Source organism: Phenylobacterium sp. (genome assembly GCF_030680185.1).
Taxonomy (GTDB): Bacteria; Pseudomonadota; Alphaproteobacteria; order Caulobacterales; family Caulobacteraceae; genus Phenylobacterium.
This window is the reverse complement of sequence record NZ_JAUXVZ010000062.1, coordinates 1-112,256: the sequence shown is the minus strand read 5'-3', so window position 1 is coordinate 112,256 and position 112,256 is coordinate 1. Positions and strand designations below refer to the sequence as shown.

Here is a 112,256-nt window from a genome sequence, read left to right as displayed (position 1 = left end):
GCCTCCACCTGGGCCAGCCGCTTCATCTTCTCCTGCAGGAAGAAGACCCGGATCAGGTTCTGGGCGGCGTCGGTGGTCATGAGATGGGCGAAGGAGGCGATCTCGGCCTTGCGCATCGCCTTAAGGTCATCGCCGTGGCGCTCCCAGAGGTCCACCAGGGCGCCTGGCGCGGGATAGTGCTGCGGCGGCGCCTGCTTGGCCGCCTGACTGCGCATGCGATCGGCCGCAGCGCGGCGGGGAATGTCGGCGTGCAGGACGCGTTCGGTGACCTGCTGGCGCAGGCGGCCCAGGCGGCCGGGCTTGGATGAGCGGAACTCGCCGCGGGCAACAGCGGCGACGGCCGCCTTCACGTGGCGCTCCTCGGTCACGGCGTCGGCCAGGCCGAGGGCCTTGGCCTCGCCAGGACGCTTGGCCTTGCCGGTCAGCATCATCTGCATGGCTTCCAGCGGGTCGATCAGATCCAGCAGGCGGGCCGTGCCCCCAAGGCCCGGATGCAGGCCAAGCTGAACCTCCGGAAAGCCCAGACGCGCCCCATCGCCCACCAGGATACGGTGGTCGCAGGCTAGCGCGATCTCCAGGCCGCCGCCTAGGGCGTAGCCATGGATGACCGCGACCGTCGGGGTGCTGAGCTTGGCCAGCCGGTCGACCACGGCGTGGGCGCGGGTCATCCGCTGCTCCACCTCGGCGGGGTCGCGGGCGCCGACGAAAGCCTTCACATCGGCGCCGGCGAAGAAGCCGCCGGCCTTGGCCGAGCGGATCGCCAGGGCCTTGGGCGCGTCCTGCTCCACCTTGGCCAGGATCTGGTCGAGTTCTTCCAGGACCTCTTCGGACACCGTATTGGCGCTGGCGCCCGGCTGATCGGCGATCAGCCAGTCGATCCCGTCCTCGTCCCGGGTCAGCCGCCAGGCCTTCCAGGGGCCGGGCGCGCCGGTGTCGGGGCCAAGCTCCATCAGGCGGGGCTCAAGGGTCTTCCAGGCGATATCCGTCATCGATGTCTCCTTCAGACCGCTTGGATCAACATGGCGCCGCCCTGGCCGCCGCCGATGCACTCGGTGGCGACGCCGCGGGGCTGGGACAGGCGCTTCATGGCGTTGGCCAGGTGCAGCACGATGCGCGCGCCGCTGGCGCCGACCGGATGGCCCATGCCGATGGCGCCGCCATCGACATTTAGCCGCTCCCGGTCGATCTGGCCGAAGTCGCCGTCCAGGCCGAGAACCTGGCGGCGGAAGTCGTCGTCCCGCCAGGCCGCCAGGCAGGCCAGCACCTGGGCGGCGAAGGCCTCGTTGATCTCCCAGATCGGCACGTCCGACAGGGTCATGTCGTGGGCGCGCAGCAACTCGGTGGCCGACATCACCGGGCCGAGGCCCATGATCTTCGGGTCCAGCGCGGCCCAGCGGCTGTCGACGATCTCGGCCAGGGGCTCCAGGCCGTGTTCCTTGACCGCGGCCTCCGAGGCCAGCACCACCCACGCAGCGCCATCGGTGATCTGCGAGCTGTTGCCGGCCGTCACCTTGCCGAATGGCGGCTCGAAGGCGGGCTTCAACTTGGCCAGCTTGTCGGGGCTCGAGTCCGCCCGCACCCCGTCGTCACGGTCATAAAGCTCGCCATCGCGGGCGAAGGCGGGCTCCAACTCCCCCTTGAACCAGCCCTCGGTGTGGGCGCGGGCCGAGCGGAGCTGGCTTTCGGACGCGTAGACGTCCGCCTCATGGCGGGAGATGTCGAACATCTGCGCCAGGATTTCGGCGGTCTGGCCCATGTTCAGGTCGGTGATCGGATCGGTCAGGCCGCGCTCCAGGCCGATGACCGGGCTGAGGAAGTCCGGCCGAAAGCCCATGGCCGCCTTGGCCCGGGCCATGGGGCTGCGGGCGCCGCTCACCTCGGCGAACCACTCGGTGGCGTCATGGCTCAGCACCAGGGGCGCGTGGCTGAGCGACTCCGCGCCGCCCGCCAGGATCAGGTCGGCCGTCCCCTGCTGGATGTAGCGGAAGGCCGTGTCGATGGACTGCATGCCCGAGCCGCAGTTGATCTGCACGGTGAAGGCTGTCATCGCCTCGCCCATGCCCAGACGCAGAGCCGCCACGCGGGCCGGGTTCATTTCGTCGGCGATCACGTTCACGCAGCCCAGGATCACCTGGTCGAAGGCGCTTGGCGCAAAGGGCTGACGCAGCAGCAGGGGGCGGCCGCACTGGACCGCCAGATCCACGGGCGTGAAGGGCCCGGGCCGCCCGCGGGCCTTGATGAACGGGGTGCGGGCGCCGTCGACGATATAGACCGGCCGGCTCATTCTGCGGCCTCGACGCGCACCTGCTCGGCCGGTGTCGCCTTGCCGGTGATCTCTTCGGGCGAGAAGTCGTCCACGGCGACGACCTTGGCGACGGCGATGGCCACCTCGGCCAGCTTGTCGTGGTCCTCGCGGCTGATCAGGCCCTGGTCGAGCGCCGTATCAGGATCGCGAACCCGCAGCTTCTTCATGCGGTCGCGGATCGGCTCGGTGGAGACCACCAGATCCAGGGCATGTTCCAACTCGGCCACGGCGTCATCGCCGGCGCCCAGATAGACGCCTTCGGTCAGGCGGTCGCGGGTGGCTGACGGCTCCATGATCAGTCGGGCGCAGGCGCGGGTGACGCGGTCGCTGGGACCGCGGCGGATGATGCCGAACGGGAGCACGAACAGGCCCAAGAGCCAGGCGACCGGCTGGTTGGGGAAGTTGTCGAGGATCTCCTTCAGGCGGCGCTCGATGGTCAGGAAGCCGTCCTGCATGATCCATTCGACCAGCGGCAGGTCCGCCTCCTGGCGGCCGTCCTCCTCCCAGCGCTTCAGGGTGGCGCTGAGCAGATAGAGCTCGGCCAGGATGTCGCCGAAGCGGGCCGACAGCATCTCCTTGCGCTTCAGCGAGCCGCCCATGCTCAGCAGGGCGGCGTCGGAGGCGAGCGCGAAGCTGGCGGCGTAGCGGCTGAGCTTGCGATAGTACCGCTTCGTCGGCCCGGTTTCCGGCGCGGGACCCAGCAGGCCGTCGCTCCAGGAGCGGATAAAGGCGTTCCTGGCCGTGCGCAGGATGTGTCCCGCATGAGCCCAGACGGTGACGTCGAAGGCGGCCAGCCCCCGCTGCGTGTCCTCATCAGCCAGGGCCTCCATCTCCTTGAGGATGAAGGGATGGGCGCGGATCGCGCCCTGGCCGAAGACGATCAGGCTGCGGGTGAGGATGTTGGCGCCCTCGACCGTGATGCCCACGGGCACGGAGCGGTAGAAGGTGCCGAGATAGTTCTTCGGGCCATCGATCACGGCCTTGCCGGCGTGAACGTCCATGGCGTCGTTGGCGCTGATGCGCATGCGCTCGGTGGCGCTGTTCTTCATGATCGCCGAGACCACCGACGGGTGGTGGCCGAGCGCCAGGCCGGCGCAGGTGAAGCGCCGCGCGGCGTCCAGCAGGTAGGCGTTGGCGGCGATGCGGCCCAGGCGCTCCTGAACCCCTTCGAACTCGCCGATGGGGATGCGGAACTGGGTGCGAACCCGGGAATAGGCGCCGGTGGTGCGCGCCGCCATAGCCGCGCCGGCGGCCGAGAGCGAGGGCAGGGAGATGCCGCGCCCGGCGGCGAGCGCCGCATTCAGCATCATCCAGCCCTTGCCGATCTGCTCCTGTCCGCCAAGGATGGCGTCCATCGGCAGGAAGACGTCGTGGCCGGAATTGGGGCCGTTCTGGAAGGCTTGCATGGCCGGTATGTGCCGGCGGCCAATCTCGATCCCGGGCGTGTCAGTGGGCGCCAGGATCACGGTGATGCCCAGGTCCTCCTCGCCGCCCAGCAGGCCGTCGGAGTCCTTGACCTTCACCGCCAGCCCAAGAACGGTCGCGATGGGACCAAGGGTGATGTAGCGCTTGGCCCAGTTGAGCTTCAGGCCCAGAACCTTCTGGCCCTTGTACTCGCCTTCGCACACCACGCCGGTGTCGGTCATGGCCGTGGCGTCGGAACCGGCCTCGGCGCTGGTCAGGCCGAAGGCGGGGATGTCGCGGCCATCGGCCAGGCGCGGCAGCCAGTAGGACTTCTGATCGTCGGTCCCGAACTTCATGAGCAGTTCGCCGGGGCCCAACGAATTGGGCACCATCACCGTCACGGCGGCGGCCACCGAGCGGGTGGAGATCTTCCGCACCACTTCGGAATGGGCGTAGGGGCTGAAGCCCAGGCCGCCGTATTCCTCAGGAATGATCATCCCGAAGAAGCGCTCGTGCTTGATGAAGTCCCAGGCTTCGGGCGGAAGGTCGCGATCCTCCCAGTTGATCTTCCAGTCATCGAGCATGGCGCATAGCCGATCGACAGGACCGTTGATGAAGGCGCGCTCGGCCTCAGTCAGCTTGGCGGCGGGAATGTCCAGCATCGCCTGCCAGTCCGGGTCGCCGGAGAAGAGATCGGCGTCCCACCAGACGTCGCCAGCGGCGATGGCCTCGGCTTCGGTGTCGGACATCTCGGGCAGGACGCCCTTGGCCATGTGATAGATCGGCCGCGTGACAAAGTCGCGGCGCAGGGCGGACCTGTCCATGCAACACCTCGGGGGTTGGGGGCTTGGAGTGTGGGTTCGCCTTGGCCAACGCGTGGGAGCCGCATCGGTTCGCCTGAAGCGCCAATTCGAGCGGGAGTCTGGAAATCTTGCGGCCAAGTTGAACGGGCCGGGGCGGTGAGGTGTTCGATCACCAAATCACACCCCGGAGGCGACCATGCCCGAACAGCCCGACTTCGAACCGCAAGACCAGGCCGAGGTCTTTGATGAGGACAACACCATCGGCGCAGGCGACGACATTCCGCCGGCCGAAATGCGCACCTTCGAAGAGATGCCGGCCGTCCGCGACGAAACCTCGGCCCTGGGTGACGCCGACGACGATGAGGCCCTGATCGCCGAAGACCTGGATGACGACGAGATCGTAGCCCTGGCGCGCGATGAACAGGATGGCCTGAGCCGCGACGGCGACGATCCGCAGGTGCAGGCGGCGGAACCCGTCGGAACGATGGGCGGCGCAGATGAGCCCACCCTGATCGACGCGGGCCGGCTGTCCGGCGCGGCGGAAGACGCCGATGGGAGCGACCTGGAATCGACGCGTCTGGACGACGCCGACCTTCAGGAGCTGGGCTACAAACGGGACTGATGGTCAGCGGTCGCCGATCTGGGATGACCCATGACTATGATGAAGCTTGCAGGTCTGACAGCCTGGACGCTTGCAACTGCGGAGCCTGACCTTGCCCCTGACTGCCGATAGCGCCCCGGGCTCCCAGCTGGAGCGCCTCCTCGGCCTGGCCGATCGCCCCGATCCGGTGAAGACCGCAGTGGTCCACCCCGTGGACGAGCTCTCTCTGACCGGGGCGGTCGAGGCCGCGCAGCGCGGGCTCATCGTTCCCGTTCTGGTCGGTCCCAAGGCGCGGATCGCCCAGGCTGCGGCGGCCGCCGGCCTGGATATCTCGAACTTCGAGGTGCGCGACGCGCCGTTCAGCCACGCCGCCGCGGCCCTTGCCTGCCAGCTGGCGGGGGCAGGGGAGGTCCAAGCGATCATGAAGGGCGCGCTCCACACCGACGAGTTGCTGGAGGCCGTCGTCGCGCGCGAAACTGGCCTGCGGACCGAGCGGCGGATGAGCCACGTCTTCATCCTGGACGTGCCCACCTATCCCAAGCCGGTGCTGGTCACCGATGCGGCCATCAACATCGCGCCAGACCTCGCCACCAAGCGCGACATTGTCCAGAACGCCATCGACTGCGCCCGGGCCATGGGAGTCTCGCGACCCAAGGTGGCGATCCTGGCGGCGGTGGAGACCGTGAATCCCAAGATGATCGCCACCCTGGACGCCGCGGCGCTCTGCAAGATGGCCGATCGCGGACAGATCGTCGGCGGCCTGCTCGACGGGCCGCTGGCCTTCGACAATGCGATCTCCAAGGAAGCGGCCGAGGCCAAGCACATCGTCTCCGAGGTGGCCGGCGACGCCGACATCCTCCTGGTGCCCGATATCGAGTCCGGCAACATGCTGGCCAAGCAGCTCTTCTATCTGGCGCGGGCCCAGTCGGCGGGGATCGTCATGGGCGCCAAGGTGCCGATCATGCTGACCAGCCGGTCTGACGGCGCGCTGTCGCGCATGGCGTCTTGCGCGGTGGCTCTACTGGTGGCCCGGGCCCAGAGGTCGAAGCCGGCGAAATGAGCATGCCCCAGATCCTGGTTCTGAACGCGGGCTCGTCCAGCCTGAAATTTGGCGTCTATTCTATATCTTCCGAGCAAGATCTGGCCTTGAAGATGAGCGGCGCGGTCTCGGGCCTGCCCGACGAGCCGCGCTTTATCGCCCGCGGAGCCGATGGCGTGGTGGCGGCCGAAAGCGACTGGCCCCGCGCCGACGGCGGCCTTGCCCGCACCTTACCGCGCCTGCTGGCCTGGCTGGCCAAGGCCGGCGGCCTGGACGCGCCGGCCGCCATCGGCCATCGGATCGTGCATGGCGGCCTGACCTTCCGTGCGCCGGCGCGACTGGATGACGGCGCCCTCGATCGGCTGGGCGAACTCGTCCCGCTGGCGCCGCTGCATCAGCCATTTAACCTGGAAGCCGTTGCAGCGGCCCGCGCGGCCTTCCCGGACGCGGTCCAGGTGGGCCTGTTCGACACCGCCTTCCACGCCGGTCAGCCGCGGCTGGCCAGGATCTATGCCCTGCCGCGGGAGATCACCAACGAGGGCGTGATCGCCTATGGCTTTCATGGCCTGTCCTACGACTTCATCGCGGGCGAACTTCGCCGGCTCTATGGCGAAGGCGCCGGGGGCAGGGTGGTGGTCGCCCATCTGGGCAGCGGCGTCTCGCTCTGTGCGATGGATGAGGGCCGCAGCATCGCCACCACCATGGGCTTCTCGGCCCTGGATGGCCCGCCCATGTCGACGCGCTCGGGCAGGGTGGATCCCGGCGTGCTGCTCTATCTGATGGAAACCAAGGGCATGTCCGCCCCCGATCTGACCGACCTGCTCTATCGGCGCTCGGGCCTGCTCGGCGTGTCTGGCGAAAGCGGCGATGTCCGGCGCCTGCAGGCCAGCGGCAGCCCCGCGGCGCGCGAGGCTCTGGACCTCTTCGTCTATCGCGTCGCCCGCGAGATCGGCGGGCTGGCCGCGGCGCTGGGCGGGCTGGATCGCCTGGTGTTCACCGCGGGCGTCGGTGAGAACGATCCGCAGATCCGCGGCGAAATCCTCAAGGCCTGCAAATGGTTGGGGGTGGACCTGAATACGGAGGCCAACGCCCGGGGCGATATGAGGATCACGGCCGAAGCCAGCCGCGTGGAGGCTCTGGTCCTGCCCACCGACGAGCAGATCGTCATCGCCCGCGGCGCGCTTTCGGTGCTGCAGGCCGCCTCCGATTGAGGGCGGCGCATCGCAGCGCCGCCCCTTTCGACTTCAGAACTTGTAGCCGAAGCCAGCCGAGACGACCCACGGATCGAGGCTGACCTTCGACTTCAGGCCATTGGTGGTATCGGTGGCGTCGGTCTCAAAATAGATCTTCTTCACGTCGAAATTGGCGCTCCAGGGACCGACGGTGGCGATATCCACCCCGGCCAGCAGGGCGAAGCCGACGCCGTCATCGATGTCGAGATTGAAGCCGTTCTTGTCCGAGCCGCTGTAGAACAGCATGTAGTTCACGCCTGCGCCCACATAGGGGCTGACCTTGCCGGCCGGCGCGAAGTGATACTGCAGGGACACGACCGGCGGCAGCACCCAGGTTTCCTTGACCTTCACGTCTGTGCCAGGGCCCTGCGCCTTGACGGTGTGTTTCGTGGTCCCGGCGATGACCTCGACGGCGATGTTGTCGGTGAAGAAATAGCTGAGGCCGATGGTCGGCATGACGTCGGCGTTCACCTCGGCGGTGAGGCCGGTCGCCGCGCCGCTGAGGGTGGTGATCGGGTCGCCCGCCTCGGGATCGACCGAGGTCAGCCGGACATTGAGCATCTTCACGCCGGCGGCCTTGGGCTGGAAATCCTGGGCCTGGGCGGCGCTGGCCAGGCCAAGGGCGAGGCTGGCGGCGAGGAGGGCGGTGGTGGTCTTCATATCTATCCCCTTCTGAACGGCCGCCGTTTAAGGGCTTGGCCGTGCCCCGGGAGTGCGCCTGGCGGGGCTGGGCCTCCTTGATCTGGCTCAAGCCAAGCTTGCACGGGATGTCGCGGGGGTTTGATGCGGGTCAAGGCGAGGGCGGCGCGGCGGGCGCATAGGGTCGGGCTAACCCGCAAGGAGCCGATCCCATGTCGAAATCCATCGTCAAAGACATCCGCGAAGACATCGACGACACGCTCGAGGACGTAGCCAAGGCGCTGCGCGCCGCCGCCGAAAGCCTGGCCGACGAGAGCGAGGAGGCTGTCGCCAAGGCCGCCGTCGCCGTGCGCCACGCCGCCGACGCCCTGGCCGAACGCGCCAAGCCCGCCCGCGACCTCGCCGACAAGGCGGTCAAGGAAGTGCGTGACCATCCCATGGTCTCGGCGGGCGCAGCCCTGACCGCCGCGGCCCTGCTGATCAGCGTGCTGGTCGCCGAACGCCGCAAGAAGGCCTAGGCTGATCGCGGCGCCAGTCCCCTGAACGAGGCTCCCATGGCTTTCAAGGACGTCCTGCTCCACCTCGAAACCTATCCCGACCCGACGACGGATTGGGCCGCCGATCAGGCGGTGGCCCTCTGTGCGGCCCTGGGGGACCAGGTCACGGCGGTGGCGGCGCATGCCACCATCGCGGTGAAAACCAACCGGCTGGCGGACTTTGCGCTGAACTTCGGCGAACTTGCGCGTTCGGAAGAGGCTCGTAGCCGGGCCGCCGCCGACCACCTGCTTGACCGCTTCGAGGCCTCCGCGACGGCGGCGGGCGTCTATGGCGGGCGCGTCGGCCCCGCCGCGGAGATGTTCGAAGTTCCAGACCTCATCGCCCGGATGGCGCGGACCCGTGATGTCTGCGTCGTCCCCTATGCGCGCGATCCCGGGCCGCAGCAGGGCATGGCCGAGGCTCTGATTTTTTCGTCCGGTCGGCCGGTGGTCATCTTCCGCCCGCGGGAAGGGGCCGCCCCGATGACCGAGATCGGGACGGCGCTCATCGCCTGGGACGGCGGACGCTCAGCGGCTGCGGCCCTGGCGGCGGCGCTGCCGGCGCTGCAGGCCGCCCGGAAGGTGGTGGTCCTGACGATCCTGAACGAAAAACCCCAGGCGACGCCAGCCGTCGCCGAGGACGTCCTTCGCCACCTGGCTCGACACGGGATCGCGGCCGAGGCCCAGACCTTCGACTCGGCCGGCGCCACGATTGGCTCTGTGCTCGAGCACGTGGTCGAGCGAGTTGGGGCCGATCTGTTGGTCATGGGCGCCTTCGGTCATTCCCGGGCTCGGGAATTCGTCCTGGGCGGCGCCACCCGCAGCATGCTGGAAGCCCCGCCGACGGCGGTGCTTCTGGCGCATTGAGCCGGCGCCGCATTCGGCGGCGTCAGGCCGAAGGGCGCGGTTTTACACTGCCGTTTCTGGATTCAGGCTCGACCCTGGTCTAATCGACTCTCGCCGCGCAGTGGGCGGCGGTGTGTTGTGCGGGGCCTTCCAGTGACGTTTCAGCCAAAGTTTCGAGCCATCGCCGCCACGGCCCTCAGCCTCAGCCTGCTGGCCGGCGGCGCGAGCGCCCAGGCGTCCGGCGAGACGATCGCCATTGTCGGCGCCACCGTGTTCGACGCCACCGGCGCTGCGCCGCGGGTGGCCAATGTGGTGATCCGCGACGGTCGGATCGCCGCCGTCGGCCCCGATGTGGCTGCGCCCGCCGGCGCGACCACCATCGACGGACGGGGCAAGGCCCTGACGCCCGGCTTCTTCGACCTTCACACCCACTGGACGCCCAACGGCGCGCCCAACCAGACCCCGGCCATCGCCACGGCCTATGTGGAAGCCGGCGTCACCACGCTGAACGACTTTCACCAGCCGCCGGAATCCTTTGCGCCGCGTCGACGCTGGCTGTCCCAGCTGGCTTCGCCGCACGTGAACCTGACCGCCCGGATGAGCACGCCCGGCGGCCATGGCGCCGACTGGGCCGACACGGCCACCACCAAGTGGGTAAATACGCCTGAGGCGGCCCGCAAGGCGGTTCGCGAGCTGCTTCCCTATGAGCCGGACCTGATCAAGGCCTTCGCCGACGGCTGGCGCTATGGCTTCTCGGCCGACAACACCTCGATGGATGTGGACACACTCAGCGCCCTGGTCGACGAGGCGCACAAGAACGACCTGAAGGTGGTGACCCACACGGTCACGGTGGAGCGCGGCAAGGTCGCCGCCCGGGCCAAGGTCGATGTGATCGTCCACAGCCTGCAGGACCGCCCGGTCGATCAGGAGACCATCGACCTGATGCTCGCCTCCGGTACGGCCTATGCGCCGACCCTGGCGGTCTATGAGCCCGTGAAGCCCGGCCAGTCGCCGCCGGACAGCCTCGACAATCCTCGCTTCGTGCAGTCGAACGCCAAGTTCCAGTACGCCCTGCAGAACGTGAAGGCCTTCCACGACGCCGGGATCCTGATCGCCCTGGGCACAGATGCAGGCATGCCCGGCACGCTGCATGGCTTTTCGACCCTGCACGAGATGGAGCTGATGGTTCAGGCGGGTCTGACGCCGGTGGAAGCCCTGATGGTGGGCACCGCCAACAGCGCCCGGGCCATGGGCGTGCTCGACGACCGTGGCACCATCGAGGTGGGCAAGCGGGCTGACCTCGTCCTGCTGGATGGCGCGCCCTGGACCAACATCGCCGACGTCCGCAAGACCGAGCGCGTGTTCATCGACGGCCGCCAGGTGGTGGGCCCGGGGACCGCCCTGCCGCAAGCCAATGCGATGATGACCTTGCCGGCCACGCCCGCCCAGGCGCTGATCGACGATTTCGAAGGCGAGGCGGGGCGCACGCGCCTCGACACCCTGCGTGTGCAGGACACCGACGGCGGCATGGATCGCAGCGTGCTGATCAGCCTCGTGGCGCCCGAGCCGGATGGCGACAAGGCCCTGCGGCTTTCGGCCCGCATGTCGGTGAAGGACGATCCGCACGCCGGCGTCATTCTCCCGCTCAGCCGCGGCTCGCTGGAGCCGGTGGACGCGCGAGCATTCGAAGGCCTGTCCTTCGCACTGCGCGGCGATGGCGGCGAGTACAAGGTGATGGTCCGTACGGTCGGCGGATGGTGGCAGGCCGAGGTCAAGGCGGGGCCGGAATGGGCGACGTTCCGGACGCCGTTCGCCGACCTGCAGCCGGCCGCCAACTGGCGCGGCGACCAGACGCCGTGGACCGGCGCCGACCTGCTGGAAGTGCAGTTCGGAGGGGGCCGTGGCGCCGGGGAAGCCCTCTGGCTCGAAGTCGACGATGTAAGCTTCTACTGATCGGTGATCACTGGCCGATAACGGCCAAAACCTGGCGAAAACCCGGCATGCTGCCGCATATTTAGGCGCAAAAACGCTCGAATATGCGGCAGTGTGGCGAAATGGTGTCGGGTTGCGTCTTATAACGGCGCTACATTTCCCCCGCCGCGTATTCGCGGATGTTCGGTAGCTGGGAAGATCGGGACACGTCGATCTCCGGCTCGAGGATCAAAGGGGATTGCTATGAACTTCAAGTCCTGGGGGCGGCGTGGGCTGCTCGGAACGACCATGCTCTGCGCGTTCGGCGCCAGCGGCGCGCTCGCCCAGACGTCCGCCACCACGGTCGACGAAATCGTCGTCATCGGATCGCAGGTTCAGGGCTCGAAGATCACCGAAGCCGTGCCGGTCACGGTGCTCGGCCAGGACGAACTGCAATCGGTCGCCGCGGCCTCGGGCGACGAACTGTTCCGCTCCATCCCGCAGATGGGCGATGTAAGCTTCAACTCCAGCTACCTGCCCAATTCCAGCAACAGCGCCCGCGGCGACGTGGGCTCGGTGAACCTGCGCAACCTGGGCGTCGGCAACACCCTGGTTCTGTTGAACGGCCGCCGGGTGGTGACCCATCCCTCCAGCCGCGCCGACGAGAACCTGGTTCCGGTCCTGACCTACAACACCAACGCCATTCCGGTGAACGGCCTGCAGCGGCTCGAAGTCCTGCGGGACGGCGCGGCGGCCCTCTATGGTTCGGACGCCGTGGCTGGCGTGGTCAACACCGTGCTGCGGACCGACTATGACGGTCTGACCCTGGACGCCCAGTACGGCGGCGCCGAGGGCACGGGCCTCCGCCAGACCGACCTGTCGGCCTTGTTCGGCCGTAACTTCAGCCGCGGCAATGTCACGGTCTTCGCCAGCTATACCGACCGCACGGCCCTGGACGCCCTGGATCAGGACTATACCGCCTCGCTGGATAAGCGGCCGCTGTTTGTCGGCACTCGGTTTGATGGCGCGACGTCCCTCGACACCCGCAGCACGGTGACCCCCTGGGGCTATTTCCAGGCTGACGGCGTCGTGCGCCAGAACGGCGCCCTGGTCACCTCGACCGCTGGCTTCTTCCACGTCCAGCCTTCGACCTTCCCCGGCTGCTCGGCGCCCCTGAGCGGCGGCATCTGCCTCGACGACGGCGCCATCGCGACGGCGGCGGCCGACCGCGACCTGCGCTTCGACTCGCCGGCCGCCTACAACACCACGGTGATCCCCGAGGTGGAGCGGGTGAACCTGTTCCTGACCGGCAACTACGATCTCACCGACGAGATCACCGCTTTTGGCGAGTTGGGCTACTATACGGCCACCACCAAGAGCACCCAGACCTCGACGGGCACGCTCGCTTCGCTGCCAATCACCATGCCGGCCTCGAGCTACTACAACCCCTTCGGTCCGACGACCTTCGCCAATGGCGCCGTCAATCCGAACCGCCTGAGCGGCATCGATGCGCCAGCCAGCGGCCGCGCCGTGACGATCCGCACCTACAACTTCTCCGACGCCGGCCCCAACCTCGTGGACGTGGAGAACTCCCAGTGGCGCGCCCTGGTGGGCCTGCGGGGCGAACGCTTCGGGTTCAACTGGGAAGGGGCGGTGCTCTATTCCAAGGCCGAGGTCGAGGACATCTCCGACGGCATCAGCGCGACCTTGCTGCAGCAGCAGCTCTCGCTCACGACGCCGGACGCCTACAACCCCTTCAACGGCGCCAACCTCCAGAACACCAGCCTGGCCGATACTGCGCCCAGCAGCCAGGCCGCACTCGATGCGATCCGCATCAAGACCGTCCGTCGCAACACCAGCTCGCTGGCCCTGGCCGATTTCAAGATCTCGCGGCCCGACCTCTTCGCCCTGCCGGGCGGCGATGTGGGGATGGCGCTTGGCCTCGAATACCGTCGCGAGACCCAGAAGGACGACCGCGACGGCCGCGTGGACGGCACGATCAACTTCACCGACGCGGTCACCGGCATCGCCTATGAGGGCGACCTGATCGGCACCAGCCCGTCGCCGGACACCAAGGGCTCGCGCACCGTCTCGTCGGCCTTCATCGAATTCGGCGTGCCGGTGATCTCGCCGGACATGAACATCCCGCTGGTGCGCAGCGTCGAGATGCAGCTGGCTGGCCGTTTCGAAGACTTCAGCGATGCGGGCTCCATCGCCAAGCCCAAGGTCGCCGTGGCCTGGGACGTGGTCGATGGCCTGCGGTTCCGTGGCTCCTGGGCCCAGGGCTTCAAGGCGCCCAATCTCGAGCAGGTGAACGCCACCCTGGTGACGCGCTCGAACACGCGGACCGACTTCATCCGCTGCGAGGCCGATCTGCGCGCCGGGCGGATCACCAGTTTCTCGGCCTGCTCGCGCTCGGGCGCGACGACGGCGAGGCGGGCCGGCAATCAGGACCTGCAGCCCGAAGAGTCGGAAACCTGGGGTGCGGGCGTGGTCTTCGAACCGCAGTTCCTGCCGCCGGAAGTGGGGAATTTCATCTTCACCGTCGACTACTGGCGCGTGAAGCAGGAGGGGATCGTCGGCCTGTTCGGAGAGGGCAACGCCCTGATCCTCGACTACCTGCTGCGCACGCAGGGTTCGACCAATCCCGACGTGATCCGCGCCGCTCCGACCCCGGACGACGTGGCCGCCTTCGCCGGCAGCGGCCTGAACCCGGTCGGGCAGGTCTTGTACGTCAATGACCAGTACCAGAACCTGCTGCCGCAGGAGGCTCGCGGCCTCGACTTCGGCGTCGCCTGGAACCTCAATGGCACGCGTTTCGGCGACTTCTCGGCCAGCTTCAATGCGGCCCATCTGATGAAGTTCTATCGTCAGCCGTCGCCGGCCATCCAGGAACTGCTGGACGCCCAGGCGGCGGGCGAGATCAATTCCGGCGTCAACATCGCCGGCGGCGGCGATCTGATCCGCGACGAGGGCCGACCGGAGTGGAAGTGGTCGGCCTCGGCCACCTGGCGCTACGAACAGTTCACCGTCGGCGCCTTCACCCAGTATGTGGGCGACGTGCAGGACTTTGGCCTGATCGACGCAGCCGGCGATCCGTGGGTCATCGACAGCCAGATCACGGCCAACCTCTATGGGCAGTACGAGTTCATGGACGGCATGGCCGCCAACACCCGGCTTCGTCTTGGCGTCCGCAATCTGACGGACGAGAAGCCGCCCCTGGCGTCCGACGGCTATCTGGGCGAGCTCTACACGCCCTACAGCCGCTACTGGTACGTGAGCGTCCGCAAGACGTTCTAGGCCGCAGGTGCGGGCGTCCTCAGGGGGCGCCCGCACCGGCTTGCATTCGCCCGTGGTCGGCAGACGATCTGGGCAAGCGGGGCGTCAGCCCCTGGTTCAAGACTTATCTGGAGTTCGCCCATGCGCCGCGCCGCCCTCAAGATCGCCCTGATGGGCGCCGCCAGCCTCAGCGTGGCGCTCTCCGCCGCCCCGGTGGCCGCCCAGGTGACCCCGCAGGACAGCCAGACCCTGATCGCCAGCGTCGAGCAGGGCGCCCCGCGCATGGCCGAGGTGGCCCACCAGATCTGGGAATATGCCGAGGTCGGCTACCAGGAGACCAAGAGCTCGGCGCTGCTGCAGTCGGAGCTCAAGGCCGCCGGGTTCAAGGTCGAGGCCGGCGTGGCGGGCATGCCGACCGCCTTCGTCGCCAGCTTCAAGAACGGCGAAGGCCCGGTCATCGCCATCCTCGCCGAATATGACGCCCTGCCGGGCCTGGCCCAGGAGGCCAAGGCTGAGCGGGCGCCGATCGCCGGCCAGATCGCGGGCCACGCCTGCGGTCACCACCTGTTCGGCGCGGCCTCAGTCGCCGCCGCCCAGAGCCTGGCCGCTTGGATGAAGGCCAACAACGTCGCCGGCGAAATTCGCGTCTACGGCACGCCGGCGGAAGAGGGCGGCTCGGGCAAGGTCTATATGGTCCGCGAGGGGCTGTTCGACGACGTGGACGCCACGCTTCATTGGCATCCCAGCGACGGCAACAGCGCAGCGCAGAGCGTGTCGCTCGCCAACATCTCGGGCAAGTTCCGCTTCGCCGGCGCCTCGGCCCACGCCTCGGCCGCGCCCTTCCGCGGGCGCTCGGCCCTGGACGGCGTCGAGATCATGAACGTCTCGGTGAACTATCTGCGCGAGCACATCCCCGATGGGACCCGTATCCACTATGTGGTGACCGACGGCGGAACCGCGCCCAACGTCGTGCCCGACAAGGCCGAGGTCTATTACTACGTCCGCCACGCCGATCCGCAGATCGTCCGCGACGTCTTCGCCCGCATGCAGAAGGCCGCCGAAGGTGCGGCCATGGCTACCGAGACCACGGTCAGCTTCGAGCAGACCGGCGGGGTCTACAACATGCTGGTGAACGACACGCTCGGTCAGGTGATGGACCAGGCCCTGCGTGAAGCCGGCCCGCCCGTCTGGACCGCCGAAGAAAAGGCCTTCGCCGAGGCCATGACCGCCCAGCTTCCGGCCGGCAATAAGGCGCCGCCCGCCAGTGAGATCCGTCCCTACGCCATTGGGGGCGGCGGCGGCGGCTCTACCGACGTGGCCGATGTCAGCTGGGTGACGCCGACGGCCGGCATGGGCGCCGCCACCTGGGTGCCCGGCACGCCGGCCCATAGCTGGCAGGCCGTCGCGGCTGGGGGGACCAGCATCGGCTCCAAGGGGGCAGAGGTTGCGGCCAAGACCATCGCCCTGGCTGGCGCCCGGCTGCTGCGCGAGCCGCAACTGATAGAGACCGCCAAGGCGGAACTCAATGAGCGCCGCGGGGCGGACTTCACCTATGAAGCCATGGTTGGCGACCGCGCCCCGCCGCTGGACTACCGCAATTCGCCCAAGGGCGACTGAAACGCCTCAGGCTGGTCAGGCGGACTCCTTGAGGTGCGTCTGGCCGGTTTCAGCGCCGGCCCAGAGGTAGGCTCGGTAGGCTTCGAAGCACTGTTCGCCGCAGAGCAGGCGCATTATGGCGCCTTCGGCGATCGCCGGCAGAACTTCCGGATGATCCTGAGCCAGGGGCATCAGGGCCTCGGCGTTCCAGGCCTTGGAGTGCTCGACGTCGAGTACGGCGTGCAGGTCGAAATACTTGCGCAGCTTGGGCGCCGCGCCCAAGCGCTTCAGACCGGCGGCGACTGAGGCCACACGCGTCGGCGCCGTCAGCTCGACCACGCCCAGCGCGCCCACCGAATGGTAGGCGTATCGTCGGGTGGCGGCGAAGGCGGTCATGGTGTTGGCCAGGGCCAGCGACTGCCACAGGGTGCCTTCAATGGTGGGGGCGAGCTCCAGGCCCTGGACGGTCATGTCGAGCATGGGGCCGTGCATGCCGCCCATATTGCCGCGGCCCATCTCGTCCCAGTAGTTCCGCGCCAATTCCAGCTTCGGTCGCGCCGGCAGCTTGACCTGGGTCATGGCCACCAGGTCGTCAAAGCCCGCCTCGCCGGCGGCTTCCTGGGTCAGGAACCAGCGCATCTGGTCCATGTCGGCCTCAGTGGCCAGCCAGTCGAACAGGGGATCCCATTGGCCGGGTCCGTTCTCTTTCAGCCCCTCAAACCACGCGATGAAGCCCTCGGGATCGATGGGAACGGCGGCGACCGCGTCCTGGATCTGAGCCCGGAAGGCTTCGATGAACTCGCCTTCCTTGTGCTGCATACGCTGGTCGCGGCTGAGCTCCAGGCGCCAGTCCTGCCGGGGGACGGACGGCGACAGGCGGCTGCGGTTCCAGCGTGCCAGTCCGCGGTGAAGACTGTTGGGGTCGGCGAAACCTGCCGCCGGGGCGCTCTGCAGGCCCAAACCTCGGATCATGGCCATGGGTTATCTCCTCTTGGCCGGAGAAAGCCGTTGGCTGGCGCCTGGGTTCCGCTCGGAAGGCGTTTCCCGCAGGAGATTCACCGAAAATCGCCCTCAACTCGGCTGCAGAGTCGAGTAGCCGACGCCATTTCGCAGATTCATGGCGTCTCCCTTGCGGCTTGAGCGCCGTGGCTCGGCTATGCTGCGCCCCCATGAAGACTCTGCTGATCGTCTACCATTCCCGCACCGGCGGCTCGCGGCAGATGGCGCAGGCGGCGGCCGAAGCCGTGGGCGCCGAAGGGGAGGTCGAGGTGCGTCTGCTGGAGGCCGAGACGGCCACGGGCGACGATCTGATCGCGGCCGAGGGCTACATCTTCGTCGGGCCAGAGAACCTGGCGGCCATCTCGGGCGAACTGAAGGCCTTCTTCGACCGCGCCTATTATCCGGTGCTCGGCCGCATCGAAGGCCGGCCGTATGCGCTCATGGTCTGCGCCGGCAGCGACGGTGAGAACGCCGTGCGGCAGATCGCCCGGATCGCTACAGGCTGGCGCTTGAAGGCGGTGGCCGACCCGATCATCGTCTGCACCCACGCCCAGACGCCCGAGGCGATCCTGGCGCCCAAGACCATCGCGCCGGCCGACCTCGCGGTCTGCGCCGAGCTGGGCGCGGCCATGGCGGCTGGACTGGCCCTCGGGATCTACTGAGCCCAGGCCCGGTTCAGCGCCGCCTGCAGGGTGGCGTGGCTGAAGGGCTTATGGACCAGGGTGATGTCGCCGGGGACCTCGACGTCGAAATAGCCGGTCAGCAGAACGATGGGCAGGTCAGGCCAGCGGGGTCTGGCGCGGCGGGCAAACTCGACCCCATTCACCCCGGGCATGGCGAAGTCCACCAGGGCGAGATCGAACGGACCTTCGTCGGCGAGGAGGGTCAGGGCGGGCTCGGCCCCGTCAGCCTCCATCACCTCGTGGCCACAGTCGCGCAGGAAGCCCGCGGTCACGGCCCGCACAGGCGCCTCGTCATCGACCACCAGAATGCGCCGCCGGGGCGTGACCGGGTTGGGCGCGGCGGGATCGGCTTCGACGTCCGCGCTCGCCGGCGCGGGCGCGGCGCGGGGGAGATAGATCTTCACCTCGGTGCCCTGGCCCGGTTCGGAGCAGATTTCCAGGGCGCCGCCGGAGCGCTGGGCGAAGCCATAGGCCATGGGCAGGCCAAGGCCGGTTCCCTTGCCCACGGGCTTGGTGGTGAAGAAGGGCTCCAGCACCCGCGCCAGCAGTTCTGGCGTCATGCCCTGGCCGGTGTCGCGCACGGAGACCACCGCATAGTCGCCGACGCCCAGGTCCAGGCCCGGCTGCGGCGTCTCGATCGTGTGGTTCCAGGCCGAGATGGTGATCCGCCCGCCGTCAGGCATGGCGTCACGGGCGTTCACCGCCAGGTTCAGCAGGGCGAGCTCGAACTGGTCGGGCTCGATCGCCGAACGCCACAGGTCATCGGCGACGCTCCAGCTGATCCGGGCGCCGCCGCCCAGGGTGCGCTCCACCAGTTCGCGGGTGTCGGTCAGGATCTCGGCCAGATCGACGACTTCGGCCCCGCGGCTCTCGGTCTGCCGGCTGAAGCCCAGCAGGCGCTGGGTCAGGGTCGCGCCCTTCTGGGCGGCCAGGGTGGCGTTGTCGAGATAGCGGCGCACCGCCGCCTCATCGCCCAGTCGACGGGCGGCCAGTTCCAGGCTGCCGATGATGGCGGTCAGCAGGTTGTTGAAGTCGTGGGCGACGCCGCCGGCCAGCGTGCCCAGGGCGCGAAGCTTGTCCGACTGGCGCAGGTGCATCTCGGCCAGCTTCTCGTCGGTGACGTCGCGCTCGACGATCACCAGGTGGCGGATCTCGCCGCTGGCGTCGGGCACAGGCACGATGGCCGTCTCCAGCCATTGGGTCCCGACCTCGGTCTCCAGTTCGTCCAGCACCTCGACCGTCTGGCCGGCCCGGATGGCGCGGGCCTCGGCGTCAGCGCGACCGGGCGCGCCCAACTCGGCCTCGGTCATGCCCAGTCCGCTCTCGGCTGGGACGCCAAGGGCGAGGGCCTTGCGCTGGTTGATCCGCACGAACCGACCCTTGCGATCCTTCACGGCGACGGCGGCGGGCAGATGGGCCATGAGACCGCGGAGGAGGGAGCGCTCTTCGTTCAGCGCCCGGCGAAGGTGGTGGCGCTCGGCGGCGGCGGCCACCATGGCGCGCAGGGCCTCCGGGTCCCAGGGCTTGGCGGCGTACCCGACGATGCCGCCCTTGTTCAGGGCCGCGGTGACGGAGCTCAGATCGGCATAGCCGGTGAGCAGGATGGCCTCGGCGTCCGACAGGCCACGCGCCTTGCTCAGGAAGACATCGCCGGTCATCTCCGGCATCCGCTGGTCGGAAATGATCACGGCGACATCCGGCTCGCCCATCAGAAAGTCGAGGGCTTCTGCGCCGGAATGAGCGGCCTTTACGCTGAAGTCCCCTTCGAACAGGTCCTCCAGCGCCACGAGAATATCGGGCTCATCGTCGACCAGAAGCAGCAGGGGTGACGGAGGGTGTGGCGCGGTCATGCCTGGTCGTCCACGGGGAGTTGAATCACAAAGCGCGCGCCTCCGAGTGGGCCGCTGTCCACGGTGATTTCGCCCTTGTGAGCCCGGACGACCGCATAGGCAATGGCGAGGCCAAGACCTGTGCCGGCGCCGACGGGCTTGGTGGTGAAGAAGGGCTCGAAGATGCGGTCGCGAACGGTTTCAGGTACGCCGGGACCTGAGTCATTGATCTCGATCCTGTACAGGCCGTCCTGCTCGCGCGTGGCGATCTCTATCACGCCTTCGCCGCCCAGGGCGTCAGCCGCATTCGACAGGATGTTCATCACCACCTGATTCAAAAGGGCCGGAGAGGCGGTCAGGGTAGGCCTCGCCTCCAGGTGACGCCGAACTTCGATGGCGCCCAGTTTGGGCGCCAACAGGGCCAGAACCGTCTCGATGGCGTCGGGCACGTCCAGGTTCTGGCTGTCGGCCTCGTCAAGGCGGGAGAACTTTCGCAGGTTCAGCACCAGGCTCTGGATTCGCTGCAGACCCATTCGCATGGCGCCGAGCCGGTCCGTCGCCTTGGACAGCGCCGCCCGATCCGCCTCGGCCAGGTCGCCGCCCGCCAGCTGACCGGTCAGGCGCTCCACCGTGTTCTGATGGCCCAGGATGAAGGCCAGGGGGTTGTTGATCTCGTGGGCGATGCCGGCGACCAGCTCGCCGAGCGACGCCATCTTAGCCGACTGGACCAGCTGGGCCTGGGCCTGGCGGAGCTGCTGGTTGGCGGCCTCGAGTTCGGCGTTGGCGCGGGCGAGTTCGTCGGCGGCCGCAGCCCGGGCGTCTGCCTCCTCGGAGCGGCGGGTTTCCTCGGCCAGCAGTCTGCGCCGCACCAGGGCGCGGACCCGCATGCGCAGCACCTCGTCCTCGTCGGTGCTGGCGGTGACGTCGTCGGCGCCGGCGTCGAAGGCCGCGGCCAGGGCGTGGGGGTCGCTGGCGCCTGGGCCGATAAGCACGATCTGGAAGGGCAGGGCCATCCGCTCCCGACGCCGGTCGAGACGCCGGCAGAGATCCAGCCCGTCAAGAGCTGCGCCGGAGGCGGGCATGACGATGCAGTCGATCTGATCGTTGGCCGCGGCCAGGGCGACCTCGGCGTTGGCGACCTCGCGCACCTCGTAGCCCGCCTGCGCCAGGGCGGCGCCAAGTTTCAGGCGCTGGGTGGGGCTGTCGTGAACCACCATGATACGCGCCGGCCGGAAATCTGTGTCCGACCCGCCCTCGCTGGCGGCGGTGCGCCCTCGGCGCAGCAGGGCGCGAAGCCTGGCCAGCATGACGTCCATGTCCGCCGACTTGGACACATAGGCGTCGGCGCCGCTCTCCAGGCCCTGGCGTTCGAGGTCCTGTTCCCGGGCGCTGGTCAGCATCAGCAGGGGCAGGGTGCGGGTGCGGCGATTCAGGCGCAGTTGCCGCGACAGCTCGCGCCCATCCATGCCCGGCAGGTGAAAGTCGGCGACAACCAGGTCAGGCAGGGGGCCATTCAGCCGCTCCAGGGCCGCCTCGGCGCTGGTCACCGTCTGAACGGTGTAGCCCTCGGCCTCCAGCCGGCCGCGCAGGGCCAGGGCCTGGGTTTCGGAATCCTCGACCACCAGCACCTTGGCGTGTTGGTGGGGGCTCATGTCCTACCCTTTCCGGCCAGCTGCATGATCCTTGGCCCGATCAGATCCAGGGGCAGGATATCCCGGGCTGCGCGGAGGCGCACGGCGGCGCCGGGCATGCCATTCACCACCGCCGTGCTCGCGTGCTCGGCGATGGTGTGGGCGCCGCCCTGGACCAGACGCGAAAGACCCTGGGCCCCATCCTCGCCCATGCCGGTGAGCAGGGCGGCCACGGTGCGCGTCGGGGCGGCCTCTGCCAGGGCGCCGAACAGCATGTTGGCCGACGGGCGTTGACCACCCAGGGGCGGATCGCGGCTGATGCGGATCACGCCGGTGCTGCGCACCATCATGTGGCTGTCGCCGGGGGCGACATAGACCTGGCCTGGTTGGGCGGCGACGCCGTCCTCGCCCAGGGTCACGGGCATGGCCGAAAGGCCGCCGAGCCACTTGGCGAAGCCCTCCATGAAGGCCGCCCCCATGTGCTGGACGACGAAGACCGGGGCCGGGAAGTCGGATGGCAAGGCCGAGATGACCTTGGCCAGGGCGGGCGGCCCGCCGGTCGAGGCGGCCAGCGCCAGGAAGTCCAGCCGCTCGAAGGCGCCTGTCGCGGCGGGCCGTGGCGGCGGGCGGGTGTCGGCGGGCGCGCCGATATTGCGCCGCCGGATCACCGGCACGCTGCTCATGATGTAGAGTTGGGTGCAGATGGTGTCGGCCAGCCGCTCATAGCTGGCGTTGGCCGGCCCGGCGGGCTTCTCAACCACAGTCAGCGCCCCGGCGCGCAGGGCGTTCATCGAGATGCGCAGGGAGGCGTCCTCGACGGCGTCGGCGATGACCACGATGGGCGTCGGATGATCGGCCATGATCCGGGCCGTGGCCTCCAGGCCATCCATGCCCGGCAGCCGGATGTCCATGGAGATGACGTCGGGCTGCACCCGCGGAATTTCGGCCAGGGCGTCCTCGGCCGACGGGACGGCCGAGACGACCTCAAACCGGGGATCGCGGGCGACGATGTGGGTCAGCAGTTCGCGGACCACCAGCGAATCCTCGACGATCATCACCCGCACGGGTGCGCGCGCGGTCACAGGATGCGCCCGATGGTCGCTAAGAGCTCCCGCTGGTCGAACTTCTGCTTGGTGATATAGGCCTCGGCGCCCAGGTCCAGGCCCCGGCGCACGTCGGCCTCGTCATTGCGCGACGTCATCAGAATGACCGGCAGGCGGGCCAGGCCGGCGTCGGCCTTGATGGCCTGCAGCAGGGAGAAGCCGTCCATCCGGGGCATCTCGATATCGGCGACCACGAGGTCGATGAGCGCCTCGGACGAGCGAAGGGTGTTCAGGGCGTCCATCCCGTCCACCGCCAGGATCACCCGGTAGCCCTGCGCCTCGAGAATGCTCTTCTCGAGGGTGCGGGTGGTGATTGAATCGTCGACCACCAGCACGGTGCGGACCTGGCGCGCGACAGCCTCGGGGGCGGCCAGGCCCAGGGCCGAGGCCGAGAGCCTTCGGGCGTTGCGCAGCCAGCGATCGATCAGCGCCTCGGGGTTGAGGACCAGCAGGGGCCGGTCTTCGTCGAGGATCGCAGCCCCGAGAGTGAGCCCTGGCGCCAGCCGGCGGTCGTCGAGATCCTGAACCGTGAGCTCGCGCACATCGGCGATCTCGTCCACGGCCAGCAGCAGGTGCCGCTCCCCGCGATGAATCAGGATCATCGGTGTGGCGGCGTCCGACGCTGGCGGGGTCAGGGCGGCGTCATTGAGGAGGGCATGGAGCGGGATCACGGGCGTGACAATGTCCGACCCGTCGATTTGTATCCGTGCGCTGGGCACGCCCTCGACGATTTCCAGCTCACCGGGGCGCAGACGCATCAGGGACCGGATCGCAAAACTCGGCAGACCAAAGAGGCCGCCCCCGGTTTCGACCACCACCAGGGTCTGGCGCGCCGCCGAGAGGGGCGCCGACAGAATGACCTCTGCGCCGGCCGGCTGACGCGCCATCAGGCGAGCGGAGCCGCCCAGGCTGGCCAAGGCCTGGCTGACCGCCGAGAGGCCCATGCCGCGGCCGGAAATCCGGTCCACCGTCTCGCTGGCCGAGACGCCAGGCTCGAAGGCCAGGGCCAGGATTTCGTCGGGATGCCGCGGCGGGGCGCCCGGCTCCGGCGCCGGCAACAGGCCCTTGGCCATGGCTGCGGCTTCGATCTGCGCCAGATTAGGGCCTGCGCCGTCATCGGCGATGCGGACCTCCAGCCGTCCGCCGCGGGCGGCGGCCCGCAAGGTCACATGCAGGCGCTCATCCTTTCCGGCGGCGCGGCGCGCCTCCGGCGGCTCGCCCCCGTGGCTCACGGCGTTGCGCAACAGGTGGATGATCGGCTCGCGCAGGGCCTGAAGGACGCGGCGCTCGGCCCGCACTTCCAGGCCCTCGGTGCGGACATCGACCTCGACGCCCTGCTCGCGGGCCAGGTCGCGAACCATGCGCCCGAGATCGCCGAGCACGCTCTCGGCCGGGGTCAGGGTGATTTCGTCGATCCGCTCGCGCAGCTCGGCGAGGCTTTCGCCCACGGCCCAGTTGGCGCGGGCCTGCCGGCGGGCCAGGTCGCCGATGTCACGGTTCAGATCCTGCAGGGCGCGCTCGAAGGCCTGGATCCGGTTGGCCAGTCGGCCGTCGGCGCCGCGGGCGCGCATCTCGCGCCACAGCCGTTCCAGGTGCGTGGCCTCGCCCCGCAGGCGACGGGTCAGATCGAGCTGGGCCGCTTCGATCTGCACCTCGCTGGACAAGTTATGCAGCGACTCGCTGAGGCGCTCGCCGAGCAGGGCGTCCACGCGGACATATTCCGGCGCCCGCTCGTCGGCTGTGGCGGCCGCCATCGGGGGCGCGGCCAAGGGCGCCGGCGCCACCTCCGCCGTCAAAGGCGCGGATCGGCCAGGCGATGGCGCGCCCAGGGCTTCCAGCGCTCCGGCGGCGTCCGGCGGCGGTTGGCCGGCCCTTTGGGCCGCGGCCTGGGCTTCGATGGCGTCGAGCCCCAGGTGGATAAGATCGACACTGGCGCCATCGAGGCCTGCGCCCCTGTCGATCACCTGGGCCAGGCGTTCTTCAAGCCGGTGCGCCAAGTGCTCGACGACCTCGAGATCGACGGCCCGGGCTGCGCCCTTAAGGCTGTGCAGACGACGGAAGACCTCGCGCAGATCAGCCTCTTCCGGCGCCGCCAGGGCGCGCCGGACGGCTTCGAGATGTTCGCGGTGCTCGATATCGAACGCCGCCAGCAATTGTGCGCGAAGGTCTGGCACGGTCGCCGATCAGACCCGGTAGCGTTCGGCCAGGCCCAGCAATTGCTGGGACAGGGTGGCCAGGTTGCCGGCGGCTTCTTCGAGCTGACGGGTGCCGACCGCGGTCTGCTGGCTGGCCTGCCGGATGTTCTGCAGCGCCCCCATGACCTGTTCGATGCCCAGCTGCTGCTGATTGGTGGAGGCGACGATCTGCTGGAAGGTCTGGACGCTTTCCTGCACCCGGCCGGTGATCTCGGTGATGGTCCGCTGGGTGGTGTCGGTGCGCTCCTTGCCGGCGGCCACGCGCTTGACGGCTTCTTCGGTCAGCATGACCGAGGAATTGATGCCCCTCTGAATGTCCCCAAGGATCGAGCGCACCTGATTGGTGGCGTCCTTGGCCTGATCGGCCAGAAGCTTCATCTCCGAGGCCACCACCGAGAAGCTGCGTCCGCTTTCGCCAGCGGCGGCGGCCTCGATGGCGGCGTTCAGGGCCAGCAGGTGCGAGCGTTCGGAGATGTCGTTCACGGTGCTGATGATGTCGCCGATGGCCTGGGTCTTCTCGCTCAGGGCGACGATGTTTTCGGCCACGGCCTCGGCCTGGTCGCGGATGGCGTCCATGGCGCGGGCAGTCTCGTCGACGGCCCGCAGGCCCTCGTTGCTGGTCTGGGCGGTGGCCTGGGCCGAGAGGATGACCTCCTGGGCCCGCTTGCCGATCTGGGCGCCTGAGTGGGTGATCTCGTCGACCGTCGCGGCGGTTTCCTGAACGGCGGCGAGCTGTTCCTCGACGCTGGCGGCCTGCTCCTGCGAGGAGGCGCGGATCTCGGCGGTCGCCGCATTGAGGTTTTCGGTGGCTTCGCGGTTCTGGCGGGCGAGGTCGCGCAGGCCGTCGACCATGCCGTTCAGGGTTATGCCCAATCGGCCGATCTCGTCTGCGCCCGTCAATTCGGTGTGCCTTGTCAGATCGCCCTGACCGACCCGCTCAACAAATGCCATGAAGGTGGTGAGCGGCGTGATGATCGATTTCCTGATCAGATAGGCCACCCCCATGGCGATCGCTACGGCGAGAATTAGCCCTATGAGAGTGGAGATCCGGCTGATCTGGTAGACGCGATCAATACGGGCCCGGCCGAGATTCATGGCGCGGTCCATGGTGGTGTTGACCTTGTCCATTTCGCCTTGGAATGCGCTACGCGGCGCGACAAGTCCTGCCCTGGCGGCTTGAGCTGCCGCCATATCGCCGCGGACCATCGCCTGGAAAGCGACAAGGTCGCGCTGACGCAGGTCGCCAAGGATGGCGCGGGCTCGCGTAAGGGTCTGGGCGATCTCACCCCAGGCTTGGGCGCGTTCCTGCGAGACTGCGGTGGCCTGGTAGTTGGTCGCCTGGGTGATCGCCTGATCGAGAGACTGGATGGCGGCTGCATCTGCCGCGCGCCAAGCCAGTGAGACGCCGTCAGCCCCGGTCTCGATGGTCCCCATGGCGTGGGCCGCGAAGTCTGACTCGGTGGCCGCTTCGAGGCCATTCTGGGCGTTCTGGACGGCGCTGAGCTGGCGGATAAACGCCAGGTCGCGGTTGAGCACCCAGGTCGTCTCGGACCGGACCTCGCCGATCTGACTGAGGCCGAAGGCGCCCAGGGCGATCACCAGGATGATGACGGCGACGAAGCCCAGCAGGATACGGTTGGCGATGCTCACGGGGTCAGGCTCCCACGGACACGTCGGCGGCCAGCAGGGCGGCGACGGAAAGGATGACAAGGGTCTTGGTGTGATGGTCCCCAGCGCTCGCCACCTGGGCGCGGTCGGGATGGGCGGAGTCGGGTTGCGCCATGATCGAAAGGGGCCGCTCGCCCAGACGCAGGGCGAAGTCGGGAAAGGCCTTGGGGATCATCAGATAGCCATCGGCGTCACCGCTGGCCGGCGCCCCCAGGAGGTGGGCAAGGTCGAGGACCTGGCGGACCCGGCCACCGTCGGCCACCAGCCCCATGACGCCGCCCCCGACGACGATCGTGGTCCGGCTCAGGCGCTCCAGGGGTCTCAGGCTCGCGACTTCGGTCATGGGCAGGCCATAGAGGTTGTCGCCCACCGGGCATAGCAGCACCGATATGGCCCCGTCAGGGGCTGCGTCGGCTTCGGCGCGGTCCACCTGGGCGAGGCGGCGGGCGCGATCATCCAGGATGAGGCGGACGCGGGGGGATTCCGCCTGTGGCGTCGGGCGCGATCGACCGGCTTTCGGCTTGTCCTGGCTCAATCCCTCGCCCCCGATCCGCTCTCAAGTTGCAGCCGCGCCAGTTCGCGCAGGTCAGCCGCGGTCAAGCCTTCCCCTTCGCACAGACCCGTCGTGGGGCTCAAGCTCGCCGCCATCCGCGCTGCTGCAGCCAGGGTGCGGCGACCCTCGGCGGCCGCGCCTCGCTCAAGCCGGACCAGACCTAGATGATACTGCGCCATCAGGAAGCCGCCATCCAGATAGACCGCGCGGCGCAGGGCGTCCTCGGCCTGATCCAGATGACCCTGGGCCTGCGCCACCAGGCCCAGATAGAAGTGGGTCGCCGGGTTCGACGGGTCGCTCTGCAGAGCCACGGCGCAGGCCTCGGCGGCTTCGGCAAAACGCCCGAGGTCGGCCAGGGCGCGGATTTCCGGGATGCCAGTGTGGGCGGGGGTGGGGGCGGGGGCAGGCGGCGGAGCCGGCGGCGCCTGGATTACCGGCGGCCTCCGGGGCGCAGGCGCCGGGGCGAGGACAGGCTGATCAAAGGCGACGGGCGCCCAGATTTCGGGGGTCCGGGCCTCCGACGCCGGCGGCGGGACTGGGACAGGAACGTCACTGCTGCGCCGGCGGTAGGCCGTGGCGCCGGGCAGTGAGACCGTCTGCACGTGAGCCTCGAAGCCGGGATTTGGCTCGGCGTGCCCCACCAGCAGCCAGCCGTCCGGCTCCAGCCGATCGGCCAGGGCCGCCACCACCGCGTTCATCGTGTCCGGATGGAAGTAGATCAGGACGTTGCGGCACAGGATGAGGTCGAAGTCGGTCAGGTCGAGGGGCGCGTTGGGTCCCAGGAGGTCCAGAAGGTTCCCGTGCTGGAAGCGGACAAGGCTGCGGAACCGCGGGCGCAGCCGCCAGCTCCGGTCCTCCGGCGTGAACCAGGCGCTACGCTGTTCGGCTGACAGCGACCGCAACGCCCAGGCCCCGAAGCTGGCGGCGCGGGCGGCCTCCAGGGCGGCCTCATTGATATCGGTGCCCAGGATCGTGATCCGCCAGTCGGCGATGCGGTCGCCCAGCAGTTCAGCCACCAGGATGGCGACCGAATAGGGCTCGGCGCCGGTGGCGCAGCCGGCGCTCCAGATCCGAAGGCGTTTGCTCTGGGAATTGCGGGCGATCAGTTCGGGCAGGATGGTCTCGCGCAGGGCCGCGAACTGCTCGACATAACGCAGGAAGTAGGTCTCGCCGACGGTGATCGCGCCTTCCAGCTGACGCCATTCGGCAGGGCCTGCATGGGCGTCATCCAGCAGGCGGACATAGCTTTCCACATCCGCCAGACGCAGGGCCGCGAGCCTGCGCCGCACCCGGTCCCACAGGACGTCATCCTTGTCGGCATAGTAGAAGTGGCCGGTGCGGGCGATGACCTCCGCTTTCAGCCGCCAGAACGGATGGTCTGGCGCAAAGACCGGGAAGACGCTCAGGGTTCGCCATCCACCGAAGCCTCAAGCCTCGTGCGCAGGGTTTCAGCGATCTCGGCCACCCGCAGCTCCTCCTCGGTCAGGAGCAGGCGGTCCACATCGATCAGCGGCGTCAGGCGGCCCAGGATCAGCAGGTTGCCGCAGATCACCCCATTGGCGCTGGCGTCGTCGTCCACCTCGGTGAAGTCGTCGGCCATGACCTCGGCGTCCTTGGCGCGGTCGATCAGCAGGGCGAGCCCGCCGTGGGCCTCGCCCAGACGGATGACATGGCTATAGAGGTCGGGCTTCGATGGCTCCCGCTGGGGGTTCATCACCCGGGCCAGGTCGATCACCGCCAGCGGACGGCCCCGCAGGTTCATGAATCCGGCCAGCACCTTGGGCCAGGGCGCTTGGCGTTCGAACCGCGTCACCGGCAGGATTTCGGCCACCGCCGTCATCGGCAGGGCCATGTCCACGCCGGCCACGTCCAGCAACAGGTAGGTGTCTTTCTGCGGAGCCATGGGAGTCTAGAACACCATTGCGGCCGCCTCGCCAATCATCATTCGCATCCGGGGCGGGCCAGGGCCGAGGTTCCGTCTCCGCCGGGGGCTTCACGCCTCGGTGACGGGCAACCGCAGATAGACGCGGCCATCGGCCTCCGGCGGGGGCAGGTCGCCGGCGCGGATGTTCACCTGCAGAGATGGCAGGATCAGCACCGGCGGCGGCAGGGTGGCGTCCCGCGCCTCCCGCCGGGCGACGAACTCGGCTTCTGTGACGCCATCGCGAAGGTGAATGTTCTGCGCCCGTTGCGCGGCCACCGTCGTCTCCCAGGCATGGGTGTCGCGCGCGTCGGTAAGATAGTCGTGGCCGACGAAGATGCGCGTCTCCGGCGGCAGGGCCAGGATCTTCTGGATGGACCGATAGAGGGTCGCGGCGTCCCCGCCGGGGAAGTCGGCCCGGGCGGTGCCGTAGTCCGGCATGAACAGGGTGTCGCCCACATAGGCCGCGCCATCGATCAGATAGGTGACGCAGGCCGGCGTATGCCCCGGGGTGTGCAGCACCCCGATGGGGGTTTCGCCCAGCATCAGGGTGTCGCCCTCCTGGACCAGGCGATCGAAGACCGCCCCATCGGAGGTGACGTCTCCCGCGCCGAATACCTTGGCGAAATAGTCCTGCACGGCGGTGATGCGGGCCCCGATCACCACCTGGGCCCCGGTGGCCTCGCGCAGGCGGGCGGCGGCCGTGAGGTGGTCGGCATGGGCGTGGGTTTCCAGCACGTAGGCGAGGTTCAGCGCGCGCGCCTTCAGGAAGCCGAGGATTTGCGAAATCTGATCACCGGAGACCTTCGCCCCGCGGGGCTCGTAGTCGAGGACCGGGTCGATGACGGCCGCGGCGCGGGTGGCCTCATCCCAGACCAGATAGGTTACCGTGGAGGTCGGTTCGTGGAAGAAGCTGTGGTTCTGGACGGACATCGGGATCTCCCTTTCGACACCACATATATGCACCATTGCTAATATAGCAAATGCGACTATCTCTGGGGCCAGGAGACGCCGATGGACCTCAGCCACACCGCCATGATCGCCGCCCTCGCCAGCGGGGCGGTGGTGGGCTTCCTGCTCGCCGTCTTCGGCGGCGGCGGATCGGCCCTCGCCACGCCCGCGCTCCTCTATGTGGTGGGGATCGGCGACACGCACCTGGCCATCGGGACCTCGGCCGCTGCCGTCGCGGTGAGCGCCGCGGCCAATCTTGCGGGCCACGCCCGCAGCGGCCGGGTCAAGTGGCCCTGCGCCAGCGTGTTCGCCGTTGCGGGTCTTCTCGGCGCGCTGGCGGGGTCCAGTCTCGCCAAGCAGGTCGATGGTCAGGCCCTGCTGATGCTGTTCGCCGTCGCCATGGCGGCCATCGCCCTGTCGATGATGCGCCGCCCGAAGGACGCCGGCGATCCGCTGGTTCACATCACCTGGCCCCTGACCCTGCGCCTGGCGCCCATGGGCCTGGCGACGGGCTTTGCCGCCGGCTTCTTCGGCATCGGCGGCGGGTTCCTGATCGTGCCGGGCCTCATGGCGGCCACAGGCATGACCCTGGCCAATGCGGCGGCCTCGTCCCTGCTATCGGTCAGTCTGTTCGGGGCGGCGACGTCGGCGAACTACGCCCTGTCGGGCCAGGTGGTCTGGCCGGTGGCCGGCCTGTTCATCCTGGGCGGCGCCGGCGGCGGCTGGCTCGGCATGAAGGCTGCCGGCGCCCTGGCCGGCCACGGCCTCTTGGCCCGGCGACTTTTTGCGGGTCTGGTGCTGGTGGTGGCGGCCTATGTCGCCTGGCAGGGATTGAGCCGATGAGCTTCTGGGACGAACGCTATCAGGGCGAGGCCTATCTGTTTGGCGAGGCGCCCAACGCCTTCCTGAGCGCCCAGGCCCATCGCCTGAAGCCCGGGATGAGCGCCCTAGCGGTCGCCGATGGCGAAGGGCGCAACGGGGTATGGCTGGCCGAGCAGGGCCTGGACGTCCTGTCGGTGGATTCGTCGCCGGTGGCTCAGGCCAAGGCGGCGCGCCTGGCCGCCGCCCGTGGGGTGACCCTGCGGCTCGAAGAGGTCGATCTGGCCAGCTGGACCTGGCCGGAGGCGCAGTTCGATGTCGTGGCGGCCATCTTCATCCAGTTCGCAGGTCCCGACCTGCGCGACGAGATCTTCGCCGGCATGAAGCGCGCCCTGAAGCCCGGCGGCCTGCTGCTGCTGGAAGGTTATCGGCCCGAGCAGATCGCCTATGGCACGGGAGGTCCGCGCGCGCCGGAGAACCTCTATACCGAGGCCTTGCTGCGCGCCGCCTTCAGCAATTTCGAAATCCTGGAGCTGTCGGCCTACGACGCCGTGATCGAGGAGGGCGCCGGTCATAGCGGCCAATCCGCCCTGATCGACCTGGTCGCCCGCCGGTCGGTCTAGGCGGCGGGCTTGCCGCGATAGATGTCGCACAGGGTCTCGATCACCCGGGCCGCGGCGGGGTCGGTCAGGCGGTAATAGATGGTCTGCCCCTCCCGTCTTGTGCCGACCACGCCCTCGGCGCGCAGCTTGGCCAGGTGCTGAGAGGCGGCCGATTGCGCCAGGCCCACATGCTGGGCGAGGTCGCCCACCGAACACTCCCCGTCGCCCAGACGGCAGAGGATGATCAGACGCTGCTCGCTGGCCATCAGCTTCATCAGCCGCGCCGCGGCCGCCGCGCTGGCCTCCAACTCGGCCAGTTCGGCCGGCTTGGGCAGGTTTCGAGAGATCGGCGCGGCTACGTCAGTCATGAGCCATATCTAGCCCCCCTCTGGCCTGGGGCAAGGCGTCAGGCGCGCTGGGCTGCCGGCCGTCGTCGCGAAGCACCACATAGATGGCCGGAATGACCAGCACGGTGAGCAGGGTCGATGACGCCAGGCCAAACAGCAGCGAGATCGCCAAGCCCTGAAAGATGGGGTCGAACAGGATGACGGCCGCGCCGATCATGGCCGCCGCCGCGGTCAGCACGATGGGCTTGAACCGGATCGCGCCGGCTTCCAGCAGGACGTCGCGCAGGGGCCGCTCGCCGGTCTGGGCATGGCGGATGAAGTCCACCAACAGGATCGAATTGCGCACGATGATCCCGGCCAGGGCGATGAAGCCGATCATCGAGGTGGCCGTGAACGGGGCGCCGAACAGGATGTGGCCGATGACGATCCCCACCAGGGTCAGCGGAATGGGAGTGAGGATGACCAGGGGCAGGCGGAAGCTTTTGAACTGGGCGACCACCAGCACGTAGATGCCGAGGATGGCCACCGCGAAGGCCGCCCCCATGTCGCGGAAGGTGACCCAGGTGATCTCCCATTCGCCATCCCAGAGCAGGGTCGGCGTCCGCTCGTCCGTCGGCTGGCCGTTCAGGCGGATCTCGGGCGCGGGCAGGTCGCCCCAGTCGTGGGCCTTGATCGCGTCGCCCACCGCCAGCATGCCATAGATGGGCGCCTCATACTGGCCGGCCAGCTCGGCGGTGACCATCTCGGCGTCCAGGCCGTCGCGCCGATAGATCAGATGCGAGCCGGCTTCGGCCCTGGCCTCCACAACCTCGCCCAGTTCGACCAGCCGGCGGCCGTCGGCGGTCTGAGCCACCGCGACCGGCGTTGCGGCGAGGCGCTCGCTCCAGGTGCGGTCGGACTGGGGCAGGCGGACGGAGATTTCCAGGGGCGAGCGGCCCTCGCCGCGATGGGCGTAACCCACGGCGCCGCCGCCCAGCACCGCGCCGATGGAGTCCAGAACCTCGCCCTCCGAGACGCGCAGATATTCCAGACGCTCGCGCACCGGCGTCAGGCGCAGCCGCGGCCGCGGCTGGCCGGCGCTGTCATCCACATCGACGATGTAGGGGACGGTCGCAAACAGAGCCTTCACCTCGGCGGCCACGGCGCGGCGGGTCTCGGCGTCCGGGCCATAGATCTCGGCCAGCAGGGTGGCCATGACCGGCGGCCCCGGCGGCGCCTCCACCACCTTGAGCGAGGCGCCCGCCGGCAGGGGCAGGGCGGCCAGCTGCTCGCGCAGGTCCAGCGCCACGGCGTGGCTGGTGCGCTTCCGGTCGCTCTTGTGGGCCAGGGTGATCGCGAGATCGCCCATCTCCGGTCGGCTGCGCAGGAAGTAGTGGCGGACGAGGCCATTGAAATTGAACGGCGAGGCGGTTCCGGCATAGGCCTCGATGGCGGTCACCTCGGGCAGGGCGCCGGTGATCTGGGCGGCCGCGGCCAGGGTGCGTTCGGTGGTCTCGAGGCTGGCGCCTTCGGGCAGGTCGAGGACCACCTGCAGCTCGGACTTGTTGTCGAAGGGCAGCAGTTTCACCGTCACCGTGCGGGTGGCGAACATGGCCATGGCCAGCAGGGTGGCCAGGCCGACGGCGATCAGGAAGATCCAGGCGCTGCGGCGGCTGGCGATGACCCGGCCAGCCAGGGCGCGGTAGGCGCGGCCCAGACGGCCGCCGCTTTCGTCGTGGCCGTGTCCAGGTCCATCGGCCAGGGTCTGGCGGGCGAAGCGGACCATCAGCCAGGGCGCGATGACCACGGCGACGAAGAAGGAAAACACCATGGCCGCCGAGGCGTTGACCGGGATCGGCGCCATGTAGGGCCCCATGAGCCCGGAGACGAACAGCATGGGCAACAGGGCGGCCACGACGGTGAGAGTCGCGACCACGGTGGGATTGCCCACCTCGGCCACCGCCTCGATGGCCGCCTGGGTGGGCGAGCGCCCGTCCCGCATCGCCCAATGGCGGGAGATGTTCTCGATCATGACGATGGCGTCGTCCACCAGGATGCCGATCGAGAAGATCAGGGCGAACAGGCTGACTCGGTTGATGGTGTAGCCCATCAGGTTGGAGGCGAAGAGGGTCAGCAGGATGGTGGTCGGTATGACCACGGCGGTGACGCCCGCCTCCCGCCAGCCGATGGCCAGGCCGATCAGGATGACGATGGAGACCGTCGCCAGGCCCAGGTGGAAAAGCAGCTCATTGGCTTTTTCATTGGCGCTCTCGCCATAGTCGCGGCTGACCGCCACCTCCAGGCTGTCGGGGATCAGTCCGCCGCGCAGGGTCTCCACCCGCTCGAGGATGTGCTCGGAGACGACCACGGCGTTGGCGCCCTTGCGCTTGGCGATGGCCAGGCTGACGGCCGGGGCCTGGCTCCAGCCCTGCGCGGTGCGGCTATGGCGCCAGACGCGGGCCTGGTCCTCCCGCGGCGCCTGGATCACGTCGGCCACGTCCCGGAGATAGACGGGCTGGCCGTCGACGGAGGCGACGGTGAGCAGGCCGACGGCCTGGGCCGAGACCAGGGTGTCGCCGGCCGTGACCTCGACGGCCTGGCCATCCTGGCGGATGACGCCCGCGGGGAAGCTGCGATTTGCCTGGCGGACGGCTTCGATCACCGAGCCCAGGGCCACGCCGCGCAGGGTCAGCCGTTCGGGGGCGGGCTCGATCCTGATCTCGTCCGGCCGGCCGCCGACCACGAAGGTCAGGCCCACGTCCTCGACCTTGGCGATCTCGGTGCGGAGCTTCTGGGCGACGTCATAGAGGGTCTGGTCGCTCCAGCGGTCGGCGGCGCCGGCCTTGGGCGTCAGGGTCAGGACCACCGCAGGCACATCGTTGATCCCTCGGGTGACGATCATCGGCTCGGGGATGCCGACGGGGATCTTGTCGATATTGGCCCGGACCTTTTCGTGGACCCGCACGGCCGCGGCGTCGGGATCCTCGCCGACATCGAACCGGGCGGTGACCAGGACCTGGTCGTCCTGCACCTGGGTATAGACATGATCCACGGCGTCGATGCTGCGGACGATGGTCTCCAGGGGCTTGGCGACCAGTTCGGCCGCGTCCGGCGCCCGCAGGCCCGGCGCGGAGACCATGATGTCGACCATGGGCACGCTGATCTGCGGCTCTTCCTCCCGGGGGATGGAGAACAGGGCCATCAGCCCCACGGCGATGGCCGCCAGGAGGGCCAGCGGCGTCAGCGGCGAATGGATGGTGGCGCGGGTCAGCCGCCCCGAGAGGCCAAGGTTCATCGGGCGGCCTCGGCCAGGCTGGGCGCCAGGCGGTCGCCGGGCTGAGCGCCGGATAGAATCTCGACCATGCCGGACTGGGCGGCCGGCGCGGTCTGGACGGCGATCTCGGTGACCGATCGGTCCGCGGCGACCAGCCGGACGAAGTCGAGGCCGAAGCGGCGGGCGACATAGCGGGCGGGGACCACCAGGGCCTGCCGCTCACCGATCTTGACCTTCACCCCCACTCGCTGGCCGACCAGATCGGCGCGGAGGCCATCCACAGCGAGGTCGGCGGTGACCTGGCCGGCGGTGATGGCCGGAAAGATCTGGATCACCGTTCCTGTGGCGGCGAGGCCCGGGAGCTCGTCGGCGGCGACGGGAAGGCGGTCGCCGACATGTAAGGACCGCGCCTGGCCTTCAGGTATCTCCAGGCGCAGCAGGGGCTGGCCCGATGTCAGGGTGGCCACGGACTGGCCGGCCGCGACGACGGAACCCGCCGGCGCCGGGGCCGTCAGGATACGTCCGGAGGAGGGGGCCAGGATGACCCCCTGGGCGCCCAGCTCGGCGCTGGCGGCGCGGCGGGCCCTGGCGGCGTCCGCCTGGCCTTGGGCGGCCCTGGCTGCGGCGGTGGCCTGGTCCAGGCGCGCCTTGGCGTAGAAGCCCTTGTCGTAAAGGGTCTGGACCCGGGCCAGATCGGCCTCAGCGCGAGCGGCCTCGGCGGCGGCGGCGGCGGCCTGGGCGTCGTATCCCGTGGTCTCCAGATTGAGGCGCTGGTCGCTCACCTGGGCGATCACCTGGCCCTTCTGGACATAGTCGCCTTCCCGGACCAGCAGGGCGCTCAAGGTGCCGCCGATACGGGCCCGGGCCTCGGCCATGTCGCGGGTGGTCACCGTGGCGGCCACAGGCTTGAGATCGTCCACAGGGGTCGCCGCCAGGGTCAGGATGTCGCCCCGAGGCGCCACGGCCTTGGGCTCGGGCGCCGGCTCGCTGCGCTCCGCGCAGGCGGCGGCTCCCAAGGTCAGGGCCAGGAGGCTCGCGGTCAGCAGGGGGCGCATGGGCGGTCTTTCAGGGACTAGCGAACGTCGCGGACGGCGCCGGTGGCCGGATCGATGCGGATGACGGGCAGGCCAGCGGCGCGCCAGGCGCCGATGCCCCCGGCCAGGTGACCGGCCACCTCGACGCCAGCCTTGCGGCACAGGTCCAGGGCCATGGCCGAGCGCTTGCCGGAGCCGCATTGCAGGACGACCGGGCGATCGCCGCCCACGGGCAGGGCGGAGGGATCGAAGGTCGTGAGGGGCAGGTTGAGCGCCCCATGAATCCGTTCGGCGGCATATTCCGCCGGCTCGCGGACATCGATCAGAACGATCTGACGCGCGGTGAGCCGATCATGGAGGTCGGCAGGGGTCAGGTCGGAATTGGGCATGGGCGGGTCTCCAGCTATGTGATCGCCATTGTATATTCGCAAATACGCATATAATGAAATGGGGAGGCGGTTCAAGCCGTGGATTTATGACGCCGGCCACACCGCAGCGCCTTGAGCGTGATCAAGGCGGAGCCTGGGAAGGGGAGCAGGATCGACCCATGAAGAAGCCAGTCATCGCCATTCTGGGCGCCGGCCTCGGCGGCGCCATCGCAGCCTTCGAGATCAAGGCCGCGGTGGGGTCACGCGCCGAGGTCGTGGTCGTCTCCCGTGAAGAGACCTTTCACTTCGTGCCGTCCAACCCCTGGGTGGCCATCGGCTGGCGCAGCCGGGCGGCGATCGAGGTGGCGTTGGCGCCTGTGATGGCCCGCAAGAAGATCGGCTTCACACCAGTGGCCGCCCGGCGGGTCCATCCTTTGGAGAACCGCCTGGAGCTCGAGGACGGAGAGAGCCTCTTCTACGACTACCTGGTCATCGCGACGGGGCCGGAGCTGGCCTTCGACGAGATCGAGGGCCTGGGACCGGACGGCTTCACCCAGTCCATCTGTCATGTGGATCATGCCGAGAAGGCGGCTGAGGCCTTCGAGGTCTTCGCCCGCCAGCCGGGTCCGATCGTGGTCGGGGCGGTTCAGGGGGCGTCCTGCTACGGGCCGGCCTATGAGTTCGCCATGATCCTCGACACCGAGCTTCGGCGGCGAAAGATCCGCGACCGCGTGCCGATGACCTTCGTCACCGCCGAGCCCTATGTGGGCCATCTGGGTCTCGACGGGGTGGGCGACACCAAGGGCCTGCTGGAAGCCGAGATGCGCGACCGGCATATCAAGTTCATCACCAACGCCAGGGTCACCAAGGTCACCGACGGCCTGATGTCGGTGGAGGAGGTGGCCGAGGACGGCGCGGTGCGCGCGACCCACGACCTGCCCTTCGCCTATTCCATGATGCTGCCGGCCTTCCGCGGCGTCGCGGCGGTGGCGGGGATCGAGGGCCTGACCAATGCCCGCGGCTTCATCCTGGCCGACAAGCACCAGCGCAATCCCACCTATGACAACGTCTTCTCCCTGGGCGTCTGCGTGGCCATTCCACCGGTCGGCAAGACCCCGGTTCCGGTGGGCGTGCCCAAGACCGGCTTCATGATCGAGAGCATGGTCACCGCCATCGCCGAAAACCTGAGCCAGCTGCTCGATGGCCAGGCGCCGACCCATGAGGCGACCTGGAACGCCATCTGCCTGGCGGACTTTGGCGACGGCGGCGTGGCCTTCATCGCCCAGCCGCAGATTCCGCCGCGTAATCTGAACTGGGCGGCCGAAGGGGGCTGGGTGCATCTGGCGAAGGTGGGCTTTGAGAAATACTTCATCGGGAAGATCAGGCGCGGCGAGAGCGCGCCCTTCTACGAGAAGCTGGCCCTCGACCTGATCGGGGCCCGCAAGCTGAAAGCCTGACCATGGTCCAGATCGTCTGCCCCAACTGCGCCGCCGCCAACCGTATTCCGCCCGAACGGGACGCCCGCGCCGCCAAGTGCGGCCGCTGCGGCGAGGCCCTGTTCCAGGGGCGGCCGGTCGATGTGGACGCCGCGCGCCTGCAGGTTCACCGCCGCGCCAACCAGGGCCTGCCGGTGCTGCTCGACGTGTGGGCGCCCTGGTGCGGACCGTGCCGGTCGATGGCGCCCCATTTCGCCGCGGCCGCCCAGCGTCTGGAGCCGCGGGTGCGTCTTCTGAAGCTGAACGCCGATGAGGCGCCGGACGCCAGCGCCGCCCTGGGGGTGTCGGGCATCCCGGCCCTGATCCTCCTGAAGGATGGCCAGGAGGTCGCCCGCAAGGCCGGCGCCATGACCACAGATCAGATTATCGCCTGGATGAACCAGGCGCTCGCCCCGGCCTGACCGCCGGACTTTGCAAAGGACCACCCCGATGACCCTCGATCGCGCCGTCTTCGTCTTCGCCGGACTGGTCGTCCTGGCCGGCGTGGCCCTGGCCTATCTGGTCAGTCCCTGGTGGATGCTGCTCAGCGCGTTTGCCGGCGCCAACATGATCCAGGCCGCTTTCACCGGGTTCTGCCCCGCCGCCCTGGCGTTCAAGAAGCTGGGCTTCAAGCCGGGCGCGGCCTTCCGCTGAGCCTGGCCAGCTGATCCAGGGCGTCCTGCGCCAGGGCCAGGGTTATGTCTTCCGCGCCGATGGGTTGCGCCAGGGCCGCCGCCTGTCCCGCCCACTGATTACTGAAGTCGGCGCCTGGCCGAGCGGCGCGTAGCGGCGCCAGCGCGCCGGCGGCGGTGGGGAAGGGCGGCGCGGCCGTCGACATCGGCCCGATCTCGGCCATCAGCCGATTATAGAGCCCTCGCGCCGGCCGGCCCGTGAAGAGGTTCGTCACCGCCGTGCCGTCGTCCCGCGCGCTCGCCAGGGCCTGCCGATGGAAGTCGGGGATCAGCGATTCCGGGCTTCTCAGATAGGCCGTGCCCACCTGAACGCCTGCTGCGCCGAGCGCCAGGGCTGCGGCCATCCCACGGCCATCGGCGACGCCGCCCGCGGCGATCACCGGAACATCCACCGCATCGACGATCTGCGGAACCAGGGCGAAGGTCCCGGGCTGGGCGTTCATGTCACGGGTGAGGAAGCTCGCCCGATGGCCGCCGGCCTCGAAGCCCATGGCGATCACCGCGTCACATCCCCGCTCGGCGAGCCAGACGGCCTCTTCGACGGTGGTCGCCGAACTGATGATCCGCGCGCCGCTCGCCCGCACCCGGGCGAGCAGGTCGGGGGCCGGCAAACCAAAATGGAAACTGACCACCGCCGGCCGCACGGTCTCGACCAGCGCGCAGAAGGCCTCGTCGAAGGGGGCGCGGGACGAGGCCGGCCGCGGCGCCTCAGGATCCAGGCCGAGCTCGGCATAGTAGGGCGCGAGCGCGGCGATCCAGGCGGCCTCGGCTTCCGGATCGGGATCAGGCGGCGTGTGGCAGAAGAAGTTGAGGTTCAGCGGGCCATCAGCCTCCTGGCGGAAGGCCTCAACCTGGGCGAGGACCTCGTCCGGCGACAGCAGGGCGCAGGGCAGGGCGCCGAGGCCGCCGGCCCGGCTGACCGCCACCGCCAGGGCCACGCCGGAGGCGCCGGCCATGGGGGCCTGGAGAATGGGATGGCGAATCCCGAACAGATCGATCAGGCGGCGGTCGGGCCAGTCGGACATGGCGGCCTCACAGGGTCAGGACGATCAGCCTTGAACCTGACCCCAGGTCGGCGTGTCAAATCTCGCCCTAAAGCGCGCGGCCGCGGTTGATCTTGTAGAAGACCCCGCCCTCGTCCTGGCCGCCAAGCTCGAGCACGCCTTCGATGGTCTTGACCCCGTAGTCGAAGGTCACGCCCTTCTCGGTCTTGACCTCGATGAACTGCATAGGGCTGGGATTGAGGTGGAAGGGGCAGTCCGGCGGATAGGCCAGCAGGACGAAGTGGGTCTGGTTCGGCCCATTCTGCAGCGGCATCATGTAGCCGGAGACCTTCACCTTCTTGCCCTTCAGCGCCAGGACGCCGGCCGGGAAGGAGGGCTTGGAAACCACATAGCCCCGTTCGTCGGTGCGGGTGATCTCCTTGGTGGATTCCAGCAGGGCCCAGGCCACGCCGCCGGGGGGCGTGTCGGCCGGCTTCCACACACTCTCGGTTGGCGCAGCCGGGCGCGTCTGGGCGGCCACGGTGAGCGGGACCGTCTGAAAGGCGATCACGGCGGCGAGCAGCAGGCGTATGAGCATAACTCGGGCTCCTAACGGGTGTCGGCGAGGGTCTGGGCGATATCCACCCGGAAGACTTTCAAGGCGGGAACCAGGGCGGCGAGCCCACCCATGGCGATGGCCGCGACGACGATGACGGCTTCAGCCGGCTCGAAGCGCAGGGCGCTGAGGCCCATGTCCTGGAGCTGCGGGAAGGTGGCGGCGGCGAAGGCCACCACGCCATGCCCGACGATCACGCCGAGGATCGCGCCGGCCGCCGCCAGCAGGACGCCCTCCAGCACGATGTGGCCGAAGATCGCCGGCGGGCGGGCGCCCATAACCCGCAGCATGGCCATGTCGCCTTCACGCTGGCGCAGCGCCGAATAGAGGGCGACGAAAATCGAAAGCCCGCTGGTGATCATCAGCAGGACGGCGAAGGCGCGCACGGCATCGATCCCGATCCCCAGGAGCGACAGAAGACGGGTCATCTCCACCGCGGGGGCGGCGGCCTGGAGCTGGGTCTGGCGGTTGATGAAGCTCGGCAGGCGGACGGCGGCCAGGGAAGACCGATACTTCACCAACAGGGCGGTGACTTCGAGCTCGGCCCCCGCAGCATGGTGCGCCGGCTCATCGTCGTGGGCGGCTTCATCGGCGTGGCCGTGGCCGTCCTGCTCATGATCGTGCCCTGCGTGGTCGTCGTGCGCGGCCTCTTCGTGGTCTTCGTGCGGCCCGGTTCCAAAGCCGTGCGCGGCCCAGATGCTGGCCACGTGCGTAACGATGAGCCGATCGAGCACGGTCCCGGTCGGCGCCAGGATGCCAACCACTTCGAACGGCGTCTCCTCGTGGGCGTGACCATCGCCGGCCAGGCCATGGGAGCCTTCGAACTTCTGGCCGAGCCCTGCGCCCGTGCCGCGGGCCACCTGGGCGCCGATCACGGCCTCATAGGGGGCATCGAACATGCGGCCCTGTGCCATCTCGCCGCCAAAGTGAGTCACATAGGCGCTCTCGGTCCCGACGATCCGGTAGCTTCGGAAACTGTCGCCCAGAGCCAGGGGAATGACCTCGGCCACCGTGGGATCGCTGCGGAGCATGTCCACGGTCTCCAGCGGGATGTTCCCGGTGGGCACATCGACCTGGTAAATGCTGGAGAGGATCAGTTGCAGGGGCGAGCCCTTGGCGCCGACCACCAGGTCGATGCCTTGCGCGTCGCGGGCGAACCGCTCGCTGAGCTGGCTTGAGAACAGGACCAGGATCACCAGGGTCGCCACGCTGAGCGTCAGCAACAGGATGTTGAGGGCGGTGTTGAGCGCCCGGTCCTTCAGATAGGCGAGCGACAGTCCGGCCAGCGTCATGCCGCCACCTGCGGCGGGGTCAGGGCCAGGGTCCGCGGGAAGCGGTCGCGCAGGCGGTTGTCGTGGGTGGCGATGAGCAGCGTCGCGCCGGTCGCCTCGGCGGTGGATAGCAGGAGGTCCGCCATGGCCAGGGCGTTGGCGTCGTCCAGGGCCGAGGTGGGTTCGTCGGCCACCACGATGGCCGGCCGGGCGCAGAGGGCGCGGGCGATGGCGGCCCGTTGGCCTTCGCCCTGGCTCAGTTCCCGGGGCATGGCGTCGGCCCGATGGCCCAGGCCGACCTGCCCGATGAGCTCGTCGATGACCTTCGGCTCGGCTTGTCCTAGGGCCAGGGTTTGAGCCAGGGAGAGGTTCTGGCGAACCGTAAGGGCGGAGATCAGCCGGAGGGTCTGGAAGACCACCCCGATGGTGCGCCGGCGCAACTGGTCGCGCTTGGCCGGCGGTAGGGACGACATGGACTGGCCGTCGATCCGCACCTCTCCGGCGGTGGGCGTGATCAGGCCGGTGATGACATTGATCAGCGTGGTCTTGCCGCTGCCGGACGGACCGATCAGCAGCGTGTGTTCGCCACGCCCGGCGGAGAAGGACGCCACGTCCATGACGCAGCGGCCGCCGATCTCATGGCGCAGGCCCTGGACTTCGATAAGCCGTTCGGAAGGCGTCGTCATCAGATCGGCGCGTTATGCCCAGGATACAAGGAATGAAGGCGGCAGGCGGGCTGCTAGCGGGCGGAGGAGGCCCGGCTTTGATTGGTGTCGGCGCTGGCCAGCTGCGGTGCGTCGGGGCTGCGCTCAACCTTGATGGCGAACCGCGAGAGCAGGGCGGCGCGGGCGTTGGCCATGTCCCGCTCGCGCATCGCTTCGTGGGCGCGATTGTCGGCGTCGCGGCGCTGTTCCGGGGTCATGTCGCGATAGCTGAAATAGGCCGTCATCGGGCTGTAGAGGTCGCCATGCATGTCGCAGGCCTGAGCGGCCCCGGCGCCCAGCGCCATGCAAAATCCCAGCAGAACGACAGTACGCATAATGTCAGCCTCCGATTGCCTGGAGATGCTACATTCTAACATCTGTGATGGCGAGGGGCCTCGGCGGCTCCAGCCCGATACGACCGAAGCTGAGCAAGATTGCGGCGTCCCGCGCCCATCGCCTGGGCAGGTTTCCCGCCCAATCGGTCGTCGGCCGGCGTAGGATGGCCGCTCACGCTAGGCGCCGTCGGCGACTCACCTGCTCCCTAAGATCGAAGAGCCCCGCGCATGTCCTTCGCCGAACTGGCCTACCATGTGACGCCGATGGGCGCGCTCAGCCTGCGGCGGCGACGGATGCTGGCCCTGGACTGCGACGTCCTCGAGGTGAAGCTCGGCGAAGACTTCCTGATGTCGAGCCTGTTCACCGCCGGCGAGCAGGCCCTGGCCCACCTGTCGATCGAGGCGGCGCCGGCCGGCGACCTCGACGTCCTCGTGGGCGGGCTTGGCCTGGGCTATACGGCGGCGGCGGCGCTGGATCACGACCGGGTGCGGAGCCTGGCGGTGGTTGATGTGCTGCCAGACGTCATCGCCTGGCACAGGGCAGGGCTGGTTGACCTTGGCCCGCGGCTGTCCAGCGATCCGCGCTGCGCCCTGATCGAGGGCGACTTCTTCGCCATGGCCCGCAGCGGTGAGCTTCCGCCGCCCGGCCGCTTCCACGTGATCGCCGTGGATATCGACCACTCCACAGAGGCCTGGCTGAACGCCAGCCACGGCGACCTCTATGCCGAGGGCGGTCTGGGCAAGCTTGCCGCCTGCCTGCATCCCGGCGGGGTCTTCGGCCTCTGGTCGGACGCCGCCCCGGACGAGGTCTTCCTGGCCCGCCTGCAGCGCGTCTTTGCGCGGGCCGACACCGTGGTCGTACCCTTCGATAATCCCCTGCGCGAGGCGACCGAGAGCTGCACCATCTACCGCGCCTGGATCGACTGAGCCTCGCCTGCAGAAGCCTGGGGCGGAATCGGTTTCCAGTCCGCCGGGCGGGGGCTATGACGAGCCGATGGCCGACGGCGCGCTTCCAAGCCGCGGCTCCAGCCTATGAGGAGGTGGCGTGGACCACCAGAGCGAGCCCGATACTGGCGGCCCGGCCATCGCGGCCAATACGCCTGTCCTGTCCCTGGTGATCGCCGTCCTCAATGAGGCCGAGAACATCGAGGCGGTGACCGCCGATTGCCTCAGCCAGTTGGCCGGGGTGGGGCCGCTGGAGATCGTCTTTGTCGACGACGGCTCAACCGACGCCACCGCCCAGGTTATCCTGGGGTTGGCCGCCCGCCATCCGGAGATCCGACTGGTCGCGCACGACCGGCGCTGCGGCAAGTCCCAGGCCGTGCGCACCGGCGTGGCGGCGGCCCGAGCCCCCTGGATCGGCACCCTGGACGGCGACGGTCAGAATACTCCGGGCGACCTCGGCGACATGCTGGCCCTGGCCCAGGCGGCGCAAGGAACACGACCCCTGGTGGCCGGCGTCCGCGTCCGCCGGGACGATCCCTGGCCGCGCCTGGTCGCCACCCGCCTGGCTAACGGCTTCCGCGCCGCCGTGCTGAATGACCACTGTCCCGACACCGGCTGCGGGGTGAAGCTGTTCGGCCGCGAGGACTTCCTGCGTCTGCCATGCTTCGAGGGGATGCATCGCTTCCTGCCGGCCCTGTTCCAGTCCTACGGCCATCCGCTGATCAATCACCCGGTGACCCATCACGCGCGGCTGCATGGCCAGTCCAAGTACACCAATCTCGGCCGCGCCCTGGTGGGCGTCGGCGATATGCTGGGCGTGATCTGGCTGAAGAGCCGCATCCAGGCGCCGGTCGTCTCCGAGCGTCATCCATGACGGCGGCCGCCGCTGACCGCATGGGCCTTCGCGAGGGCCTGCTGCTGCTGATAGCGGCCCTCATTCTGCTGGTCCCGGGGCTGACCGGCCTGCCGCCAGTGGATCGGGACGAGTCTCGCTATGCGGTGGCGACCACGCAGATGCTGGCGAGCGGCGACTATGTGGATATCCGGTTCCAGGACCAGCCGCGCTATCTGCAGCCGGCCGGCGTCTACTGGCTCCAGGCCCTGAGCGCCGGCGCCTTCACCGAGCCCGAGGCGCGGCAGATCTGGGCGTTCAGGCTGCCGTCGCTGTTGGCGGCCCTGACCGCAGCCCTGGTCACCGGCTTCATGGCCAGCCTGTGGTTTGGCCGCTGGGCGGGATTGCTGGCGGGGCTGATGCTGGCGGCCTGCATGTCCCTGGGCTTCGAGGCGCGGATCGCCAAGACCGACGCCTCCCTGCTGGCCGCCGTCACCATCGCCCAGTTCGCCTTCATGCGGGTCTATGCGGGCGCCGCCCGGACGCGCTGGCCGGTGCTCGTCTTCTGGATCGCCCTGGGCGTCGGCATGATGCTCAAGGGGCCGATCATCCTGATCGTCGTCGGCCTGGGCGCGCTCGCCTTGGCCATCTGGGATCGAAGCCTGGCGCGGCTTAAGCCGCTGCAGCCCCTGTGGGGGTTGCCGCTCGCCCTGCTGGTCGCCGCCCCCTGGTATGTGATGATCGGCCTGGCCACCGACGGGGATTTCTTCCGCGTGGCGATCGGCGACAACCTGCTGCACAAGGTCGGGACCAGCCAGCAGTCGCACGGCGGGCCAATCGGCTACCACCTGATGGGGTTCGCCCTGACCTTTTGGCCGGGCGCCCTGCTGGCGGCGCTCGCCATCCCCTTCGCTTGGCGCGAGCGGGCGCGGCCGGAGATCCGGTTCCTGATCTGTTGGATCATCCCGGCCTGGCTGGTCTTCGAGTTCATCTCCACCAAACTGCCCCACTATGTCCTGCCGGTGTTTCCCGCCATCGCCACCCTGACGGCGGCGGCGATCACGGCGCAACGCCCCGCCGCCGGGCGGGTGCAAAAGGTGCTGTTTGGCCTCTTTCTGCTGCTCTGGCTGGCGGTCAGCCTGGCGCTGAGCGCCCTGGCGCCATTCGGGATCTGGACCTATGCGGCGCGGATCGACGTGCTGGCCGTGGTGCTGGCGGCCGGCGCCGTCGTCGCGGTCGGCGTGGTCGTCTGGCGCGTCCTGGCTGGGCGGCCAGACCAGGCGGCGCTGGCCGGCGTGGTCGCCGCGATCCTGGTGACCAGCAACACCTATGGCTATGCCTTGCCGCGCCTGGACAGCCTGTGGCTGAGCCCGCAGATCGTGACCCAGGCCCGCGCCGCCGCGCCGGCCTGTCCCCAGCCCGTGATCGTCAGCACGCCCTATCACGAGCCCAGCATGGTGTTCCTGAACGGTCCTGAGCACACGCGCCTGACTTCCACACCGGAAGCGGCGGCCGAGGCGCTCGCCACAGGCGCCGGGTGCGCCGTCGCCGTCATCGGCGCCCCGGAGACGCCGGCCTTCCTCGCCCGCGCCCAGGCGCTTGGCCTTTCGCCCCAACCGGCCGGCAAGGTGGCGGGCCAGAACTATTCCGACGGCGAAGACCTCGATCTGACCCTGTTCGTGGCCGGGGAGGGCGATCTTGCCCCCTGACCCGCGCCCTCGCCGCCGCACTGTGGTGGCGGCGATCGCGGTTCTGTCGCTGGTCACCCTGCTGGGCTTCGCCGCGCCGTTGCTGCCCCTGGGCGACGCCGAGGCGCTGGCCCGCACCGTCGACAAGATGAACGACGGCCCGCTGGCGCCCCTGTTCGGCGTGGCCATCTTCGCCGCCCTCGCCACCATCGGCGTGCCCCAGTTCGTCCTGATCAGCGCCCTGGTGCTGGTCTTCGGGCCCTGGGCCGGCTTCGCCTACAGCTGGACTGGCAAGATGATCGCCTGCGCCATGGGCTTCTTCGTCGGCCGGCGGTTTGGCGCGCAACTGGTGGCCCAGTATCAGTCGCCTTCGCTGGCGGATTTCATGGCCGGCCTCGCCCGTCACGGCTTCTGGGTCAGCGCCGGAATCCGCCTGGCGCCGACCGTGCCCTCTGTGGTGATCAATATCGCCGCCGGCGCCACGCCCATCGGCTTCTGGCCCTTCATCGCGGGAGCGGGCGTCGGCAGCCTGCCGAAGATGGCGCTGATGGTGTTCGGCGGCGCGGCCATGATCGAGGCTCTTCGGACCGGCAGCGCAGCGGCCTGGGGCGGGGTCGTGCTGGCGATCATCCTGTTCGGCCTGATGATGTGGGCCGTGCGCGGCTGGCGGGCCCGTCGCCTGGGCTGACTTTGCATAAGGCCTCGATAGTCCCTAGATTCCCGCGATGAGCGTCGCCTTCACCCGCGAGGAAGATTACGAGTCCCAGGCCGCCGACCTGCCGGACCGTCCGATCTCCCCCCGTCCCAACCTGGTCACCGCCAGCGGCCTGGCCGCCATCGAGACCGAACTCGCCGCGGCGCGCGCCGCCTATGGCGCGGCCCAGCAGCAGGGCGGGGTCAGCGCCGATCGCACGGCCATGGCCCGCGCGACGCGCGACCTGCGCTACTGGTCGGCCCGCCGCGCCAGCGCCCAGCTGACCGAGCCCGAGCCCGAAGCCGACAAGGTCCAGTTCGGCCGCGTGGTGGAGCTTGAGCGGGAGGACGGCCGCCGCCAGACCTTCCGCATCGTCGGCGAGGACGAGGCCCAGCCGGGGCAGGGGAGCATCTCCTATGTCTCACCGATTGCGCGGGCCTTGATGGGCCGGAGCGTCGGCGACGTGGCGCTGGTCAACGGCGCCGAGGTCGAGGTGATCGCCGTCAGGCTCTAATCTCTAGGTCTTGAGCGCGTTTCGTCCAGATAACCGGTTCCCACTTATCGGAACGCGCTCCAGGCCCTGTGGATAACCCTGATCGGCGATCATGAATTCCGCTGTCGCCTGAGGGACTTGGGTGCTAACGCTCAAGCTTCACTCAGGAAGAATATCCACAATGAAGTTGCTTGCCTCAGGCCTCACGGCCCTCGTCGTCCTGGCCGCCACCCCCGTCATGGCGGGCGAGCAGGATTTCACCCTGTCCAACGGCACCGGCTACACCATCGAACAGGTCTATGTGGCCCCCAGCCGTTCTGACGAATGGGAAGAAGACGTCATGGGCGCTGACGTGCTCGGCGACGGCGAAGAGGTGGATATCCAGTTCGACGCGGCGGAGAACGCCTGCAGCTTCGACCTCAAGGTCGTCTATGACGACGGCGAAGAGGCCGTCTGGCCGCGGCTGGACCTCTGCACCATTTCCAGTGTCTCGATCTTCTACAACCGCGCCACCGGCGCCACCTGGGCCGAAACCGAATAGGGTTTCGAACCGGCCCCTCCGTCTCGGCGGAGGGGCGACCAGCCTCAGCTCTTGCGGACGAACTCGGCCCGCAGCACCAGCCCCTTGATCCCCTCGTAGCGACAGTCGATCTCCTGGTCGTCCCCGGTCAGCCGGATCGACTTGATCACCGTGCCCCGCTTCAGGGTCTGGCCGGCGCCCTTGACCTTGAGGTCCTTGACCAGGGTCACGCTGTCGCCGTCCGCCAGCAGATTTCCCACCGAATCGCGAACCTCGACCTGACCGGCCGCCGCCGCGTTGGCCGCCGCCTCGCTGGCGCTCACCCACTCGCCGGTGGTCTCGTCATAGACGAAGTCGTTGTCGGCCGGGCTCATCGGGGCGGGTCCATGATGCTAAGGGGAGGCGGTTGCGCTTAAGGCAGATAGGCCCATCGCGCGTCTGGAGACAATGGAGGCGTCCGTGGCGCAGAACATCTACGACGATCCACAGTTCTTCGCCGGCTACAGCCAGTTACGTCGTTCGGTCGATGGGTTGGCGGGCGCGCCCGAGTGGCCGGCCCTGCAGGCCTTGCTGCCCAGCCTTAAAGGCGCGCGGGTAGTCGATCTCGGGTGCGGGTTCGGCTGGTTCTGCCGTTGGGCTGCGGAGGCCGGCGCCGCCGAGGTGCTCGGCCTGGACCTGTCGGCCCGGATGCTGGCGCGCGCGGCTGAGCTCACCGACGATGGCCGCATCACCTATCGGGTCGCCGATCTGGAGACTCTCGATCTTCCACAGGGGGCCTTCGACTGCGCCTTCAGTTCCCTGGCTTTACACTATGTCGAAGACCTTCGGCCGCTCTTCGCGAGCGTCCATGACGCCTTGGCGCCCGGAAGCCGGTTCGTCTTCTCGATTGAGCATCCCATCTATATGGCACCCCGCAGTCCCGGCTGGAGCCTTGGCGTTGACGGTCAAAGGACCTGGCCGGTCGACAGCTATCAGGCTGAGGGCCCACGCCGGACCAACTGGCTCGCTGATGGGGTGGTGAAGCATCACAGAAAGCTCGGCACGACCCTGAACCTGCTGATCCAGGCGGGCTTCGCCATCGGCCATCTGGACGAGTTCGGACCCTCGCCGGCCCAGATGGCGGAGCGGCCGGAGCTGGCGGAGGAACGGGAGCGGCCGATGTTCGCCCTGGTCGCGGCTGAACGCCTCTGATCGGCGCAGGGCGGCGATTCGGGTCTGGAGAAGGGGATGGAAATGGAGGCCTGGCCCGGAATCGAACCGGGGTGCACGGATTTGCAGTCCGCTGCGTAACCACTCCGCCACCAGGCCATCCTGCGCCGACGCCCCCTTGAAAGGATGCGCCGTCTTGAGCGGAGGCGGATCGCTAACAGAACCGCCCGCCCGCGGCAATCTCTCTTGCAGCGGGCGATTGCGCTCGGCTCAAGGCCGGACCTATAAGCGCGCTTCACACGAATACCGTCGAGGTCACATGGTCGACTTCTCCGCCGCCCGCCTGAACATGGTCGACAGCCAGGTCCGGACCAATGATGTGACCGACCTGCGGGTGCAGGACGCCATGCGCGTCATCCCCCGCGAAAGCCTCGTTCCGCCGGGCAAGGCCTATCTGGCCTATGCCGACGCCGAGGTGGAGTACGCCCCGGGCCGCTGGATGCTGGCGCCGCGGGACGTCGCCAAGCTGCTGCACGCCCTACAGATCCAGCCCGGCGAGCGGGCCCTGGCCATCGCCGCCCCCTATGGGGCCGCCGTGCTGGAACATGCTGGCCTGAGCGTGACCCGGCTGGAGGACGAAGACCTGAAGACCCCGCCCGCCGGCGAGTTCGACGTCATCATCTGCGAGGGCGCCGTGGCGCGCGCGCCGGAAAGCTGGACGGCGGCCCTGGCGCCCGGCGGCCGGCTGGCGGTGGTGGAGCGCGCAGGTCCTGTGGGCAAGGCGACGATCTATGCCCGCACCGAGACCGGACTTGCCCGCCGGGAGATATTCGACGCCACGCCCCGCTATCTGGCCGGGTTTGAGCCTGAACAAGGTTTCGCCTTCTAGGGCGTGCTGAAACACACCAGAAAGCCGGGCGTGAAAAAAGCTTAAGGTTAGGACCCCTGGTCGAGTTGGAAACAGCCGGTCATATAGGGGTCATCTGTCTCGTCGTCGTCGGGGATTACGCATGTTCATCAGCCGTCGTGCAGGCCTGCTGGCCGCCGTCTTCAGCGCTGGTCTGGCCTTCGGATCTCCGGTCGCCGCCGAATCCCTGGCTGACGCCATCGCGCTCGCCTACCAGACCAATCCGACGCTTCAGGCCCAGCGCGCGACCCTGCGGGCCCTGGATGAAAACACGGTTCAGGCCCGTTCGGGCTGGCGGCCGAGCCTCAGCGCTTCGGCGTCAGGCGAGTATCGCGAAACGCGCACCCCTGCCGGCGCCGCGGGGCTGGTGGACACCAACAATGATGGCGTCCCCGACTCCCCGGCCGTTGATGGGATCGTCGAACGTAACGGAGCCACGGCCGGCATCAACCTCAGCCAACCCATCTGGACCGGCGGTCGCGTCGCATCGGCTGTCTCGGCCGCCCAGGCCGACGTGCTGGCCGGGCAGGAAAACCTCCGTCGCATCGAGGCCGAGGTGCTGGGTGGCGTGATCGTCGCCTATGTGGACGTGCGCCGTGACATCGAGGCCCTGCGCATCCGCCAGGACAACGTGCAGGTCCTGCGTCGCCAGCTCGAAGAATCCGACGCCCGGTTCGAGGTCGGCGAGATCACCCGCACCGATGTCGCCCAATCCCAGGCCCGCCTGGCCGCCGCCGAGGCGCAGATGCGGTCTGCCGAGGCCCAGCTGGCCATCAGCCGCGCCGGCTACGCCGCCATCGTCGGCCAGAATCCCGGCGATCTGGAGCCGGAGCCCCCGCTGGCGCCTATCCTGCCCCCCTCCGTCGAGGTCGCGTTCGCGGCTGCGGAGATCAACAATCCGCAGGTTCGCCAGGCGATGTACAACGCCCAGGCCGCCGAGGCCCGCGTGTCGGCGGCCCGCGCCGAGCGCATGCCCAACCTGGCCGTGAACGCCAGCCTGGGCTGGAGCGGGCTGGCCGAACCTTTCGAGCCCTCGGACTATTCCCGGAACATCACCGGCCGGGCGACGCTGACCGTGCCTCTGTTCACCGGCGGCCTGACCAATTCCCGCGTCCGCGCCGCCCGCGAGCGCGAGACCGCCAGCGAGCTCGGCGTCGAACAGGCCCGCCGCACGGCCCTGCAGAACGTGACCCAGGCGTGGAGCCAGCTGCTGGCCGCCCGCGCCAATATCGGCTCTACCGACGAGCAGGTTCGCGCCGCGCGGATCGCCGCCGAAGGCGTGCGTCAGGAACAGCAGGTCGGCCTGCGCACCACCATCGACGTGCTCAACGCCGAGCAGGAGCTTCGGTCCGCCGAGCTGGCGCAGATTTCGGCCCGCCGCGACGAGTACGTGGCGGCCGCCTCGGTGCTGTCGGCCGTCGGCCGGCTGGACGCGGCCAATCTGATCCCGGACGTGGATCGCTATGACGCCCAGGCCAATTCCCGCGGCCTGCGCTTCGCCGCCGGTTGGGTTCCCTGGGAAGTCCCCATCAGCCTGGTCGATTCGGCCCTTGTGCCAGTCACCGAGGAGCTGCCCCGCGACACCCCGATGGCCACGGCCAACTAGCCTTTTGGCGTGCGGCCTTCGCGCAGGGCGATAAGCGCCTTGCGCGGGCAGGGGAAAATTGCAGGATCGATCTATCGCGCCTAGGCTGGCGCACGGATTCTCACCTGAAGTCATAACGGCGGCCACATGTCCGATCAGACCTCCCAAGAACCGACGATGGAGGAAATTCTCGCCTCCATTCGCCGCATCATTTCGGAGGACGACGCGCCTGCAGATGAGGCGAAGGCCGACGAGGGCGAGGCCCCCGCCGAGGAGGCCGCCGCCGAGGCGCCGGCCTACACGCCCGAGCCTGAGCCCGAGCCCGAACCGGCGCCCGCCTATGAGGCTCCTGCGGCCGAGGAGGACGACGAGCCTCTGGAGCTGACCGAGCGGGTCGATCAGGTCGGCGATCTTGACGTCTATAGCCCGACGACGGCGCCGGCCGCGGCCGAGCCGGAATCGGCGGCCTATGCGCCCCCGCCCGCGGCGCAACCCGCGCCGTCCTACGCCGAACCGTCCTCCGACGAGGGCCTGCTGAGCCAGACGGCGGCGACGGCCGCGGCCTCGGCCTTTGGACAGCTTTCGGCGGCCATTGGCATGCCGCATACCGATCGCACCCTCGAGGACGTGGTCCGCGAGATGCTGCGTCCGCTGCTCAAGCAGTGGCTGGACGACAATCTCCCGCAGATCGTTGAGGCCTCGGTCCGCGAAGAGGTCGAGCGCATCGCCCGCGGGCGCGTACGCTAGAATTTCTGTCTCTCGCGCCTTCGGGTGTGTGAGTCGCCGAACCCGCCCCGCCAGGGCGGGTTCGTTCGTTTCGGCGCAGCATCCGGCTTTCGCGCAAGCGCGCGGGCCTGTATGGACCCCCTGATCCGCCATGCTTGAAAAGACCTTCGATCCCAAGACCGCCGAGCCCCGCCTCTATGAGGCCTGGGAGCAGTCGGGCGCGTTCGCCCCCACCGACGATCCGAACGCCGAGCCGTTCTCCATCGTCATCCCGCCGCCGAACGTCACCGGCTCCCTGCACATCGGCCATGCGCTGAACAACACGCTTCAGGACGTGCTGATCCGGTTCGAGCGGATGCGGGGCAAGGCCGCGCTCTGGCTGCCGGGCACCGACCACGCCGGCATCGCCACCCAGAACATCGTCGAGCGCCAGCTGGCCGAGGCCGGCAATATGAGCCGCCGCGACCTGGGTCGGGACGCCTTCGTCGAGAAGATCTGGGAATGGAAGGCCAAGTCCGGCGGGACCATCGTCAACCAGCTGCGTCGCCTGGGCGCCTCGTGTGACTGGAGCCGCGAACGCTTCACCCTGGATGAGGGCCTGTCGGCCGCCGTCCGCAAGGTGTTCGTGCAGCTCCACAAGGAAGGCCTGATCTATCGCGATAAGCGGCTGGTGAACTGGGACCCCCATTTCCAGACCGCCATCTCCGACATCGAGGTCGAGCAGCGCGAGGTCGACGGCGCCTACTGGCACTTCGCCTATCCGCTGGAGGACGGCTCGGGCGAGATCGTCGTGGCCACCACCCGGCCGGAGACCATGCTGGGCGACACCGCCGTCGCCGTCCACCCCGACGACGAGCGCTATAAGCATCTGGTCGGCAAGGCCGTGCGCCTGCCCATCGTGAACCGGCCGATCCCGATCATCGCCGACGAATATCCCGATCCCGAAAAGGGCTCGGGCGCGGTCAAGATCACGCCGGCCCACGACTTCAACGACTTCCAGGTGGGCAAGCGCCACAACCTGCCCGTCATCAACGTCTTCGACGATTTCGCGCGGATCAACGAGAACGCGCCGGAAGACTACCGCGGGCTGGACCGGTTCGCCGCGCGCAAGAAGGTGGTCGAGGCGTTCGAGGCCCTTGGCCTGCTGCGCGAGATCGAGAAGACCCGCCACGTCGTCCCGCACGGGGACCGCTCGGGCGCCGTGGTCGAGCCCTATCTGACTGACCAGTGGTACGTTGACGCCAAGACCCTGGCGGGTCCCGCCATCAAGGCGGTGGAGGAGGGGCGCACGGTCTTCGAGCCCCGCAACTGGGACAAGACCTATTTCGAATGGATGCGGAACATCCAGCCCTGGTGCATCTCGCGCCAGCTCTGGTGGGGCCATCGCATTCCGGCCTGGTATGGCCCTGACGGCAAGCCCTTCGTCGCCGAGACCGAGGACGAGGCCAAGGCCGCCGCCCGCGAGCACTATGGCCGCGACGAACCCCTGGTTCAGGACGAGGACGTCCTCGACACCTGGTTCTCCTCAGGCCTTTGGCCGTTCTCCACCATGGGCTGGCCTGAGAAGACCAGCGACCTGGCGCGCTTCTATCCGACCCACACCCTGATCACCGGCTTCGACATCATCTTCTTCTGGGTCGCCCGGATGATGATGCAGGCGATCCACTTCACCGGCGAAGTTCCCTTCAAGCGGGTCTTCATCAACGCCCTGGTTCGCGACGCCGAGGGCAAGAAGATGTCCAAGTCCAAGGGCAATGTCCTGGACCCTCTGGAGCTGGTGGACGAGTTCGGCGCCGACGCCCTGCGCTTCACCCTGACGGCCATGTCGGGCCAGGCGCGCGACATCAAGCTGTCGCGTCAACGCATTGAAGGCTATCGGAACTTCGGCACCAAGCTGTGGAACGCCACGCGATTCTGCCAGATGAACGGCTGCGCCCGGGCCGACGGCTTCGACCCCGCCGCGCTGCAGGTCCCGCTGAATCGCTGGATCGTCGGCGAGGCCGCCCGCACCAGCCAGGCCGTGACCAAGGCCCTGGACGGCTGCGGCTTCGACGAGGCCGCGGGCCTGCTCTACCGCTTCATCTGGAACGTCTATTGCGACTGGTACGTCGAGCTCGCCAAGCCGCTGCTGAACGGCGAGGACGCCGCGGCCAAGGCCGAGACCCAGGCCACGGCGGCCTGGATCCTGGACGTCATCCTGACCCTGCTGCACCCGATCATGCCCTTCCTGACCGAAGAGCTCTGGGCGCAGACGGCCGGCGAGGGCGCTGCGCGCCAGCACCAGGGCTTCCTGATGACCGCGCCCTGGCCTGAGCTTGGCGACGACCTGATCGACGCTGCCGCTGAAGCCGAGATCGGCCTGATCATCGCCGCTGTGAGTGAGGGGCGGTCGGTTCGCGCCGAACTGAACGTGCCGCCCGGCGCCCGGCCCGACCTGCTGGTCATTGAGGCCACCCCCGCGCAGCGGGATGTCCTGGCCCGCTCCGCGCCGGTCATCTGCCAGACCCTGCGCGTGGCCAGCGTGCAGGCGGTGGAGCGCGCGCCGGACGGGGCGATTCCCTTTGTCGTGGAAGGCGCGACGCTCGCCCTGCCGGTGGCGGCCTTCATCGACCTGGCTGCTGAGCGGGCGCGCCTGACGAAGGAGATCGCCACCCTGGCCTCGGACGTCGCGCACACCGCCAAGAAGCTGGGCAATCCCGACTTCGTGGCCCGCGCGCCCGAAGAGGTGGTCGAGGAAAACCGTGAGCGGATGGCCGAGGCGCAGGCCGCCAAGGCCAAGCTCGAGGCCGCCTTGCAGCGCCTGGCCGGGGTCGGCTGACCAGCGCGATCGCTGCGCCCGTCAGATCAGGCGGCGGTTTGCGCCTTGGCCGTCTCTGGTCCCTTGCCTTGGGGCTGCGGACCCATGACCTGGGCGGCCAGGGCCAGCAGGTCGCGGTGTGCAATCGGCTTGGCCAAGACCGCATCCATGCCGGCGGCGAAGCACTTCTCCTCGATCTCGGTCCCGGTCTGGGCCGTGAGGGCGACGATGGGCGTCTCGGCGTTGAGCGGGCAACTGGCGCGGATGGCGCTGGTGGCCGCAAGGCCGTCCATCACCGGCATGTTGACGTCCATCAGGATCAGGTCGAAGGGCTCGGCCATGGCCAGATCAATGGCCATCTGGCCATTGTCGGCCTCCACCGTCGTGACGCTGGGCGAGCCGATGAACAGGCGCACCAGCTCACGATTGACAGGATGATCGTCGACGATCAGCACCCGGCCGGAGAGGCCTGGGGCCGCCTTGACATCGCTCGGCTGCTCGGCGGGGGCGACCTTCGGCGCGGCCTGCGGGGCGGGGATTTCGACCCAGAAGCAGGCGCCGGGTTGATCGCGGTTCTCCGCGCCGATCTCGCCGCCCATCAGGTCCACAAGCTCTTTTGAAATGGCCAGGCCAAGACCCGAGCCGCCATGCTTGCGCGTCACGCTGGAATCGCCCTGGGCGAAGCGCTGGAACAGCCGCTTGCGATGGGCTTCGGGAATGCCCGGGCCGCTGTCGATCACCTCGATGCGCAGGCGCTCCCCGTCTGCGCCGGCCTCGCCAAGGCGGATGCGGACGGCGCCGCGATCGGTGAACTTTACGGCGTTGCCCGCCAGATTGAGCACCACCTGCCGCAGACGCAGACTGTCCACCTGTCGGTCGGCGCAGAGCAGCTCGTCGGTGATCTGCAGCGTCACGCCCTTGACCGAGGCCTGCACCGAAAGAATGTCGCGCACCTCTTCGGCCAGCGCAGGAATATGGGTCGGCTCAAGCTCCAGCTCGATGTGACCCGCCTCCAGCTTGGAGACGTCGAGCACATCGTTGATCAAGGCCAGCAGGGCCTGGCCCGCGGTGGAGATACGCGCCACATGGGCGCTTGCCGCCCGGGGCAAGTCCGGCGTCTTGGCCAGCAAGGCGGAAAAGCCCAGGATGCTGGTGAGCGGCGTCCGCAGCTCATGGCTCATATTGGCGAGGAAGGCCGCCTTGGCCTCGACCGCGGCCTCCAGGCGCTTCTGAAGGGCGCGCTGCGCGGTGACGTCGCGATAGACGCTGACCACCTCGGTGGCCCGACCTTGTCCGTCGCGCACCAGGCTGGAGGCGCCTTCCAGCCACACCGTGTCTCCGGCGCTGGTGAGGACGGGGTAGGGCGCTTGCATCACCTCATCGGTCGGCGAGCTGTCGAACAGCCGGCCCAGGGCGATCAGGACCGCCTCACGATCCTTGGGCGGCACAAAGTCGGTGAAGCAGCGGCCAACCACCTCCTCGGGCGCATAGCCAAGGGCGCGCGTAGAGGGCGAGGCATAGGATATCCGGCCGTTGCGGTCGGCGCGCACCAGGATGTCGTGGCAGTGATCCGACAGCATGCGATAGCTCGCCTCGCTTTGGATCAGGCGGGCCTCGGTCTCCCGATGCAGGGTAAGTTCCAGCCGCAGGCGCAGGGCGTCCTCCACGGCGTCGGCCAGGGTGCGCAACTGCCGCCGCTCGGCCTCGCTCATCGGCGGCCGCGGGCTGGTGTCCAGGACGCACAGGGCGCCGATCGCTTCGCCCGTCGGCGCGTGGATCACGGCGCCGGCATAGTAGCGCAGGCCCATCTCGCCGGTGACCAGCGGATTGTCCGCCATCCGGGGATCCAGCCAGGTGTCGGGCGCCTCCAACACCCTTTCCCCCGTGGCCACGGCATGGACGCAGAAGGACTGGCGGATGTCGGTTTGCGGCAGATCCAGCCCCACACGAGCCTTGAACCACTGACGATCGGCATCCAGGAGGCTGATGGCGGCGATGGGCGCATTGAAGATCTGGGCCGTCAGGCCGACCAGCGAGTCGAACGAGGCTTCTGGAGCGGAATCGAGAATTTCGAGCCGATTTAGCGCCGCTAAGCGTGCGGCGATGGCGGGATCCATGGGGCGCGCTCCAGAAAACATAGGTTTCAACGTGGTCTGACGTGATTAAGGACCTCTTTCAGACCCCTGCGGCCCGCGGCCGCAGCCTGGGTTGAGCCGTGACGAACACATGTTTGCCTCCAGCCTCAGGTTATGCTTGTTCACCCAGGACGACGCGGGGTGATTTGAGCCCTGCGCAAGCATTAGGAGAACGCTCATGACCGAGGCCGCTCTGCCTCCCGGCTGGCCAGCCATGTCCATCGCCGACGCCCACGCCCTGCTGGGCGCGCCGGGCTCCCCGCTGGAGATCGAAGAGGTCACCGTGCGCGGCGTGACCATGAAGGCCTGGAAGAACTCGCCGCCGTCCCTGCGCTCCGTGGTCGAGGCCGGCCGCGCCCATGGCGAGCGGATATTCCTGGTCTATGAGGACGAGCGCGTCTCCTTCGAGGCCTTCCATCGCGCCGTGGCGACGCTGGCCAAGGAATTCGCCAGCCAGGGCGTGACCAAGGGCGACCGGGTCGCCATCGTCATGCGCAACCTGCCGGAATGGGTGGTGGCCTTCTATGCCGGCGCCTCGCTGGGCGCGATCGTCACCCCGCTCAACGCTTGGTGGACCGGGCCGGAGCTGGAGTATGGCCTGACCGATTCCGGCGCCAAGGTCGTCGTGCTGGACGCCGAGCGCTACGAGCGCCTGACCGAACACCTGCCCAACTGCAAGGACCTGGTCCGGGTCTATGTCTCCCGCGAAAGCGACGAGATCGCCCATCCGGAAGTGACCAAGCTTGAGGACGTTCTCGGCGAGGCCAATAACTGGGCCGACCTGCCGGACCTGCCGTTGCCGGACGTCGAGATCGACCAGGATGACGACGCGACCATCTTCTACACCTCGGGCACGACGGGTAAGCCCAAGGGCGCCCTGGGCACCCATCGTGGTGTGAACTCCAACATCCTGACAGCCGGCGCCGCCGGCGCCCGGCGCTTCCTTCGCCGGGGCGAGATGCCGCCGGCGCCGGACCCGGACGGCCCGCAGCGTTCGTCGCTGATCTCGGTGCCCTTCTTCCACGTCACCGGCTGTTTCGCGGTGCTGAACCCCAGCCTGTTCGGCGGGGCCAAGCTGGTGATGATGCACAAGTGGGACGCCGTCCGCGCCTTCGAGCTGATCGAGCGCGAGAAGATCCAGTCGGCCGGCGGCGTGCCGACCATCGCCTGGCAGCTGATCGAGCATCCCGCCCGGGCCAACTATGACCTCTCGTCCCTGGAGTCCGTGGCCTATGGCGGCGCCCCCTCGGCGCCGGAACTGGTCCGCCGGCTCAGCGAGACCTTCCCCAAGTCGCAGCCCGGCCAGGGCTGGGGCATGACCGAGACCTGCGCCACGGTGACCAGCAACGGCGCCGAGGACTATGTGCACCGGCCCGACAGCTGCGGACCGGCCGCGGCGGTGGCCGAGCTGAAGATCGTCGATCCCGCCGATGGCGTGACCGAACTGCCCATCGGCGCGGTGGGCGAGCTGTGGGCCAAGGGGCCGATGGTGGTGAAGGGCTACTGGAACAAGCCCGAGGCGACCGCCCAGACGTTCGTCGACGGCTGGGTGCGCACCGGCGATCTGGCGCGGCTGGATGAGGAAGGCTTCTGCTTCATCATCGACCGGGCCAAGGACATGCTGATCCGAGGCGGCGAGAACATCTACTGCGTCGAGGTCGAGAACGTCCTCTATGACCATCCGGCGATCATGGACGCCGCCATCGTCGGTGTGCCCCACCGCACGCTCGGCGAAGAGCCCGCTGCGGTCGTGACCCTGAAGCCCGGCGCCGAGGTGACCGAGCAGGAACTGCGGGCCCACGTGGCCGAGCACCTGGCGGCCTTCAAGGTGCCGATCGCGGTGAAGTTCTGGCACGAGACCCTGCCGCGCAACGCCAACGGCAAGATCCTGAAGAACGAGCTGAAGAAGCTGTTCGAGGAACCGGCTGACGCCTGAATGATGGGCCGTAAGCGCGCCGACCTTCTCCTGGTCGAGCGCGGCCTGTTCGACAGCCGCGCCAAGGCCCGGGCCGCCATCGAGGCGGGCCGGGTCATGGTCGGCGGCGAGCCCGTGCGGCGCCCCGCCGACCTGCTGGACGAAGACATCGAGATCGCCGCCGAACCCGCCCATCCCTGGGTCGGGCGCGCGGCGCTGAAGCTCGTCCACGCTCTGGACACCTGGCCGATCAGAGTTGAGGGCCGGCTGGTCCTGGATATCGGCGCCTCCACCGGCGGGTTCACCGAGGTCTGCCTGAGCCGGGGCGCAGGACGGGTCTGCGCCGTCGATGTCGGGCGAGGCCAGCTGCACCCAAAGATCGCCGGCGACCCACGGGTGTTGAGCCTGGAGGCTACCGACGCCCGCGATCTGGACGAGGATCGCATCGGCTTCGCGCCCGAACTCCTCGTTTGCGATGTGAGCTTCATCAGCCTGACCAAGGCTCTGCCGAAGGCTCTCACCCTGGCCGTTCCGGGCGCCGACCTGGTGGCGCTGGTCAAGCCTCAGTTCGAGGTGGGGCCTGGAGCTGTGGGGAAGGGCGGCGTGGTGAAGGACGAAGCGGCCCGGGCGCGCGCACTGGCCGAGGCGGAAGCCTTCCTGGCCGCCGCCGGCTGGACCGTGAACGGCTCTGCGCCAAGCCCGATCACCGGGGGCGATGGGAACATCGAGTTCCTGGTCTGGGCGACCAAGGTGGCGTGATCTACGAAAAAGGCCGCCCACCCGAAGGTGGACGGCCCATTCTGTTCAAGTTCGCTCAGGTCTTAGTCGACGACCTGATAGCGGCCCGAATTGTCGCGGCAGACGCGCACGAAGCGCTTCTGGGTCGAGCCGTCGGGCATGTAGATCGGGCTCTCGGCGATGCTGCAACCATCGGCGCCGGGCTGCTGGGCCACCGAATAGGTCCGGCCGTAGCGGTCATAGGCCTGGCCATACGAGCTCGACGAATAGCCGTAGCGCTGGCTGTCATAGGACGAACCGTAATAGCCGGGCGCAGCCCCGCTCTGGTAGTAGCCGCCCTGATACTGGGGCTGGCTGTAGCCGTAGGACTGACCATAGCCCTGGCCGTAGCGGTTCTGATCGTAATAGCGGCCGTCGTTGTAATAGCTGTTCTGGGTCGTGCGGTTGTCATAGCCGGGCGCGCAGGCTGCGGCCCGATTGCCGACCGCCGCGCCGGCCGCCGCGCCGAGCGCGCCGCCCAGCAGAGCGCCTTCGGTGCGCACGCCGCCGGCTGCGGCGTTGGAGCCGATCACCGCGCCCAGCGCTCCGCCGATGAGGGCGCCTGCCGTGCTGCGGTTGGTCTGATCGCGACGGCAGGGGTCGTAATAGGTGTTGCCCTGGGTCTGGCCGTAATAGCCGTACGACTGGGCCGAGGCCATGGTCGGGGCGGCCGCAGCGGCGGCGAGAGTGGCGACGCCCGCAACCGCGGCGACGGCGCCCTTGGCGATGGTGGAACGGGTGGACATCGTAGCTCTCCCTTGAGCGGAAAATCGTGGACGGCGGTGAAGCTCGCCCTTGTCGATCTCCAATATGGCGGCGCTTTCCTGAACGGCCCTTGAGTGGGTCGTTCATGTTCGTTCATCTTGCCTGCGACGAGCCAGCCGTGGCGTCGGGCGTCAAAATGTGAAATGGCCCTGGGGATGCGAAGTTCCAAGCCCGTCCGCCGTTCCGCCCCCCGTCCGCCGCCGGGACCCGGCCCCGAGATCGAGGTGACGATCGCCGAGATGGGTGGGGAGGGCGACGGCTTGGCGCCTGGGCCGATCTTCGCCTCCTTCACCTTGCCTGGTGAACGGGTGCGTGTGGCCGGGACCGGCGAGCGACGCAAGACCCTGGCGATCCTGGAGCCCAGCCCCGAGCGGGTCGAGCCGCCTTGCCCGCACTTCGGCCTCTGCGGCGGCTGCGCCCTGCAGCACTGGCGCACTGAATCCTACCTCGCCTGGAAGCGCGATCGCCTGATCGGAACCCTGGCCCGCCAGCATATCGAGACCGAGGTCCTGCCGATCTTCGCCTCGCCGCCGTTCAGCCGTCGCCGCGTGGCGCTGCACGCCCGCCAGGGCGCGCGGGGTGAGGCCCGCCTGGGCTACAAGATTCGCAATTCGTGGGACCTGGTGGACATTCAGGTCTGTCCCATCGCCGATCCCAAGATCACCGCCGCCCTGCCGGCCATGCGCCGTCTGGCGGCGCCGCTGTTCGAGCATCCGAAATCGGCGCCGACCCTGCACGTCACCGCCACCGATGACGGGATCGACATCGACATCACCGGCGTCGAGCGCAAGAGCGGCGGCCTGTCGGCCGACGCCCGCATGCGCCTGGCCGAGCAGGCCGCGGCCGGCGGTTTCGCCCGCGTCTCGATGGACGGCGAGATCGCCTATATGGACCAGACGGCCCCCAGCGTGCGCCTGGGCGATGTCCGCGTGGTCCTGCCGCCGGGCGCCTTCCTCCAGGCCGTGCCGGCCGCCGAGCGGGCCATGGTCGATTTCGTGGCCAAGGCCGCCGCAGGCGCCGAGTGGATCGCCGACCTCTATTGCGGCGTGGGCACCTTCACCTTCGCCCTGGCGCAGATCGCGCCTGTTTATGCCGCCGATGGCTCGGCCCCGGCCATCGCCGCGCTCAACGCCGCTGTCGCCACCGCGCCGGGCCTGAAGGGCGTCACAGCCGAAGCCCGCGACCTGGTCCGCCGCCCGTTGCTGATCCAGGAGATGAAGAAGATCGACTTGGCCGTCTTCGACCCGCCCCGCGCCGGCGCCGCCGAGCAGGTGGTCGAGATCGCGGGCTCCAAGGTCAGTCGCGTCATCGGCGTCTCCTGCAATCCCGCCACCTTCGCGCGTGACGCCCGCGCCTTGATCGACGCCGGCTTCCACCTGGAGCAGGTGTTGCCCGTGGATCAGTTCCTGTGGTCGCCGCATGTGGAGCTGGTGGGCGTCTTCAGCCGCTAGTCAGCCGAACAGATCCACCTGATCGCCGACGCGGGGCGGGACCTTGAAGGCCGATAGGTCGAGGTCGGGCAGGGTCTGGTCGAGGCCATAACGCCGGCGCGCCGCCCGGAACCTCTGGCCCATCATCTGGGCCACCGGACCCTGGCCCTTCATCCGGGCGCCGAAGGTGGCGTCATAGGCCTTGCCGCCGCGCATCTGGCGCACCAGCGACATCACCCGGGCCGCACGGTCGGGATGATCGGTGGCCAGCCATTCCTCGAACAGGTCCTTGATCTCCAGGGGCAGGCGCAGGGCGACATAGCCGGCGCCCACAGCGCCAGCCTGGGCGCTGCGCTCCAGCACCGCTTCCATCTCGTGGTCGTTCAGGCTGGGGATGGCCGGAGCGAACATCACCACCACCGGCACGCCGGCCCTCGCCAGGCCTTCCACCGCAGCCAGCCGCCGCTCCGGCGTGGCGGCGCGGGGCTCCATGCTGCGGGCCAGCTTGCGGTCGAGGGTGGTGATCGAGATGGCGACCCGCGTCAGGCCCCGTGACGCCATCTCGCCCAGGATGTCGGCGTCCCGCAGGATCAGGGCGGACTTGGTGATGATGGTGAAGGGGTGGCTGAACCGCTGCAGCACCTCCAGCACCTGGCGGGTCACCCGCTGCTGGCGTTCGATGGGCTGATAGGGATCGGTGTCGCCGCCGATATGGATGACCCGGGGCTCATAGCGCGGCGCCGACAGCTCCTTTTCCAGCAGGGCGGCGGCGTCCGGCTTGAAGAACAGCCGGCTCTCGAAATCCAGCCCGGGCGAAAGGCCAAGAAAGGCGTGGGCGGGCCGGGCGTAGCAGTAGATGCAGCCGTGCTCGCAGCCCCGATAGGGATTGATCGAGCGGTCGAAGCCCACATCAGGGCTGGTGTTGCGGGCGATGATCGTCCTGGCCTTGTCCGGCAGGACATGGGTGCGAAGCGGCATTGGCGCTTCGTCGTCTGCGGTCCAGCCGTCATCGAAGGCTTCGCGCTGCTGGCTCTCGAAACGCCCGCTGGCATTGGTGCGCGCGCCGCGGCCGCGGATCTGCTGAGTGAAGGTGACCATGGCGCCACAAACTAGCGGCCCGAATGGAACATAACAAGAACAGTATTGACCCGGCCGCCGAAGCGCCGCCTTTGGCGCCATGATCACTGTCATCGTGCCTGCCCATGATTCCGCCGAGGCCCTCGCCGGCCTGCTCGCCGCCCTGGTGCCGGCGGCTGTGGAAGGGCTGGTGCGCGAAGTCATCGTGGCCGATGGCGATTCCGATGCGGCGACCGCGGCGCTTTGCGAAGACGCCGGCGCGACCCTGCTGCGGGGCTCGATCGCTGCGGCCGCGGCCATCGCCAAGGGCAACTGGCTGCTGATCGTCACGCCTGAGATGCGATTCCCCAGCCGATGGATCGAGGTCGTGGCCGATCACAGCTCCCGCGCCACCCGGCCGGCTCTGCTGCTGCCGCCCCTGAAGAGCGGATGGTTTGCGGGCCGGCGACAGGCCAACAGTGCAGGGTTGTTGATCCGCACGCGAGACTTCGGCGGGACGCAGGGGGATCTGAGGGTGCTGCGGGCGCAGTTCGGCCGCGGCGCCGTGCGCCTCGGCTAGGGAAAACCCTAGAACTTCATCTTGCCGTCGAAGTCGAGGCGGGCGTCGATGATCCGGGCGCCACGGGCCGCTGCGTCCAGGGTGCTGGAGGGCTGGCCGAAATGGTCGCGATAGGACCAGTAGGCGGCCACGACCTTTTCCACATAGTTGCGGGTCTCGACCGAGGGCAGGCACTCGATGACCAGCAGGCTGTCGGCCTGGGGTCCGACCATGGCCACGGTCTTCTGCAGCGTGCCGGGGCCGCCATTATATGCCGCCACCACCTGGAGCAGGTCGTAGCCGACCCCGCGCTCCATGAGCCAGGTCAGGTAGTCCTGGCCGACGCGCAGGTTAAAGCCTGGATCGAAAAGCGGGCTCATATCCTGGCGCAGCTTGTCGTCGCCGGCCGCCCGAGCGGCTGCTTCCGGCATCAGCTGCATGAGGCCGACGGCGCCGGCGGGGGAGACCGCGGCAGGGTTGAACCGGCTCTCCTGATTGACGATGGCGTAGACCAGCGACTTGTCGATGGTGAAGCCCCACTTGGGCTCCAGCACAGGCGTCGGATAGGCGAAGGCCGTCCGCAGCCGGCCGGCCTGGTCGGCCTGGGAGGTGAGGGGGGCGTTCAGGCCCAGGGCGAGCGTGGTCCAGCGGCTGCGCTCAGGCCCGGTGCGGGCCAGGGTCAGGCCGGCGCGAAGCTCCAGCCCCGCTTCCAGGGTCAGGCCCACCTGGCTGAGCGCCACGGCGCGGTGGGCGCGCGGATCGGTCTTGGCGAACCGCAGGATGTCGACGCTATCGGCGCCTGCGCTCGAGGCGCGGAAGAGTTGAGCGCCCTGGCGCGACAGGCGCACGGGCGCGGTCTCTTCCCCCACCAGCGCCAGGCGGCGGTCGGCGATCATGCCGTAGAAGGTGCCAGGATGGTTGGCGGCCACCCGCAGGTGGGCGTTGGCCCGATCGATCTCTTCGCCCTTGGAGGCGGCGCGGGACGCCCAGAAGCCGCCGGCGGATTTCAGCCAGTCACCCTCGGTCTCGTCCCGGGCGACGGCGCTGAAGAAGCCTTCGGCCTCCTCGAAGCGGCCCATGCGATAGGCCGACATGCCGGCGATCCAGCGTTCGCCAGACGCGACGGCGAGGTCGTAGCCTCGGGTAAGGTCGCCGCCATAGAAGGCTGAGCGCGCCGCCCGGCCCTTATCGGAATTGAGTCGGCCGCCGACGCGCTGGGCGGCGGTCTCGACGCGGCCCCAGTCCAGGCCGGTGACCACAGGCGTGCGCGGGGCCGCGGCGCCTGCCGGACGGCGTTTGATGGCCAGGCCATAGACCCGCTCGGCGCCCGGCAGGTCGGCGTGGGCCGCAAGCCAGCTGCTCAGTTCCTCATAGGTCGAGGTGTGGGCGGTGGGATGCATGAGCTGACGGAAGGCGAGGTGGCCGGCCAGGGAACGATCCTTGATCTCGGCCATTTGCATCTGGGCTTCGATGAAGTCGCCGCGGTCCACGGCCGCGAAGGCAGCGCGATAGCGGGCCACGTCCCAGGGTGAAAGCACCTGGGGCGCCGCCCAGGCGTGACTGGCCGCGCCGCTGAGCGCGGCGGCGCTCACAGCGCCAAGGCCCAGGCGGAAGACCTGTCTTCGCGTCGATGTCGTCATACGACCTTCCACGTCCGCCGACATGTCGCAGCGGTTCCGTGGCCCTTTTCTCGAAGCTCGGGCGAAGGTCTAGTGGGGCCGGTCCGGCCGATCAAGCCTCTGCACCAATGAGACGAGATCGCTCCACGCTTTCTTCTTGGCTGCTGGCTGACGAAGCAGAAAGGCCGGGTGAAGAGTCGGCATGGCAGGCAGTTCGAGGCTTTCGTCCGTAGACCGCCACTCGAACCAGCGGCCCCGCATGGCCAGAATGCCCTCTTCGCGCTTCAGCATCGCCTTGGCCGAGGCGGCCCCCAGCAGCAGCAGAATCTTGGGAGAAACCAGCTCGATAGCGCGCTCGACAAAGGGGGCGCAGACCTTCTGTTCCTCTGGCGTCGGGGTTCGGTTGCCTGGGGGACGCCAGAAGACGGTGTTGGTGATGAACACCCGGTCGGTCAGGCCGGCCGCGGCGATCATGCGGTCCAGGAGCTGGCCGGCGCGCCCGACGAAGGGCTCGCCGCGGACGTCCTCTTCCTCGCCGGGGCCTTCGCCGATGATCATCACTGGCGCGTCGCTGGGGCCGCGGTTGAAGACGGCCTGTCGGGCCGCGCCCGCATAGCGCAGGCCGCAGCCCTCGAAGGCGGCGATGGCGGCGGCAAGTTCGGTCAGGTCCTTGGCTTCAGCCGCCAGGCGGCGGGCCAGGACGATCGCATCGTCCGCCTGGACCTTGGCGGCGTCGGCGCTGGCTGGGCCTGCGGCGGCCGCCGTCATCGGCGCTGGCGAAGGTTCGGCGCGGCGCGGGGGCAGGGTCAACCCTGCGGCGATCCGGTCGATCGCCTCGTCCTGGTAAAGGCAATCAACCCCGGCGTCGGCCCAGAAGGCGAGCAGGCTTTCGATCAGGATCTGTGGGGCCGGAGCGGCGGTCTGGTCCATACTTAGACGTCGAAATCCTTGAGATTCGCGGGGTTTGTCCTTGACCGCGCGGGGCCGACCTTCCGATAAGACGCGCAAAGGATCAACGTCGTCGGCGAGGGTGAGGGGCCCGCGACCGACCGACAAGAGGAGTGTGAGGGGATAATGAGCGAAGACGTCGAACGCGAGTCCATGGAGTACGACGTCGTCATCGTCGGGGGCGGGCCTGCGGGTCTTTCAGCTGCGATCCGTCTCAAGCAGCTGGCCGCCGAGGCCGGCGCCGAACTCAACGTGGCCGTTCTGGAAAAGGGCTCCGAGGTCGGCGCCCACATCCTGTCGGGCGCGGTGATCGATCCCATCGCCATGAACGAACTGATTCCCGACTGGAAGGACCAGGGCGCGCCCCTGGAGACGCCGGTCAAGAAGGACAAGTTCATCTATCTCGGTCCCCAGGGCGAGCTCGACATCACCTGGCTGCCGATGCCGAAGTTCATGATGAACCACGGCAACTACATCGCCTCCCTGGCCAATGTCTGCCGCTGGCTGGGCCAGCAGGCCGAGGCGCTGGGCGTCGAGATCTATCCCGGCATGGCCGCTTCCGAAGTGCTGTTCGACGAGAACGGCGCGGTCCGGGGCGTGGTCGCCGGCGTGTTCGGCATCGACAAGGACGGGAACAAGGGCGCCGACTATCAGCCGGGCGTCGAGCTCCTGGCCAAGTACACCTTCATCGGCGAGGGCGTGCGCGGCTCGCTCGCCAAGCAGCTGATCGCCAAGTTCGGCCTTTCCGAGGGCAAGGAGCCCCAGAAGTTCGGCATCGGCATCAAGGAGCTGTGGCAGGTTCCCGACGACAAGTTCCAACCGGGCCTCGTGCAGCACACCCTGGGTTGGCCGCTGGACGACAAGACCGGCGGCGGCAGCTTCATGTACCACTTCGGGGACAACTACGTGGCCATCGGCTTCGTGGTGCACCTGAACTACAAGAACCCCTGGCTGTCGCCCTTCGACGAGTTCCAGCGCTTCAAGCAGCATTCGGCCGTGCGGCCCCATCTGGAAGGCGGCAAGCGCATCGCCTATGGCGCGCGGGCTATCACCGAGGGCGGCCTGCAGTCCATCCCCAAGCTGTTCTTCCCCGGCGGCGCCCTGATCGGCTGCTCGGCTGGCTTTGTGAACGTGCCCCGCATCAAGGGCAGCCACAATGCGATGAAGACCGGCATGCTGGCCGCCGAGGCCGCCTTCGCCGCCATCCAGAACGGCCGCCAGGGCGACGAGCTGGCCGAGTACGAGACCGCCTTCAAGGCCTCGTGGGTCCACAAGGAACTGAAGATCGTCCGCAACACCAAGCCGATCATCGCCAAGTTCGGCACGGCGCTCGGCACCATGATCAGCGGCGTCGACATGACGATCAGCAATCTGACCGGCGGCTTCTCGATCTTCGGCACGATGAAGCACGGCAAGACCGACGCGGAGTCCACCGGCCTGGCCAAGGATTACAAGCCGATCGTCTATCCCAAGCCGGACAACGAGATCAGCTTCGACAAGCTGTCCTCGGTCTTCCTGTCGGCGACCAACCACGATGAGAACCAGCCGGCCCACCTGCGGCTCAAGGATCCGTCGGTGCCGATCGAGGTGAACCTGCCGAGGTTTGGCGAACCGGCGCGCCTCTATTGCCCGGCGGGCGTCTACGAGGTGCTCTACGACGAGGCCGGGCAGAACCCGAAGTTTCAGATCAACTTCCAGAACTGCGTTCACTGCAAGACCTGCGATATCAAGGATCCGTCGCAGAATATCGTCTGGACGACCCCCCAAGGGGGCGATGGGCCCAACTATCCGAATATGTGACGCACGCGCGCTTGCGGCGGCGCGTGGAAAAGGAAACCCTAGGGGGATGCGTCTTCGATCCCTGACCGTGACGGTCCCCCTGTTCCTTCTCGCCGCCTGCGCGAGCGCGGCCCCGCCCGGCGCGGGCCTGCCGGATCGCTCCTCCTATGGGCTCTTCCTGGCGGGGCAGGCGGCGCTCAATGACGGCGAGAGCCGTCAGGCGGCGGCCTATTTCGACCGCGCCGCCGATGTGAGCGCGCAGCCCGGCCTGCTGGCCGAACGCGCCTTCACCGCCGCCGTGCTGAGCGGCGAGATCGAGCGCGCCGCGGCGATCGCCCCTGTCGATGAAAGCGCGTCGGAGGGTGCCAAGCGTCTCGGACGGCTGGTGCGCGCCGTCGAGGCCCTGGCCGACGGCAAGGGCGCTGAATCCTACACCCTGTTGACCGAGCAGGAGATCGGCTTCCCCCATCGCACGGCCGCGGCCCTGCTGACGCCCTGGGCGGCTGCGGCGGCCGGCGACCAGCAGGCGGCGATCCGCAGGCCTGACGTGCCCGGTGATCGACTGGTGCAGTATTTCGGTATGTTGGGGCAGGCCTATCAGTTCGAGCGTGCGCGGCGCTATGACGAGGCCGAAACCGACTTCAAGGCGCTGACCGAAGGCGCCGAGGCCGCACCGATGCTGGTGATCGCCCATGGGGCGTTCCTGGAGCGCCGGGGACGGCGCGATGACGCCGTGGCGCTCTATGATCGCGCCCTGGCGAACTACCCCCGCGACACCGCCCTCAACGAGGCGCGCGCCAGGGCGCTCGCGCGCCGCAGTCCGCCGCCGCCGCCGACTGTTCGGCAAGGCGCCGCCGAGGCCATCCTGACCCCGGCCGCCGCCATGCTGGCCGCCCGTCAGAGCCAGTTCGCTTTGGCCTATGTGCGGCTGGCCCTGCGTCTGGATCCGGATCGCGTGGACGCCTGGATGATGGTCGGCGACCTGATGGGCGCCGCCGGAGACCTCGAGGCGGCGCGCGCCGCTTACCTGCGGGTGAAGCCAGGTCAGCCCGAATACGCCACCGCCCAGAGCAAGCTGGCCTGGAGCTATCAGGGCGCCGACGACACCGAGCGCGCCCTCGAGATCGCCCGGGCCAACGCCAGCCAGGGTGATCCCGTGGCCCTGCTCACCCTGGCCGACCTGCTGCGGACCAACGAGAAATACGCCGAGGCCATTGCGCCCCTGGACCAGTTGATCGCGGCCAGCCCGACGCCCGACTGGCGGCTTCTGTTCGCCCGGGGCGCGGCCTATGAGCGCCTGGGGGACTGGCCCAAGGCCGAGGCTGATCTGTCGGCGGCTCTGGAGCTCAATCCCAATGAGCCCGACATCCTGAACTATCTGGCCTATGGCTGGATCGACCGGGGCGAGCGCCTGGAAGAGGCCCTGGCCATGGTGCAGATGGCGGTGGACGCCAATCCGCGTTCCGGCGCCATGGTCGACAGCCTGGGCTGGGGCTATTACCGCCTCGGCCAGTATGACAAGGCCGTCGAAATCCTCGAAGAGGCGGTTGAGCTCGAGGCCGGCGATCCCGAGGTCAACAACCATCTTGGCGACGCCTACTGGCAGGTCGGGCGTCGGGACGAGGCCGTCTTCCAATGGCGGCGGGTCCTGACGCTGGAGCCCGACGCACGCATGCGCCAGGACGCCGAGGCCAAGCTGGAATCCGGGCTGGGACCACAGCCCAAGATCGCCGCCGCGGGCGAGGCCGTCGCCGATCCGGCGCCGCAACCCCTGGTTCGCTAGGGCGGCTCGGTCATGTTCGGACAGGCCTTTGCGCCGGCCAAGGTCAATCTCTTCCTGCATGTCGGCGCGCCCGGCGACGACGGCTATCATCCGCTGAGTTCGTTGCTGGCCTTCGCCGATGTGGGCGATCGCCTCTCCCTGACGCCCGCTGACGCCCCCGAGTTCCGACTCACCGGCCCCTTTGCGGCAGATCTTGCGGGGGGAGGGGACAATCTTGTGGTGCGGGCGGCCAACGCCTTGCTGGCCGCCCAGCGGGGGCCCCGGCCGCCGGTCGGCCTGATCCTGGACAAGGCCTTGCCCGTGGCGGCAGGCGTGGGTGGCGGCTCCAGCGACGCCGGGGCGGCCCTGCGGCTCCTGCGGGCGGCCTGGGCGCCGGACATGCCCGACCAGGCGCTGCAGGCTGTCGCTGCGGGCCTGGGCGCCGACGGGGCGGCCTGTCTGTGGGGCGCGCCGGTCCTGGCCGAGGGACGCGGGGAGGTGCTGACGCCGGCGCCTGGCCTGCCGCCCTGTCCTGCGGTCTTGATCAATCCGGGGGTTCCGGCCTCCACCGCCGCGGTCTACGGCCAGTTTGACGCCCTGGGCGTCTTCGGCGAGGTCTCCCCCCCGCCCATGCCGGACGCCTTCGAGAGCGTCGAGGAATTGGCCGGCTGGCTCAGCCTGCAGCGCAATGATCTTGAGGCGGCGGCCATCTCGATCGCGCCCCAGATCGGTGACGTCCTGGCCGATCTCGCCGCCGAGCCCGAAGTCTTGCTGGCCCGCATGTCGGGGTCTGGCGCCACCTGCTTCGCCCTCTGCGCCAGCGACATCGAAGCCGAACAACTGGCCGAGCGCCTGGAGAGCTTGCGCCCCGACTGGTGGGTGCGCCGTTGCCAACTGGGCGGTCCCTGGCCCGACGAGACCTGATCAGGTGTCCTTGCGCCGGCCCCTATGAGGGCTGGACCTTGCCCTTTGGCTGATCACCTTCGCTCGATCCATTGAGCCCAAACGAAAACGGGGGCCCCGAAGGACCCCCGTTCCACTGCGTCAGACCCTGAGGTCGGTCGCAGACCTATTCGTGCAGGGATTCCCCATGCTGCGAGAGGTCGAGGCCTTCGACTTCCTCTTCCTCGGAAACCCGCAGTCCGGTGGTGAACTTGCAGATCATGAGGATGACGAAGCTGGCGATCGCCGACCAGGCCACGGTGCCCAGCACGCCGATGAACTGCGTGATCGGGCTGGCGGCCGCCGCGGTTTCTTCGCCCACGATGGCCGCGTCGACCAGGACGCCGGTGAGGATCGCGCCGACGATGCCGGCGATGCCGTGGACGCCGAAGACGTCGAGGCTGTCGTCGTACTTCAGCAGCTTCTTCAGCCACACCGCGCCCACATAGGCCGCCGCGCCGCCGATGACGCCGATGATCAGCGCGCCCTGCGGGCTGACGAAGCCGGCGGCCGGCGTGATGGCGACGAGGCCCGCGATGGCGCCCGAGGCCAGGCCCAGCATGCCGGGCTTCTTGCGCTCGACCCACTCGATGATCATCCAGGAGACGACCGCGCCGGCGGTGGCGACCTGGGTGTTCAGCATGGCCACGGCCGCAAGACCGTTGGCGGCGACGGCCGAGCCGGCGTTGAAGCCGAACCAGCCCACCCACAGCAGGGCGGCGCCGATCATGGTGAGGACCAAGTTATGCGGCGCCATGTTCTCGACGCCGTAGCCTTTGCGCTTGCCCAGAACGATGGCGCAGACGAGACCGGCCACACCGGCGTTGATGTGCACCACGGTGCCGCCGGCGAAGTCGAGGACGCCTTCTTCGCTCAGGAAGCCGCCGCCCCAGACCCAGTGACAGACCGGCGCATAGACCACCAGCGACCACAGGACCATGAACAGCAGCATGGCCGAGAACTTCATCCGCTCGGCGAAGGCGCCGGTGATGAGGGCAGGCGTGATGATGAAGAAGGTCATCTGGAACACCACGAACAGGTATTCCGGGATCGAACCCGACACCCCTTCGTAGGACACCCCGCTCAGGAACGCATTGCTCAGCCCGCCCACAAACGGGTTCAGGGCGGCGTTGCCGTTCTCGGAGAAGGCGAGGGAATAGCCCACGACCATCCACAGCACGCTCATCACCGCGGTGATGGCGAAGCTCTGGGCGACGGTGGCGATGACGTTCTTCTTGCGGACCATGCCGCCGTAGAACAGGGCCAGGCCCGGGATGGTCATCATCAGGACCAGGGCGGTGGAGGTCAGCATCCAGGCGGTGTCGCCGCTGTCGATGGTGGCGACTTCTTCCTCGACCACTTCTTCGACGACTTCGGCGGGCGCCTCAACGGCCGGGGCGGCGTCGGCGACGGGTGAGGACTCCTCGACCATGGCCTCGGCGGGCGGCGGCGCTTCCTGCGCCCAGGCCGAGGCGGCAGGCGCCCCGACGATGGCGGCGGCGAGCATGAGCCCTGCCAGCCGTTTGAAATTCAATGACAACATTTGACTATCCCCTTGTCCCGTTTCGTTGCGCCCTTAAAGGGCGGCGGCCCCGGTCTCGCCGGTGCGAATACGCACAGCGTCCTCGACGTTGACGACGAAGATCTTGCCGTCGCCGATCTTGCCGGTGGCCGCAGCGGCCTTGATGGCCTCGACAGCCTTGGCGGCGGCCGCGTCGTCCACGACGGCCTCCAGCTTGACCTTGGGCACGAAGTTCACCTGGTACTCCGCGCCGCGATAGATCTCGGTCTGGCCCTTTTGGCGGCCATAGCCTTTGACTTCCGAGACCGTCAGGCCTTCAACGCCGGCCCCGACGAGCGCTTCGCGCACGTCGTCCAGCTTGAAGGGTTTGACGATCGCCATGATCAGTTTCATCCGCTCGCTATCGCGACGGCTTTACGCCGTGCGTCCCCTTTTTGGTTCGAGCCGTCACCAAGCCCCATGGCCCCATTCCGACGGTGTCGGTTGACGGCGACTGTTACGCTATCGACGGTCGGCCAAACGGGGTGGCGCCGCACATCCTCCGGTTAAGGAAAGCCTGTGGCTGGTCGTTTTGTGGGCGCGCAGGGGCCGCCACTGCACAAACTATAATCACCCGCCCCATATCCGCCGTCGGCTTGGGCGCCGCGGTGCTCGCAAGCGCCGCCGTGATCACGAGGCCGTGATGTCTGGCAACTGATCGGCGGCGGTCGCGTAAACCTCTCGACCCACGGTCCGGGCGCTCCGGGTCGTGCTCCCAACTGACGAGAGGATGAACATGCATCTGACCCGCCTGATGACCGCCACGGCCGTCGCCGCCCTGATCGCCGGCGCAGCCCACGCCCAAGACGCCATGACGCCCGCGCCCTCCACGCCGTCGGAAGGCGTTCCCGCCGCCCAGGCTGGCGCTGCGGCCCGCGCTTCGACGCAGGTCGCCCCGGCTGGCGATATTGTCGAGACGGTCCAGGCTTCCGGTCAGTTCACGACGCTGGTGAAGGCGCTGGAGGCGACCAACCTGGTGGGCCTGCTGAAGGACAACAGCAATCTCACCGTGTTCGCCCCCACGGACGCCGCCTTCGCCGCCCTGCCGGCCGATGAGCTCGATCGCCTGATGGCCGAAGAGAACCGCGCCGAGCTGCAGAAGCTCCTGACCTATCACGTGGTCAACGCCGTGCTGGATGGCTCCAAGATCGAAGGCGCCAAGGGTCCGGTGCCGACGGTGGCCGGTGAGAATGTCGAGGTCGACGGCAGCAGCGACACCTGGATGGTGGGCCAGGCCCGCGTCACCCAGGCCGATATCATGGCCGACAACGGCGTTGTCCATGTGGTCGACAAGGTGCTGACGCCCGGCGCCGTCCCGGCCGCCGCCGCCACGCCGCCGGCGGACGCCGCCGCTGGCGCTGATGCTTCGGCCACGTCAGAGCCGGCTCCGGCTGAGACCGAAGCAGCGCCCACCGGCATGGACTCTGACACATCTGCGACGGCGCCCGCCGAGGAAAGCGCCATGCAACCCATTCCGGACACCCCGGAAAACCGCGCCGAGTATGGCGCGCCCCTCTCGAACGCCGGTGAGAACTCGGCGACGAGCGGCAACTAAGCCCAGAGTCTGACAGGACGGCGGGGGGGACCTGCAGGCTTCGTTGAAACGCAAAGGAATGCAGCAATGAACCTTAAACTGATCCTCTCCGCCGCTTCGGCCGCGGCTCTACTGACCGCTGGCGCCGCTCAGGCCCAGACCGCCTACGGCGCAGCCCAGGGCGAAATGAACACCCAGGCCAGTCCGGCGGACGCGGGCACGGGTCTTCCCTCTGCGGACTCCACCCAACCGACTGGCGCTGAGGCCGGAGCAATGACGTCGGGCGGCATGTCTACTGGCGCCCAGACCGACTCCGACATGTCCGGCGCCGTGAACGCCCCCGGCGCCGTCGCTAGCGGCGACGCGACGGCGGCCACCGAGACCGGCACCATGGCCTCGGCGACCACCTCGGCCTCGGCCGAGACTGAAATGGTCACCAACGGGCCGATCCCCGACACCGAGGAAAACCGGGCCAAGTACGGCGAGCCGGACTCCCGGGCCGGCAAGGCGAGCACGCCTAGCGGCAACTGATCTTCGCCGCGCGCTTGATGCACAGGTCGGCGGGCCCTATGGTCCGCCGACTTTTTTTGCGCCTGCAAATCAGCCCCAGATGTCCTCAGAAAAACCGCTCTCGTTTCAGGGCCTGATCCTGAAACTCCATGACTATTGGAGCCGCCAGGGTTGTGTGATCCTGCAGCCGCATGATGTGGAGGTGGGGGCAGGCACCCTCCACCCGGCCACGGTGCTGCGCGCGCTCGGCCCAAAGCCGTGGCGGGCGGCCTATGTGCAGCCCTCCCGCCGCCCGGCGGACGGCCGATATGGGGAAAACCCGAACCGCCTTCAGCACTATTACCAGTACCAGGTGATCCTGAAGCCGAACCCGGACGATCTGCAGGACCTCTATCTGGGCAGCCTGGAGGCCATCGGCCTCGACACCCGCCTGCACGACATCCGTTTCGTCGAGGACGACTGGGAAAACCCCACGGTGGGCGCCTGGGGCCTGGGCTGGGAGGTCTGGTGCGATGGTATGGAGGTCACCCAGTACACCTACTTCCAGCAGGTGGGGGGCGTGGACGTCTGGCCGGTGGCCGGCGAGCTCACCTACGGGCTGGAGCGGCTGGCCATGTACCTGCAGGGCGTCGACCATTTCACCGACCTGGCCTTCAACGATCCGGACGGCCCCGCGCCCATGACCTATGGCGAGGTGTTCCTGGAGAATGAGCGCCAGCAGTCGACGGCCAATTTCGACGGCTACGACGTCGCCACCCTGAAGCGCCAGTTCGAGGACATGGAGACCCAGGTCCCGCGCCTGCTGGCGATGAAGGGGCCCCAGGGGCAGGCCATCGTCCTGCCGGCCTATGACCACGTGCTCAAGGCCAGCCACCTGTTCAACCTGATGGACGCCCGCGGCGCCATCGCGGTGGCCGAGCGCCAGAGCTATATCGGCCGCATCCGGGACCTGACCAAGATGTGCGCCGAGGCCTGGGTGGCCAATGAGGGGGGCAACGCATGAGGCCCGCCCTGTTGGCCCTCTGCGCTGGACTGATGATGACGGCCGCCGGCTGCGCCGAGGCGCGGCCGGAGAGCGAAGAAATGGTCTTCGTCACGGAAGACGACCCAGCCGTCGTCGCTGCGATGGCGCAGGCGCAGGAAACCCTGCCGATCTTCTGGCGTCTCCATGAGGCTCCCCCTCCGGGATACAGCGAGTTCGCCGTGAAGGTTGGTCTTCCCACGGTGTCCCGGGATGGGGAGGAGCACATCTGGGTCTTTGACGTGGTGCGCGAACCGGACGGCGGCCGCGGAACGCTCGCCAACCCACCCGATGATCTCGGAGATCTTCGGTACGGCTCGCTGGTCACCTTTAAAGACGAACAAGTCAGCGATTGGCAGTATGAGAAGGGCGGCAAGCTCTACGGCCATTTCACCACGCGCGCGCTGATGGACCAGTGGAACGAGGTTCAGCGCGCCGAAGGTCGAGAACGTCTTTCGCCGCAACCGCTTGAGGCCGGAGTCCAGTAATGCCTCAGCTGCTTCTCGAGCTCTTTTCCGAAGAGATTCCGGCCCGCATGCAGGCGCAGGCCGCTCGCGACCTGGAACGCATGGCCCGTGAGCGCCTGGCCGAGCAGGGCTTCCTGCCCGAGGCCATGACCGCCTTCGCCGGCCCGCGTCGCCTGACCCTGGTGATCGAGGGCCTGCCCGAAGCCCAGGCCGACCGCACCGAAGAGCGCAAAGGTCCTCGTGTCGGCTCGCCGGAAAAGGCCATGGAGGGTTTCCTCCGCTCCACCGGCCTGACCCTCGACCAGCTGGTCGAGCAGGACGGCGTCTGGTTTGCGAAGATCGAACGCAAGGGCCGTCCGACCCCGGAGATCATCGCCGAGATGGTCGAGTCCATCGTGCGCAACTTCCCCTGGCCCAAGTCCATGACCTGGGGGCGGGGGACCCTGCGCTGGGTCCGGCCGCTGAAGCGGATCGTCTGCGTGTTCGACGGCGTGGTCGTCCCCTTCGTTATCGACGGGATCGCCAGCGGCGAGACCAGCGAGGGCCACCGCTTCATGGGCGACGCCAAGCCTTTCCGCGCTCGGAACTTCGACGAGTATCAGACGGGGCTTTCTGCGCACTTCGTCGTCCTGGACGCCGAGGAGCGCAAGGCGGCGATCCTCGAAGGCGCCCGCACCCTCTGCTTCGCCCGCAATCTGGAGCTGGTCGAGGACGAGGGACTGCTGGCCGAGGTTTCGGGCCTGGCGGAATGGCCGACGCCGGTGCTCGGCGACATGGACCCGGCCTTCCTCGACCTGCCGCCGGAGGTGATCCGCACCTCCATGCGGACGCACCAGAAGTATTTCGCCGTTCGCAACCCGGCGACCGGGGGCCTGGCGCCCCACTTCATCACGGTGGCCAACATCCAGGCCGCCGACGGCGGCGCGGCCATCGCCGCGGGCAACGCCAAGGTGCTGTCGGCGCGGCTGTCCGACGCCCGCTTCTTCTGGGACGAGGATCGCAAGGTCCTGCTGGAAGACCGGCTGGACAAGCTCAAGGGCGTCACGTTCCACGCCAAGCTGGGCACGATGTTCGAGCGCGTGGAGCGGATTACGCAACTGGCGCGTCGCCTTGCGCCTCTGGTCGGCGCGGACCCGGACGCTGCGGCCAAGGCCGCGCGGCTGGCCAAGGCCGACCTGGTGACCGGCATGGTCGGCGAGTTCCCCGAGCTTCAGGGGCTGATGGGCGGCTACTACGCCCGCGCCGAGGGCCTGGACCCCGACATCGCCGACGCCATCCGCGATCACTACAAGCCGCAGGGGCCAGGCGACGCTGTCCCCGCCAGCCCGCTTGGCCAGGTGCTGGCCCTGGCCGACAAGCTCGACAGCCTGATCGGTTTCTTCGGAATCGACGAAAAGCCTACGGGCTCCAAGGACCCCTACGCCCTGCGGCGCGCGGCGCTTGGCGTCATCCGCATCGTGCTGGAAGGCGGCCTGCGCCTGCCGATCCGAGAGATCGCGGGCGACGAACTGGTCGCCTTCTTCGCTGACCGCCTCAAGGTGCTCCTGAGAGAGCAGGGGCGTCGCCACGACCTGGTGGACGCGGTGTTCGCCCTGGGCGACGACGACCTGGTGCGTATCGTGGCGCGGGTCGAGGCCCTGGACGGCTTCCTGACCACCGAGGACGGCGCCAACCTGCTGGCCGGCTACAAGCGCGCCACCAACATCCTTCGCGCGGAGGAGAAGAAGAGCGCTCTTCCGAACGGCCCGGCGGTCGCCATGGATGGCGCGCCGGCTGCGGAACTGGCCCTGGTCCAGACCCTGGCCGGCGTCGAGCCGGCAGTGGTCCAGGCCTTGGCCGCCGAGGATTTTGTGGCCGCCATGCAGGCGCTGTCTGGTCTGCGCGGACCCGTGGACGCCTTTTTCGAACAGGTTCTGGTGAATGCTGAAGACGCCGCGGAACGGGACAACCGTCTGCGGCTTCTGAGCCAGGTTCGCGACGCCATGGGGCGCGTGGCGGATTTCAGCCAAGTGACGGGATGAGTGGGACGATGACGAGCCTGACTAAGACGCGCTGGGTCTATGCCTTTGGCGGCGGGGCCGCCGATGGCGACGCCTCCATGAAGAACCTGCTGGGGGGCAAGGGCGCCAACCTGGCCGAGATGTCGTCCCTGGGCCTGCCGGTGCCCCCGGGTTTCACCATCACCACCGAGTGCTGCACCCACTATTACGCCAACGAGCAGCGCTATCCCGACGACATGAAGGCCCAGGTCGAGCAGGGGCTGGCTCGGGTTGAAGAGCTGACCGGCAAGCGCTTCGGCGACGCCGAGAACCCGCTGCTGGTCTCGGTGCGCTCGGGCGCGCGCGCCTCCATGCCCGGCATGATGGACACTGTCCTGAACCTAGGCCTCAACGACCAGACGGTCGAGGGCCTGGCCAAGCTGTCGGGTGACCGCCGGTTCGCCTTCGACTCCTATCGCCGCTTCATCCAGATGTATTCCAACGTGGTCCTCGACCTGGACCACCACATGTTCGAGGAGATCCTCGACGAGCATAAGGAGCGCCTCGACGTCACGGTGGACACCGCCCTGACCGCCGAGGACTGGGAAAAGGTCGTCGCCGACTACAAGAAGGCCGTCGCCGCCGAGATGGGCGCGGACTTTCCGCAGGACCCGCAGGCCCAGCTCTGGGGCGCGGTGGGCGCGGTGTTCGCCAGCTGGATGAACGACCGGGCCAAGTTCTATCGCCGCATGCACGACATCCCCGAGAGCTGGGGCACGGCGGTGAACGTCCAGTCGATGGTGTTCGGCAATATGGGCGAGACCTCGGCCACCGGCGTGGCCTTCACCCGCAACCCGTCCACCGGCGAGGCGCGCCTCTATGGCGAGTTCCTGATCAACGCCCAGGGCGAGGACGTGGTGGCCGGCATCCGCACCCCCCAGGCCCTGACCAAGATCGCCCGCGAGGAGATGGGGGACAAGTCGCCCTCCATGGAGGAGGCCCTTCCGGAGGTCTTCGCCCAGTTCAAGGAGGTCGTCGGCCGCCTGGAAACCCACTACCGCGACATGCAGGACATCGAGTTTACGGTCGAACAGGGCCGGCTCTACATGCTGCAGACCCGCAACGGCAAACGCACCGCCAAGGCCGCGTTGAAGATCGCCGTGGACTTGGCCGCCCAGGGCGTGTTGACCCACGAGGAAGCGATCATGCGGGTCGAGCCGGCCTCGCTCGACCAGCTGCTCCACCCGACCATTGACCCGTCCAGCGAGCGCGACGTGATCGCCCAGGGCCTGCCGGCCTCGCCCGGCGCGGCCACCGGCAAGATCGTCTTCGACGCCGATGAGGCCGAGCGCCTGGCGGCCATCCATGAGTCGGTGATCCTGGTCCGCGACGAGACCAGCCCCGAAGACATCCACGGCATGCATGCGGCCAAGGCGATCCTGACCGCCCGCGGCGGCATGACCAGCCACGCCGCCGTGGTCGCCCGCGGCATGGGTCGCCCTTGCGTCTCCGGCGCCGGCGAGGTGCAGATCCATCCCAAGGCCGGTGAGTTCCGCGTCCGCGGGCGCATCTTCAAGGCCGGCGACGTCATCACCGTCGATGGCTCCACCGGCGAAGTTCTGGCCGGCGCCGTCAAGATGATCGAGCCCGAGCTGACCGGCGACTTCGCCACCCTGATGGTCTGGGCCGACGGCCTGCGCCGGCTGAAGGTGCGGGCCAACGCCGAAACGCCGCTGGATGCGCGCACCGCCCGCCAGTTCGGAGCCGAGGGCATCGGTCTCTGCCGCACCGAGCACATGTTCTTCGAGGAAGACCGCATCGCCGCCGTGCGCGAAATGATCCTGGCCGACGACGAAAAGGGCCGCCGCACGGCCCTGGCCAAGATCCTGCCCATGCAGCGCGCCGACTTCGTGGAGTTGTTCACCATCATGGAGGGCCTGCCGGTCACCATCCGGCTGCTCGACCCGCCGCTGCATGAGTTCCTGCCCCACACCGAAGAAGACCTGAAGGCCCTGGCCCAATCGTCGGGCCTGGAGCTTTCGGCCCTGGAACGGCGGGTGAAGGAACTGCACGAGACCAACCCGATGCTGGGCCATCGCGGTTGCCGCCTGGGCGTTTCCTACCCTGAAATCTACGAGATGCAGGTCCGCGCCATCTTCGAGGCGGCCTGCGAGATCGCCGAGAGCGGCAAGACCCCACCGTGCCCGGAGATCATGCATCCGCTGGTCGCCAAGGGCGAGGAGATGAAGTTCCTGCGCCTGCTCACCGACCGGGTGGCCAAGCAGGTGCTGGAGGAGCGCAAGCTCGACTTCCCCTATCTGGTGGGCACCATGGTCGAGCTGCCCCGGGCGGCGATCCGGGCCGCCGACCTGGCCGAGAACGCCGAGTTCTTCTCCTTCGGCACCAACGACCTGACCCAGACCACCTTCGGCATCAGCCGCGATGACTCGGGCCGCTTCCTGGCGGCCTATATGGACAAGGGCATCTTCGAAAAGGACCCCTTCGTCAGCCTCGACCAGGAGGGCGTCGGCGACCTGATCCGCATCGCCACCGAACGGGGCCGCGCCCAGCGGCCGGAGATCAAGCTCGGCATCTGCGGCGAGCATGGGGGGGATCCCGCCTCCATCGATTTCTGCGAGCGGGTCGGCCTCGACTATGTGAGCTGCTCGCCCTACCGGGTGCCGATCGCCCGGCTGGCGGCCGCCCAGTCGGCCATCGGCGAACGCGAGAAGGATCGGTAGACAGACAAAAGGCCCGCCGGATCGTCCCGGCGGGCCTTTCACTTTCGGACGCTGGCTTCGGCCTCAGCGCTTGCGGACGAAGACGGTGCCGGCCGAATACCCTGCGCCGAACGAGCAGATCAGGCCCATCTCACCGGCGTCGAACCCGTCATTGGCCTTGTGGAAGGCGATGATCGAACCGGCCGAAGAGGTGTTGGCGTACTCATCCAGGATGATGACGTTCTCTTCCGGCGTCGGGTCGCGACCCAGCACCTTGCGGCCGATCATGTCGTTCATGTTGATATTGGCCTGATGCAGCCACAGGCGCTTGAGCGCCGTGGGATCGAGGGCCAGGTCCCGGGCGTGCTCGACGATCATTTCCGAGACCATCGGCACAACCTCGCGGAACACCTTGCGGCCCTCCTGGACGAACAGCTTGTCGCGGGCTTCTGCGCCCTCGGGCGCGGCGCGGTTCAGGAAGCCGAAATTGTTGCGGATATTGTTGGAGAAGACGGTCTTCAGCCGCGTGCCGACCACGTCCCAGCCCTGACCGGGCGTGGCGTCGTCCGCAGCCTCGACGATCACCGCGGTGGCCACGTCGCCAAAGATGAAGTGGCTGTCGCGGTCGCAGAAGTTCAGGTGGCCCGAGGTGATCTCCGGATTGACCATCAGCACCGCCTTGGCCGAGCCCGTGGCGATATAGTCGGCGGCGGTCTTGATGCCGAAGGTGGCCGAGGAGCAGGCGACGTTCATGTCGAAGGCGAAGCCCTCGATCCCCAGGGCCTGCTGCACCTCGATGGCCATGGCGGGATAGGCCCGCTGCATGTTGGAGGCCGCACAGATCACCGCCCCGATCTCGCTGACCGGCTTGCCCCAGGTCTCCAGGGCCTGGCGGGCCGCGGCGACGGCGATCTCCGCCAGGATGGAGATCTCTTCGTTGGGTCGCTCGGCGATCACCGGGCGCATGATGTCCGGATCGATGAGGCCGGACTTGTCCATCACATAGCGGGACTTGATGCCCGAAGCCTTCTCGATGAAGGCCTCCGACGATGGCGTCAGGGCCGCGACTTCGCCCGCCGCGATGGCCTCGGCGTTGCGGGCGTTGAAGCGCTCCACATAGGCGTTGAAGGTCTCCACCAGCTCGGCGTTGGTGAGGGTGTTGGACGGGGTGTAGAGCCCCGTGGCGGCGATGACGGCGTGATGCAAGATCGCTTCTCCGAAGACAGCCTCTTCCGGGCTTCGCCGGTTTGATACCACGGCCGAGGCGAAAAGCGGGCAGGGGGCGATGTGGCTCTTTCGTCACACTCTGTGGCTGCCTCGCAAAGGTCCGCAGGCGGACAGGAATTCGCCCCGATTGCCGCCGATGAGGAGCCGCTCGGGGGAGCGTGTCCCCAAGTTCGGAGTACCTAGTATGAAGTCTCTCACCACCGCCGCCGCGACCGTGGCCGTCCTGGCCGCCGCGCCCGCCGCCGTTCAGGCCCAGTCGATGTCGGCCCCGGAAATCTATGGTTCGGTCGGCTACGCCCATGCCGACGCCGGCGACTTCGATCTCGGCGCGATTCAGGGCCGCCTGGGCGCTAAGCTGACCCCCTATCTGGGCGTGGAAGGCGAACTGGCGTTTGGCGTGAAGGACGACACCTATCGTCCGCCGGTGAGCATCGGCGGCTCGCCGATCGACGTGGAGCTCAACCACAGCGCCGCCATCTATGGCGTCGGCTTCCTGCCGATCACCCCGCAGGCCGACCTGTTCGCCCGCGTCGGCTATGGCACCACCGAAATCGAAGCCTCGGCCGCCGGCATCAGCAGCAAGGCTGATGGCGAAAGCTGGAACTTCGGCGTCGGCGGCCGCTACTTCCTGGACGGTCAGAACGGCTTCCGTGCGGATTACACCCGCCAGGAATTCCAGGACGACGGCGGCTCGGCCGACGTCTGGGCCGTGGGCTACGTCCGCAAGTTCTAAGCCTTTCCGACCCCGTTTTCGGGTCTGAAGCGACGGCGCGTCCCAGCTCGGGGCGCGCCGTTTTGCTTGACCGGGCCGCTTTCGGAGCCGACCGTGACCCCTCTGGGGAGGATAAGCGCGGTGGACAAGGCGTTCCTTATACAGTTCAGCAGCTCTCTGGCCGCCGTCGGCGTGCTGGTGGGATTGTCGGCCTGGGCGCGGATCGGCCGCCCGGCCCGGACCCTGGACGAGGCCCGCGCCCGGGAGCTGTTCTTCGAAGACTTTCCAGACAGGCCTATCGAACGGCTCTGGATCACCCGCGACGGCAAGGGCGCCTTGGCCCGCTCGGGCGCCTGCGCCTTGGTGCTGATGGCGGTCGGCGACGGCTTTGCCGTTCGCCGGTTGTCCTGGTGCCAGGCCAGTTCGGCCATGTTCAAGGGCGGCGTGCTTTCGATCCATCTGGGCGACGTGGCCGCGCCAACGGCCCTGCTGGCCTTCGACAACTGGCCGCCTGCTGACCTGGCCGCATGACCTCCGACATCGACCCCGTCGCCCTGGCGGTGCCGTTCTTCGTGCTGGCGATCGTCCTTGAAATCATCCTCGGCCGACTTGGGCGGGCCAAGGCCGACTACGAGCCGCGGGACACCTTCACCTCGCTGGCCATGGGCCTGGGGAGCACCACAGCGGGCCTGCTGACCGGCGGCGTGATCGTCGCAGCCAGTCTGTGGGCCTACGAGCACCGTCTGTTTCAGATTCCGATGACGGCGATCTGGGCCTGGGTCGCGCTCTTCCTGCTGGAGGACATGACCTATTACTGGTTCCACCGCCTGGCCCATGAGCGCCGGTTCTGGTGGGCGAGCCACGTCAATCACCACACCTCCCAGCACTACAATCTGTCGACGGCGCTGCGTCAGACCTGGACCGGCGGCGTGGCCGGGACCTGGCTCCTGTGGCTGCCGCTGTCCCTGATCGGTTTCCCGCCGGCCATGGTGGCGATCCAGAAGGGGATCAGCCTCGTCTACCAATTCTGGATCCACACCGAGGCCATCGGGAAAATGCCCCGGTGGTTCGAGGCCGTGTTCAACACGCCCTCCCATCATCGGGTCCACCATGCGCGCAATCCGCGGTACCTCGATCGCAACTATGCCGGGGTCCTCATCATCTGGGACCGCCTGTTCGGCACCTTCCAGCCCGAGCTGGCCGAGGAGCCCTGCCGCTACGGCGTGGTCAGGAACCTGGCGACCTTCAATCTCCTGCGGGTCGCCTTTCATGAGTGGGTGGCGATCGGGCGGGACCTTCTGACCGCGCGCTCCCTGCGCGAGGCGGTCGGCTATCTCTTTGGCCCCCCGGGCTGGAGCCTGGATGGCAGCCGCGAGACCTCGGATCAGATCCGGGCGCGCTGGGCGGCGAGCCAGCCCCAGACGCTCAGTCGCGAAGCAGCGGAAGCGACAAGCCCGACACCGGCCGCGCGCTCAGAATCTCTCGTCTGAACCGGAAGAGCTCGGCCGGCCTTCCGCCGGTGTCGGTGTCGATCCGACCCAGGCCCTCGACCAGCCCGCTGCGCTCCAGCACCCGGCGGAAGTTCTGCTTGTGGAGCGGCGCCCCGGCCACCGCCTCTACAGCCCGCTGCAGGGCCGACAAGGTGAAGGCCTCCGGCATCAGTTCGAACACCACGGGGCGATACTTGATCTTGCCCCGCAGGCGGCTGAGCGCCGTGGCCAGGATTCGCCGGTGGTCGGAGATCATCGGCGCCCCCAGCGCCGCGGCCAGGGCTTCGGATCGCTCGCCGCCGGCCTCGCTGCGGTCCCGGGCGGCTTCGGGCGCCAGGCCCGCCCCATAGAGCAGCTCATAGCGCTCCAGCACCCGCTCTTCGTTCCAGGGCGCGCCGTCCAGGGCGAAGGCCAGCCGCGCCCGGGCCAGGCGCGTGGCGCGTAGGGGCGCAGGGGCGGAATTGGCCCAGCGCCGCAGGGCGTCCTCGATCAACTCCACGGCGGCTGGTCGGCCCTGGCGCCAATCCTCCCACGGGAAAAACCGTGTCCAAGGGGCCCAGGCGGTGTCCGGCGCTTCGGTCTCCACAGCTGTCGGAGTCAGGGCCAGATAGCCCACCGAGATCACCCGGCTTACCGCTGCGCCATGCCCTGCATCGCCGCCGCCCATATCGGCCAGGGGGGCGTCACGACCGCGGTCGCCGAAGGTGTAGAGCTGTTCCACATAGCCGAGATCGAACCGCGTCTGGGCGGTCACGAAGGCGCGCAGTGCCAGCTCGAACGTACGATGCGCGTCCGGGTCGAATGGGCCGAAGGGCAGGCCGGCAAGATCCGATGTGGCGGCGGCCCCTTCGCCCCTGGGCTTCACGGTCAGGACCATGGCCTCGCCGTCGCGCACCGCGACGACCACGGCCGACAGGCCGATGACAATGGGGGGATGGGCCTGGCCTGCGGCCATCAGTGGCGCGCGGCGAAGTCGAAGGGGGAGCCGAGACTCACAAAGCCGTTGCCGCCAATCGCGGCGATCGCGTCCACCATCCGCCCCTGGCGGCCCAGCATATCGTCGGCCAGCGCGATGATCCGGCGGTTGGGATAGGCGTGAGGGGCCAGGCTGCGCAGGGTCCAGGCGATGGCGGCCTCGTCGGCGTCAGGGCTTCTCGCGCAGGCCAGGGTGAAGGCGCTGGCGGTCGAGCGGCTGATCCCGGCCCAGCAATGAACGACCATCGGATCGCGCTCGTCCCAGGACTCGGCGAAGGTCAACAGGCGGCCCACCAGGGTCTCGTCGGGCGCGGTCAGGCCTTCGGCCGGCTGGGCGATGTCGTTCACCCCCAGCTTGAGATGGCGCTCAGCAACGATCCCATCGGGCGTTTCGATCATCGTCGTGGGATCGAGCAGGGTCACCACATGGGACGGCCTGCGCGCGGCGATCACCGAAGGCAGGTCGGCCAGGCCGCAGACGATGATCGTCATGTCTGGCTACTCCGTATCGAATGCGGCGTCGGCCGGGGCGAATCCCGCAGCCTCCGACAGCACATGATAGCGCTGAATGTAGCGCGCCTGCGCCTGGGATGCCGACTGCGGCTCGATGACAAGGTCGTACCCCTCCGGCGGCGCGCCGAAGAAGTCCAGGGCCTCATGGGCCGCGAAGCCAGCCAGTTGCGTGGCCTCATAATAGGCGCAGGCATGGTCGGCCCGCTTGATCAGGGCTTTCACCCCGGCCGGAGCCTTGGCCGGCAGGCCGAACCGCACATGGATGGCGGTCTCCAGACGCTCTTCGAACAGCCTGTAGTCCAGCCCCAGGGCCTGCTTGAACGGCGAGATCATGTCGCCGATCACATACTCGGCCGCATCGTGCAGCAGCGCGGCCAGGCGCCAGCGGGGCTCGATGTCCGGCTGGATGTGCGCGACGATCTCTTCCACCACAATGGAATGCTGGGCGACCGAGAAGGCGTGATCGCCGATGGTCTGACCATTCCAGCGCGCCACGCGGGCCAAGCCATGGGCGATGTCCTCGATCTCGATGTCCATGGGGGAGGGATCGAGCAGGTCCAGCCGACGGCCTGACAGCATGCGTTGCCAGGCGCGCGGTTCGCGCACATTGCGACGCAGCCCTTTCTTCATCGCGGCGTTCCTCTCACAGTCCTATGGTCCCGCTGTATCGGTGCGCGGCTTGGCGCAGATCAATGCACGCATAGATCACGGGACGCATCATCCTGTTCTCAGGAAAGGGAATCAAATGACGTGGGCGAGAATCATGGCGCCGCTGTCCGGCGGCGAAGGCGATCGTGTTGTTCTGGAGGCTGGCGCGCTGATCGCCGGAGCCTTCGACGCGGAACTGGCCGGGATCTACACGCCGGCCGACGTTGCCGATGTCATGCCCTGGATGGGCGAGGGCTTCATGGGCGGCGTGCAGGCGACGGCCCTGGAGTCCCTCAAGGAGGCCGCAGCCGTCGGCGAAAAGAAGGCCCGCGAAGCCATGGCCGCCTTGGCCTACGGCTCCAAGAGCTTCATGGCCCTCGAAACGCCCGTCTGGGCCAACCTTTCCGCCGAGAGCCGGCTGTCGGACGTGGTGGTGTTTTCCGATGAGCCCGGCCGTGGCCGGGGTCCGCTGTCGGAAGCCTTCCAGGAGGTCCTGGCCGACGAGCAGCGACCGGTCCTGATCGCGCGTCCGGGGCTCAAGGTCGGCGGCACGGTCGCCGTAGCCTGGGACGGGGGCAAGGAAGCCTCCCGCGCCGCGCGCCAGGCGACGCCCCTGCTGCAAAAGGCCTCCAAGGTGGTGATCCTGACGGCGCCGCGGGCCACCACGCGCGCTCTCGATCCGGGTCGTCTGCAGGCCTACCTGGCCGCCCGCGGCGTCAAGGCCGAGTGCGAAGTGCTGCCGGATTCCGGCGAGGCCGCGCCGATGCTGCTTTATGCGGCCGAGAAGGCCGGGGCCGAGATCCTGGTGGCCGGCGCGTTCGGCCATCCCCGGCTGCAGGAGTTCATCTTCGGCGGCACCACCCGTTCGCTTCTGGCGGCCGATTCCCCGTCCCTGTTCCTGTCCCACTAGTTCGAGGTCTTCCATGACCCTATCGCGGATTGTCATGCGGCTCGCCCGCAACCCCGGCACCGAGTTCGCCGGCGGCGACGACCATCGGGGCTACGCCCTGACGGCCCCGCTCACCGCTGACGGCTATCTTGATGATGAGGCCTACGCCAAGTCCCGCGCCGAATGCGTGGTCCGACGGTTTGCGCCGGACGAAGACGCCGTGGACGGTCGCCTGGCCAAGCGCCGGGACCATTGGTTCTTCGACTATGACAGCGACGACACCGAGGATGACGAGCCGCTCCATCGCCTGGGCGAGCATCGCTTCGCGGTCGGCGAATATGTGACGGTGACGGATGAAGACGGCCGGCCGCTGACCTACAAGGTCATGGAAGTCCAACCGGCCTGAAGCGAGCCGGCGGGGCGGGCTTTCGGGTCCTAAACCCCGCCGTTCTCGCGGACGAGCTTCTGGACGTCCTTGAGACTTTCGTCGTCTGCTTCGGCCGTGGCGGAGGTGACGATGGCCACGGTCAGGGGACCGGTTTTGGGGCCCCCGGCCTCAAGGCCGACATAGGCCGCGCCATGCGGGCGGGGCTCGCCAGCCAGGATGTAGGTGGCCCGCACCCCCCGCTTTTCCCGCACCAGGGCTTCGCCTTTCAGGCGCACTTCGCGATAGATCTTGACCGTCGCCCCGTCGTCCGAGGCGTTGATCGACACCGGTCCAATACGGACGTTGGCGCTTTCATTCTGGGCGTCGATCTTCAGTCCCGGCAGATTGATGCTGACGGAGTCGTCCTGCGCCTGAATGCGCGAGTCGCCCACGTCCACCCGGGCGGCGCCTGATCCGGTGTCGGCCGAATTCGAAACGTCGCCCCCTGCATCGGCTTGGGCTTCAGCTACCGCCTGCGCCGCCAGGGCTGCGCTTTCCTCAGCCTCGGCGCCCGTGGCGCTCGGCGTGGCGTCCGCCGTCTCCGCCGGCAGGGCGGCGGCCAGTTCGGTCTCCAGCATGGCCAGAGTGGCGCGCGCATCGCCGACGACGTCGATCAGCCGAAGCTCGACCTCGGCCCCGTCGGCCATGCGATAGCGGCAGGACCGTCCATCAGCCGCCGCTTCGATGCGGTCGAGGGAGCCTGATTGTTCAGGGCAGTTCAGGCGACCGGTCGTGGCCGCCGACTCCGGGCGCTGGGCGCAGGCCGGCAGGGCCAGAACCAAGCCCATCGCGGCGATTGTCAGGGTGGAATTCATCGTCAGCAGTCCCCGTACACCTTCGCCGTGACGGTGTACGGGCGCGCCTGCATCGTCGAGTGAATTCGCCGTAAGCCCCGAAGCGCAGAGCTTCGGGGCAGGGGCGACTATTGACCGGGGCGCGAGCCGCCGGCGCCTTCGCGACGGGCCAGGAAGGCCAGGCGTTCGAAGAGGTGGACGTCCTGTTCGTTCTTGAGCAGGGCGCCGTGCAGGGGCGGGATCAGCTTCGTGGGATCGCGTTCCTTGAGCGACTCCGCGTCGATGTCCTCGACCATGAGCAGCTTCAGCCAGTCGAGCAGCTCAGACGTCGAGGGCTTCTTCTTCAGGCCCGGCACCTTGCGCATGTCGTAGAAGATGCGCAGCGCCTCGGCGACCAGCTTCTGCTTGATTCCGGGATAGTGGACCTCGACGATCTGGTTCATCGTGGCGGCGTCTGGGAAGCGGATGTAGTGGAAGAAGCAGCGGCGCAGGAAGGCGTCCGGCAGCTCCTTCTCGTTGTTCGAGGTGATGATCACGATGGGGCGGATCGCCGCCTTGATGGTCTCGTTGGTCTCGTAGACATAGAATTCCATCCGATCGAGCTCCTGCAGGAGGTCGTTGGGGAATTCGATGTCGGCCTTGTCGATCTCGTCGATCAGCAGGACGGGGCGCTTGGGGGCGTCGAAGGCTTCCCAGAGCTTGCCCTTCTTGATGTAGTTCTTGACGTCCTTGACCCGCTCGTCGCCCAGCTGGCTGTCGCGCAGGCGGGTGACGGCGTCGTATTCGTAGAGGCCCTGGTGGGCCTTGGTGGTCGACTTGACGTGCCAGGTGATCAGTTCGGCGTCGAGCGCCTTGGCGATCTCATAGGCCAGCACGGTCTTGCCGGTGCCGGGCTCGCCCTTGATCAGCAGGGGACGTTCCAGCGCGACGGCCGCGTTGACGGCGACCTTCAGATCCTCGGTGGCGACATAATCGTCTGTGCCTTCGAAACGCTCGGCCATATGAGCTCCCAATATGTGCGGGTTAAAGGAGTCCCGCATTCGAACAAATGTTTCAACTGACGCCAACCTAAAGGGCGGCGCGGGACATTCAAGCGGCTTGAGCGTTCGCGGCGGCTTCGTCGGGGTTGGCGCAGCCTGCTGCCCGCGTCAGGGCGGGGGCGCCCGACGCAACTGCGGGCCGCCCGGCTCGGCCAGGGCCTGCGCCATCTGGCCCAGCATGGGCGCCCAATCGCCCAGGGCCGGGGCCGTGAAGACCCGCATCTGCGGATACCAGGGATAGTGGTCGCTTCCCAGGCGCGGCCAGGCGCCGGGCGCCGAGGCCACCCAGGCGCTGGCCCCGCAGGCGCCGGCCAGGTTCACCGTGGCGTTGGGAAAGCCGATCACCAGATCGAGGGCGCAGGTGAGGGCGGCGATGTCGTCCAGATCCTGCTTCAGGTCGATCCCGGGCGGCGTCCAGATCTCCACGCCCATATCCCGGCGGGCCTGCTCCAGCTCTGCGGCGCAATCGCCGTACTGCAGGTTGACGAAGGTGACGCCCGGCGTCGCCAGCACGTCGCGCCACGCCTCGAAGGCGGAGAAGTAGCGGCGGCGCGCGCTGGTCATCAGGGCGCTCTTCCAAAGCAGGCCGACCTTGAGACCCGCAGGCGCGGCGTCAAGCACCTGGCGCCAGTGGGCGATGCGCTCGGGCGCGGCCTTCAGATAACCAGGCTGGGCAGGGAAGGAGTCGACAGATGGCCGGAACCTGCGGAGCAGGGACCCCAGAGGCGCAACGAGTTCGGGCGGACGCGCCTCGTCCAGGAAGGGCGCGACGCGGATCGAGCGGCCGGCCACATCATAGGTCGCATGGGCGCCGACCTCCGCCTGCGGGAAACTGCGCTGAAACAGCGGGACAAGCCGCTTCTCAACCGCGAGGATCAGGCGTCCGGCAGGACCCAAGGCTGCGATCAGGTCGGGGATCAGATTGGCGAACATGACTTCGTCGCCCAGGCCCTGTTCGGCGAACACCAGCAGGCTGCGGCCGTTCAGATCGGTTTCGGGCGTCCAGGGCGCGCCTGGCGCCTGGCAATGCGTGCTGTTGGCGAACAGCGGATGCAGGCGGGCCTCGTAGTCGTCCCAGCCTTCGGCCGTACGACCTAGCTCCAGCAGCGCCGTCGAGCGGGACAGGCGCATCATCAGGCGCTCATCTTCGGCGCTCACGCCGGCCAGGGCCACGTCACAGTCGGCGAGGGCGCCGGCGGCGTCGCCGAGCGACAGCCGGACATTGCCGCGGTTGTACTGCGCCTTGGGGAAGTTCGGCTGCAGGCGCAGCGCCTCGTCATAGAAGAGGCGCGCGGTCGCCAGGTCGCCCTGTTCGGTCACGATGGTGCCCATGGTGTTCCAGGGCATGGCCATCTCGGGGTGAGCCTCGATGGCCGGGCGCAGCACAGCTATGGCTTCCTCGGCGCGGTCCTGGTCGCGGATCGCGCAGGCCAGATTGTTGGCGCCTTCGGGGTGGTTGGGCTTGGCCGCCAGGAAGTGCCGGAACAGCTTTTCGGCCTCGACCTTCATTCCCATTCGGAAAGCCAGTCGACCGAGGTCGTTGGCCACGTCGGCCTGATTGGGCAGGAGGGCCAGGGCCGACTGGTAGCAGGTGATGGAGTTGACGAAGTCGCCGGCGCGTTCGCGGGCGATGGCCAGCAGGTACCAGGCGAACCCGTTGCGTTCGTCGTGCTCCAGGGCCTGGATGGCGAGCTTGCCGCCGGTCTCGTGATCTTCGGCCTCCAGGGCGGCGACCGCGCGACGCAGGATGGGCTCGATGGAAAGGGCCCTGAGTTCGCCGATGGCGGCGTTCAGCTGGCGCAGCGCGTCCTTGGAACCAGCCACTCCCATGGCGTCCGCCGCCGCAGCAGCGTTGGCTGGCCGGATATCCGCAGCAGACAGAGCGATGGCCGATGTGTCGCTGATGCGGCCTGGACGACTCATCCCGCCTCCATTTCTTGCGTGATCGGGGTCATGCTTCAGGCCAGTATGGTTACTTCTTGCTTAAACGCGGCCTTGCGCCGCAGGGCTGGCAAGGTGTCATTAACGGTCGCCGCATAGCTTAGGCTCGTCCAGACGGTTCCGGATTCGGAGCTGCATTGGGTCTGTCGCGTGGGGCGCGTCTTTCGGGGGTCGAGCATTTGCCGCTCAAGCTGTCGCTGAAACCGGGCGAGAAGTTCGTTCTGAACGGCGCTGTCGTTCAAAACGGCGATCGCCGGGGAACCCTGGTGCTCCAGAACAAGGCCTCCGTGCTGCGTGAGAAAGACATCATGCAGCAGGACGAGGTCACCACGCCGGCCCGTCGGGTCTATTTTCCCGTCATGATGATGTACCTCGATGAGGTTGGTTCCGACCGCTACTACGACGAGTTCGTGCGGCGTCTGACCGAATTCATGGGTGCGGTGCGAAACCCCACGATCCTGGCTGAGTGTGTGGCCATCTCGAAGCACATCATGACGCGCGAATTCTACAAGGCGCTCATGCTGTGCCGGAAGCTCATCGATTACGAAGACGAGGTGCTGGGTAATGTCCCTTCGAGCCTACCAACAGGCGGCCCAGAGAGCTGAGTCGCCGCGCGAGGCGGAGTACCGTCTCTTTGCGCAGGTGACCCGGGCTCTTATCGAGGCGTCCAAGGCCGATCCGTTCGACTTCGGCGTCCGCGCCGATGCGCTGGATTGGAACCGTCGCCTGTGGATGGCGCTCGGGGAGGATTGCGCCCATGTGGACAACAAGCTGCCGGAGTCTCTGCGCGCGCAACTGATCTCCCTCAGCATCTGGGTCCAGAAGCACACCAGTCTGGTCATCCGCCGGGAGGACGACTTCGAAGCTCTGATCGACGTCAATCGGACCATCATGCAGGGGCTCTCCCCCTCGGCGGCCGAGGCCGCCTGAGGCGCGCAAGCCGCCTCAGACGAACACCAGATGGAATTCAGAGGGCTCGGCGTTTCGCCGGGCCCTTTTCCTTTGCGCCCGAGCATCCTGCGCCCGCTATCCTGCATCCGCCGCATCTTGCCGACCCGGCAGATTTGACTCGGCTAAATCTGCCGTTGTGCCCCGGGGTGGGCGACATGTTTCGCCGCGGCATGGTTTTTGGCGTCTGAAATAACGCGGTGAATCAGGGGTTTACCGCAATGGCCTCGGAGGCGCGGCCTTGGCGCGCGGCTTGCGATGTGTCCTGCGAGCCAAGAACGGCTCACTGGCGAAAAATCGCCGGATACCCGACCAGAATGGAAGGACAAGGCCATGCCGATGAATTCGGTCAACACCAATGTCGGCGCCATGGTGGCGCTTCAAAACCTCAACAAGACCAACACGGATCTCAACACCACCCAGAGCCGCATCAACACCGGTCTGAAAGTCGCCAGCGCGAAGGACAACGGCGCCATCTGGGCCATCGCCCAGAACCAGCGTTCCGACTCCGGCGCCCTGAACGCCGTCAAGGAATCCCTGTCCCGTTCCGTTTCCACCGTGGATGTGGCCCTTTCGGCGGGTGAGAGCGTCTCCGATCTGCTCCTGCAGATGAAGGAAAAGGCTCTGGCGGCCGCCGATACGACCCTCGACACCGCCAGCCGCGTGGCCCTGAACGATGACTTCAAGGCCCTGCGGGACCAGATCACCAAGGTGGTCGACAACGCCGAGTTCAACGGCGCCAACATGATCAAGGCCACGACCCCGACGACGGTGGCGGCTCTCGCCAGCGCTGACGGTCAGAACAAGATCACGGTGGCTGCTCAAAACCTGGCGCTCGCGGGCGGCAATGTGACGGTCGCTGCGGCCAGCACGATCGGTACGGTGACCTCGGCCTCGGCGATGATTGCGACGATCAACACGTCGATCGCCAATGTCTCGGCCGCCCTGTCCAAGCTGGGCACGGGCTCCAAGGCGCTTTCGTCGCACCTGGAGTTTGTCGGCAAGCTGCAGGACTCGATCGACGCCGGCGTGGGTAACCTGGTCGACGCCGACCTGGCCAAGGAGAGCGCCAAGCTCCAGTCGCTGCAGACCAAGCAGCAGCTGGGCATCCAGGCTCTGTCCATCGCCAACCAGTCGTCGGGCACGGTGCTGTCGCTCTTCCGTTAACGTCTTGAAGCCGGGCGGCGCATGGTCGTCGCCCGGCAGACTTTTCACCGGGCAGGCTCCGCCCGGCGATTTTTGCCGGGTGCGGCTAGGCAGATATTTCCGGGCGTTTTGGCGCCCGGCAGGTTCTGCCGGGCCAAAACGTGCCTAATGGACCTATAACCCAACGAATCCAGAAACTTGCGAGCTTGGCTCCGGCCGGTGCGACTTGGCGCGCCTGTTGCTGCCCTTTGGTTTGGGCAAAACGCCCACGGCGGTCAAAACGACGGCCGGTTTCCTTAAGAACAAGGACCAAGGCGCATGAATAGCGTTAATACCAATGTCGGGGCCATGGTCGCCCTGCAGAACCTCAACAAGACCTCCAGCGACCTGAGCACCGTTCAATCCCGGATCAACACGGGCCTGAAGGTCGCCAGCGCCAAGGACAACGGCGCCATCTGGGCCATCGCCCAGAACCAGCGTTCGGAGTCGGGCGCCCTTAACGCCGTCAAGGAAAGCCTTTCGCGTTCGATTTCGACCGTGGATGTCGCCCTTTCGGCCGGCGAGAGCATCTCCGACACCCTTCTGCAAATGAAGGAAAAGGCGCTCGCCGCCTCTGACACCACTCTGGACACCGCCAGCCGCACGGCCCTGAACGAGGACTTCAAGGCCCTGCGCGACCAGCTGACCAAGGTGGTCGACAACGCCGAGTTCAACGGCGCCAACATGATCAAGGCCACGACGCCCACCACGGTGGCGGCTCTCGCCAGCGCGGACGGTCAGAACAAGATCACGGTGGCCGCTCAGAACCTCGCCCTTGGCGGTGGCAATGTGACGGTGGCCGCGACCTCGTCGATCGGCACCCAGACCACGGCCGCGGCGATGATCGCCACGATCAACACCTCGATCGCCAACGTGTCTTCGGCCCTGTCGAAGCTGGGTACGGGCTCCAAGGCCCTGGCCTCGCACGCCGAGTTCGTCGGCAAGCTGCAGGACACGATCGACGCCGGTGTGGGTAACCTCGTCGACGCCGATCTGGCCAAGGAAAGCGCCCGTCTCCAGTCGCTGCAGACCAAGCAGCAGCTGGGCATTCAGGCTCTGTCCATCGCCAACAGCTCCAGCTCCACCCTGCTGGGCCTGTTCCGCTAACTGAAGTTCTGACCTCGGCGCTGGTCGCCGGGGTCAGGCGCGGCGGGCGGGGAGGGCGACCTTCCCGCCAACCGTGTCCTCCAAGAGGGAGGCCGGCGACAGAAACGTCCCGGCTCATGCGAAATGGAAAACAGAGTGGCGGCAGTTGCGGCCACGAACAGCGTCAGCTTCGAACGGTCTGCGCCGAATGCGCCGCCCCAGAAGCGCGAAGCTGCTCCAAGGCCTGCTCCCAGATCGGATCTGGCGGATGTGCGTCTGATCATCGAGGAAAACGACGAGGCCGGCGCCTATGTCTACAAGACAGTGGACCGCCGGACGGGCGAGGTGATCTCGCAGATCCCCCGCGAAGAGGTCCTCAAGATGAAAGAGCGCCCCGACTACGACGTCGGCGATCTGGTCAGCACCGTGGCCTGAGCCCCCGGTCCGCCCCGCCGGACCTGAAGAAGATGAGTCCTTTCAACCGTCTCGGCGCGCCGTGGCGGCCGCTGGCGTTTGGGCGTTAACCATCTAGACACCATGATTCCATAGCCTGCATCTCGAACAGCAACCCGCGACTCGCCCCAGGAGGCGAGACGGGTGGCGGACGATGAAGGAGGTCCGAGCATGGCGATCAGCGTTCACACCAATAAGTCGGCGTTGGTCGCACTGCAGAATCTGAACAAGACCAACGACGAACTGTCGAATGTTCAGAATCGGATCAACACTGGCCTGCGGATCGGTAACGCCAAGGACAACGCCTCGGTCTGGTCGATCGCCCAGGGCCAGCGGGCCGATATCGGCGCCCTCGGCGCCGTCAAGATGAGCCTCAACCGGGCCCAATCCATCTCCGAAGTCTCCATGGCCGCCGGCGAGTCGGTTTCCGATCTGCTGGTGCAGCTGAAGGAGAAGGTGGTTTCGGCCATGGACACCTCGCTGGACACCTCGTCCCGCGTGGCCCTCGACTCAGACTTCAAGTCGATCCTACGCCAGATCACCCAGGTGATCGAAAACTCGGAATTCGACGGCGCCAACATCCTGGACGGCTCGGTGGCCGGCTCGATCCGCTTCCTGGCCAACGCCGACGCCAACGCCTACATCACGCTCTCGACCCAGAACATGTCCCTGGGCGGCGGCATCATCACCATGGCCTCTACGGCCTCGATCACCACCAGCACTCTGGCGTCGGGGATCCTCGCCCAGCTGGACGCCTCCATCACCAATGTGAACCAGTCCCTGGGCAGCCTCGGCGCTCAGGCCAAGCAGATCGAAGCCCATAACAAGTTCGTCGACAAGCTGACCGACGTGCTGACCGCCGGGGTCGGAAATCTGGTCGATGCGGACCTGGCCAAGGAGAGCGCCAGGCTGCAGGCCCTTCAGGTGCAGCAGCAGCTCGGCGCCCAGGCGCTGTCAATCGCCAACCAGGCGCCGCAGGTCATCCTATCGCTGTTCCAGTAGATATTGAGGTTCGTAGACTCGACGGGGCGTCGTGAAGGCCTGGGGCGTATCGGTGCTCCGGGCCTTTTTATTTAGCGCAGCTTAACGGCCTGTAAGCCCTCGGGTCCGATGATGCATGGGCAGGCATAGGGCCTGCATGAGGGGGCGGCTGTGATTGGGTTCGATTCCAATCTGCTGATGAACTACTACCAGGCCAAGCGCGGCGGGGTCGGGGGCGGTTCGGCCTCTTCGTCCGGCGGCGGGGTCGCCCAGAAGTACGCCCCAACAGCGCCCTGGTCGGCGCAGGCGACGCCGATCGATTCCTCGGCCCTGCTCAAGACCGCCCTGCAGGGGGGGCGGATCATCAACGAGTCCGCCGCGACCCTCGACCTGTCCGGCGCCAGCTCTGACTACAAGAAACTCTTCGCCCTCTATCAGGGCCTCGGCACGCTGACCGCGCTGGCCGAGAAGATGAACACCAAGAATCTCACCAGCTTCGACACGAACCGGATCACCACCGCCTTCTCCAAGGGCCTGGCCGAGCTGAGCAGCTATGTGGACGCCGCCAAGTTCGACAGCGTGCGTCTTGGCCTCGCCGAGGTGGCCGACACCGCCCGGGCGAAGGTCGGGATCTCGCGCGGCAAGAGCGAATATGTGACTGCGCCGCTGGTCTCGGGCACGGCCAGCAGCCCTGTGCCGGCCTTCCAGGGCGAGGTGAAGTTCAATATCGCGATCAAGCAGATCAATACGAACATCAATATCGCGATCGATCTGTCGGACATGGGGACGCAGACGCGCACGCTCCCCAATGTGATCAATCACATCAACTCCAAGCTGGAAGCCGCTGGAGTTACGACACGTTTCGCCCAGGAGCGCATTCCGGGTGAGGAGCGGAGCTATACGTCCGCCGGGCGGGTCATCAAGCTGCAGCCCGCGCCCGATCAGTGGGCGATGAAGATCAAGACCGACATCACCGAACAGGTGACCTTCACGGCTGTGGACACCGCCCCGGCGATCTACATGACCCAGAAGGTCGGCGACCCCAACCCGGACGGTAAGGCTGACACCGCCGACGGCGTCCAGACCAACCAGCTGCTGAAATTCCAGACCGAGACCGGCGTGGTCGATGCGCCCCTGCAGGGCGCCGGCGAGGCGCACTGGGTCGAAGGCCGCATCTTCGCCAAGCCCCTTGAGGGCGCGATCGAGACGGTGCGCGCCACCCAGGTGGGACCGGACGGCGCGGTCTATGTGCTGGCCGACATCACGGGCGATCTGTCGGGCCAGTCGATCAAGGGCGAGCGCGACGTGGCGCTGCTGAAGTACGATTCGGCCGGCAAGCTGCTCTATTCCCGTGTCCTGGGCGCTTCGGACGACGCCAAGGGTCTGGCCCTTGCGGTCTCGGCGGACGGCCAGGTGGCTGTCGCAGGCTCGGTCACCGGCCAGTTGAACGGCGCCGTGGATGGTCCGTTGAATTCCGGCTCCTCACCCGCCCTGGCCGAACTGAGCGACAGCTTCGTCACGGTGTTCAACGACAAGGGCGAGGAAGTCTGGACCGCCCGCCGCGGCTCGCGGCAGGAGGACGAGGCGACCCACATCGCCTTCGGGGCCAATGGCGAGGTCTATGTGTCCGGGCGTTCGAAGACGTCCATGCCTGGCGCGACGGCCCTGGGCGGCACGGACTCCTACATCCAGGGCTTCGGCCTCAACGCCAAGGGCGAGCCGGAGTCGCTTTTCACCCAATCCTTCGGCACCGCCTTCAACGACAAGCCGGCTGGACTGGTGGTCGATGGCGACGCCCTGGTCACGGCGAGCGTTGAGAATGGCCGCGCCGTCGTGCGGCGCTTCGATATCTCCAGCGGCGCCCCGGTGCAGGTGGCTCAGCGCGATCTCGGCGACCTGCAAGGCGGAACGATTACGGGCCTGGCCCTCGACAACGGCAATCTCGTGATCGCGGGCTCGACCCGCAACGCCGCCCTGGACGCCGGGACCGTGACCCGCGCCCATGCCGGCGGCATTGACGCCTTCGCCGCTCAGATTTCGGCCGGTCTTACCGCCGGCCCCGCCGACGCCGTCGCCTATTATGGCGGGGCGGGCGATGACAAGGCCGCGGGGCTCGCCGTCTCTGGCGGGCAGGTCTGGCTGACCGGCGAGGCGGGCGCTGCGGATCTGCCCGGCCAAGCCGCCAAGGGCAAGGCCGACGGTTTCCTGGCTCGCCTGGACGTGGCCGCCGGCGACGTGGTCTGGTCACAGCGATTTACAGGCAAGGACGGGTTCGCGACGCCCGGCTCGATCGCCATCGGCGAACAGGGCGCCAGCGTCCTCGATCGGCTGGGTCTGCCGACGGGGCAACTGACCTTCAAGGATTCGTCCAACCTGACCGCCGTGAGCGGCCTGCGGGCGGGCGATGAATTCAACATCAGCGCCAATGGCGGGCGGCCGAAGACGGTGACCATCGCCGTCGATGAAACGCTCGAGAGCCTGATGCTCAAGATCCGCCGGGCGACCGGTTTCCAGGTCAAGGTCGACACGGCCGTCACCGATGGCGTCCGCCGCCTGCAGATCAAGCCGCTCAACGAGCGGTCGATCATCGAGCTGACGCCCGGCAAGGATGGCAAGGACGCCCTGCGCGTCCTCGGTCTTTCCGAGGGCGTGGTCCGCGCCACCAAGCTGGAGGACGGCAAGACGATCTCGGCCGATGGCAAGGGCGACTTCTATGGCCTGGGCCTGCACTCGCGGCTGAATCTCAACACGCCCGAGCAGATCCGTCACGCCATCGCGGAATTGACCCAGGCCCAAGGGGTGATCCGCAAGATCTATACGGCCCTGCGTGACGCCGCGACCCCGAAGAGCGTGCTGGCCCAGCGGGAGGCGGCCGCGGCCATTGGCAAGGCGCCGGCCTATATGACCAACCAGATCGCCAATTATCAGGCCGCCCTCGACCGGTTGACCGGCGGCGGGTGACGACCGTCTTGCCACGGTCACAGGCCCGGTCTAGAGCCGGGGCCTGAAGGATCGCGCAGCCATGGCTGGCGCACCACTGATCGGATTTAATCGAGGCGCAGGGCGCTCCGATGTGATCTCTGGCAGGACCCCCCGTGCGCGAGGCCCCATGGATTTCCTGAACGACCGTCGAATTGTGCTGGCTCTGGTGGGCGGCGCGCTCGCCCTGTTGGCCGGGATGGGGATCGCCGCCGGGCTGTTGGCGCGGGGCGGCGACGCCACGCCGGATGCGCCGCCGGCCTCCCAGGGCGGCCTGGTGGTGGAGACGACCGACCTCGACGAGGGCCGACTGGACCCCGCTCGACCCCTGCGGTGCTTCGTAAGCGGGCAGTTCGTCGGCGAGGTGACCCTGAGCGAATGCGCCGAGCGCAATGGCGTGGCCACGGGCGCGCTGGACGTCGGCGTGGATGAAACCGGCGCCCTGGCCGCCGCCGATGAGGCGGGCACGGTCCTGACGCCCCTGCCGCCGCCGGTCGAGACCGCGGCGGCTCCGGCGCCTGGCCCGGTTGAAGGCGTGACGGCCCCCAGCCTGCCGAGCCAGGTGGCCCAGCCGGCGCCGGCCGGCGCATGCTGGCGCTATGCCGGCGCGGAATGGCGTCGCCTGCCGGGCGACCTGACCCTCGACTCCTGCGTCCAGACCCTGTTCGCCGGCCGCTGCGAACCGGCGGGGTCAGCCACCTATGGCCGCTGGATGCAACAGACCCTTCGCCTGGTGCCAGGTCGGGTCGAGGTCTCGGCGGATAATCGTCGTTTCCGCACCCTGGCCGATCAGACCAGTGGTTGCGCGATCAACCCGGTCGGCTGACGCCTCGCCCTGGCCACGAACGCGGTGTAGGATTTGCCGATGTTGAGAACTGTGATCCTGCTCGGCGCCTGCGCCCTGGCGCTCGCCGCCTGCCAGAAGCGGACCCTGCCGCCGGGGGACCGCGAGATCTGCTATCAGGTCGTGCGCGAGGATGGGGAGCTGAAATACAACAAGCTGCCGGGCACCCAGCCGGACCTGGAGAACTGCGCCGCGGCGCTTGAGGCGATCCGCGTGAGGTTCCTGCAGATGGGCGGTTCGACCCGGACCATGGTCGGCGCCTATCAGGGCAACTTCATCTTCCTGCAGCGGGAGGGCATCTTTACGTCTCCCTCGATGGAGCAGAATCGGTATCTGGCCCTGGTTCGCACGGGCGATGGCCGGCTGGCCATTCCCGGCGCCATGCCACGCGCGCCGGCCCCCTGACCGTCACAGGTCTGAGAACACAGGCGGAACATCTGATTGATCGCGCCGCGTCGCAGGGCTAGCCTGGGCGTTGGCTCCGATTTCCATTCTCACGGCACTTCCCAATCTCTTTTTGACTTCAAGGACATCGACATGGCGGGCAGCGTCAACAAGGTCATTCTGGTCGGCAATCTGGGCGCAGACCCCGAGGTCCGCGCGCTTTCCTCCGGCGATCGGGTGGCCAACCTGCGGGTCGCCACCTCCGAAACCTGGCGCGACCGTTCGTCGGGCGAGCGTAAGGAACGCACCGAGTGGCACCGGGTGGTGATCTTCAACGAGAACCTGGTGAAGGTGGCCGAGAGCTATCTGCGCAAGGGCTCGAAGGTCTATATCGAAGGCGCCATCCAGACCCGCAAATGGACCGACCAGAGCGGCGTCGAGAAGTACTCCACCGAGATCGTCCTGCAGAAGTTCCGCGGCGAGCTGACCATGCTCGATGGTCGCGGCGGTGACGGCGACGAGGGTGGCGGCTCTGGCGGCGGCTTCTCCTCAAGCGGCCCGCGCAGCCAGCCCTCTGGTCCGCGCGAGGACTTCTCCGCAGATCTGGACGACGAAATTCCGTTCTGATCCGAGGCCCCGCGGCGCTCGCAGCTTCATGGCCAGTCCCTTCGGGGGCTGGCCATTTTCGTTGGCTCCTGCGTCACCGCGCCCCTCCGGGCGGCTACCTAGGGAGAGGTGCGGAATTTAGGTGAGACGGGCAGGGGCCTATGCCTTGGCCATCGGATGAACGCTCCGCCGGGGCGCACAAGGATGACCGCCATGACCGCCCCTCTCGTCGACCTCTCGGTTCACCACGCCCCGCGCGGCGTCTCGGACAGGGTGGCCTTCGGCTTCACCAAGGTCCTGCGCTTCTGCGCCGACACCTTCTTCGCCAAGCGCTATGGCCACCGGGCTGTTGTGCTGGAGACCGTGGCCGCGGTGCCGGGCATGGTCGGCGCCACCATCAACCACCTGACCTGCCTGCGCCGCATGTGCGACGACAAGGGCTGGATCAAGACCCTGATGGACGAGGCCGAGAACGAGCGGATGCACCTGATGACCTTCATCGAGGTGGCCAAGCCGACCCTGTTCGAGCGCTTCGTTATCGTCGCCGTCCAGTGGGTCTTCTATCTGGCCTTCTTCGCCCTCTACCTGGTCTCGGCCAAAACCGCCCACCGGGTGGTCGGCTATTTCGAGGAAGAGGCGGTGATCAGCTACACCCACTATCTGGCCGAGCTGGATGAAGGGCGTTCGCCCAACCTGCCGGCGCCGGCCATCGCCCTGAAGTATTGGGACCTGCCCGCGACCGCGACCCTGCGCGATGTGGTCCTGGTGGTCCGCGCCGACGAGGCCCACCACCGCGACGTCAACCACGGCTTCGCCAACGAACTGGGCGGCCTGCCCGTCGGCGAGGTGGCGCCTTGCCCGCCCCACCGTGAGCTGCAACCGACCTGGAAGACCGCGGCCTGAGCCTGGTCGCCATCGACAATAGGAAAGAGGGCGACGCTGCTGGCGCCGCCCTCTTCTTTTGTTGCTGCGCGCGAAGGCGTCCTCAGTCTGACGCGGTGGCGTCCTTGGGCGGGCAGACGTCGCTGATCCGCCGCGCCTCCGTGCTCGCCCGGCCGGACACCGGGATGCCGGCGAAGGTGGTGGCGATATTGGCCGTCAGATTGAAGCTCGTGGCCGTGAACGCGCCTTCGCCAGACACCGCCACCTGACGGCCCTTCTTGCTGACGCAGGTGCCCTTCAACAGGATCTTGCCGCCAGCGAACGAGCGGGTCGGATAGGTGCAGGTGTAGTGCCGGTTGCTCGGCCCCATCATGAACTTCTCCACGTCTGCCGGGGTGAGGCAGCGCTTCTCCACGTCGGTCGTCCGGATCGGGGAGAGCATCCGGTTGGTGCTCTCCCAATAGCCGGGCAGGATCGCCTGGGCGGCCGAGGCCGGCCCGGCGATCACCGTCACGAAGGCCATCGGGGCCAGGAGCATGGGGATAAGACGCTTCATTCTAGCCTTCCTGAAAGACGTTCAGAACGTCCTCTAAGGGGTTGAACCTGAACAGAAGCTGTCCGCGGCGCCCGGCTCGGTCGCCCCGTTCAGCTCCCAATGACGGCGCAGGCCACCCGGGCGCCGGCCCCGCCGATCGGCTGGGTCATGTGGTCGTCGGGGGCGGCATGGATGACAATCGCCGAGCCATCGTCATCCTGCAGCGCGGCGCGACCGCCCTGGCCATCAAGCGACACATAGGTGGAGAAGACCTCGGCCGCACCCACGCCATCGGCGCCGACGAAGAGATTGGGCAGATCGCCGGACTCGTTGGCGTCCGGGTTCAGCAGGCCGTGCACCATGCTGGCCTCGGTGTGCACATGCCCGCCGGCCGAGGTGAAATCGGATTTGGAGCAGTCGCCCTTTTCGTGGAAGTGCAGGCCGTGCCAGCCCGGGGTCAGGCCCTTGACCTCCACCCGCATGACCACGCCCTTGGGGGCTTCGGTCAGAGTGGCCGAGCCGACCATCTGGCCTTCGTTGCCTTTCAGATCGGCCTTCACCGACTGGCCGAGATCGGCGGCCTGGGCGGCGAGGCCGCTGAGGGCCAGGAGCGCGATGGAGGAGACGAGGCGTTTCATCAGGGGGACCTTCCTTTGACGCAGGACGCGATGCAGGCCGAGGCGACGTTGGCTCAGCCATTCAGGAATGCTAACACCTGAATTCGCGTTTTGTGTCCGATTCTGACGGTTTTTCCCCGCTTTGACTGACGATCTTCATAACCCACCGGATGATGGCCGGCGCGGGGGCATCGCCCCTATCGCCATCGAGGACGAGCTGAAGCGCTCGTATCTCGACTACGCCATGAGCGTCATTGTCAGCCGCGCGCTGCCCGACGCCCGCGACGGGCTCAAGCCGGTTCACCGCCGCATCCTGTTCTCGATGAGCGAGCAGGGTCATACGCCGGACCGCAGCTATGTGAAGTCGGCCCGCGTCGTCGGTGACGTCATGGGTAAATACCACCCGCACGGGGACTCCGCGATCTACATGACGCTGGTGCGGCTGGCCCAGCCCTTCTCGATGGGGCTGCTGCTGATCGACGGCCAGGGCAATTTCGGATCGGTGGACAACGATCCGCCGGCCGCCATGCGCTACACCGAATGCCGCCTGACCAAGGCGTCCATGTCGGTCCTGGCCGACCTCGACAAGGACACGGTCGACTTCAAGCCCAACTATGACGGCTCCGAGCACGAGCCGGCCGTCCTGCCGTCGCGTATCCCCAACCTGCTGGTCAACGGCGCCGGCGGCATCGCCGTGGGCATGGCGACCAATATTCCGCCGCACAATCTGGGCGAGGTGATCGACGCCTGCCTGGCCTATGTGGACGATCCCACCATCGGGCTCGAGGAACTGGCCGATATCGTGCCGGGGCCGGACTTCCCGACCGGCGGCGAGATCATGGGCCGGGCCGCGTCGCGCCAGGCCATGCTCACCGGCCGCGCGTCCGTCGTCACTCGCGGCAAAGCCTCGATCGAGGAGATTCGCAAGGATCGCGAAGCCGTCCTGATCACGGCGCTGCCCTATCAGGTCAACAAGGCCGCCCTGGTGGAGCGGATCGCCGAGCTGGTCCGCGACAAGCGGATCGAGGGCGTGGCCGACCTGCGCGACGAGAGCGACCGCGACGGCATGCGTGTGGTGGTCGAGCTCAAGCGCGACGCCTCGGGCGAGGTGGTGCTGAACCAGCTCTATCGTTTCACGCCGCTGCAATCGTCCTTCCCCGTCAACATGCTGGCCCTGGACCGCGGGCGGCCGCGGGAAATGAACCTGCGCGACCTGATCGTCGCCTTCGTGGACTTCCGCGAAGAGGTCGTGGTCCGGCGCACCAAGTTCGAACTGTCCAAGGCCCGTGATCGCGGTCACGTCCTGGTCGGCCTGGCCATCGCCGTGGCCAATATCGACGAGGTCATCCATATCATCCGCTCGTCCAAGGACCCGGCTGAGGCGCGCGAGCGCCTGACCGCGCGGGCCTGGCCGGCTGGGGACATGATGCCCCTGGTGGACCTGATCGCAGACCCGCGCACCGTGCTGGTGGAGGGCCATCAGATCCGCCTGACCGAGGAGCAATCCCGGGCCATCCTGGCGCTGACTCTCTCGCGCCTGACGGGCCTTGGCCGGGATGAAATCTTCGGCGAAGCCAACCAGCTGGCCAGCGCCATTCAGGGCTACCTCGAGATTCTCGCCTCGCGGGAAAAGGTCATGGGGATCGTTCGTGAGGAGCTGGTGGAGGTGAAGACCGCCTTCGCCGTCCCGCGTCGCACGGAGATCCTCGAGGGCGGCGGCGACATGGACGATGAGGACCTCATCGCCCGCGAAGACATGGTCATCGCCGTCACCCATTCGGGCTATGTGAAGCGCACGCCGCTCGCCACCTATCGCACCCAGCATCGGGGCGGGAAGGGGCGTTCGGGGATGTCCATGAAGGACGAGGACGTGGTCACCCGTGTGTTCTCGGCCAACACCCACACGCCCGTGCTGTTCTTCTCGTCCGGCGGCAAGGTCTACAAGCTGAAGGTGTGGCGCCTGCCGGTGGGCGCGCCGAACTCTCGCGGCAAGGCCTTCGTCAACCTGCTGCCCATCGAACAGGGCGAGGCGATCACCACCATCCTGCCGCTGCCCGAGGACGAGAGCAGCTGGGATCAGTACGACGTCATGTTCGCCACGCGCTCGGGCAATGTCCGGCGCAACAAGCTGTCGGACTTCGTGCAGATCAACCGCAACGGCAAGATCGCCATGAAGCTGGACGAGGGCGACGCCATCATCGGCGTGGCTGTCTGTCAGGCCGACCAGGACGTCCTGCTGACCACCTCGGCCGGCCGCTGCATCCGGTTCTCGGTGGGCGAGGTCCGCGTTTTCGCCAGCCGCGACTCCACCGGCGTGCGCGGCGTGCGCCTGGGCGAGGGCGACAGCGTCATCTCCATGGCCATCCTGCGCTCGGTGGACGCCACGCCGGCCGAACGCAGCGCCTATCTGCGTCACGCCAACGCCATCCGCGCGGCCGCCTCCGGCGAGGCTGAAGAGGCTGTCGCGCCCGAGGTCATCGAGGACGAAGAGATTGACGGCGCAGATGTCAGCCTGCCCGTCGAACGCATCGCCGCGCTCGGCGCGGCCGAGGAGTTCATCCTCACCGTATCCTCCGAGGGCTTTGGCAAGCGCAGCTCGGCTTACGACTTCCGTCGCACCGGCCGCGGCGGCCAGGGCCTGATCGCCCAGGATCTCACCAAGCGCGGCGGCAGCCTGACGGCCTCCTTCCCGGTCGAGGACGGGGACGAGATTCTGCTGGTCACCGACCAGGGTCAGCTGATCCGCACGCCGGTGAGCCAGGTCCGCATCGCCGGCCGAAACACCCAGGGCGTGACCATCTTCCGCACCGCGGCGGATGAGCACGTGGTCTCGGTGGAGCGTCTGGCGGAGGGCTCCGAAGGCGCAGCGCCTGAGAGCGATGAGGGCGACGGAGAAGATCCGGGCGCCGCCAGCGCCGATTAGGTCTTGCAATCGGTTGGCAGGGCGGCGAAAGCCGAACCAATTAGAACACGGGGAAGCGTCGTATGACCCGCATCGGGCTCTATCCGGGCACCTTCGATCCGATCACCAACGGCCATTCCGACATCATGGGTCGGGCGGTGAAGCTGGTGGACAAGCTGGTGATCGGCGTGGCCATCAACGCCGGCAAGGGGCCGATGTTCTCCCTCGAAGAGCGGGTGGAGATCATCAAGGCCGAGACCGCGCCGCTGTCCACGTCCATCGAGATCGACGTCCAGCCCTATGAGGGCCTGACTCTGCAGTTCGCCCGCCAGATCGGCGCCACCATGATCATCCGCGGGCTCCGCGCGGTGGCGGACTTCGAATACGAATTCCAGATGACGGCCATGAACCAGCAGCTCGATCGTGAGATCGAGACCGTGTTCCTGATGGCCGACCCCCGCCACCAGGCCATCGCCTCGCGACTGGTCAAGGAGATCGCCACCCTGGGCGGCGAAGTGGGCAAGTTCGTCAGCCCGCGGGTCAAGGAGGCCCTGTTGGCGAAGGTCCGCGGCTGATGCCGATGGGCAGGGCGCCGGGATACGGCGCCGACGGGCTGGCGGTCGAGGCCTTCGCCTATTACGAGTGATCCCATGATCCGCATCTCTCTGATCGCCGCCCTCGCGCTCGCGACGGCGGCCACGCCGGCCTTGGCGCAACGCGCCGCCTCGCCGGCCCAGGCGCCATCCCTTGGCGCACCTTCCGCCCAGGACTGGCGCACGCCCAATCCTGACGACGTCATGGTGATCGACACCAACAAGGGCGTGGTCTTCGTCGAGCTGTCGCCCGCGATTGCGCCCACCCACGTGGAACGGATCAAGACTCTGACCCGTCAGGGCTTCTATGACGGCCGCAGCTTCTTCCGCGTCATCGACGTCTTCATGGCCCAGACCGGCGATCCGCTCGACAGCGGGGCCGGCGGCTCGGAGCTGCCCGACATGACGGCGGAGTTCACCTTCCGCCGCGGGGCGTCTGACCCGTTCGTGGTCGTCTCGGACTCCGGCAGCAGCCAGACCGGCTTTGTCGGCGTCGTGCCGGTGATGACCCAGAGCCCGATGCTGATGGCCATGACCGCCGACAACAAGATCACGGCCTGGCCGCTGTTCTGCCCGGGCGTGGCCGGCATGGCCCGCGGTTCGGAGGAAAACTCCGCCAACAGCCAGTTCTTCCTGATGCGCCAGGCCTATCCTTCGCTGGAGCGGCGGTACACGGGTTTCGGCCGCGTCGTCGCCGGCCTGGAGGTCGTGCGCGCGCTCAAGGTCGGCGAGCCGGTGAGCCCGCCGCAGGACGTGATGGTCCGCGCCCGTATGCTGGCCGATATTCCCGGGGCCGTAAGGCCGACCCTGCGCGTTGTTGACACCGCAGGCCCCTGGTTCGCCGCCCAGGTGGCGCAGATGCGCGCCGAAGACGGGGCCGATTTCTCGGCCTGTAATCTCAAAATCCCCTCCGAGGTAAAGTGATGGATTCCGAAAACACCCTGATCATGACGCTGGAAGCCGGCCCGGTGACCATTCGCCTGCGCCCCGACCTGGCGCCTGGCCATGTGGCCCGCATCAAGGAACTGGCCCGCGAGGGCTTCTATGACGGCGTCGTCTTCCACCGGGTCATTCCGGGCTTCATGGCCCAGGGCGGCGACCCGACCGGCACGGGATCGGGCGGTTCGGACAAGCCGAACCTCAAGGCCGAGTTCAACCCCGAACCCCACGTCCGCGGCGTCTGCTCCATGGCTCGCACCGCCGTGCCGGACTCGGCCAACAGCCAGTTCTTCATCTGCTTCGACGACGCCCGCTTCCTGGATGGCCAGTACACCGTCTGGGGCGAAGTGACCGAAGGCATGGAGCTTATCGACGCCCTGCCCAAGGGCGAGCCGCCGCGCAGCCCGGGCAAGATCGTCTCCATGAAGGTCGCCGCCGACGCTTGAAGCGCCCGCTCTCTCCCGGTCGGCGTTTAGTCGGCCGGGGGCAGCGCCAGGGTCACCACGACCGGGAAGTGGTCCGACCCGAGGGGCGGCCCACGCTCCGCGCTCACCGTCACCCAGTCCGATCCCGCATAGACGTGGTCGATGGCCAGGAAGGGCAGGGGCATGTGGATATTCCAGCGCGAAAAGGCCATGGCCGGCCAGCTCAGCATGGCCTGGTTGCGCCGGATCAGCCCCAGGGCCTCGTCCTGCCGCCTCAGGGTGAAGGACCAGGGCGTCGAATTGAAATCCCCCGCAATGATCAGCCGCTCGCGATCGTAGAGCTGCGCCATCGTCGTCAGGCGCAGACTCTGCTGCTGCTGAGGTCCGGCGGGTATGGGCCAGGTGTAGTGAGCGCCGATCACCGTGAAGTCGCCCCCGGGCGCGGCGAAGGTCGCGCGGGTCGCCGGAAAGAATGATCCCTCGCTGACCCTGGGCAGGCCCGCCGAGATCGGCGCAACCTTGCTGTAGATGATGACTTCGCAGTGATCATCGGGATCGCAGGTGCGGTGGTAGGCGCCGCGCGACTCCAGCGCCCGCTGGAACCGGCGGCTGGCCTCTTCCACCACGATGATGTCCGGGTCCTGGGCGACGATCCAGTCAGCGGTCTCGGCCATCGTCTGGTTGCGGCCGCTCCAGCTGTTGATCTGGATGAGCTTGATCTGTTGGAGGCTCGCCGTCTCGCCCTCGGCGGCATGGCCAGTCTTTCGAAACACCTCGGGCAGGATCAGCAGGCCGGCCAGGCAGATGGCGAGCGCCGCCATGCCCAGGGTGAAGCGTCTCAGCCGGGTGGGCGGGGTCAGGGCGGCGAACACGGCCGCGGCTATGGCGACGACGATGAACACCACGGCGAAATGGGTGGCGATATCCAGGGTGTCGCTGAACCGACCGCCCTGGGCGGTCAGCATGGCCAGGGCCGCCAGCACGGCCAGCGCCGCGGCGACGTCTTCGAGAATGCGCGTGATGACGACTCGGATCAGGCCCATGGACACGCCTCTATCATGAGCCCGAGCTTGACGCGCGGGGTCTCGCATGGCCTGACGCGGGTCCCATGAAGACTGCCGATTTCGACTTCGACCTGCCCGACAGCGCCATCGCCCTGCGCCCGGCCCAACCCAGGGATTCGGCGCGGATGCTGCGGGTGACGCCGGGCCAGCCCTTGGCCGACCTGCGCGTACGCGACCTGCCCGGCGAACTGCGCGCCGGCGACATCCTGGTGCTGAACGACACCCGGGTGATTCCGGCGCGGCTGAGCGGCCACCGCACCCGGGGCGAGAGCGTCGTCGCCGTCGAGGCCACCCTTCACAAGCGGACCGCCCCGGACCGCTGGAGCGCCTTCATGCGGCCGGGCAAGCGCCTGGCGCCCGGCGACCGGGTGAGCTTCGGTGAGACTGAGGACCGCGCCTGTCTGCTGGGCGCCCTCGACGCCACCGTGGTCGAGAAGGGCGAGGGGGGCGAAATCCTGCTGGCCTTCGATCTGGCCGGCCCTGCGCTGGACGAGGCGATCAAGGCCCGGGGCGCCATGCCGCTGCCGCCCTATATCGCCGCCAAGCGGCCCGAGGACGAACAGGACCAGACCGACTATCAGACCATCTATGCGGAGACCGACGGCTCGGTGGCCGCCCCCACGGCGGGCCTGCATTTCACCCCTGAGCTGATGACGCGGCTGGCGGAGGCCGGCGTCGAGACCTGCTTCGTCACCCTGCACGTGGGGGCCGGCACGTTCCTGCCGGTCAAGGTGGACGACATAGCCAGCCACCGGATGCACGCCGAGTTCGGGGAGGTGAGCGCCGAGACGGCCGTGCGGCTCAACCGCGTCCGGGCCGCGGGCGGGCGCATCATCTGCGTCGGCACCACCTCGCTTCGGCTGGTGGAGAGCGCCACGGCTGAGGACGGCGTGGTCCGGCCCTTCGCCGACGATACGGCCATCTTCATCACGCCCGGCTATCGCTTCCGGGCGGCCGACGGGCTGATGACCAATTTCCACCTGCCGCGCTCGACCCTGTTCATGCTGGTCAGCGCGTTCTCTGGGCTGCAGACGATGCGCGACGCCTACGCCCACGCCATCGCCGAGGGTTACCGCTTCTATTCCTATGGCGACGCCAGCCTGCTCTGGAGAGCCCACTGATGGCCGCCTTTCCCTTCGAGATCGCCGCCACCGATGGCGCCGCCCGCACCGGCGTGCTGAAGACCGCCCGCGGCGATATCCGTACGCCGGCCTTCATGCCGGTCGGCACGGCCGCGACGGTGAAGGCGCTGACCGTGGACCAGGTGGCGTCGACGGGCGCCGACATCATCCTGGGCAACACCTATCACCTGATGCTGCGCCCCGGCGCCGAGCGGGTGTCGCGCCTGGGCGGCCTGCACCGCTTCATGCGCTGGGAAAAGCCGATCCTCACCGATTCCGGCGGCTTCCAGGTGATGTCGCTCTCCAACATCGCCAAGGTGACCGAGGAGGCTGTGACCTTCGCCAGCCACATCGACGGCTCGCGTCATGTGCTCTCGCCCGAGCGGTCGGTGGAGATCCAGGCCGACCTGCTGGGTTCCGACATCGTCATGCAGTTGGACGAGTGCGTCGCCTGGCCGGCGGAAGAAGGCCGCGCGGCCGAGGCTCTGCGCCTGTCAGCCCGCTGGGGCGCGCGCTGCAAGGCGGCATTTGGCGAGCGCGAGCATCAGGCCCTGTTCGGCATCCAGCAGGGCTCGACGATCGAGGCCCTGCGGCGGGAGTCGGCCGAGCGTCTGGTGGAGATCGGCTTCGACGGCTACGCCATCGGCGGCCTGGCCGTGGGCGAGGGCCATGAGGCCATGTGCGAGGTGCTGGACTATGCGCCGGGCCTGCTGCCCGCCGACCGGCCGCGCTATCTGATGGGGGTGGGCAAGCCCATCGACCTGGTCGAGGCCGTCGCCCGCGGGGTGGACATGTTCGACTGCGTCCTGCCGACCCGCTCGGGCCGCCATGGCCAAGCCTGGACCTGGAATGGACCGATCAATCTGAAGAACGCGCGCTTCGCCGAGGACGACACGCCGCTCGACGAGACCTCGTCCTGCCCCGCCAGCAGGACCTATTCCAAAGCCTATCTGCACCACCTAGTGAAGGCCGAGGAAATCCTCGGTCAGGTGCTGCTGTCCTGGCACAACATCGCCCATTTCCAGGCCCTGACGACCGCCATGCGCACAGCCATCGCCGAGGGGCGGTTCGAGGCCTTCCGTCGCGATTTCCGCAGCGCTCAGCGCACGGGATAGCGGGGGCGCAGCTCCTGCTGGATCACCGGGGGCTTTTCGCGCCCGTGATTGGGCGTCGCCGGCGGGTTGCAGCCGCGGGCCTCGCCCAGACCCTTCAGATAGGCCCGGCGAACACCGCCTGCGACGATGGCGCTTTGCACGGTCTTGTCGTGCCGCTCGGCCCCGCTGAGCTGCCGCACCCAGCCCCGGAAGGGAATCACGTCCTGGGCCAGGCCGGCCACGGCGCCGAGCGCGGTGTTGCGCCCCTGGTCGAGCAGGTCGTCCTCATCGACGGCCTCTTCGTCCAGATCGGCGCCCAGGGCCTGGCTCAACGGCCGGATCTCGGCGATCAGGCTCTCGCAGGTGGCCGGATAGGGCCGCCGATAGGGATCGGCCTGGGCCTCCAGCAGAACCGACGGGATCTTGGTGCGCAGCACATTGACGTCCCGCAGGGGCGAGACGACCGCGCCCTGCACGCTTTCGCGATTGGCCTGGGACGAGGTCTGGATGCGGGGCGAGCCATCGGCCCTGGTCGTGGTGCAGCCGGCGGTCGCCAGGGCTGCGGCGGCGAGGAGGGCGAAACTGAGGGTACGGGACATATCCCCATCCTACGCGCCCCAGATCGGCGCAGGAAGGCCAAGCCTCACTTGCCCGAGTCGGACCTGCGCCCTATGGTCCGCCCCCTTCGACCCGGCGTCCACCTTGCGCCGCGTCATGGGCCGGTAGCTCAGTGGTAGAGCATTCGACTTTTAATCGAATGGTCGTGGGTTCGACCCCCACCCGGCCTACCAATTCCCGCGTCCCCCGTTGCGAGGGACGCGGCGGCGACCTCAGTGCGCCATGCCGTGGGGCGCCGAGCGGATCTGGGCCGTCACGGTGGCTGGCGGCGCCTTTTCGAAGGTCAGGGTCAGGGGCAGTTCGCCGCCTTCGTCCAGGGCGCCCGTGGGGCCCATCAGCATCAGGTGCTCGGCGCCGGGCTTGAGCGCCGTGGTTTCGCCGGCGGGCAGGGGCAGGCCGTCGGGCAGCTCACGCATCCGCATGACGCCGCCATCCATGCTCATGGTGTGGATCTCGACCCGCTGACCCGCGGGGCTTTCAACGCTGACCAGCCGATCGTCTGCCGCGGAGGCCAGGGTCACATAGCAGCCCACCGCCGGCGCGCCGGCCGCGGCGGGTCTGCACCAGGCGTCGCTGGCGGTCACGGCCGGCTCGGCCTGAGGCTGCGGGCTGCAGGCGGCCAGCAGGGCGAGGGGGGCGATCAACAGGGCGACAGGTTTCATGGACGGGCTCCTGAGGAGGGGGCGGCTGGCCGTAGGGTCAGACGCTGGAGGATGAGGTCGATGGCCACGGCAAGAATGAGCGAGGCGCCGACCAGGGGAAAGATCCGGGCCAGCGGCGTCACCACCGCGGCCAACACCATGTAGCGCCGCCGGCCGACTGGCCGGGGCGGGACGCCGATGCGTCCCTTGGGCCGCCTGATCCACCACATGGCCAGGCCGCTGATGGCCAGGATCCAGATGGAGACACAGCCCGCCAGCATGATCCAACGATTGAGCGGGCCATACTGTCGGCCCTGGTGGGTGGCGACGCCCCATTCGATGGCCTGGGCCGCCGGTGCGAAGTCGCCATAGCCGATGTCGGCCACCACCTGACCGGTCGGATCGATATAGAGCGTCCGCTGCTGCTCGGCCTTGGCCGCCATATGCGTCACGCTCCAGGCCAGGGCTGGATCGTCGGAAAGGGCGACGCTGAAGGGCCGGGGCAGGCCGTGGGCGAGGGCGGTTCGGACCGCGGCATCCAGGGTGGCGGCGCGGTCCACCGGCGCCGGGGACGCGGCGTGGCCGAGGTGTTCGCCCTGAAGCGCCCATGGCGCGGCGCCGTGGGCGGCGTGCGCGGCGGCCGGGCCGGGCGTCCAGGCGCCGGC

The 112,256-nt window shown here is 68.2% G+C and carries 104 protein-coding genes and 2 tRNA genes (1 of these 106 running past the window's edge); 61 read left to right on the top strand and 45 right to left on the bottom strand.

The window, feature by feature from the left end; genetic code table 11:
- The 3 genes in view from Q8L83_RS17410 to Q8L83_RS17400 are tightly spaced (at most 11 nt apart) and all read right to left on the bottom strand, a layout consistent with a single transcriptional unit that may run on beyond the window.
- Positions 1–989 carry the beginning of a 3-hydroxyacyl-CoA dehydrogenase NAD-binding domain-containing protein gene (locus Q8L83_RS17410; protein ID WP_305289221.1) on the bottom strand. The gene continues 1,129 nt to the left of window position 1, outside the view, so 989 of the gene's 2,118 nt are visible here — the first part of the coding sequence; the start codon lies at positions 987–989; the stop codon falls past the left edge of the window.
- A gap of 11 nt (positions 990–1,000) precedes the next feature.
- Positions 1,001–2,284, bottom strand: a complete 1,284-nt coding sequence (locus tag Q8L83_RS17405) for an acetyl-CoA C-acetyltransferase (protein ID WP_305289219.1) — start codon at positions 2,282–2,284, stop codon at positions 1,001–1,003.
- The gene (locus tag Q8L83_RS17400) at positions 2,281–4,533 is read right to left on the bottom strand and encodes an acyl-CoA dehydrogenase (RefSeq protein WP_305289217.1); all 2,253 of its coding nucleotides are present in this window, start codon (positions 4,531–4,533) and stop codon (positions 2,281–2,283) included. The genes Q8L83_RS17405 and Q8L83_RS17400 overlap by 4 nt, the downstream gene beginning before the upstream one ends.
- Positions 4,534–4,708: 175 nt before the next feature.
- Here Q8L83_RS17400 and Q8L83_RS17395 point away from each other — a divergent pair, with 175 nt between their 5' ends.
- The 3 genes from Q8L83_RS17395 to Q8L83_RS17385 all read left to right on the top strand — a co-directional run bounded on the left by Q8L83_RS17395 (position 4,709) and on the right by Q8L83_RS17385 (position 7,363).
- Complete coding sequence (locus tag Q8L83_RS17395; RefSeq protein WP_305289215.1) at positions 4,709–5,134, top strand: hypothetical protein; 426 nt, start codon at positions 4,709–4,711, stop codon at positions 5,132–5,134.
- Positions 5,135–5,225: 91 nt separating this feature from the next.
- The gene (locus Q8L83_RS17390; protein WP_305289213.1) at positions 5,226–6,173 is read left to right on the top strand and encodes a bifunctional enoyl-CoA hydratase/phosphate acetyltransferase; all 948 of its coding nucleotides are present in this window, start codon (positions 5,226–5,228) and stop codon (positions 6,171–6,173) included.
- Complete coding sequence (locus Q8L83_RS17385) at positions 6,170–7,363, top strand: acetate/propionate family kinase (protein WP_305289211.1); 1,194 nt, start codon at positions 6,170–6,172, stop codon at positions 7,361–7,363. Before Q8L83_RS17390 ends, Q8L83_RS17385 begins: the two co-directional genes overlap by 4 nt.
- Before the next feature lie 33 nt (positions 7,364–7,396).
- On the opposite strand, the gene Q8L83_RS17380 is transcribed toward Q8L83_RS17385, so the two are convergent.
- Positions 7,397–8,044, bottom strand: coding sequence for an OmpW family protein (locus tag Q8L83_RS17380; RefSeq protein WP_305289209.1), 648 nt, complete (start codon positions 8,042–8,044; stop codon positions 7,397–7,399).
- Positions 8,045–8,235: 191 nt separating this feature from the next.
- Here Q8L83_RS17380 and Q8L83_RS17375 point away from each other — a divergent pair, with 191 nt between their 5' ends.
- The 5 genes from Q8L83_RS17375 (at position 8,236) to Q8L83_RS17355 (ending at position 16,212) form a co-directional block, all read left to right on the top strand.
- Positions 8,236–8,541: a hypothetical protein gene (locus Q8L83_RS17375; RefSeq protein ID WP_305289207.1), complete on the top strand. Its 306-nt coding sequence runs from the start codon at positions 8,236–8,238 to the stop codon at positions 8,539–8,541.
- Positions 8,542–8,577: 36 nt separating this feature from the next.
- Positions 8,578–9,426, top strand: a complete 849-nt coding sequence (locus Q8L83_RS17370; protein WP_305289205.1) for a universal stress protein — start codon at positions 8,578–8,580, stop codon at positions 9,424–9,426.
- A gap of 132 nt (positions 9,427–9,558) precedes the next feature.
- Positions 9,559–11,358, top strand: coding sequence for a CIA30 family protein (locus Q8L83_RS17365; protein WP_305289203.1), 1,800 nt, complete (start codon positions 9,559–9,561; stop codon positions 11,356–11,358).
- Positions 11,359–11,580: 222 nt separating this feature from the next.
- Positions 11,581–14,616, top strand: coding sequence for a TonB-dependent siderophore receptor (locus Q8L83_RS17360; protein ID WP_305289201.1), 3,036 nt, complete (start codon positions 11,581–11,583; stop codon positions 14,614–14,616).
- Positions 14,617–14,736: 120 nt separating this feature from the next.
- Entirely contained in the window at positions 14,737–16,212 is a 1,476-nt protein-coding gene (locus Q8L83_RS17355; RefSeq protein ID WP_305289199.1) for an amidohydrolase, read from the top strand.
- A 15-nt stretch (positions 16,213–16,227) separates the two neighbouring features.
- Here Q8L83_RS17355 and Q8L83_RS17350 read toward each other — a convergent pair whose 3' ends face one another.
- On the bottom strand, positions 16,228–17,169 hold the full coding sequence (locus Q8L83_RS17350; RefSeq protein WP_305289197.1) for an iron-containing redox enzyme family protein: 942 nt from the start codon (positions 17,167–17,169) through the stop codon (positions 16,228–16,230).
- Between the two features lie 191 nt (positions 17,170–17,360).
- On the opposite strand from Q8L83_RS17350, the gene Q8L83_RS17345 reads away from it, so the two are divergent.
- On the top strand, positions 17,361–17,852 hold the full coding sequence (locus tag Q8L83_RS17345) for a flavodoxin family protein (protein ID WP_305289196.1): 492 nt from the start codon (positions 17,361–17,363) through the stop codon (positions 17,850–17,852).
- On the opposite strand, the gene Q8L83_RS17340 is transcribed toward Q8L83_RS17345, so the two are convergent.
- From Q8L83_RS17340 to Q8L83_RS17300, 9 genes are all read right to left on the bottom strand, one after another.
- Positions 17,846–19,723: a response regulator gene (locus tag Q8L83_RS17340; RefSeq protein ID WP_305289195.1), complete on the bottom strand. Its 1,878-nt coding sequence runs from the start codon at positions 19,721–19,723 to the stop codon at positions 17,846–17,848. The genes Q8L83_RS17345 and Q8L83_RS17340 overlap by 7 nt on opposite strands.
- On the bottom strand, positions 19,720–21,354 hold the full coding sequence (locus Q8L83_RS17335; RefSeq protein WP_305289193.1) for a response regulator: 1,635 nt from the start codon (positions 21,352–21,354) through the stop codon (positions 19,720–19,722). Before Q8L83_RS17335 ends, Q8L83_RS17340 begins: the two co-directional genes overlap by 4 nt.
- Positions 21,351–22,415 (bottom strand): chemotaxis-specific protein-glutamate methyltransferase CheB, encoded by a 1,065-nt coding sequence (gene cheB / locus Q8L83_RS17330; RefSeq protein WP_305289192.1) that lies wholly within the window; start codon positions 22,413–22,415, stop codon positions 21,351–21,353. The genes Q8L83_RS17335 and cheB overlap by 4 nt, the downstream gene beginning before the upstream one ends.
- Positions 22,412–24,610, bottom strand: coding sequence for a response regulator (locus Q8L83_RS17325; protein WP_305289190.1), 2,199 nt, complete (start codon positions 24,608–24,610; stop codon positions 22,412–22,414). Before Q8L83_RS17325 ends, cheB begins: the two co-directional genes overlap by 4 nt.
- Before the next feature lie 9 nt (positions 24,611–24,619).
- The gene (locus Q8L83_RS17320) at positions 24,620–26,281 is read right to left on the bottom strand and encodes a methyl-accepting chemotaxis protein (protein ID WP_305289187.1); all 1,662 of its coding nucleotides are present in this window, start codon (positions 26,279–26,281) and stop codon (positions 24,620–24,622) included.
- Positions 26,282–26,285: 4 nt separating this feature from the next.
- Positions 26,286–26,834, bottom strand: a complete 549-nt coding sequence (locus tag Q8L83_RS17315; protein ID WP_305289185.1) for a hypothetical protein — start codon at positions 26,832–26,834, stop codon at positions 26,286–26,288.
- Entirely contained in the window at positions 26,831–28,141 is a 1,311-nt protein-coding gene (locus tag Q8L83_RS17310; RefSeq protein ID WP_305289183.1) for a protein-glutamate O-methyltransferase CheR, read from the bottom strand. The genes Q8L83_RS17315 and Q8L83_RS17310 overlap by 4 nt, the downstream gene beginning before the upstream one ends.
- A 113-nt stretch (positions 28,142–28,254) precedes the next feature.
- On the bottom strand, positions 28,255–28,755 hold the full coding sequence (locus Q8L83_RS17305; RefSeq protein WP_305289181.1) for a chemotaxis protein CheW: 501 nt from the start codon (positions 28,753–28,755) through the stop codon (positions 28,255–28,257).
- 90 nt (positions 28,756–28,845) lie between these two features.
- Entirely contained in the window at positions 28,846–29,706 is an 861-nt protein-coding gene (locus Q8L83_RS17300) for an MBL fold metallo-hydrolase (protein ID WP_305289179.1), read from the bottom strand.
- Positions 29,707–29,787: 81 nt separating this feature from the next.
- Between Q8L83_RS17300 and Q8L83_RS17295 the strand changes: the two genes are divergently transcribed.
- On the top strand, positions 29,788–30,567 hold the full coding sequence (locus Q8L83_RS17295; protein WP_305289177.1) for a sulfite exporter TauE/SafE family protein: 780 nt from the start codon (positions 29,788–29,790) through the stop codon (positions 30,565–30,567).
- Positions 30,564–31,166 carry a cyclopropane-fatty-acyl-phospholipid synthase family protein gene (locus tag Q8L83_RS17290; protein ID WP_305289175.1) on the top strand — a complete coding sequence of 201 codons (603 nt, stop codon included), beginning with the start codon at positions 30,564–30,566 and terminating at the stop codon, positions 31,164–31,166. The genes Q8L83_RS17295 and Q8L83_RS17290 overlap by 4 nt, the downstream gene beginning before the upstream one ends.
- Here the strand turns inward: Q8L83_RS17290 and Q8L83_RS17285 are convergent.
- From Q8L83_RS17285 to Q8L83_RS17270, 4 genes are read right to left on the bottom strand one after another with little or no spacing between them, the layout of a single operon-like run.
- Entirely contained in the window at positions 31,163–31,513 is a 351-nt protein-coding gene (locus Q8L83_RS17285) for a helix-turn-helix transcriptional regulator (RefSeq protein ID WP_305289173.1), read from the bottom strand. The two genes, Q8L83_RS17290 and Q8L83_RS17285, sit on opposite strands and share 4 nt — an antisense overlap.
- Positions 31,506–34,766 carry an efflux RND transporter permease subunit gene (locus Q8L83_RS17280; protein WP_305289171.1) on the bottom strand — a complete coding sequence of 1,087 codons (3,261 nt, stop codon included), beginning with the start codon at positions 34,764–34,766 and terminating at the stop codon, positions 31,506–31,508. Before Q8L83_RS17280 ends, Q8L83_RS17285 begins: the two co-directional genes overlap by 8 nt.
- Positions 34,763–35,800: an efflux RND transporter periplasmic adaptor subunit gene (locus tag Q8L83_RS17275; RefSeq protein ID WP_305289170.1), complete on the bottom strand. Its 1,038-nt coding sequence runs from the start codon at positions 35,798–35,800 to the stop codon at positions 34,763–34,765. The genes Q8L83_RS17280 and Q8L83_RS17275 overlap by 4 nt, the downstream gene beginning before the upstream one ends.
- A 17-nt stretch (positions 35,801–35,817) precedes the next feature.
- Complete coding sequence (locus Q8L83_RS17270; RefSeq protein WP_305289168.1) at positions 35,818–36,168, bottom strand: rhodanese-like domain-containing protein; 351 nt, start codon at positions 36,166–36,168, stop codon at positions 35,818–35,820.
- A 158-nt stretch (positions 36,169–36,326) separates the two neighbouring features.
- Between Q8L83_RS17270 and Q8L83_RS17265 the strand changes: the two genes are divergently transcribed.
- The 3 genes from Q8L83_RS17265 to Q8L83_RS17255 are packed head-to-tail and all read left to right on the top strand — an operon-like array spanning position 36,327 to position 38,276.
- Complete coding sequence (locus tag Q8L83_RS17265) at positions 36,327–37,604, top strand: NAD(P)/FAD-dependent oxidoreductase (protein ID WP_305289166.1); 1,278 nt, start codon at positions 36,327–36,329, stop codon at positions 37,602–37,604.
- A 2-nt stretch (positions 37,605–37,606) separates the two neighbouring features.
- Complete coding sequence (gene trxC / locus Q8L83_RS17260) at positions 37,607–38,044, top strand: thioredoxin TrxC (protein WP_305289163.1); 438 nt, start codon at positions 37,607–37,609, stop codon at positions 38,042–38,044.
- 28 nt (positions 38,045–38,072) lie between these two features.
- On the top strand, positions 38,073–38,276 hold the full coding sequence (locus Q8L83_RS17255) for a DUF2892 domain-containing protein (protein ID WP_305289161.1): 204 nt from the start codon (positions 38,073–38,075) through the stop codon (positions 38,274–38,276).
- On the opposite strand, the gene Q8L83_RS17250 is transcribed toward Q8L83_RS17255, so the two are convergent.
- From Q8L83_RS17250 to Q8L83_RS17230, 5 genes are all read right to left on the bottom strand, one after another.
- Positions 38,251–39,339 (bottom strand): nitronate monooxygenase family protein, encoded by a 1,089-nt coding sequence (locus Q8L83_RS17250; protein ID WP_305289159.1) that lies wholly within the window; start codon positions 39,337–39,339, stop codon positions 38,251–38,253. The two genes, Q8L83_RS17255 and Q8L83_RS17250, sit on opposite strands and share 26 nt — an antisense overlap.
- A gap of 67 nt (positions 39,340–39,406) precedes the next feature.
- The gene (locus Q8L83_RS17245) at positions 39,407–39,895 is read right to left on the bottom strand and encodes a DUF3299 domain-containing protein (protein WP_305289158.1); all 489 of its coding nucleotides are present in this window, start codon (positions 39,893–39,895) and stop codon (positions 39,407–39,409) included.
- Between the two features lie 11 nt (positions 39,896–39,906).
- Positions 39,907–41,205, bottom strand: a complete 1,299-nt coding sequence (locus Q8L83_RS17240; protein ID WP_305289156.1) for an FtsX-like permease family protein — start codon at positions 41,203–41,205, stop codon at positions 39,907–39,909.
- Positions 41,202–41,870 (bottom strand): ABC transporter ATP-binding protein, encoded by a 669-nt coding sequence (locus Q8L83_RS17235; RefSeq protein WP_305289154.1) that lies wholly within the window; start codon positions 41,868–41,870, stop codon positions 41,202–41,204. The genes Q8L83_RS17240 and Q8L83_RS17235 overlap by 4 nt, the downstream gene beginning before the upstream one ends.
- A gap of 53 nt (positions 41,871–41,923) precedes the next feature.
- A complete protein-coding gene (locus tag Q8L83_RS17230) occupies positions 41,924–42,223 on the bottom strand; it encodes a hypothetical protein (protein WP_305289152.1) in 300 nt (99 codons plus the stop codon).
- Between the two features lie 228 nt (positions 42,224–42,451).
- Here Q8L83_RS17230 and Q8L83_RS17225 point away from each other — a divergent pair, with 228 nt between their 5' ends.
- From Q8L83_RS17225 to Q8L83_RS17200, 6 genes are all read left to right on the top strand, one after another.
- Positions 42,452–43,150, top strand: a complete 699-nt coding sequence (locus tag Q8L83_RS17225; RefSeq protein WP_305289150.1) for a hypothetical protein — start codon at positions 42,452–42,454, stop codon at positions 43,148–43,150.
- A gap of 118 nt (positions 43,151–43,268) precedes the next feature.
- Entirely contained in the window at positions 43,269–44,042 is a 774-nt protein-coding gene (locus tag Q8L83_RS17220) for a glycosyltransferase family 2 protein (RefSeq protein ID WP_305289148.1), read from the top strand.
- Entirely contained in the window at positions 44,039–45,709 is a 1,671-nt protein-coding gene (locus Q8L83_RS17215) for a glycosyltransferase family 39 protein (protein ID WP_305289146.1), read from the top strand. Before Q8L83_RS17220 ends, Q8L83_RS17215 begins: the two co-directional genes overlap by 4 nt.
- Complete coding sequence (locus Q8L83_RS17210; RefSeq protein WP_305289145.1) at positions 45,699–46,376, top strand: TVP38/TMEM64 family protein; 678 nt, start codon at positions 45,699–45,701, stop codon at positions 46,374–46,376. Before Q8L83_RS17215 ends, Q8L83_RS17210 begins: the two co-directional genes overlap by 11 nt.
- Before the next feature lie 37 nt (positions 46,377–46,413).
- On the top strand, positions 46,414–46,896 hold the full coding sequence (gene greA, locus Q8L83_RS17205; protein ID WP_305289144.1) for a transcription elongation factor GreA: 483 nt from the start codon (positions 46,414–46,416) through the stop codon (positions 46,894–46,896).
- Positions 46,897–47,056: 160 nt separating this feature from the next.
- Positions 47,057–47,416 carry an argininosuccinate lyase gene (locus Q8L83_RS17200; RefSeq protein WP_305289143.1) on the top strand — a complete coding sequence of 120 codons (360 nt, stop codon included), beginning with the start codon at positions 47,057–47,059 and terminating at the stop codon, positions 47,414–47,416.
- A gap of 44 nt (positions 47,417–47,460) precedes the next feature.
- Here the strand turns inward: Q8L83_RS17200 and Q8L83_RS17195 are convergent, their stop codons facing one another.
- Entirely contained in the window at positions 47,461–47,718 is a 258-nt protein-coding gene (locus tag Q8L83_RS17195; RefSeq protein WP_305289249.1) for an alkylphosphonate utilization protein, read from the bottom strand.
- 136 nt (positions 47,719–47,854) lie between these two features.
- Here Q8L83_RS17195 and Q8L83_RS17190 point away from each other — a divergent pair, with 136 nt between their 5' ends.
- Positions 47,855–48,586, top strand: coding sequence for a bifunctional 2-polyprenyl-6-hydroxyphenol methylase/3-demethylubiquinol 3-O-methyltransferase UbiG (locus Q8L83_RS17190; RefSeq protein WP_305289142.1), 732 nt, complete (start codon positions 47,855–47,857; stop codon positions 48,584–48,586).
- A 43-nt stretch (positions 48,587–48,629) separates the two neighbouring features.
- Here the strand turns inward: Q8L83_RS17190 and Q8L83_RS17185 are convergent.
- Positions 48,630–48,703 (bottom strand) — tRNA-Cys (locus tag Q8L83_RS17185).
- Between the two features lie 160 nt (positions 48,704–48,863).
- On the opposite strand from Q8L83_RS17185, the gene Q8L83_RS17180 reads away from it, so the two are divergent.
- The 4 genes from Q8L83_RS17180 to Q8L83_RS17165 all read left to right on the top strand — a co-directional run bounded on the left by Q8L83_RS17180 (position 48,864) and on the right by Q8L83_RS17165 (position 54,580).
- Entirely contained in the window at positions 48,864–49,433 is a 570-nt protein-coding gene (locus Q8L83_RS17180) for a protein-L-isoaspartate O-methyltransferase (RefSeq protein ID WP_305289140.1), read from the top strand.
- A gap of 121 nt (positions 49,434–49,554) precedes the next feature.
- Complete coding sequence (locus tag Q8L83_RS17175; protein WP_305289139.1) at positions 49,555–51,057, top strand: TolC family outer membrane protein; 1,503 nt, start codon at positions 49,555–49,557, stop codon at positions 51,055–51,057.
- 126 nt (positions 51,058–51,183) lie between these two features.
- Complete coding sequence (locus Q8L83_RS17170; RefSeq protein ID WP_305289138.1) at positions 51,184–51,783, top strand: PopZ family protein; 600 nt, start codon at positions 51,184–51,186, stop codon at positions 51,781–51,783.
- Positions 51,784–51,913: 130 nt separating this feature from the next.
- Positions 51,914–54,580: a valine--tRNA ligase gene (locus Q8L83_RS17165; protein ID WP_305289137.1), complete on the top strand. Its 2,667-nt coding sequence runs from the start codon at positions 51,914–51,916 to the stop codon at positions 54,578–54,580.
- 26 nt (positions 54,581–54,606) lie between these two features.
- Here the strand turns inward: Q8L83_RS17165 and Q8L83_RS17160 are convergent, their stop codons facing one another.
- Positions 54,607–56,676, bottom strand: coding sequence for an ATP-binding protein (locus tag Q8L83_RS17160; protein ID WP_305289136.1), 2,070 nt, complete (start codon positions 56,674–56,676; stop codon positions 54,607–54,609).
- A 196-nt stretch (positions 56,677–56,872) separates the two neighbouring features.
- Between Q8L83_RS17160 and Q8L83_RS17155 the strand changes: the two genes are divergently transcribed.
- Together Q8L83_RS17155 and Q8L83_RS17150 are read left to right on the top strand one after the other, a co-directional pair.
- Positions 56,873–58,630, top strand: a complete 1,758-nt coding sequence (locus tag Q8L83_RS17155; RefSeq protein WP_305289135.1) for a class I adenylate-forming enzyme family protein — start codon at positions 56,873–56,875, stop codon at positions 58,628–58,630.
- A 3-nt stretch (positions 58,631–58,633) separates the two neighbouring features.
- Entirely contained in the window at positions 58,634–59,368 is a 735-nt protein-coding gene (locus Q8L83_RS17150) for a TlyA family RNA methyltransferase (protein ID WP_305289248.1), read from the top strand.
- 62 nt (positions 59,369–59,430) lie between these two features.
- On the opposite strand, the gene Q8L83_RS17145 is transcribed toward Q8L83_RS17150, so the two are convergent.
- Positions 59,431–60,132 carry a hypothetical protein gene (locus tag Q8L83_RS17145; RefSeq protein ID WP_305289133.1) on the bottom strand — a complete coding sequence of 234 codons (702 nt, stop codon included), beginning with the start codon at positions 60,130–60,132 and terminating at the stop codon, positions 59,431–59,433.
- A gap of 258 nt (positions 60,133–60,390) precedes the next feature.
- On the opposite strand from Q8L83_RS17145, the gene Q8L83_RS17140 reads away from it, so the two are divergent.
- Positions 60,391–61,602 (top strand): class I SAM-dependent RNA methyltransferase, encoded by a 1,212-nt coding sequence (locus Q8L83_RS17140; protein ID WP_305289247.1) that lies wholly within the window; start codon positions 60,391–60,393, stop codon positions 61,600–61,602.
- Here Q8L83_RS17140 and Q8L83_RS17135 read toward each other — a convergent pair whose 3' ends face one another.
- Positions 61,603–62,679 (bottom strand): PA0069 family radical SAM protein, encoded by a 1,077-nt coding sequence (locus Q8L83_RS17135; protein WP_305289131.1) that lies wholly within the window; start codon positions 62,677–62,679, stop codon positions 61,603–61,605.
- 79 nt (positions 62,680–62,758) lie between these two features.
- On the opposite strand from Q8L83_RS17135, the gene Q8L83_RS17130 reads away from it, so the two are divergent.
- A complete protein-coding gene (locus tag Q8L83_RS17130; protein ID WP_305289129.1) occupies positions 62,759–63,217 on the top strand; it encodes a hypothetical protein in 459 nt (152 codons plus the stop codon).
- A gap of 8 nt (positions 63,218–63,225) precedes the next feature.
- On the opposite strand, the gene Q8L83_RS17125 is transcribed toward Q8L83_RS17130, so the two are convergent.
- A complete protein-coding gene (locus Q8L83_RS17125; RefSeq protein WP_305289127.1) occupies positions 63,226–64,836 on the bottom strand; it encodes a lytic transglycosylase domain-containing protein in 1,611 nt (536 codons plus the stop codon).
- A 69-nt stretch (positions 64,837–64,905) separates the two neighbouring features.
- Positions 64,906–65,745: a uracil-DNA glycosylase family protein gene (locus tag Q8L83_RS17120; RefSeq protein WP_305289125.1), complete on the bottom strand. Its 840-nt coding sequence runs from the start codon at positions 65,743–65,745 to the stop codon at positions 64,906–64,908.
- Between the two features lie 144 nt (positions 65,746–65,889).
- Between Q8L83_RS17120 and Q8L83_RS17115 the strand changes: the two genes are divergently transcribed.
- From Q8L83_RS17115 to Q8L83_RS17105, 3 genes are read left to right on the top strand one after another with little or no spacing between them, the layout of a single operon-like run.
- Complete coding sequence (locus Q8L83_RS17115) at positions 65,890–67,563, top strand: electron transfer flavoprotein-ubiquinone oxidoreductase (RefSeq protein WP_305289123.1); 1,674 nt, start codon at positions 65,890–65,892, stop codon at positions 67,561–67,563.
- A gap of 46 nt (positions 67,564–67,609) precedes the next feature.
- Positions 67,610–69,325 carry a lipopolysaccharide assembly protein LapB gene (locus Q8L83_RS17110; RefSeq protein ID WP_305289121.1) on the top strand — a complete coding sequence of 572 codons (1,716 nt, stop codon included), beginning with the start codon at positions 67,610–67,612 and terminating at the stop codon, positions 69,323–69,325.
- A 12-nt stretch (positions 69,326–69,337) separates the two neighbouring features.
- The gene (locus tag Q8L83_RS17105; protein WP_305289119.1) at positions 69,338–70,228 is read left to right on the top strand and encodes a 4-(cytidine 5'-diphospho)-2-C-methyl-D-erythritol kinase; all 891 of its coding nucleotides are present in this window, start codon (positions 69,338–69,340) and stop codon (positions 70,226–70,228) included.
- A 145-nt stretch (positions 70,229–70,373) separates the two neighbouring features.
- On the opposite strand, the gene Q8L83_RS17100 is transcribed toward Q8L83_RS17105, so the two are convergent.
- Both Q8L83_RS17100 and Q8L83_RS17095 read right to left on the bottom strand, forming a co-directional pair.
- The gene (locus Q8L83_RS17100) at positions 70,374–71,786 is read right to left on the bottom strand and encodes an ammonium transporter (protein ID WP_305289245.1); all 1,413 of its coding nucleotides are present in this window, start codon (positions 71,784–71,786) and stop codon (positions 70,374–70,376) included.
- A 36-nt stretch (positions 71,787–71,822) separates the two neighbouring features.
- Positions 71,823–72,161 (bottom strand): P-II family nitrogen regulator, encoded by a 339-nt coding sequence (locus Q8L83_RS17095; RefSeq protein ID WP_305289117.1) that lies wholly within the window; start codon positions 72,159–72,161, stop codon positions 71,823–71,825.
- A 382-nt stretch (positions 72,162–72,543) separates the two neighbouring features.
- Between Q8L83_RS17095 and Q8L83_RS17090 the strand changes: the two genes are divergently transcribed.
- The 6 genes from Q8L83_RS17090 to ppdK all read left to right on the top strand — a co-directional run bounded on the left by Q8L83_RS17090 (position 72,544) and on the right by ppdK (position 80,059).
- The gene (locus Q8L83_RS17090; RefSeq protein ID WP_305289115.1) at positions 72,544–73,362 is read left to right on the top strand and encodes a fasciclin domain-containing protein; all 819 of its coding nucleotides are present in this window, start codon (positions 72,544–72,546) and stop codon (positions 73,360–73,362) included.
- A gap of 66 nt (positions 73,363–73,428) precedes the next feature.
- On the top strand, positions 73,429–73,872 hold the full coding sequence (locus tag Q8L83_RS17085; protein ID WP_305289113.1) for a hypothetical protein: 444 nt from the start codon (positions 73,429–73,431) through the stop codon (positions 73,870–73,872).
- A 79-nt stretch (positions 73,873–73,951) separates the two neighbouring features.
- Complete coding sequence (locus Q8L83_RS17080) at positions 73,952–74,854, top strand: glycine--tRNA ligase subunit alpha (RefSeq protein WP_300576041.1); 903 nt, start codon at positions 73,952–73,954, stop codon at positions 74,852–74,854.
- Positions 74,851–75,360 carry a DUF2314 domain-containing protein gene (locus Q8L83_RS17075; protein WP_305289111.1) on the top strand — a complete coding sequence of 170 codons (510 nt, stop codon included), beginning with the start codon at positions 74,851–74,853 and terminating at the stop codon, positions 75,358–75,360. Before Q8L83_RS17080 ends, Q8L83_RS17075 begins: the two co-directional genes overlap by 4 nt.
- Positions 75,360–77,360: a glycine--tRNA ligase subunit beta gene (gene glyS, locus Q8L83_RS17070; protein WP_305289109.1), complete on the top strand. Its 2,001-nt coding sequence runs from the start codon at positions 75,360–75,362 to the stop codon at positions 77,358–77,360. The genes Q8L83_RS17075 and glyS overlap by 1 nt, the downstream gene beginning before the upstream one ends.
- An 8-nt stretch (positions 77,361–77,368) precedes the next feature.
- Complete coding sequence (ppdK, locus tag Q8L83_RS17065) at positions 77,369–80,059, top strand: pyruvate, phosphate dikinase (RefSeq protein ID WP_305289107.1); 2,691 nt, start codon at positions 77,369–77,371, stop codon at positions 80,057–80,059.
- 63 nt (positions 80,060–80,122) lie between these two features.
- On the opposite strand, the gene Q8L83_RS17060 is transcribed toward ppdK, so the two are convergent.
- Positions 80,123–81,244 (bottom strand): beta-ketoacyl-ACP synthase III, encoded by a 1,122-nt coding sequence (locus Q8L83_RS17060; protein ID WP_305289105.1) that lies wholly within the window; start codon positions 81,242–81,244, stop codon positions 80,123–80,125.
- Positions 81,245–81,449: 205 nt separating this feature from the next.
- Between Q8L83_RS17060 and Q8L83_RS17055 the strand changes: the two genes are divergently transcribed.
- From Q8L83_RS17055 to Q8L83_RS17045, 3 genes are all read left to right on the top strand, one after another.
- Positions 81,450–81,998 (top strand): porin family protein, encoded by a 549-nt coding sequence (locus tag Q8L83_RS17055; protein WP_305289103.1) that lies wholly within the window; start codon positions 81,450–81,452, stop codon positions 81,996–81,998.
- A gap of 120 nt (positions 81,999–82,118) precedes the next feature.
- Complete coding sequence (locus tag Q8L83_RS17050; protein WP_305289101.1) at positions 82,119–82,508, top strand: hypothetical protein; 390 nt, start codon at positions 82,119–82,121, stop codon at positions 82,506–82,508.
- Positions 82,505–83,467 (top strand): sterol desaturase family protein, encoded by a 963-nt coding sequence (locus Q8L83_RS17045; RefSeq protein ID WP_305289099.1) that lies wholly within the window; start codon positions 82,505–82,507, stop codon positions 83,465–83,467. Before Q8L83_RS17050 ends, Q8L83_RS17045 begins: the two co-directional genes overlap by 4 nt.
- Here the strand turns inward: Q8L83_RS17045 and Q8L83_RS17040 are convergent.
- From Q8L83_RS17040 to Q8L83_RS17030, 3 genes are read right to left on the bottom strand one after another with little or no spacing between them, the layout of a single operon-like run.
- Positions 83,403–84,422, bottom strand: a complete 1,020-nt coding sequence (locus Q8L83_RS17040; RefSeq protein WP_305289097.1) for an NAD regulator — start codon at positions 84,420–84,422, stop codon at positions 83,403–83,405. The genes Q8L83_RS17045 and Q8L83_RS17040 overlap by 65 nt on opposite strands.
- Positions 84,422–84,934, bottom strand: coding sequence for a tyrosine phosphatase family protein (locus Q8L83_RS17035; protein WP_305289095.1), 513 nt, complete (start codon positions 84,932–84,934; stop codon positions 84,422–84,424). Before Q8L83_RS17035 ends, Q8L83_RS17040 begins: the two co-directional genes overlap by 1 nt.
- Before the next feature lie 6 nt (positions 84,935–84,940).
- Positions 84,941–85,585, bottom strand: coding sequence for an HD family hydrolase (locus tag Q8L83_RS17030; protein ID WP_305289093.1), 645 nt, complete (start codon positions 85,583–85,585; stop codon positions 84,941–84,943).
- 115 nt (positions 85,586–85,700) lie between these two features.
- Between Q8L83_RS17030 and Q8L83_RS17025 the strand changes: the two genes are divergently transcribed.
- Both Q8L83_RS17025 and Q8L83_RS17020 read left to right on the top strand, forming a co-directional pair.
- Positions 85,701–86,513, top strand: coding sequence for a universal stress protein (locus Q8L83_RS17025; protein ID WP_305289091.1), 813 nt, complete (start codon positions 85,701–85,703; stop codon positions 86,511–86,513).
- A 13-nt stretch (positions 86,514–86,526) separates the two neighbouring features.
- Entirely contained in the window at positions 86,527–86,898 is a 372-nt protein-coding gene (locus Q8L83_RS17020; RefSeq protein WP_305289090.1) for a hypothetical protein, read from the top strand.
- A gap of 29 nt (positions 86,899–86,927) precedes the next feature.
- On the opposite strand, the gene Q8L83_RS17015 is transcribed toward Q8L83_RS17020, so the two are convergent.
- The 3 genes from Q8L83_RS17015 to Q8L83_RS17005 all read right to left on the bottom strand — a co-directional run bounded on the left by Q8L83_RS17015 (position 86,928) and on the right by Q8L83_RS17005 (position 90,676).
- Positions 86,928–87,734 carry a hypothetical protein gene (locus tag Q8L83_RS17015; RefSeq protein ID WP_305289088.1) on the bottom strand — a complete coding sequence of 269 codons (807 nt, stop codon included), beginning with the start codon at positions 87,732–87,734 and terminating at the stop codon, positions 86,928–86,930.
- A gap of 107 nt (positions 87,735–87,841) precedes the next feature.
- Positions 87,842–88,714, bottom strand: a complete 873-nt coding sequence (locus tag Q8L83_RS17010) for a MoxR family ATPase (RefSeq protein WP_305289087.1) — start codon at positions 88,712–88,714, stop codon at positions 87,842–87,844.
- Between the two features lie 147 nt (positions 88,715–88,861).
- Positions 88,862–90,676: a tetratricopeptide repeat protein gene (locus tag Q8L83_RS17005; protein ID WP_305289085.1), complete on the bottom strand. Its 1,815-nt coding sequence runs from the start codon at positions 90,674–90,676 to the stop codon at positions 88,862–88,864.
- 197 nt (positions 90,677–90,873) lie between these two features.
- Here Q8L83_RS17005 and flbT point away from each other — a divergent pair, with 197 nt between their 5' ends.
- The 11 genes from flbT (at position 90,874) to Q8L83_RS16950 (ending at position 101,063) form a co-directional block, all read left to right on the top strand.
- Positions 90,874–91,299: a flagellar biosynthesis repressor FlbT gene (gene flbT, locus Q8L83_RS17000; protein ID WP_305289083.1), complete on the top strand. Its 426-nt coding sequence runs from the start codon at positions 90,874–90,876 to the stop codon at positions 91,297–91,299.
- Positions 91,259–91,624, top strand: a complete 366-nt coding sequence (gene flaF, locus Q8L83_RS16995; protein ID WP_305289081.1) for a flagellar biosynthesis regulator FlaF — start codon at positions 91,259–91,261, stop codon at positions 91,622–91,624. The genes flbT and flaF overlap by 41 nt, the downstream gene beginning before the upstream one ends.
- Before the next feature lie 351 nt (positions 91,625–91,975).
- Positions 91,976–92,809 (top strand): flagellin, encoded by an 834-nt coding sequence (locus Q8L83_RS16990; RefSeq protein ID WP_305289079.1) that lies wholly within the window; start codon positions 91,976–91,978, stop codon positions 92,807–92,809.
- Positions 92,810–93,106: 297 nt separating this feature from the next.
- Positions 93,107–93,934, top strand: a complete 828-nt coding sequence (locus tag Q8L83_RS16985) for a flagellin (RefSeq protein WP_305289077.1) — start codon at positions 93,107–93,109, stop codon at positions 93,932–93,934.
- 249 nt (positions 93,935–94,183) lie between these two features.
- Positions 94,184–94,348, top strand: a complete 165-nt coding sequence (locus Q8L83_RS16980; RefSeq protein WP_305289075.1) for a flagellar protein FlaG — start codon at positions 94,184–94,186, stop codon at positions 94,346–94,348.
- 189 nt (positions 94,349–94,537) lie between these two features.
- Complete coding sequence (locus Q8L83_RS16975; RefSeq protein WP_305289073.1) at positions 94,538–95,368, top strand: flagellin; 831 nt, start codon at positions 94,538–94,540, stop codon at positions 95,366–95,368.
- A 150-nt stretch (positions 95,369–95,518) separates the two neighbouring features.
- A complete protein-coding gene (locus Q8L83_RS16970; protein WP_305289071.1) occupies positions 95,519–98,308 on the top strand; it encodes a hypothetical protein in 2,790 nt (929 codons plus the stop codon).
- A 148-nt stretch (positions 98,309–98,456) separates the two neighbouring features.
- Positions 98,457–99,152: a hypothetical protein gene (locus tag Q8L83_RS16965; protein WP_305289069.1), complete on the top strand. Its 696-nt coding sequence runs from the start codon at positions 98,457–98,459 to the stop codon at positions 99,150–99,152.
- A 39-nt stretch (positions 99,153–99,191) separates the two neighbouring features.
- Entirely contained in the window at positions 99,192–99,575 is a 384-nt protein-coding gene (locus tag Q8L83_RS16960; RefSeq protein WP_304714754.1) for a hypothetical protein, read from the top strand.
- Positions 99,576–99,707: 132 nt separating this feature from the next.
- Entirely contained in the window at positions 99,708–100,181 is a 474-nt protein-coding gene (ssb, locus tag Q8L83_RS16955; RefSeq protein WP_305289065.1) for a single-stranded DNA-binding protein, read from the top strand.
- A gap of 192 nt (positions 100,182–100,373) precedes the next feature.
- Positions 100,374–101,063: an alternative oxidase gene (locus Q8L83_RS16950; protein WP_305289063.1), complete on the top strand. Its 690-nt coding sequence runs from the start codon at positions 100,374–100,376 to the stop codon at positions 101,061–101,063.
- Between the two features lie 82 nt (positions 101,064–101,145).
- Here the strand turns inward: Q8L83_RS16950 and Q8L83_RS16945 are convergent, their stop codons facing one another.
- Both Q8L83_RS16945 and Q8L83_RS16940 read right to left on the bottom strand, forming a co-directional pair.
- A complete protein-coding gene (locus Q8L83_RS16945) occupies positions 101,146–101,598 on the bottom strand; it encodes a DUF3617 family protein (RefSeq protein ID WP_305289062.1) in 453 nt (150 codons plus the stop codon).
- A gap of 89 nt (positions 101,599–101,687) precedes the next feature.
- A complete protein-coding gene (locus Q8L83_RS16940) occupies positions 101,688–102,215 on the bottom strand; it encodes a superoxide dismutase family protein (RefSeq protein ID WP_305289061.1) in 528 nt (175 codons plus the stop codon).
- A 223-nt stretch (positions 102,216–102,438) separates the two neighbouring features.
- On the opposite strand from Q8L83_RS16940, the gene gyrA reads away from it, so the two are divergent.
- The 4 genes from gyrA (at position 102,439) to Q8L83_RS16920 (ending at position 107,074) form a co-directional block, all read left to right on the top strand.
- Complete coding sequence (gene gyrA, locus Q8L83_RS16935; RefSeq protein ID WP_370868411.1) at positions 102,439–105,117, top strand: DNA gyrase subunit A; 2,679 nt, start codon at positions 102,439–102,441, stop codon at positions 105,115–105,117.
- Positions 105,118–105,179: 62 nt separating this feature from the next.
- The gene (gene coaD / locus Q8L83_RS16930) at positions 105,180–105,671 is read left to right on the top strand and encodes a pantetheine-phosphate adenylyltransferase (RefSeq protein ID WP_305289058.1); all 492 of its coding nucleotides are present in this window, start codon (positions 105,180–105,182) and stop codon (positions 105,669–105,671) included.
- Between the two features lie 75 nt (positions 105,672–105,746).
- Complete coding sequence (locus Q8L83_RS16925; RefSeq protein ID WP_305289056.1) at positions 105,747–106,613, top strand: peptidylprolyl isomerase; 867 nt, start codon at positions 105,747–105,749, stop codon at positions 106,611–106,613.
- Positions 106,613–107,074, top strand: coding sequence for a peptidylprolyl isomerase (locus Q8L83_RS16920; RefSeq protein WP_305289054.1), 462 nt, complete (start codon positions 106,613–106,615; stop codon positions 107,072–107,074). Before Q8L83_RS16925 ends, Q8L83_RS16920 begins: the two co-directional genes overlap by 1 nt.
- Positions 107,075–107,100: 26 nt before the next feature.
- On the opposite strand, the gene Q8L83_RS16915 is transcribed toward Q8L83_RS16920, so the two are convergent.
- The gene (locus Q8L83_RS16915; protein WP_305289052.1) at positions 107,101–108,096 is read right to left on the bottom strand and encodes an endonuclease/exonuclease/phosphatase family protein; all 996 of its coding nucleotides are present in this window, start codon (positions 108,094–108,096) and stop codon (positions 107,101–107,103) included.
- A gap of 65 nt (positions 108,097–108,161) precedes the next feature.
- On the opposite strand from Q8L83_RS16915, the gene queA reads away from it, so the two are divergent.
- A complete protein-coding gene (gene queA / locus Q8L83_RS16910) occupies positions 108,162–109,238 on the top strand; it encodes a tRNA preQ1(34) S-adenosylmethionine ribosyltransferase-isomerase QueA (RefSeq protein WP_305289050.1) in 1,077 nt (358 codons plus the stop codon).
- On the top strand, positions 109,238–110,353 hold the full coding sequence (gene tgt, locus Q8L83_RS16905; RefSeq protein ID WP_305289048.1) for a tRNA guanosine(34) transglycosylase Tgt: 1,116 nt from the start codon (positions 109,238–109,240) through the stop codon (positions 110,351–110,353). Before queA ends, tgt begins: the two co-directional genes overlap by 1 nt.
- On the opposite strand, the gene Q8L83_RS16900 is transcribed toward tgt, so the two are convergent.
- Complete coding sequence (locus Q8L83_RS16900) at positions 110,338–110,931, bottom strand: hypothetical protein (protein WP_305289046.1); 594 nt, start codon at positions 110,929–110,931, stop codon at positions 110,338–110,340. The genes tgt and Q8L83_RS16900 overlap by 16 nt on opposite strands.
- A gap of 117 nt (positions 110,932–111,048) precedes the next feature.
- On the opposite strand from Q8L83_RS16900, the gene Q8L83_RS16895 reads away from it, so the two are divergent.
- A tRNA-Lys gene (locus Q8L83_RS16895) sits at positions 111,049–111,123 on the top strand.
- 39 nt (positions 111,124–111,162) lie between these two features.
- Here Q8L83_RS16895 and Q8L83_RS16890 read toward each other — a convergent pair.
- Together Q8L83_RS16890 and Q8L83_RS16885 are read right to left on the bottom strand one after the other, a co-directional pair.
- Positions 111,163–111,612, bottom strand: coding sequence for a copper chaperone PCu(A)C (locus Q8L83_RS16890; RefSeq protein ID WP_305289044.1), 450 nt, complete (start codon positions 111,610–111,612; stop codon positions 111,163–111,165).
- A partial coding sequence (locus tag Q8L83_RS16885) for a PepSY domain-containing protein (RefSeq protein ID WP_305289042.1) occupies positions 111,609–112,256 on the bottom strand: 648 nt, incomplete at its 5' end. The genes Q8L83_RS16885 and Q8L83_RS16890, both read right to left, overlap by 4 nt.

Bases quoted from the DNA above. Each gene is read 5' to 3' on its own strand.
- Q8L83_RS17405 (WP_305289219.1), bottom strand. From the start codon at position 2,284: ATGAGCCGGCCGGTCTATATCGTCGACGGCGCCCGCACCCCGTTCATC.
- Q8L83_RS17400 (WP_305289217.1), bottom strand. From the start codon at position 4,533: ATGGACAGGTCCGCCCTGCGCCGCGACTTTGTCACGCGGCCGATCTAT.
- Q8L83_RS17395 (WP_305289215.1), top strand. From the start codon at position 4,709: ATGCCCGAACAGCCCGACTTCGAACCGCAAGACCAGGCCGAGGTCTTT.
- Q8L83_RS17385 (WP_305289211.1), top strand. From the start codon at position 6,170: ATGAGCATGCCCCAGATCCTGGTTCTGAACGCGGGCTCGTCCAGCCTG.
- Q8L83_RS17380 (WP_305289209.1), bottom strand. From the start codon at position 8,044: ATGAAGACCACCACCGCCCTCCTCGCCGCCAGCCTCGCCCTTGGCCTG.
- Q8L83_RS17375 (WP_305289207.1), top strand. From the start codon at position 8,236: ATGTCGAAATCCATCGTCAAAGACATCCGCGAAGACATCGACGACACG.
- Q8L83_RS17370 (WP_305289205.1), top strand. From the start codon at position 8,578: ATGGCTTTCAAGGACGTCCTGCTCCACCTCGAAACCTATCCCGACCCG.
- Q8L83_RS17360 (WP_305289201.1), top strand. From the start codon at position 11,581: ATGAACTTCAAGTCCTGGGGGCGGCGTGGGCTGCTCGGAACGACCATG.
- Q8L83_RS17355 (WP_305289199.1), top strand. From the start codon at position 14,737: ATGCGCCGCGCCGCCCTCAAGATCGCCCTGATGGGCGCCGCCAGCCTC.
- Q8L83_RS17350 (WP_305289197.1), bottom strand. From the start codon at position 17,169: ATGGCCATGATCCGAGGTTTGGGCCTGCAGAGCGCCCCGGCGGCAGGT.
- Q8L83_RS17345 (WP_305289196.1), top strand. From the start codon at position 17,361: ATGAAGACTCTGCTGATCGTCTACCATTCCCGCACCGGCGGCTCGCGG.
- Q8L83_RS17340 (WP_305289195.1), bottom strand. From the start codon at position 19,723: ATGACCGCGCCACACCCTCCGTCACCCCTGCTGCTTCTGGTCGACGAT.
- Q8L83_RS17335 (WP_305289193.1), bottom strand. From the start codon at position 21,354: ATGAGCCCCCACCAACACGCCAAGGTGCTGGTGGTCGAGGATTCCGAA.
- Q8L83_RS17305 (WP_305289181.1), bottom strand. From the start codon at position 28,755: ATGGCTCCGCAGAAAGACACCTACCTGTTGCTGGACGTGGCCGGCGTG.
- Q8L83_RS17300 (WP_305289179.1), bottom strand. From the start codon at position 29,706: ATGTCCGTCCAGAACCACAGCTTCTTCCACGAACCGACCTCCACGGTA.
- Q8L83_RS17295 (WP_305289177.1), top strand. From the start codon at position 29,788: ATGGACCTCAGCCACACCGCCATGATCGCCGCCCTCGCCAGCGGGGCG.
- Q8L83_RS17290 (WP_305289175.1), top strand. From the start codon at position 30,564: ATGAGCTTCTGGGACGAACGCTATCAGGGCGAGGCCTATCTGTTTGGC.
- Q8L83_RS17285 (WP_305289173.1), bottom strand. From the start codon at position 31,513: ATGACTGACGTAGCCGCGCCGATCTCTCGAAACCTGCCCAAGCCGGCC.
- Q8L83_RS17280 (WP_305289171.1), bottom strand. From the start codon at position 34,766: ATGAACCTTGGCCTCTCGGGGCGGCTGACCCGCGCCACCATCCATTCG.
- Q8L83_RS17275 (WP_305289170.1), bottom strand. From the start codon at position 35,800: ATGCGCCCCCTGCTGACCGCGAGCCTCCTGGCCCTGACCTTGGGAGCC.
- Q8L83_RS17270 (WP_305289168.1), bottom strand. From the start codon at position 36,168: ATGCCCAATTCCGACCTGACCCCTGCCGACCTCCATGATCGGCTCACC.
- Q8L83_RS17265 (WP_305289166.1), top strand. From the start codon at position 36,327: ATGAAGAAGCCAGTCATCGCCATTCTGGGCGCCGGCCTCGGCGGCGCC.
- trxC (WP_305289163.1), top strand. From the start codon at position 37,607: ATGGTCCAGATCGTCTGCCCCAACTGCGCCGCCGCCAACCGTATTCCG.
- Q8L83_RS17255 (WP_305289161.1), top strand. From the start codon at position 38,073: ATGACCCTCGATCGCGCCGTCTTCGTCTTCGCCGGACTGGTCGTCCTG.
- Q8L83_RS17250 (WP_305289159.1), bottom strand. From the start codon at position 39,339: ATGTCCGACTGGCCCGACCGCCGCCTGATCGATCTGTTCGGGATTCGC.
- Q8L83_RS17245 (WP_305289158.1), bottom strand. From the start codon at position 39,895: ATGCTCATACGCCTGCTGCTCGCCGCCGTGATCGCCTTTCAGACGGTC.
- Q8L83_RS17240 (WP_305289156.1), bottom strand. From the start codon at position 41,205: ATGACGCTGGCCGGACTGTCGCTCGCCTATCTGAAGGACCGGGCGCTC.
- Q8L83_RS17235 (WP_305289154.1), bottom strand. From the start codon at position 41,870: ATGACGACGCCTTCCGAACGGCTTATCGAAGTCCAGGGCCTGCGCCAT.
- Q8L83_RS17230 (WP_305289152.1), bottom strand. From the start codon at position 42,223: ATGCGTACTGTCGTTCTGCTGGGATTTTGCATGGCGCTGGGCGCCGGG.
- Q8L83_RS17225 (WP_305289150.1), top strand. From the start codon at position 42,452: ATGTCCTTCGCCGAACTGGCCTACCATGTGACGCCGATGGGCGCGCTC.
- Q8L83_RS17215 (WP_305289146.1), top strand. From the start codon at position 44,039: ATGACGGCGGCCGCCGCTGACCGCATGGGCCTTCGCGAGGGCCTGCTG.
- greA (WP_305289144.1), top strand. From the start codon at position 46,414: ATGAGCGTCGCCTTCACCCGCGAGGAAGATTACGAGTCCCAGGCCGCC.
- Q8L83_RS17200 (WP_305289143.1), top strand. From the start codon at position 47,057: ATGAAGTTGCTTGCCTCAGGCCTCACGGCCCTCGTCGTCCTGGCCGCC.
- Q8L83_RS17180 (WP_305289140.1), top strand. From the start codon at position 48,864: ATGGTCGACTTCTCCGCCGCCCGCCTGAACATGGTCGACAGCCAGGTC.
- Q8L83_RS17175 (WP_305289139.1), top strand. From the start codon at position 49,555: ATGTTCATCAGCCGTCGTGCAGGCCTGCTGGCCGCCGTCTTCAGCGCT.
- Q8L83_RS17170 (WP_305289138.1), top strand. From the start codon at position 51,184: ATGTCCGATCAGACCTCCCAAGAACCGACGATGGAGGAAATTCTCGCC.
- Q8L83_RS17165 (WP_305289137.1), top strand. From the start codon at position 51,914: ATGCTTGAAAAGACCTTCGATCCCAAGACCGCCGAGCCCCGCCTCTAT.
- Q8L83_RS17160 (WP_305289136.1), bottom strand. From the start codon at position 56,676: ATGGATCCCGCCATCGCCGCACGCTTAGCGGCGCTAAATCGGCTCGAA.
- Q8L83_RS17155 (WP_305289135.1), top strand. From the start codon at position 56,873: ATGACCGAGGCCGCTCTGCCTCCCGGCTGGCCAGCCATGTCCATCGCC.
- Q8L83_RS17150 (WP_305289248.1), top strand. From the start codon at position 58,634: ATGGGCCGTAAGCGCGCCGACCTTCTCCTGGTCGAGCGCGGCCTGTTC.
- Q8L83_RS17145 (WP_305289133.1), bottom strand. From the start codon at position 60,132: ATGTCCACCCGTTCCACCATCGCCAAGGGCGCCGTCGCCGCGGTTGCG.
- Q8L83_RS17140 (WP_305289247.1), top strand. From the start codon at position 60,391: ATGGGTGGGGAGGGCGACGGCTTGGCGCCTGGGCCGATCTTCGCCTCC.
- Q8L83_RS17135 (WP_305289131.1), bottom strand. From the start codon at position 62,679: ATGGTCACCTTCACTCAGCAGATCCGCGGCCGCGGCGCGCGCACCAAT.
- Q8L83_RS17130 (WP_305289129.1), top strand. From the start codon at position 62,759: ATGATCACTGTCATCGTGCCTGCCCATGATTCCGCCGAGGCCCTCGCC.
- Q8L83_RS17125 (WP_305289127.1), bottom strand. From the start codon at position 64,836: ATGACGACATCGACGCGAAGACAGGTCTTCCGCCTGGGCCTTGGCGCT.
- Q8L83_RS17120 (WP_305289125.1), bottom strand. From the start codon at position 65,745: ATGGACCAGACCGCCGCTCCGGCCCCACAGATCCTGATCGAAAGCCTG.
- Q8L83_RS17115 (WP_305289123.1), top strand. From the start codon at position 65,890: ATGAGCGAAGACGTCGAACGCGAGTCCATGGAGTACGACGTCGTCATC.
- Q8L83_RS17110 (WP_305289121.1), top strand. From the start codon at position 67,610: ATGCGTCTTCGATCCCTGACCGTGACGGTCCCCCTGTTCCTTCTCGCC.
- Q8L83_RS17105 (WP_305289119.1), top strand. From the start codon at position 69,338: ATGTTCGGACAGGCCTTTGCGCCGGCCAAGGTCAATCTCTTCCTGCAT.
- Q8L83_RS17095 (WP_305289117.1), bottom strand. From the start codon at position 72,161: ATGAAACTGATCATGGCGATCGTCAAACCCTTCAAGCTGGACGACGTG.
- Q8L83_RS17090 (WP_305289115.1), top strand. From the start codon at position 72,544: ATGCATCTGACCCGCCTGATGACCGCCACGGCCGTCGCCGCCCTGATC.
- Q8L83_RS17085 (WP_305289113.1), top strand. From the start codon at position 73,429: ATGAACCTTAAACTGATCCTCTCCGCCGCTTCGGCCGCGGCTCTACTG.
- Q8L83_RS17080 (WP_300576041.1), top strand. From the start codon at position 73,952: ATGTCCTCAGAAAAACCGCTCTCGTTTCAGGGCCTGATCCTGAAACTC.
- Q8L83_RS17075 (WP_305289111.1), top strand. From the start codon at position 74,851: ATGAGGCCCGCCCTGTTGGCCCTCTGCGCTGGACTGATGATGACGGCC.
- glyS (WP_305289109.1), top strand. From the start codon at position 75,360: ATGCCTCAGCTGCTTCTCGAGCTCTTTTCCGAAGAGATTCCGGCCCGC.
- ppdK (WP_305289107.1), top strand. From the start codon at position 77,369: ATGACGAGCCTGACTAAGACGCGCTGGGTCTATGCCTTTGGCGGCGGG.
- Q8L83_RS17055 (WP_305289103.1), top strand. From the start codon at position 81,450: ATGAAGTCTCTCACCACCGCCGCCGCGACCGTGGCCGTCCTGGCCGCC.
- Q8L83_RS17045 (WP_305289099.1), top strand. From the start codon at position 82,505: ATGACCTCCGACATCGACCCCGTCGCCCTGGCGGTGCCGTTCTTCGTG.
- Q8L83_RS17040 (WP_305289097.1), bottom strand. From the start codon at position 84,422: ATGGCCGCAGGCCAGGCCCATCCCCCCATTGTCATCGGCCTGTCGGCC.
- Q8L83_RS17035 (WP_305289095.1), bottom strand. From the start codon at position 84,934: ATGACGATCATCGTCTGCGGCCTGGCCGACCTGCCTTCGGTGATCGCC.
- Q8L83_RS17030 (WP_305289093.1), bottom strand. From the start codon at position 85,585: ATGAAGAAAGGGCTGCGTCGCAATGTGCGCGAACCGCGCGCCTGGCAA.
- Q8L83_RS17025 (WP_305289091.1), top strand. From the start codon at position 85,701: ATGACGTGGGCGAGAATCATGGCGCCGCTGTCCGGCGGCGAAGGCGAT.
- Q8L83_RS17020 (WP_305289090.1), top strand. From the start codon at position 86,527: ATGACCCTATCGCGGATTGTCATGCGGCTCGCCCGCAACCCCGGCACC.
- Q8L83_RS17015 (WP_305289088.1), bottom strand. From the start codon at position 87,734: ATGAATTCCACCCTGACAATCGCCGCGATGGGCTTGGTTCTGGCCCTG.
- Q8L83_RS17010 (WP_305289087.1), bottom strand. From the start codon at position 88,714: ATGGCCGAGCGTTTCGAAGGCACAGACGATTATGTCGCCACCGAGGAT.
- Q8L83_RS17005 (WP_305289085.1), bottom strand. From the start codon at position 90,676: ATGAGTCGTCCAGGCCGCATCAGCGACACATCGGCCATCGCTCTGTCT.
- flaF (WP_305289081.1), top strand. From the start codon at position 91,259: ATGTCCCTTCGAGCCTACCAACAGGCGGCCCAGAGAGCTGAGTCGCCG.
- Q8L83_RS16990 (WP_305289079.1), top strand. From the start codon at position 91,976: ATGCCGATGAATTCGGTCAACACCAATGTCGGCGCCATGGTGGCGCTT.
- Q8L83_RS16985 (WP_305289077.1), top strand. From the start codon at position 93,107: ATGAATAGCGTTAATACCAATGTCGGGGCCATGGTCGCCCTGCAGAAC.
- Q8L83_RS16975 (WP_305289073.1), top strand. From the start codon at position 94,538: ATGGCGATCAGCGTTCACACCAATAAGTCGGCGTTGGTCGCACTGCAG.
- Q8L83_RS16965 (WP_305289069.1), top strand. From the start codon at position 98,457: ATGGATTTCCTGAACGACCGTCGAATTGTGCTGGCTCTGGTGGGCGGC.
- Q8L83_RS16960 (WP_304714754.1), top strand. From the start codon at position 99,192: ATGTTGAGAACTGTGATCCTGCTCGGCGCCTGCGCCCTGGCGCTCGCC.
- ssb (WP_305289065.1), top strand. From the start codon at position 99,708: ATGGCGGGCAGCGTCAACAAGGTCATTCTGGTCGGCAATCTGGGCGCA.
- Q8L83_RS16950 (WP_305289063.1), top strand. From the start codon at position 100,374: ATGACCGCCCCTCTCGTCGACCTCTCGGTTCACCACGCCCCGCGCGGC.
- Q8L83_RS16945 (WP_305289062.1), bottom strand. From the start codon at position 101,598: ATGAAGCGTCTTATCCCCATGCTCCTGGCCCCGATGGCCTTCGTGACG.
- Q8L83_RS16940 (WP_305289061.1), bottom strand. From the start codon at position 102,215: ATGAAACGCCTCGTCTCCTCCATCGCGCTCCTGGCCCTCAGCGGCCTC.
- gyrA (WP_370868411.1), top strand. From the start codon at position 102,439: ATGAGCGTCATTGTCAGCCGCGCGCTGCCCGACGCCCGCGACGGGCTC.
- coaD (WP_305289058.1), top strand. From the start codon at position 105,180: ATGACCCGCATCGGGCTCTATCCGGGCACCTTCGATCCGATCACCAAC.
- Q8L83_RS16925 (WP_305289056.1), top strand. From the start codon at position 105,747: ATGATCCGCATCTCTCTGATCGCCGCCCTCGCGCTCGCGACGGCGGCC.
- Q8L83_RS16920 (WP_305289054.1), top strand. From the start codon at position 106,613: ATGGATTCCGAAAACACCCTGATCATGACGCTGGAAGCCGGCCCGGTG.
- Q8L83_RS16915 (WP_305289052.1), bottom strand. From the start codon at position 108,096: ATGGGCCTGATCCGAGTCGTCATCACGCGCATTCTCGAAGACGTCGCC.
- queA (WP_305289050.1), top strand. From the start codon at position 108,162: ATGAAGACTGCCGATTTCGACTTCGACCTGCCCGACAGCGCCATCGCC.
- tgt (WP_305289048.1), top strand. From the start codon at position 109,238: ATGGCCGCCTTTCCCTTCGAGATCGCCGCCACCGATGGCGCCGCCCGC.
- Q8L83_RS16900 (WP_305289046.1), bottom strand. From the start codon at position 110,931: ATGTCCCGTACCCTCAGTTTCGCCCTCCTCGCCGCCGCAGCCCTGGCG.
- Q8L83_RS16890 (WP_305289044.1), bottom strand. From the start codon at position 111,612: ATGAAACCTGTCGCCCTGTTGATCGCCCCCCTCGCCCTGCTGGCCGCC.